Here is a 113,449-nt window from a genome sequence, read left to right as displayed (position 1 = left end):
GATCTGATCTGCCAACTGCTGTCCAACGAGCGCGATCCGCTCAAAGGCCGTCAGTTGCCGATCATGTATTCGGTCAAGGATTTCGGTTTCTTCACTATTTCCGGCAACCTCGCGACCCAATTCGTACAGGGCGTGGGTTGGGGCATGGCCTCGGCGATCAAGGGCGACACCAAAATCGCCTCGGCCTGGATCGGCGACGGCGCCACCGCTGAATCCGACTTCCACACCGCCCTCACCTTCGCCCACGTCTACCGCGCGCCGGTGATCCTCAACGTGGTCAACAACCAATGGGCGATCTCCACGTTCCAGGCGATTGCCGGCGGTGAAGCGACCACGTTCGCCGGTCGTGGCGTTGGTTGCGGCATTGCCTCCCTGCGGGTCGATGGCAACGATTTTGTCGCGGTCTACGCCGCCTCTGCCTGGGCCGCCGAACGCGCCCGCCGTAACCTCGGCCCGACCATGATCGAATGGGTCACCTACCGCGCCGGCCCGCACTCGACTTCCGATGATCCGTCCAAATACCGTCCTTCCGACGACTGGAGCTACTTCCCGTTGGGCGACCCGATTGCTCGCCTCAAGCAGCATCTGGTGAAAATCGGCCACTGGTCCGAAGAGGAACACGTCGCCGTCAGCGCCGAACTGGAAGCTGAAGTGATCGCCGCGCAGAAAGAAGCCGAGCAGTACGGCACCCTCGCCGGCGGACAGATTCCGAGCGCCGCGACCATGTTCGAAGACGTCTATAAAGAGATGCCGGAGCACTTGAAGCGCCAGCGTCAAGAGTTGGGGATCTGACATGAACGATCACAACAATAAAATCGAGTTGGAAACCGCCATGACCACGACCACCATGACCATGATCCAGGCCCTGCGCTCGGCCATGGATGTGATGCTTGAGCGTGACGACAACGTCGTGGTGTTCGGCCAGGACGTGGGTTATTTCGGCGGCGTGTTCCGCTGCACCGAAGGCCTGCAGAACAAGTACGGCACCTCCCGGGTGTTCGACGCACCGATCTCCGAAAGCGGCATCGTCGGTGTTGCCGTGGGCATGGGCGCCTACGGTCTGCGCCCGGTCGCCGAGATCCAGTTCGCCGATTACGTCTACCCGGCGTCGGACCAGATCATTTCCGAAGCCGCCCGCCTGCGTTATCGCTCGGCCGGCGAGTTCACCGCACCGATGACCCTGCGCATGCCTTGCGGCGGCGGCATCTACGGTGGCCAGACGCACAGCCAGAGCATCGAGGCGATGTTCACCCAGGTCTGCGGCTTGCGCACGGTCATGCCGTCCAACCCGTATGACGCCAAAGGTTTGCTGATCGCCTCCATCGAAAACGATGACCCGGTGATCTTCCTCGAGCCAAAACGCCTGTACAACGGCCCGTTCGACGGCCACCACGACCGTCCGGTAACTCCGTGGTCGAAGCACCCGTCCGCGCAAGTTCCGGACGGCTATTACACGGTGCCGCTGGACGTTGCGGCCATCGCGCGTCCCGGTAAGGACGTGACCATCCTGACCTACGGCACCACGGTGTACGTGTCGCAAGTCGCCGCTGAAGAAACCGGGATCGACGCTGAAGTCATCGACCTGCGCAGCCTGTGGCCGCTGGACCTGGAAACCATCGTCAAGTCGGTGAAGAAAACCGGCCGCTGCGTGATCGTTCACGAAGCGACCCGCACTTGCGGTTTCGGTGCCGAACTGGCGGCGTTGGTGCAAGAGCATTGCTTCCACTACCTGGAAGCGCCGATCGAACGCGTCACCGGTTGGGACACCCCCTACCCGCACGCGCAAGAGTGGGCGTATTTCCCTGGCCCGACCCGTGTGGGCGCGGCTTTGCATCGGGTTATGGAGGTCTGAATGGGCACGCACGTTATTAAAATGCCGGACATTGGTGAAGGCATTGCAGAAGTTGAACTGTCGGTGTGGCACGTCAAGGTTGGCGACATGGTCGTTGAAGATCAGGTGTTGGCCGATGTGATGACCGACAAGGCGATGGTCGACATCCCTTCGCCGGTGAACGGCAAGGTGATTGCGCTGGGCGGCGTGCCCGGCGAAGTCATGGCGGTGGGCAGTATCCTGATCAGCATCGAAGTCGAAGGCGCGGGCAACGTTAAAGAGTCGGCTCAGCCTGTGGTTGCTGCCGTGAAAGAAGCACTGGCGCCGAAAGTCGAAGCCGTTGCAGAAAGCAAACCAGCCCCTGCTGCAGCACCGCGAGCGGCCGTATGCCAAGGCCCGATGGTGGCTCGCGAGGCCGATGAACGCCCGCTGGCCTCCCCGGCCGTGCGTAAACATGCACTCGATCTCGGCATCCAGTTGCGCCTGGTGCGTGGTACCGGCCCTGCCGGTCGCGTGCTGCACGAAGACCTCGACGCCTATCTGGCGCAAGGTCAGTCGAATGCATCGACCACCACCGCCGCGTACGCACAGCGTAATGACGAAGAACAAATCCCGGTCATCGGCATGCGTCGCAAGATTGCCCAGCGTATGCAGGACGCCACTCAACGCGCTGCTCACTTCAGCTATGTCGAAGAAATCGACGTTACTGCCGTGGAAGAATTGCGCGCACACCTGAACGAAAAACACGGCGCGACCCGCGGCAAGCTGACACTGCTGCCGTTCCTCGTCCGCGCGCTGGTCGTCGCCCTGCGCGACTTCCCGCAGATCAACGCCCGTTACGACGACGAAGCCCAGGTCATCACCCGTCTTGGCGCGGTGCATGTCGGCATTGCCACCCAGGCCGACATCGGTTTGATGGTGCCGGTGGTGCGTCACGCTGAGGCTCGCAGTCTGTGGGACAACGCTCAGGAAATCTCCCGGCTGGCCACCGCCGCGCGCACTGGCAAGGCCGCCCGCGATGAACTGTCCGGCTCGAGCATCACCCTGACCAGCCTTGGTGCCCTGGGCGGTATCGTCAGTACGCCAGTGTTGAACCTGCCGGAAGTGGCCATCGTCGGCGTCAACAAAATCGTCGAACGCCCGATGGTGGTCAAAGGCCAGATCGTGATCCGCAAGATGATGAACCTCTCCAGCTCCTTCGATCACCGCGTGGTCGATGGCATGGACGCGGCGCAATTCATCCAGGCCGTTCGTGGCCTGCTCGAACAACCCGCCACCCTGTTTGTGGAGTAAGGCATGCAATCTTTAAACACCACACTGCTGATCATCGGCGGCGGCCCTGGCGGTTATGTGACGGCGATTCGTGCTGGCCAACTGGGCATTTCGACCATTCTGGTGGAAGGCGAATCCCTGGGCGGTACGTGCCTGAACATCGGCTGCATTCCGTCGAAGGCGTTGATCCACGTTGCCGAGCAGTTCCATCAGACTCAGCAACACAGCAAACACTCGGCATTGGGCATCAGCGTTTCCGCACCGACCCTCGACATCAGCAAAAGCGTCGAATGGAAGGACGGCATCGTTGATCGCCTGACCACGGGCGTTTCGGCGCTGATGAAGAAACACAAGATTCAGGTAATCAAAGGCTGGGCCAAGGTCATCGACGGCAAGACCGTTGAAGTCGGCGATACGCGGATTCAGTGCGAACACTTGGTGCTCGCCACCGGATCGAAAAGCGTCAACCTGCCGATGCTGCCGATTGGCGGACCGATCATCTCCTCAACCGAAGCCCTGGCGCCGACGTCGGTGCCGAAACGGCTGGTCGTGGTCGGTGGCGGTTACATCGGCCTGGAACTGGGGATTGCCTATCGCAAACTGGGTGCCGACGTCAGCGTGGTCGAGGCGCAGGATCGTATCCTGCCAGCCTACGACGCCGAACTGACCCAGCCTGTTCATGATGAACTGAAGAAACTCGGCATGAAGCTTTACTTGAAACACAGCGTTCAAGGCTTTGATTCTTCTAGTAATACACTGCAAGTTCTGGAACCGGGTGGCGATACCCTGAATCTGGAAACGGATCAGGTGCTGGTGGCCGTCGGTCGCAAACCGAACACCCAGGGCTGGAACCTCGAAGCGCTGAATCTGGACATGAACGGCCCGGCGATCAAGATCGACAACCGTTGCCAGACCAGTATGCGTAACGTCTACGCCATCGGCGACCTGAGCGGCGAACCGATGCTTGCGCACAGGGCCATGGCTCAGGGCGAGATGGTCGCCGAGTTGATCAGCGGCAAGACCCGCGAATTCAACCCGACCGCTATCGCCGCCGTGTGTTTCACCGACCCGGAACTGGTGGTGGCCGGCAAGACCCCGGACGACGTCAAGGCGGCGGGTCTGGACTGCATCGTCTCGAGCTTTCCGTTCGCGGCCAATGGCCGGGCGATGACGCTGGAGTCGAAAAGCGGCTTCGTGCGGGTCGTCGCTCGTCGGGACAATCATGTGATTGTTGGCTGGCAGGCTGTTGGCGTGGGTGTTTCGGAGTTGTCGACCGCGTTTGGCCAGAGCCTGGAAATGGGCGCCCGGCTGGAAGACATCGCCGGCACGATTCACGCGCATCCGACCTTGGGTGAAGCGGTGCAGGAAGCGGCGTTGCGTGCTTTGGGGCATGCACTGCATATGTGATTCCGGGAGATTGATCGCGATAGTGACGGCCCCTTCGCGAGCAAGCCCGCTCCCACACTGGATCTGCGGTGTTTGCAGGCTCCAGGGCAAACAGAGATCAATGTGGGAGCGGGCTTGCTCGCGAATTCTCAAGGGCGACAGCATTTATATGCCAATCACCCGATAGTCCGGGCTGCGAAATGGGTCCGGAATGAAGTATTGTTGTCCCCATCCAAAAAACGTCAGAAGCCTTGAACCGTTTCGGCGGTTGTTCAGTGATAGAGGGTGTCATGGGTAACGAAAGCATCAATTGGGACAAGCTGGGTTTTGACTACATCAAGACAGACAAGCGCTATCTGTCGCACTGGCGTAATGGCGAGTGGGACAAAGGCACCCTGACCGAAGACAACGTGCTGCACATCAGCGAAGGCTCCACTGCCCTTCACTATGGCCAGCAGTGCTTCGAAGGCCTGAAGGCCTACCGTTGCAAGGACGGCTCGATCAACCTGTTCCGCCCGGACCAGAACGCCGCACGCATGCAACGCAGCTGCGCGCGCCTGCTGATGCCGCTGGTGTCCACCGAGCAGTTCATCGAAGCGTGCAAGGAAGTGGTTCGTGCCAACGAGCGTTTCATCCCGCCTTACGGCACCGGCGGCGCGCTGTACCTGCGTCCGTTCGTGATCGGCGTGGGTGACAACATCGGCGTGCGTACCGCACCCGAGTTCATCTTCTCGATCTTCTGCATCCCGGTCGGCGCTTACTTCAAGGGTGGCCTGACCCCGCACAACTTCCTGATCTCCAGCTACGACCGTGCCGCGCCACAAGGCACCGGCGCAGCCAAGGTCGGTGGCAACTACGCCGCCAGCCTGATGCCAGGTTCCCAGGCCAAGAAAGCGCATTTCGCCGACTGCATTTACCTGGACCCGATGACCCACACCAAGATCGAAGAAGTCGGTTCGGCCAACTTCTTCGGGATCACCCACGACAACAAGTTCGTGACCCCGAACTCGCCGTCGGTGCTGCCGGGCATCACCCGCCTGTCGTTGATCGAACTGGCCAAGACACGTCTGGGCCTGGAAGTGGTTGAAGGTGATGTGTTCATCGACAAGCTGTCCGACTTCAAAGAAGCCGGCGCTTGCGGCACTGCAGCCGTGATCACCCCGATCGGCGGCATCAGCTACAACGATCACCTGCATGTGTTCCACAGCGAAACCGAAGTCGGCCCGGTCACCCAGAAGCTCTACAAAGAGCTGACGGGCGTACAGACTGGCGAGATCGAAGCGCCAGCAGGCTGGATCGTCAAGGTTTGATCTGACATCCGCGGCATCGAAGCCCTCCATTGCCTTGGCGATGGGGGGCTTTTTTATGAGCCTTGCTTGCGCTCGGCATCTGCCAGAACGATGCGCTTGCCCTCCCTGCCCCTGATCCCGCTGGCCTGTCCATCCTGTTGCTTGCCGGTCCGGGCCTGAGTGATCAACCCCGGAATCAGCGCACCTTCAGGCAGGTTCTTCCAGAATCGCGCCGGTAAATGCCCCTGCATGACTTTCGGGTTCAGCCGTGCCGGATTGAAGATATGGCTGTAGTAGGTCAACCACATATCGCCATGGGGATCATCGATGTTCTGCGCCAGTTGCTGCCATTCAACCGGGCACTGGCGATGGTGAATCAACTGCTCGCCATCGTAGTAAACCCCGTCCCGGGGTGTAGCGATCAACCAGCGATGGCGGCCCATTCGGCCGATGAAGTGTTCGCTGGCGCTGTGCAGGATGTCGTGGGCCGGCTCGTACCAGGCAGCGAAGTGCGGCCCCTCGCTTTCCGGCAGCGCGACAAACCGCACGAATGCATGTAAATGATGAGATTCACGCTGTATCTGTTTGATTCTTCTCTGTAATTCACTGCCAAGCTGATCGCCCGCCATCATCGCGGTGCGATCTCCATGGCTGACACGCCACAACACCTCGTACAACAAACTCCAGCGCTGATCGCCGCGATAACGGGCCGCGCGCTCAAGGGTGTCGAGCAACGTCCGCGGGATTCGCGCCTGAAATGGCCCCTGTGTTTCAGGCAGCGATTCGTCGCTGGCAAACAGATCGGCCACGCCTTCACTGGCCCAACTTACCCGACTGGGATCAACCTCGTGACTCAGCAGCCAGCGTGCCTGCTGGCGCCAGATGTCGAACAGGTCGTCGCAATCCAGATTGATCATCCCCACAACCCCATTTGCTGCGGTTGCGGCCGGTCACGCAATTGCTGGTACAGCAGATGACTGGTGACCTCGGCCTGCTGCGGGTGGTAGTCACTGGTGATGAAAAACGGTTTGGCCTTGGCCAGTACGCAGCGCATTCGGGCCAGGTCCTCATAGCGAATACGTCGTTGTTGACGCAGTTCCACCAAGCGCTCGGTGGTGCGCAGGCCGATACCGGGAATACGGGCGATCAACGACGCCTCGGCGCGATTGAGGTCCAGCGGGAAAACGTCTCGATTTTCCAACGCCCACGCCAGTTTCGGGTCGATGTCCAACGCCAGGTGCCCCGGGCCTTTGAACAATTCGCCAGCGGTGAAACCGTAACTGCGTAACAGGAAATCCGCCTGATACAAGCGATGCTCACGCATCAACGGCGGCGCTGCCAGGGGCACACTCTTGGGGCTGTTCGGGATCGGGCTGAACGCCGAGTAATAGACCCGGCGCAATCGGTAGTTGCCGTAAAGCGTCTGCGCACTGTGGAGAATGGTGCTGTCGTCGGTGTCATCGGCGCCAACGATCATCTGTGTGCTCTGCCCGGCCGGGGCGAATTTCGGCGCACGCGGCTCATTGAGGACGGTTTGCTCGCCGGTGTAGATGGTCTGCATGGCTTGCTTGATCGAGCCGAGCTGTTTCTCCGGGGCGAGGGTTTGCAGGCTGGCATCGGTGGGCAATTCGATGTTGACGCTCAGGCGATCGGCATAGCGCCCCGCTTCCTCGATCAGCGCCGGATCGGCTTCGGGAATGGTCTTGAGGTGAATATATCCTCTGAATTCATGGACTTCGCGCAACAACTTCGCAACACGGATTAACTGCTCCATGGTGTAGTCCGCCGAGCGAATGATCCCGGAACTGAGAAACAGCCCGCTGACGCAATTACGCCGGTAGAAATCCAGGGTCAGCGTCACCACTTCTTCCGGGGTGAAGCGTGCGCGAGGCACGTCGCTGGAGCGGCGATTGACGCAGTACTGGCAGTCATAGAGACAGAAATTGGTCAACAGCACCTTCAGCAACGACACACAGCGCCCGTCCGGCGTGTAGCTGTGGCAGATGCCCATGCCATCGGTCGAGCCCAACCCGCTCTTGCCTTCAGAGCTGCGCTTCGGCGCACCGCTGCTGGCACAGGATGCGTCGTACTTGGCGGCATCGGCGAGAATGCCGAGCTTGTCGATGAGTTCCATGGGCGGGGCCTTATACTGTTCGGATATACAGTATAGGGTCGACCCCGTGCGCACAAGTCATCAAACGACCCTTGATCGGGTCAGATCAATTCATGAGTCGGCAAAGGCTCGCGTTGTTCACGGCGTTGCTGAACGTCTGGCGTCGGCAACTTCAAGTCGAACCGGGCGCCGATTTCCCTGCGCCCCAACGCCGTCACCGCCAGCGCCCGACTGTCCAGGTCCTGCGTCACCCACTTGCGCTTGATCGCCGTTTGCAGCAACGCCGCCCCCAGCGAACCGCCCAAGTGCGGCCGGCGCATGCTCCAATCCAGGCAGGGACAGGCGAACCGCCGCCGCAAGGTGTTCAGGTCGTTGATCTCAATGCCCAGTCCTGCAAACAACGCTTCGCCACTGTCGCTCAGCCGATAAGCCTGCTCATCGGACTCCAGCAACCAGCCTTTTTCCAGCATTCGGTCATGCAGCAATACAGCCAGTGTGCCGGCCATATGGTCGTAGCACGTACGGGCAAATTGCAGGCGGTCTGGCGTGCGCGGGTTGAAGGTCGGCGCGGGGTTCTGGCCGATCACCATCAACGCTTCCAGCGCCTGGGCCACGCGCTTGTCCGCCAGGCTGTAATAGCGATGGCGCCCCTGAACGTGCAGGCGCACCAGCGCTAGTTCCTTGAGTTTGGCCAGGTGCGCGCTGGCAGTGGAAGCACTGACCTCGGCAATCGCCGCCAGCTCGGTGCTGGTGCGGGCGTGGCCGTCCATCAATGAGCAGAGGATTCTGGTGCGGGCCGGTTCCGCAATCGCGGCGGCCACTTGAGAAACGCCGACGTCGTGCTGTTCTACGTTCATATTTCGTTCCCGGACGAATCAAGGGCCTTTCGGACTGAAGATAGTAGCAACACTTTTTCAACCACGAACAAGGCTGCGACCCATGGACCCGATCATCGCTGCGACTCATGCCGATCCTTATCCTTATTACGCGCAGTTGCGTGCGCAGGGTGGGCTGGTTTTTCACGAAGGACTGCAACTGTGGGTCGCCAGCAGCGCCAAGGCTGTCGCTGCGGTGCTGGCGCATGCGGAGTGTCACGTGCGGCCGACTCATGAGCCCGTACCCAAGGCGATTGCCAGCGGCATGGCCGGCAAGGTCTTCCGGCAATTGATGCGAATGAATGAAGGCGAACGCCAGCGCTGCCCGAGGTCCGCCATTCAACCAGGGCTGACGATGATTGATGAAGATGAGATCACTGCGCTGGTCGGCGCGCGATGGGTCAGCCCGGACGCCGATGGGCTGTACAAGGCGATGTTCCGTGGCCCGGTTTGCGTGGTGGCGGCACTGCTGGGGTTCACGCCGGCGCAGGGTCGGGCCGTCAGTGAACTGACCGCAGATTTCGTCGCATGCCTGTCGCCCCTCAGCGATCAGGCGCAACTGGATGCGGCCCATGCGGCGGCGGAACAGTTGAGCGGCTATTTCATTGAGTTGCTGGATGACCCGGACAATCAAAGCGCCCTGCTCGCCGGTATCCGCCAGCGGTTTGCCGCGACCTCCTCCGACAGCGATGCAATGATCGCCAATCTCATCGGCCTGCTCTCCCAGACCTATGAGGCCACCGCCGGAATGATCGGCAACGCGTTGCTGGCGTTGATTCAAAACCCGCGGTGGCTGAACGATTCGATCAACATCGACGATCTGGTGGCTGAAACCCAGCGCTTCGATCCATCGGTGCAGAACACCCGCCGGTTCGTAGCCGCCCCCTGTGAAATCGAGGGTGTGAGCCTGCAGCCCGGCGATGTGATTCTTGTGCTGCTGGCCTCGGCCAATCGTGACCCGCAGCTCAATGACCAGCCTGACACTTTCATGCTCGAACGTGCGCAGCGTCAAAGTTTCACTTTCGGTGCAGGCCGTCATCAATGTCCGGGCCAGAGGCTGGCCCTGAACATCGCCAGCGCCACGTTGACGCGGATTCTGGCGTTGAAACCCGCACTGGACCGATTGACCTGGCACTACCGCCCTTCCCTCAACGGCCGGATTCCGTTGTTCTCGCAGGACACCCTATTAGTTACATCAGGTTAAAGGTGAAATGACTGGCGATGCGTTTATCACGGAGGACTTTCTCCCTAGAGTCAGTTGGATAACAGTCAGCGAGGCGCCATCGATGCAAACCCAACTGGACAAATCCCTGAGTGCTTTTGCGCGAGCAGACCTCCTGCAAGGCCCGACGCCCATTCAGCGCGCCGAACGTCTCGAACAGCTACTGGGCCTGGTGCCCCGCGGAATCCGCCTGTTTCTCAAGCGCGACGATCATATGTTGCTGGGCGGTGGCGGCAACAAACTGCGCAAACTCGAATTCCACATCGGCGCCGCGCAGCAGGCCGGCGTCGATACGGTCATCACCGTGGGCGGCGTCCAGTCCAACCATGCGCGGCTGACCGCAGCGGTCTGTGCACGCCTGAGCATCGACTGTGAATTGATCCTCACCCGCTCGGTGCCCAAGTCCGAGGTGGATTACGAACTCAACGGCAACGTGCTGCTCGATCAACTGTTTGGTGCCGATCTGCAGGTGTTTGCCGCAGGCACCGATTCGCTCGCGAGGGCCGAGGCCCGGGCCGCACAATTGCGGGACGCAGGGCGCAAGGTGCTGGTGATTTCCATGGGCGGGTCAACACCGCTGGGCAGCCTCGGCTATGCGCGCTGCGCGGCGGAAATCGCACAGCAGGAAGCCGAACTTGGGCTCTCATTCCATCAGGTTGTCGTGCCCAACGGCAGCGCCGGGACCCATGCCGGACTTGCCGCCGGGTTCCAGTTGCTGGGCCGAGGCGCATCGATCGTCAAATCCTGGTCGGTGCTATCGGATCGGGACTCATCAGCGACGAGAACGCTGAAATTGACGCAGGACATCGTGACGTTACTGGGCAGCAACGCCCTCGTAAGGTCCGAGGACATCGTGATCGACGGCAGTCAGTTGGGCGAGGGATACGGCCTGCCGACTCCCGCCATGCGAGACGCCGTACGCCTGATGGCTCGCGCGGAAGGTCTGTTGATCGACCCGGTGTACTCCGGCAAAGCGTTTGCCGGCCTGGTGGCCGATCTGCAGCAAGGTCGTTTCCGCGACGGCGACAACGTGCTGTTCGTGATGACCGGCGGGACGCCAGGGTTGTATGCCTACCGCGAAACGTTTCAGGATTAAAAACCGATTCTCAAACAATACGGAAAGTCTTAATGACTGCAAAAGCAGTCAATAAGACTCTTCGTTGATCTAGTCAAAACAACAACACCCATCGTGTACCCCACAGCCAGCAAGGCTTTTGCCATTGGCCCGTTTTTTGAAGTCGTTCTCGCGCGCTCGATCGGCCTGCGAACGCACCAACCAGAAAACAGGCTGCCCATGAGTAAAAGGATTGCTGCATGCACAATGAATTTCAGAATCGCCTGGCGGTGGTCACCGGCGCGAGCTCCGGCATTGGCCTGGCCGTCACCGAACGCCTGCTGGATCAGGGCGCTCGCGTATTGGCAATGTCACGCCAGCTCGGTGAACTGGCTGGATTGGCGGAACGCTTCAACGACCAGTTGGCCTGGGTCGATGGCGATGTGACCCGCCCGGAGGATCTCGCCCGGTTAGCCGATCGCGCCGAAGCCTTGGGGCCGGTGGATTTCGTGGTCCCCAATGCTGGCATCGCGCAACTGGCCGGAGGCCTTGATGTTTCGGCCTTCGACCGACAATGGGCAGTGAACGGTGCGGGGGCGCTGAATACCTTGGCGTGCCTGCGCAGCCATCTTGCAGAGTCCGCTTCAGTGGTGTTCATCGGTACGTTCCTGGCCGGAGTCACCTTTCCTGGGCTGGCCGCTTACATCGCCTCCAAGGCAGCCCTGATCGCCCATGCAAGAACCCTGGCGGTTGAGCTGGCGCCTCACGGAATCCGCATCAACACCGTCTCGCCCGGTCCAACGGCCACGCCGATCTGGTCGACCCTGGGACTCAAGACCGAAGAACTGGGCGAGGTCGCCACCGCGGTCAACCTGAGGCTGCTCGACGGGAAATTCCTGGAAGCCGGCGCGGTAGCGGACGTGATCCTGTTCCAGCTGAGTCGCGGCGCCCGCAACGTGTACGGGCAGGACTGGGTCGTCGACAGTGGCTACACGCTGGGATAAGGCGTTTCAGCTGATGCGGTGATCAATCATCCCGCGTCAGCACTTCCAGCAATTCAATCTCGAAAATCAGGTTCGAATTCGGCGTGATCTTGCCCATGGTGCGCTCGCCATAGGCCAGGTGCGCCGGCACCAGCAACTTGCGCTTGCCGCCGACCTGCATGCCCATGATGCCCTGATCCCAGCCCTTGATGACCCGCCCCGTGCCAATCACACACTGGAAAGGCATGCCTCGGCTGTAGGAAGAATCGAATTCGGTGCCGTCTTCCAGCCAGCCGCGATACTGGGTGGTGATCAGGGCGCCTTTGACGGCAGCTTTGCCGTCGCCCGGTTCGATGTCGATTATTTGCAGTTCGTCGTTCATGCTTCTACTCGTTTACGGTCGCCCGGTCCGGGGCGCGGACGGAGGTTTTCGCAGAATTCGGCGCCGAAGGCAATCCATGGAACCGAAGCCCTTGGTCCCCGTTCACATGAGTATCGACCTCGTGCTCAGTAAAGGATGCTCTGATGACCGATCAACGATCACTGCGCAGTTTCATTCCGCCCTACATTCTCAATCGAATCATCGCCCACGGCTCCGAGCGTCAGCGCTCCAGCGCGATGGTCACGTTGACCCACGTGCGCACACTTCGGCACACGCCGGGTATGCCGCTGCCTTCTGCTGCGGCGACGATCCTGCCCGCCCCGGCTCAACCCGGCCAGGTCCAGCGCAGCATTCATGATGCCCAAGGAAAAATGCTGCTGCCAGGCATGCCCGCGCGTCTTGAAGGTCAGCCGGCGACTGGCGATCCTGCGGTTGACGAGGCTTACGATGCAATGGGCGCCAGTCATGATTTTTTCTGGAAGGTGCTGGGCCGCGACTCCATCGACAATCAGGGTTTTGCGCTGATCGGCAGCGTGCATTACGGCGTGGCATACGAAAATGCATTCTGGAACGGCGCGCAGATGGTCTTCGGGGATGGCGACGGCGAGATCTTCGAGCGTTTCACTCGCTCGCTGGATGTGATCGGGCACGAACTGACCCACGGCGTGATCGAAAGCGAAGCCGGTCTGGTCTACGCCAACCAGTCCGGGGCATTGAACGAGTCGATATCGGATGTCTTCGGCGTGTTGATCAAGCAACGTGTGCTGGGTCAGACGGCTGCGGAGGCGGACTGGCTGATCGGCGCTGACTTGCTGACGCCGCGCATCCAGGGCGTCGGTCTGCGCTCGATGGCTCATCCAGGCACTGCTTACGACGACCCGCTGCTCGGCAAGGACCCCCAACCGGACCATATGCGCAAGTTCGTCATCACCCAGGAAGACAATGGCGGCGTGCACATCAATTCCGGCATTCCCAACCGGGCGTTTTATCTGGTGGCGCAAGCCCTGGGCGGCTTTGCCTGGGATAAGGCCGGGCGCATCTGGTACGACACGCTGTGCGATAAACGTTTGGGCAGTGACGCGTCATTCGAGCAGTTCGCGCAACTGACCGTTGCCCACGCTCGCCACCGTTTCGGCATCGACGAAGCCCGTGCGGTAACGCAAGGATGGGTCGAGGTGGGTGTCAAACCGAGTCAGGAGGGTTCATGAAAACGCTGCCAGTATTGGGCGATGAAGCCGTCGTTCGTCTTTCCCGCCAGGGCGGTTTCGCGATGCTCCACGCGTTGACCCGCCCTCGTGAAATCGAGTTCGCGCAGTGCAATCTCGATCAGCGCACGCGTATTTGCACGTTGCTGGAGGGTTGCCTGCCACTGACCCGCGAGTCTTCCGGTCAGGGCGATCAGCGCTTCTATCAAATCGAAGTGCGCTACCGCCTCAATGAGCAGGACGACCGGCTGGTGCTGAAAGTGCCCGAGGATCAGGCGCCGGGGGAACTGGTGCACTTGTGGGACAAAGGAGAAGTTCTTTAGGGCTGCAAGTGCCATAGCGCAGGCGTGTGAACTACCATAAGCACACTTTCCGTGATGATGGCTCGCCATGATGGCAACCCCTGAATGAACTTCGTCTGGACCCACGCAGCCCTAGGCACGATGGTGATTGCCCTGATCATCGTGCTGATTTGCCGCGAGCGCTTGCTGCGCAAGCAGCTGGCCGAACATCGGGCGCTGATTGCCAGCCTGTCCGAACGGCAGACTATCTACCAGGACAGCGACGCCGAACGCTTCAAGCGCAGCCAGTATTTCGCCCGTATCGGCACCTGGGACTGGGACGTCGACACTGACCGGCTCTACTGGTCTGACGCGATCTACGGCATGTTCGGCTTCAAGATCGGCGAAGTAACGCCCTCCTACGCCCTGTTCTGCACCTGCGTGCACCCGGACGACCGGGTCAAGGTGCGGGCTGGCGAGCTGCGCTGCCTGGAAACCGGCGAGAATCATGACGAGGAATACCGGGTTATCTGGCCCGACGGCACCATTCGCTGGCTGCGCGAAACCGGCAACGTGGTGAAGAACGATCACGATGAAACGATCAAGATGATGGGTGTGGTCCGCGACATCACCGAAGAAAAAGCCTCCGCCAGCTATTTGCAGCACCTGGCTCATTTCGACCCGTTGACCGGCCTGCCCAACCGGCTGGTGCTCGAGGAGCGTCTGTCCGAGGCGCTGGAACAGGCCCGAATCACCGCCACCCGAGTGGCGCTGGTGTTCGTCGACCTCAACGGTTTCAAGGCCATCAACGACCGTTACGGCCATGCCGCCGGTGACCGCGTCCTCGTCACCACCGCCACACGCCTGAAGAAAATCCTGCGCTCAACCGACACCGTCGCCCGCATCGGCGGCGACGAGTTCGTGGTCATCCTCCAGGGCCTGCCCCAAGGGAGCAGTCTGCAAGACGAAGCCCGCAGCATCTGCCAGAAGATCTTCGTCGAACTGTCACCGCCGGTGGCGATTGGCAATGACCAACGCCACATCGGCACCAGCCTGGGCGTCGCGGTGTTCCCGGACCATGCGCCGAGCATGGATCGGTTGATTCACATTGCCGATCTGGCGATGTATGAGGCCAAGCGCAGCGGGAATAATCAGTATCGGTTGGGTGAGCAGACGTTGAGCCATAGTCGGGTGGAGTGAAGGGTAAAAAACATTCCTCCAGGTTGAGAGTGGAATACGCAACCACGCGCCATTCATACAATCATCGCCAATCGGGCTGACGCCCGCCGTCGCAGCCTTTATCCTTGTGCCCCCCGCCGTACCGAGTTCTGGAGTTTCCCCATGCCCCATGAAGGCAACCTGTTGCAAGCCGCTGTCGTGTTTCTGCTCGCGGCGGTGCTTACCGTTCCTTTGGCCAAGCGCCTGCAATTGGGGGCGGTGCTGGGCTATCTGTTTGCCGGCGTGATTATCGGTCCGTCGGTGCTGGGCCTGATCGGCAACCCACAAAGCGTCAGTCATATTTCCGAACTCGGCGTGGTGTTGCTGCTGTTCATCATTGGTCTTGAGTTGTCGCCACGGCGCTTGTGGGTGATGCGCAAGTCGGTGTTTGGCGTCGGTCTGGCGCAGGTATTGCTGACCGGGTCGGTGATTGGCGTGTTGGCGTTGTTCGTGTTTGGCCAGCCGTTGAACAGCGCGATTGTGCTCGGCCTGGGCCTGGCCTTGTCGTCCACGGCGTTTGGCTTGCAAAGCCTGGCTGAGCGCAAGGAACTGACCAGCCCCCATGGGCGACTGGCGTTTGCGATTCTGTTGTTCCAGGACATCGCGGCGATCCCGCTGATTGCCATGGTGCCGCTGTTGGCGGGCGGCGATCACACCAGCACTGGTGCCGCGGACTTGAACCACGGTTTGCGGGTATTGGGTAGCATCGCCGTGGTGGTGATCGGCGGACGTTATCTGCTGCGGCCGGTGTTCCGTGTGGTGGCCCGCACCGGTTTGCCGGAGGTTTCCACCGCCACCGCGTTGCTGGTGGTGATTGGCACGGCGTGGCTGATGGACCTGGTCGGCGTGTCCATGGCATTGGGCGCGTTCCTCGCCGGTTTGCTGCTGGCAGACTCTGAGTATCGTCACGAACTGGAAGCGCAGATCGAACCTTTCAAGGGTCTGCTGCTGGGGCTGTTTTTCATCAGCGTCGGCATGGGTGCGAACCTGAGTTTGCTGCTCAGCGCGCCGATCACGGTGCTGGGGCTGACGCTGCTGCTGATCGCCATCAAGCTGCCGCTGCTGTTTGTGGTGGGTCGACTGGCCGGTGGTTTGGGCAAGGTCAGTGCGATTCGCCTCGGCATCGTGCTCGCCGCCGGCGGTGAGTTCGCGTTCGTGGTGTTCAAGATCGGCCGGGATCAGGGCTTGTTCGAGCCGCACCTCTACGACCTGCTGGTGCTGACGATCACGCTGTCGATGGCCGTGACGCCGATATTGCTGCTGATGTGCGCTCGACTGGTCAGCCCGAAAGTGCAGCCGGTGGTGGTGCCGGAGAAATTCCGCGAGATCGACACCGATAAACCCCGCGTGGTGATCGCCGGCATGGGCCGGATGGGGCAGATCGTCGCCCGTATCCTGCGTGCGCAGAACATCAAGTTCGTGGCCCTCGACACCTCGGTGGAAACCATCGAGCTGTCGCGCAGTTTCGGCGGCGTGCCGGTGTTCTATGGCGACCCGATGCGCCCGGAAATCCTCAGCGCGGCCAAGGTCGAGCAGGCAGAGTATTTCATCATCGCCACCGATGACCCGGACACCAACATCAAGACCGCCGAGGTAGTGCACCGGCTGTATCCACACATCAAGATCATCGCCCGCGCCCGTAACCGTCAGCACGTGCATCGGTTGGTGGACCTGGGGGCCGAGGCGATTCGGGAAACCTATTATTCGAGCCTGGAAATGAGCCGGCGCACGTTGGTAGGACTGGGGCTGACCCAGGCTCAGGCCGACGCGCGGATCAAGCGCTTCAAGCATCACGATGAACAGGTGCTGGAAGCGCAGCATGCGGTGTATGACGATGCGGCGAAGGTGTTGCAGACCGCGCAGGAAGCACGTGCGGAACTGGCGAAGCTGTTTGAGTCGGATCAGCTGGAAGAAGAATCCAGTAAGAATTGAGGTGAATGGGAGGACCCCTTCGCGGGCAAGCCTCGCTCCCACAGGGTTCCCGGGTGTACGCAAAATCGGAGACATCCCGAATCATTGTGGGAGCGGGCTTGCCCGCGATGAACGATAACGCGGTGCGTCTGGATAAATACTAATTTCAAAGGATCCCACAATGGCTGCCGATCAACCCGCCCCCGCCCTCAAGGAAATCTTCAACGCCGAGCGCCTCAAGCACATCGCCACGGAGATGACCGCGGTCTACCCCGAGTTCAACGCCAGGGCCTTCCTGAAAATGGCCAACGAGGGGCTCGCCGAGTTGTCGATCATGCAGCGCATGGCCCGGGTCAGCGAGTGCCTGCACGCGGTTCTGCCGTTGAGTTATGAAGCCTCGCTCGAGGTGCTGCGCGCCCTCGCCCCGCGCCTGAACAGCGGCTTCGTCAGCATTTCGCTGCCGCATTACGTCGCGACCTACGGCGGCCACGCGTTCGAACACTCCATGGACGCGCTCAAATACTTCACCACCTTCGGTTCCGCTGAATTCGCGATCCGCTATTTCCTGCGCAGTGACTTCGAGCGCTGTTTGGCGGTGATGCACGAGTGGTCGCTGGATGACAACGAACACGTACGGCGTCTGGCCAGCGAAGGCTGCCGTCCGCGCCTGCCCTGGTCATTTCGACTGGAAAAGATCCAGGCCGACCCGACCCTCGCCGCCGCCATCCTCGACAACCTCAAGGCCGACGACAGCCTCTATGTGCGCAAGTCGGTGGCCAACCACCTCAACGACATCACCAAGGACCATCCCGAATGGGTGCTTGACCTGATCGAAGGCTGGTCGCTGGAAAACAGGCACACCGCGTGGATCGCCAGGCACGCCCTGCGCAGCCTGATCAAACAGGGCAACCAGCGGGCATTGGCGATCATGGGTGCGGGCGGCAAGCCTGAAGTCGAGATCATTGATGTGAAAGTCGAACCGGCGGTGATTGCATTGGGGGAGAAAATCGCCTTGTCCTTTACCGTCAAATCCACGGTCGAGAACAGCCAGCGACTGGTGATCGACTACGCCATCGACTACGTAAAAGCCAATGGCAGCACCTCGGCGAAGGTCTTCAAGCTCAAGGCGCTGACGTTGCCCGGCCACGCCACCGCCCTGCTCAGCCGTGGTCAGCACATCAAGGAACTCACCACCCGCAAACATTACGCCGGCAAACATGCAGTGCACGTGATGATCAACGGCGAACGGCTGGCCAGCACCGAGTTCGAAATCCTTCCTTGAAACACGGTCCGCTGTAGGAGCGAAGCTTGCTCGCGAAGAACGATAACGCGGTGTGCCTGGCCTGACGCCTTCGCGAGCAAGCTCTGCTCCTACAGGGGATCCGGGCCTAGCAGTAGATGTTGCTCGCGTTCACACAACTCCACCACGTAATCCCACAACACCCGTAGCCGCACGGATTTGTGCAGCTCGCGGCGGGTGCTGATCCAGTAGCTGCGCTGGATGCTTTCATCCGGCAACAACGGCACCAGTTCTGGATCGGCACTGGCCATGTAGCACGGCAACACCGCGATCCCCAGGCCCGAGCGCGCCGCCTGTTGCTGGGCGATGACGCTGGTGCTGTGGAAGACCACCTGCGGGTTGCGGCAGAAACTGTTAAGGAACATCAGTTCCTGGCTGAAGAGCAAATCGTCGACATAACCGATCCACGCATGACGACCGAGGTCTTCGCGGCTGCGCAGCGGTGGTGCGCTGTCGAGATAGGCCTGGCTGGCATACAGCGCCAGGCGATAGTCGGTGAGTTTACGCGTGACCAGCATGTCGGCGGACGGGCGCTCCAGATGGATGCTGATCTCGGCTTCGCGGTTGAGAATGCTGACAAACCGTGGCACCGCCACCAGTTCAACTTCGAGCCCCGGATAGCGTTCGAACAGCCCGTTCATGCGACTGGCGAGGAACATGATGCCCAGCCCTTCCGTCACGCCGACGCGAATCTTGCCCAGCGGCGCCGTCGATTGGGTGATCTCTTCCTGAGCCAGCAGCGCAACGTTTTCCATCGCCTCGGCGTGTTTGAGCAACGCTTCGCCGGCCGGGGTCATCTCGTAGCCCTGGGCGTGCTGGACGAACAGCGCCGTGCCGAGGCTCTTTTCGATGGCCTCGATATGCCGGGCCACCGTGGCGTGGGTGGTGTTCAAACGGCGGGCGGCCGTGAGCAAACGCCCGCTGCGTTGCAATTCGAGAAAAAACCGCAGGTCATTCCAGTCGAACATGAACCGTCCTTAGGGCTACGCTGTTTGAAAACGCACAGCGGCTGCGCAAAAACTAACATTCTTTTAACGAAAGCTAACAACTAGGATGACCGACAACAAGAACAACAATACGAGGTCAGGGATGCAGACTTCCCTTGATGAATTCGACTACATCGTGGTCGGGGCCGGGCCGGCCGGTTGTTTGCTGGCCAATCGGTTGTCGGCCAATCCGCAACACCGTGTGCTGCTGCTGGAAGCCGGCGGCCGCGATAACTACCCGTGGATTCACATTCCCGTGGGTTACCTGTTCTGCATCGGCAACCCGCGCACCGACTGGTGCTTCAAGACCGAAGCGCAACCCGGTCTGCAAGGTCGCGCCCTGAGTTACCCGCGCGGCAAGGTGCTCGGCGGCTGTTCTTCGATCAACGGCATGATCTACATGCGTGGCCAGGCTGGCGACTATGACGGCTGGGCCGCCGACGGCAATCCCGGCTGGAGCTGGAACGACGTCCTGCCGCTGTTCAAGAAAAGCGAAAACCACTTTGCCGGCGACTCTGAATTCCACGGTGCCGCCGGGGAATGGCGGATCGAGCGCCAGCGACTGTCATGGCCGATTCTCGATGCGTTTCGCAGCGCAGCCGAACAAAGCGGCATCGCCAGCATCGACGACTTCAACCAGGGCGACAACGAAGGCTGCGGCTACTTCCAGGTCAATCAGAAGGCCGGCATTCGCTGGAACGCGGCCAAGGCGTTTCTCAAACCGGTCCGTCACCGTCCCAACCTCACCGTGCTGACCGACGTCGAAGTCGACCGGGTGCTGATGGAAAACGGCCGCGCCTCGGCGGTCAGCACACGCTGGCAAGGCCAGGTGAAAACGTTCAAGGCACGCAAGGAAATCATCCTTTGCGCCGGCGCTGTCGGTTCACCGGGCATCCTGCAACGCTCCGGCATCGGCCCTCGCCCGCTCCTGGAAAAACTGGGGATCGGCGTGGCCCATGAACTGCCCGGCGTGGGCGGCAATCTGCAGGATCATCTGCAACTGCGGCTGATCTATAAACTGGAAAATGCCCGGACCCTGAACCAGATCGCCGGCAGCGTCTGGGGCAAGATGGGCATGGGTTTGCGTTACCTGTATGACCGCAGCGGACCACTGTCCATGGCGCCGAGTCAGCTCGGAGCGTTTGCCCGGTCAGGGCCGGAACAGACCTCGGCCAATCTTGAATACCACGTGCAGCCACTGTCGCTGGAGCGCTTTGGCGAACCGCTGCACGCCTTCCCCGCCTTCACCGCGTCGGTCTGTGATTTGCGTCCGCAAAGCCGTGGCCGCATAGACATTCGTTCGGCTGATCCGCAGGAAGCACCGCTGATTCAACCCAATTACCTGAGCCATCCGGAGGACTTGCGCGTTGCGGCCGATGCCATCCGCCTGACCCGGCGCATCGTTTCCGCGCCAGCGCTGCAAGCCTTCAAACCGGTGGAATACCTGCCCGGTGACAGCCTGCAGAGCGAAGCAGAACTTCACGAAGCCGCCGCCCGCATCGGCACGACGATTTTCCATCCGGTCGGCACCTGCCGCATGGGCAACGACGTCGACGCGGTGGTCGATGCGCAACTCAAGGTCCATGGCATCCCGGGTCTGCGCATCGCCGATGCGTCGATCATGCCGCGCATCACCTCGGGCAACACCTGTTCGCCTACGCTGATGATTGCCGAAAAAGCCGCGCAACTCATTCTGGAAACACCCGCAAGGAGTTTTGCACCTGACGAAAACGCACTGACCGCAGTCTCTTGACCAAAGGAATAGCGGCACCCGCCCACAAGGCAGGCGCCGACAGTGGAACAACAAAAACAATCACTGTGAGGGATACCGATATGTCAGAACATGTACAGCCTCTGGAAATCACACGCAGCGTCGGCACGAGCCGCGAAACCCGCAAAGTCATTTTCGCGTCGTCACTCGGGACGGTGTTCGAGTGGTACGACTTCTTCCTCTACGGCGCCCTCGCGGCGGTGATCAGCAAACAGTTTTTCGCCGGGGTCAACGACACCACGGCGTTCATCTTTGCGCTGATGGCGTTCGCCGCCGGTTTCATCGTGCGGCCCTTCGGCGCGCTGGTGTTCGGTCGGTTGGGGGACATGATCGGGCGTAAATACACCTTCCTCGCCACCATCATCCTTATGGGTGTGGCGACATTCTGCGTCGGGCTGCTGCCGACCTACGCCAGCATCGGTATCGCCGCGCCGATCATTCTGGTGGTGCTGCGCATGCTTCAGGGCCTGGCCCTGGGCGGCGAATACGGCGGGGCTGCGACCTATGTCGCGGAACACGCGCCCATCGGCAAACGCGGTTTCCACACCAGCTGGATTCAATCCACTGCAACCCTCGGCTTGCTGCTGTCGTTGCTCGTGGTGCTCGGCTGCCGTTATTTCACCGGCGACCAGTTCGAAGTCTGGGGCTGGCGGATTCCGTTTCTGTTTTCGATCGTGCTGCTGGGCATCTCGACCTGGATTCGCCTGAGCCTGCATGAATCTCCTGCGTTCGTGAAAATGAAAGAGGAAGGCAAACTCTGCAAGTCGCCGCTGCGTGATTCCTTCGGCAAATGGGAGAACCTCAAGGTCGTGCTGATCGCGCTGTTCAGCATCAACGCCGGGCAAGCGGTGACGTTTTATGCGGCGCAGTTTTACGTGCTGTTCTTCCTCACCCAGTTCCTGAAAATGGACCCGGCACTGGCCAACAGTCTGTTGATCGTCAGTGTGATCATCGGTGCGCCGTTCTTCATTTTCTTTGGCTGGCTGTCGGACAAGGTCGGGCGCAAACCGGTATTGATGATCGGCCTTTTGCTGGCTACCGCGCTGTACTTCCCGATCTTCAAGTCCATCGCCCACTACGCCAACCCGGCCATCGACCAGGCCAGCCGCCAGGCGCCGATCACCGTACTGGCCGACCCGGCCACCTGCACGTTCCAGTTCGATCCGGTGGGCAAGGCGAAATTTGACAGCCCTTGCGACAAGGTCAAAACCTTCCTGGTGAAACAGGGCCTGCCCTACATCAGCCAGGCGGCCCCTGCCGGCAGTGGTGTGCAGGTCAGCGTTGGTGAGGTGAAAATCGATGGTTACGATGAAGCGGCCCTGCGCGGCGCAGTGACATTGGCGGGGTATCCGTCACAGGCCGATACGCAACAGGTCAACAAGCCGATGATCGTGGCGCTGATGGTGGTGCTGATCATCATCTCCGCCATGTGCTACGGCCCGCTGGCGGCGCTGATGGTCGAACTGTTCCCGACGCGCATTCGCTATACCTCGATGTCACTGCCTTATCACATCGGTAACGGCTGGTTCGGCGGGTTCCTGCCGACGGTGTCGTTTGCGTTGGTGGTGTATACCGGTGACATTTTCTACGGGCTCTGGTATCCGGTGGTGATTACGGCGGTGAGCCTGGTGGTGGGGATGATTTGTTTGCGTGAGACCAAGAATGTGGATCTGGATACCAACTGACATCTGAGTTGATGACTTGATGACTTGATGACTTGATGACTTGATGAGTTGATGAGTTGATGAGTTGATGAGTTGATGAGTTGATGAGTTGATTGTGGGCATGCGATTGGGGGCACATCCGTTTTTTGGGTGATGGCTGATATTGGTTCCGCCCTTACGGCGGGTCACTTGGAGAAGCGCCAAGTAACCAAGCGCTTTTGCCCCTTTCGTTCGGTGGCTCGCTTAGGCTCGCCATGCCCTCCTTCCGGTCCTGCTCCGTGGGCCCGCCGCCATCGGCCATCCATGGCCGGGGGCGGCTAACCCGGCATCCATGCCGGGTTGCCCACTGCGCAGAACCTCCACTCGGCCTCACGAGGGGGCGACCACCGCCACAGCACCGCGAGGCGGCCTTCGGGCCGACCTGGGCGTCAAGCGGGCGCGCTTCGCTGACTTGATCGTTCCCCCCTCTTGAGCAACCCCCGATTAAATGTGAGAGCGGGCTTGCTCGCGAATGAGGCCGTGTCAGTCGACATCAATGCTGAATGCCAATCCGCATTCGCGAGCAAGCCCGCTCCCACAGGGGATTTTTGGTGGGCATGAGATTGGTGTTCGCCGCCGATGACTTTGACGGAAAACAGGCCGGCTCTCAGGCCGCCTCGCTTTGTTTTTGATCTTGATCTGCCCCGTCGGAAGGCCGAGCGCAGGTTCTGCGCAGTGGGCAACCCGGCATGGATGCCGGGTTAGCCGCCCCCGGCCATGGATGGCCGATGGCGGCGGGCCCACGGAGCAGGACCGGAGCGAGGGCATGGCGAGCCTTAGCGAGCCACCGTACGTCAGGGGCGCTGGGCGCTTGGTTACTTGGCGCTTTTCCAAGTAACTCGCCGTAAGGGCGAAACCCTAAGTCGCCATTATCGCAGCAACGGATATGTACACCATCAAAACCTATGTCGCCTGAAAAACCGCCATCGCTGGCAAGCCAGCTCCCACAGGGTTCCGCGAACATCCGCGAGATCAAACCGGTATCCATTCCCTCAACTAAACAGAATTACCGCAAACGCGAGCCGTTTTCGCTACTCTGACCCGATGCACCCATCGCCCCGCCACTCACCCGACCGAGGCCCCATGATCATTTCATCCGCATCCGACTATCGCGAGGCCGCCCGCCGCAAACTCCCCCGATTCCTGTTCGACTACATCGATGGGGGCGCTTATGCCGAGCACACACTCAGGGCCAACAGCGCCGACCTGACAGGCATCAGCCTGCGCCAGCGCATTCTGAAAAACGTCGAAACCCTGAGCCTTGAAACCACCCTCTTCGACCAACCCCTGGCAATGCCGATCATCCTCGCACCGGTCGGCCTGACAGGCATGTTCGCCCGTCGTGGTGAAGTGCAAGCGGTCAAGGCCGCACAAAACAAAGGCATCCCCCTGTGCCTGTCTACAGTCTCGGTGTGCTCGATCGAAGAAGTGGCAACCCAAAGCCGACAATCCATCTGGTTTCAGCTGTATGTGCTGAAAGACAGAGGCTTCATGAAAAATGCCCTGGAGCGGGCCAAGGCCGCCGGGGTGAAAAACCTGGTGTTCACCGTCGATATGCCCACGCCCGGCGCGCGCTACCGGGACGCACACTCGGGCATGTCCGGGCCCTTTGCGTCTTCGCGAAGAATCCTGCAAGCCATGACCAAACCCGACTGGGCCTTCAACGTCGGCCTGATGGGTCGTCCGCATGACCTGGGCAACATCTCGAAGTACCTCGGCAAAGCCGTCACCCTGGAAGACTACATGGGCTGGCTGGCTAACAACTTCGACCCGTCGATCAGCTGGAGCGATCTGGAATGGATACGGGATTTCTGGCAAGGCCCGATGATCATCAAAGGCATCCTCGACCCTCAGGATGCCCGGGACGCAGTCAGCTTTGGCGCGGACGGCATTGTGGTGTCGAACCACGGCGGGCGGCAGCTGGACGGCGTGCTCTCCACCACCAAGGCATTACCGCCGATCATGCAAGCGGTGGGCAATGACCTGACGGTGCTGGTCGACTCGGGTATTCGCTCGGGGCTGGATGTCGTGCGCATGCTGGCGCTGGGCGCGAAAGGCGTGTTGCTGGGGCGTTCCATGGCGTACGCGCTGGCCGCCGACGGTCAACGCGGGGTGGAAAACATGCTGGACATTTTCGCCAAAGAGATGCGCGTGGCGATGACGTTGACCGGGGTCACTTCGATTGGTCAGATTGATGAATCGACGCTGGTGCAGGCGGTTCGGTGAGCTGATCGCAATCATTAAAAAGCCGCGCAATGGCGCGGCTTTTCCAGGGAGGCGAGCGTCAGAAACTCGCTTTGACCGACACCATGAAGTTGCGTGGGTCGCCGTAATAGTTGCCGAAGCTCTCGGTACCGATGGTGGTGTAATAACGCTTGTCGAACAGGTTGTTGCCGTTCAACGCCACCGACCAGGTGTCGTCGATGCGGTAGCCGATCCGACCGTTCCAGATCGCATAACCTGACTGAGTGATCTTGTCGCCAGTGGCCGGAGAGACGCGGAAATTATCGCTTTGCGCGTTGACGCCGGCCCCCAGGGTGAACCGCTCGAGAGCACCGCCCAGCGCGTAATCACCCCACATGCGCAACACGTGTCTCGGCACATAACTGTTGAACGCGGCGCCGTTCAGGCTGGTGTCGATGTCGTCGAGGGTCTTGGTCTGGGTGTAGGTGTAACCCGCGAGCAATTGCAATCGTTCGATCACTTCACCGCTGATCTCGGCCTCGAAACCCTGGGCGCGCACTTTTCCCGCGTTGACATAGCAGTAGCCATCCGATGACGGGCAAGAGGAATTGAAGTCCGTCTGCGCCTGGTCCTTCTGGATGGTGCGGAAAAGGTTGAACGAGCTGTTCAGGCGACCATCGAACCAGGCGCCCTTGATCCCCAATTCATAACTCTGCCCCACCAGCGGTTTGAGGGCCGAACCGTCTTCCGAACGAAAGTTGCCTTGAGGGGTAAAGATATCCGAGTAGCTGGCGTAAGCCGTCAGGTGCTCGTTCAGGTCCAGCAGCACGCCGGCAAATGGCGTGACCTGGCCTGTCTCCGTGGTGCTGGCGTGTTCCGAGGTGCCTGTATTGATGAAGTCGTAGTCGGTTTCCGAGTTGTACCAGCTCACACGACCGCCGACGACGAGGGTCAACGGATCTGCCAGTTTCAGGCGCAACGTCGAGTAAACGCCTTTCTGTTTAGTCACGGAATTGACCGGCCCGCCGCGAGACGAGTTGTCGATGAAGTAGCTGTCGTCCGGTTCAGGAACATGCTTGTCGGGGTTGAACACATTCTGCCGCTGCGGCAGAAACGCCACTGAGTAGAAGTCGTCTTTTTTCGCACGGCTGGCGTTGAAACCTGCCACCAATTCGTGTTGTTGGCCGAACGCGTCGAACTTGCCGTCCACGTAGGCATCCAGGCCGTAATCGACCTGGTCGTAGTCATACATACTGCCGAGCATACCCGTGGTGTTGGTGCCGGGAGTCACCGCGCCTGAGGCAAACGCGTATTTGATGTCCTGGGTGTTTTTGGTGTAAACGCTTGCGACCTTCAAGGACCAGTCTTCGTTGATTTGATGTTTCAGATCGCTGAAGACGGTGGTGCGCTGGCTGCGCCAGGTGTTCCAGAAAGGGTCGAGGCAGCTGGAGCGGCTGAGTTTCAGGTCACTGCGATCCCGGTAACGCGGCAGACCGCCCCAGCAGGGATTGGCGTCGACGTCTTCATAGGCAACGCCCAGCCCGAGTGTCGTGTCGGGGCTCACATCAAAATCGAGGGCACCGTAATAAACCTGATCCTTGCGACTGGCGTCGTCCACAAAGTAATGCCGGCTCTGCTCGGCGACTACCGCCCGGCCGCGCACCGTGCCGGAGTCGTTCAGCGGTCCGCCGGTGTCGACCTGTCCGCGATAATTGTCCCAACTGCCACCGGACAGCGTGATGTCCGTATGCGGCGCGGTCTGGCCGCGCTTGCGCACGAAATTCACCCCACCGGCCGTACCACCCGAACCCTTCATCATGCCCGCGGCACCACGAAGGATTTCGACCCGGTCGTAATACGCCATGTCACCACTGAAACTGTCGGCCTGAACATAAAGGTTGCCCATATCCAGCGGCACGCCGTCGTACTGGTACTGGCCCGACATACGGAAGCCGCGCGAATAGAAATATTTGCCGCCCATGGTCGAGTCGTAGACAGTAATGCCCGGCGTCTTTTCCATGACCTGTTCGATGGTGTTGAGGTTCTGGTCGTCAAGCATCTTGCGGGTCATCACCGTGACCGATTGCGGCGTTTCCTTGAGCGAGTGCTCGCCCTTGCCGATGGTCACCGCGCCCGTGGTGTACGAGCCGCTGTACTCGGTGGTCGCGCCCAGCATCTGCCCGTTGATGTTGGTCGCCCCCAGTTCCAGTGCCGAGCCGGTGGCCGGTACTGGCCGCAGCACGTAAGTGCCGTTGGCCTGGGGTTCGGCTTGCAGACCGCTGCCGCCCAGAATTCGCGCGAATCCTTCACTGACACCGAACGCACCTTTGAGTCCGGGGGACTTCAACCCTTCGGTTTGTCGCGCATCAAAGGAAATGGCGGCGCCCGCCGCACTGGCGAAATGACTGAGGACTTCGGTCAGACTGCCGCCAGCAATGTCGAAGGATTGAACCGAAGTTTGCTGTTGCGCCGCCATCGCCGCGACCGGCCATACGCACATCGACGTTGCCGCGATCAATCCGACGTTCACTGCAATCGCCAGACGACCTGACGTGTAGACCCGAGACATGCTTACCCTCCCCCAAAGATCATCAATAAAACTCACTGAGGGATGAGCCGAACGATGTGAATGAAAAGTGCAAAAGACTGAAATTATTTTTTGTCGCCTCAGCCGGAAACATTGACCCAATAGCGACTGAATCGGCTGATACGCAGGGAAAAACCACTTTCCAGCGCAGCCAGCGCCAGGTCCGTGTTATCGATGGGGAACGCGCCGGACACCTTCAGATGGGCAATGCGCGGATCACAGCGCAGCACGCCAGTGCGATAGCGCGACAGGTCGGCCAGCAACTCGGCCAACGGACGATTGATGGCGATGATGCTGCCCTGCTGCCAGGCGCCCGTCGAAGCATCATTGCGCCGTACCGTCCCGAGTGAAGCAGGATTGAAACTCAGGGACTGGCCAGCCTCGAGGCGCACCTTCGGGCCAACGCCAGATGAAGTCACTTCCACCGCCTTCTCAAGCACGGCCACCTCGCCGCCCTGATGCCCGGACCGGACGATAAACCGTGTCCCCAGCGCCAGCACCTCGCCATGGCGAGTGACCACCTTGAACGGTCGCTGCGAAGGATCGACAGCGGTCGTAACAAGCATCTCGCCCCACAACAGTTCCAGCACCCGTTGGTGCCCATCGAAACGCTGGTTGACCGACGTGTCGGTATTCAGCAGCAATGAGCTGCCATCCGCCAGACGGAATTCCCGGCGCTCACCCACGGCAGTGCGGAAATCGGCGAACAGGTTCTGGCTTGTTTCACTGCGCCATCCCAACCAACCCAGCGAACCGGCCGAGGCCAGTACCACGACACTACGCAACACCTGCCGACGCGAGCTGTCAGCGCCGCGCAAGGCCGGTGAGGCCAAGGCGCCAGGCACGCGACTCATTTGCTCGCCGACGGCGGCCATGCGCTGCCAGGCTTGAGTGTGCACAGGGTCGGCGAGCAGCCATTCGTTCCATGCCGCGCGATCGGTGTCGGTCGCGACACCTGACTGTAGGCGTGCATACCACTGAGCCGCGACACTGATCGCCTTCAATTCGGCGGGTGAAAGGCTCATGCCAGCTGCAACTGGATTTGCATCAGACAGCAATGCTCCATGGCCTTGGCCATGTGATTGTTGATGGTGCGCACGCTGACGCCCAGGCGCTGGGCAATCTGCGGGTAGGTCAGGCCTTCGAACTGAGACAGAATGAACGCCTGTTTGACCTTCGGCCCCAACCCTTGCAGCAAACGATCGATTTCCATCAGGGCTTGCAGCAGGATCGCCTGCTCTTCCAGCGAAGGTTGTTGCCCTTCGGGCATGGCCGCCAAGGCTTCCAGATACGACTGTTCCAGCGAACGCCGGCGGAACAGGTCAATCAACAAGCCCTTGGCGATCATCGACAGGTACGGCCGCGGCTCGCGTATCTCCAGCGCGTTGCGCGCCTTGATCACCCGGACGAAGGTGTCCTGCGCCAGATCCGCCGCATCGAAGGCGTTACCCAAGCGCTTGCGCAGCCAGCCATTAAGCCAACTGTGGTGGTCGCAATACAGATCATTGACGGCGCTGCGCAGGGACAAATCGTTGGCGGACATGACAATGGAATAATTCGCGACTGATAATTAATCGCATTGTCATCGGTACAGGAGGTGATTGGCAATAGCTGTATTGGCCAAACCCCGCCTCACCCGTAGGTGTGACGGGGTTGTCAGCCTTAGAAGCTCTATCTTCGCTGAAGCGCCCCTCATTCAATGTTTTCGAGAATCTCGAACTTCACTTGATCGGGATAGAAGGCCACATGATTCTTGATCTGTTCTACCGACACTTTGGGGTTTTCATAACTCCATGCCGCATTGGCCCCCTCATGCCCCGTAATCTGCAGGCTAAAATAGCTCGCGTCGCCCTTGTAAGGGCAATAGCTGGTGTGATCGGTGCGGGCAAAATATTGCTCGTCGATGTCCTCCCGCGGGACGTAATACACCGGAGGGTAATTGGCCTCCAGCAGCACCAGCGCGCGGGTGGACGCGGCCACCTGAATATCGTGAAACTTCACCAGCAGGCAGCCCGGCTGCTCGGCAATGGTGATGACAGGACTGGGACCGGAGCTTTTCATGAATTGCGTTCCTCGGGATGATGATAAACCTGTGGGAGCGTGCGAGCGGCGGTCCGACTTGCCCGCGATGGACCGCGCAGCGGCCCCAAAACGTGAGAACACAACGTCAGGTATAACCCAGATTTTGCCATCACGACGGCTTCGCAGCCGAACGGGATCAAGCGCTTTATCCGTCCGTGGACCGGCTCACCGCCTCCCACGCCTCGATATCGCGCGTCATCGCCTCCAGCCGCTCGCGTACCAGCTGCAACGCGTCGCTCCCGAGCAACAGGTGCGCGGGTGGCGCCTCACTGTCAATCAACGTCAGCATGGCTCGCGCGGCTTTCACCGGATCGCCCAACTGTTTGCCGCTCTTGTTCTGCCGCGCGCTACGGATCGGATCGAAGGAGGCATCGTATTCGGCAATGCTGCGTTCGGATCGACGCATTGAACGCCCGGCCCAATCGGTGCGAAACGAACCCGGCGCAACGGCCGTGACCGCGATGCCGAATGGCTTGAGTTCCTTGCTCAAGGTGTCGGAAATCCCCTCCAGTGCAAACTTGCTCCCGCAGTAATAGGCAATGCCAGGCATCGTGATGAAACCGCCCATCGACGTGATGTTGATGATGTGCCCTGCCCGGCGCTGGCGAAAAAAGGGCACGAACGCCTTGGTCACCGCCACCGCGCCGAACACATTCACCTCGAACTGCTGGCGCATTTCTTCAAGGGCCGACTCCTCGAAAATACCTTCGTGGCCATACCCGGCGTTATTGACCAAGACATGCACCGGGCCGAGGCTGGCTTCGACCTCAGCCACCACCGCGTCGATGCGCGCGAAGTCAGTGACATCCAGGCATCGACCGAACGCCTGTTTCGAGGCATGCGCCTCGAATTCAACCCGCGCCGATTCGCCGCGCACGGTGCCGATCACCCGATGCCCCGCCGCGAGTGCCTCGTTGGCCAACGCCTTGCCGAAACCGCTGCTGACGCCAGTGATGAAGAGGGTCTTTTTCGTACTCATGGTCACATTCCACCTCGGTATTGCTGCCACACAGCGCGGCAGTCAGGCTCGACACCATGGTAGAAGCGCGGACGCGCTGACTGAACGCCCATTGCTACAAGTTATTTGCCTAATCCTATGGATTGATTGCTTTGTGCGGACGGCGGGTTCACATTCATCCCCAATGAACACGCAGCAGGACCGAAACGTGAGCCTACCAGCCGTAGACCAAAACGATTGCCAGCAACGGATGATCGCCCTGCTCGGCCGGCTCGCCCCGGACGAAGGCTACAACCTCACCGCGCTGGCGGATGTGCGTTTGCTGCGCTCGAACCGTCCGCTGCATCGCACCCCGGTGCTTTACGATCCGGGCATCGTCATTGTCTGCCAGGGGCGCAAACGAGGTTACTGGGGGGAAACGACCTACCTCTACGATGCCCGGCATTATCTGGCGGTGACTGTCCCGGTGCCCTTCACCATGGAAACCGACGCCAGTGAGGACGAACCGCTGTTGGCGATCTATCTGCACCTGGACTTCAACCTCGTCGCCGAGCTGATATTGCAACTCGACGACCAACCTTTCGCGGCGCCCCAAGGCATGTTCGCCTCGCCCATGGAGCCGCGTCTGAGCCAATCGGTCCTGAGGCTGCTGGAGGCGCTCGACTCGCCGCTGGACAGTCGCCTGCTCGGGCCGGCCCTGGTGCGGGAGATTTATTACCGGATTCTTACCGGCGCCCAGGGCGGATCGATGCGCGCCGCCCTCACCGCCAAAGGCCGTTTTGGCCGAATATCCCTGGCCCTGCGAAAAATCCACGCCAGCCTCGGCGAACGGCTGGAGGTGGAAGTTCTGGCCAGGGAGGCCAACATGAGCGTGCCGACCTTCCACGCTCATTTCAAAGCGATCACCCATACCTCGCCGATGCAGTACCTGAAGACCACGCGCCTGCATCAGGCCCGGCTGCTGATGGCGCGCAACGGTTGCAGCGTCGCGTCGGCCGCTTCGCAAGTCGGCTATGAAAGCGGTTCGCAGTTCAGTCGCGAATTCAAAAGGCTGTTTGGTCGTACACCCACCGATGAGGTGACGCGAATGAAAGGCTCGTTCGCCCTGCCGCCCCTGGAGAACGCGCAGTTCGTGTCCTCTCATTGAACACCACGATCTGCAGATCGTTGCAATGTCTGGACATGTACGAGCTGTACATCCATACAGATAAAGATTGCTCCATCGCTCATCAGCCGCCATTCTGTGCACCTCCCGGCAGCTGATGAACGATGGTGGTTATGCGGTTGTACCTCTGTGAAAAACCTTCCCAGGCCAAAGACATTGCGGCCGTGCTCGGCGCCCGGCGTCGCGGCGACGGCTGCTGGCTGGGAACGGACGTCACGGTGACCTGGTGCATCGGCCATCTGCTGGAAACCGCGCCGCCGGATGCCTATGACGCGCGCTACAAACGCTGGGTGCTGGCGGATCTGCCGATCATTCCGGACAAATGGAAAATGACCGTCAAGCCGCGCACCGCCAGTCAATACAAGGCCGTCAAACGCTTGCTCGGCGAGGCCGATGAGCTGGTGATCGCCACCGATGCCGACCGTGAGGGCGAGATGATCGCCCGGGAACTGGTGGAGCATTGTCGATATCGCGGGCCGATCCAGCGGTTGTGGCTCTCGGCGCTGGACGATGCGTCAATCCGCAAGGCGTTGGCTGCACTGAAACCGGGAGCGGAAACGTTCAGCCTCTATCATTCGGCATTGGGACGTTCACGGGCCGACTGGCTGATCGGGATGAACATGAGCCGGTTGTTCACGTTGCTGGGGCGTCAGTCCGGTTATCAGGGCGTGTTGCCGGTCGGCCGGGTGCAAACGCCGACCCTGCGGCTGGTGGTGGATCGCGACCGCAGCATTGCCGATTTCGTCCCGGTGGCTTACTGGGCCATCGACGTGCAACTGCTGCACGATGGCACTGCGTTCACCGCGCAGTGGCGCGCGGCCTCCGACGCTTGCGACGATCAGGATCGCTGCCTCAACCAGACACTGGCGCAACAAGCGGCGGCAGCGATTGGCAGTGCGGCGAGTGCGCGGGTGATCAAGCTGCGCACCGAGCGGATGCGTGAAGTGGCACCGCTGCCGTTCGACCTGGGCACCCTGCAGGAAATCTGTTCGAAGAAGCTTGGCCTCGGCGCTCAGGAAACCCTCGACATCGCTCAGGCGCTTTACGAAACCCACAAGGTCATTACCTATCCGCGCAGTGATTGTGGCTACCTGCCGCTCAGTCAACACAGCGAAGCGCCAGGTATTCTGGCGGCGTTGAGGCAGGCTGATCCCGCCCTCAACGCCTTGCAGGATTACCTGGAACCACAGCGGCGCTCACGGGCATGGAACGACGCGAAAGTCAGCGCTCACCACGGCATCATCCCGACTGCCGCGGCAAAAAACCTTGATCGGCTGGCGGGCAAGCAGCGTGCGGTCTACACCTTGATCCGGGCGCGTTATCTGGCGCAGTTTCTGCCCAATCATGAATACGACCGGACCCAGGCTGACTTCGACTGTGCCGGTGAAGACTTGCGCGCCGTCGGCAAGCAGATCATCGAGCCTGGCTGGAAACGCGCCTTGCCCGAGGCCCTCGCCCCGGCCAAGGGCCGTGAAGCACCGGCACCGCAAACACTGCCGACATTGGCCGAAGGGCGTGAATGCGCAGTGGCCGATGTGAAACTCAAGGACCTCTGGACCCAACCGCCCAAGCCATTCACCGAAGGTGACCTGATCAAGGCGATGAAGAACGTCGCCAAACTGGTGGAAGACCCGCTGCTCAAGCAGAAACTCAAGGACACCACCGGCATCGGCACCGAAGCCACCCGCGCCTCGATCATCCAGGGCTTGCTCGATCGTGGTTACCTGATCAAGAACGGCAAGGCCCTGGCCGCGACGCCGGCCGCGTTCAGCCTGATCGATGCGGTGCCGCGCGCGATTGCCGACCCGGGCACCACGGCAATCTGGGAACAGGCGCTGGACATGGTGCAAAGCGGCGAAATGAGCCTGGAAGAGTTCGTCACCAAACAAGCCGCGTGGATGAGCAAGCAGGTGGCCCGCTGTGCCGGCCTCAGCCTGACCATCAGCGGCCCGGCAAGCCCTGCCGGACGCGGCGCCGCACCGTGGAAAAACAAACGCAAACCGACCAAGCGCAAACCCGCTACCGCCAGCAAACGCACGGCGAAACCGGCGAGCAAGGCTTGATCGAGCGATGGTCTACTGTTCATCAAATCCGCTGACATCAGGAGCGAGCCCGCATGCCTTCGATTGAACTGCACGCCGCACAGCGCGATGAACTGGAAACCATTGAAAACCTGATGCAGTTCTACCTGCACGACTTCAGTGAATGGCTGCCGCTGAAATTTGGTGCGAATGGTTTCTTCAACATCCAGGACCAACAGGATTACTGGCGCAACCCCGCCACCCGCCCGTATCTGATCAAGGTCGACGGGGAACTGGCCGGTTTCGTGACCGTGGATAACCACACCCATCTTCCCGGTGCCGAACACAACATCGGCTACCTGTTCGTCAGCCGCCGCTTTCGTGGCCAGGGTGTCGCGACGTTTGTCGTTTCCACCCTCTTGAGCCAGCTCCCCGGTCAATGGCAGATTTTCCACATCGACGCCAATCAGCCCGCGCGGTTGTTCTGGGCTCGGGTGATGACTGATCTTACCGGTGGCATTTTCGCCCTGCATCAGCAGCCGGTGGACGGATATCCCTGCACCTTCTACCGCTTCCAAAGCGCGTAACCATCGTCCTGAATGGCGTCTTCCTGCCTCACCTTTTCATTCCAAACAGCTTTGTCCGACAATATGTAGTGCTTGAAAATAATCACTACAAAACCGTTGACGCCTCCGATTTGCCCTTGCATGATGCAGACATCTCCCCGATCGGGAGTACGGCAACATGTTTGAGCAAGCTCGTCTGACCGCCGAGCTGTTTTTCCCGGATACACGCTGCCCACAAGGCAGATTGAAGAAGCTGACCTGGCCCGAACGTCCAGTACAAGGACGAGAAGCGCTGGCGATCAATCCTCATGAAGCTTGTGGCCGACCCTGAAAACGTCGGTAGTGGCCCGAAGGTTATCGCTGCTTCTCTTCGTTGTGACGCTATTGCGTAGCAGTTATTCAACACGACTACATGCAACAGACGCGGGACCCCGTCATTTTGGCGGCAGACCGCTGACGTCCTGGTTTCGGTGCCAGGGATCAACTAACCGATGGGCTACCTGTATTAGCGAATCAACTTTGAAAGATCACCAAATGGTCAAGGGGCTTTATTATGAATCTGAACAATCAACCCACCATCGATGAACTGGCTCGTATGTTTGCTGCACAAAAAGACAGCCACGACAGCCATATCCTGTGGATCAGCAAGTCGGGCCAGGTGCATATCGACTGCCTGTCGCCGCATGCCCATGAAGCCGAATTCGACCAGAACAACCAGAACCTGCTGGCCCGACTGAAGATGTACCGTCGCGGCCAGGGCTATGTCGGCAAGAAAGCCGCCGCCGACAAGGACTTCATCGGTAATGTTCTGCAAACGCTGAAACAGGCCTGGGCCTCGATGCAGAACCAGAATGAAGTTCGGGTGATTGACCGGTTCTACTGATAATCCAGCACCATGAAAAAGGCCCCGCTCGAATGATCGAGCGGGGCCTTTTTGTTTGTCTCCACTGCGCCAAACAAAGCTATCGTTAAGCGTATCCGCGGTGGGTCCCTGGAGACTTGCGATGAAACCAAAGCTGAAATTACTGCTGTTGTTGCTGATGACGAGTGCTGCGCAGGCAAACAGCGTCGACGGTGTCCCGTCGTTCGCAGTGGAGTGCCCCGGCAAGATCCTTGTCCAGGCAGATCAGGACGGGCCGGTGATGATCAACAGCAAGGAAGCCGAAACCAAAGCCATCAACGAGCGCCGCTTCGAAGCCAAGGGCTCCGGCATCACGCTGTCCATCGTCCTGGCCGATGACGACTCGGTGGCCGTGACCTCCACCGGCAAGGCCCCCAATGGTGTGTGCCAGTCAGTGGATGACTGAACTCGACGACTCGGCCGTCCCCAGCACCAGCGCCATAAAGGCCTCCGACGCGGCACTGTGATAATTGTTTTTGCGTCGCAGCAGCGCAGCCCCCCGTTTGGGCGCCTCACCCTGCAAAGGAATCCTGTGCAACGCGCGCTCCTGAGTAGCGATGGCTTCCGGAAGGACGGTGGCGATTGCCGTGTGCCGGATGACTTCCAGCAACGTGCTCACCGAGTTCACCTCGATCGCCACTTTCGGGGTGATTTGTTCTTGGGCGAAATACTCATCGATACGGGTGCGGGTGACGAAATCCGGCGCCAGTAATGCAAATTCCAGGTGCGCCACGGCTTCCGCGGATAACGCGACACGGCTTTCGTACAACGGATGATTGCGCCCCACCATCACCCCCAGCGTCTCGGTAAAGGCCGGGATCGACTCGATGTCGGCGTTCCGGACCTCATCAAACGCAATGGCGATGTCCAGCGAGTCATCCAGCAGCCCTGCCTCGATGTCGTCCATCGACAGCTCGAAAATCTGCAGGTGGATGTTCGGATACCGCGCCACGTAGTCGCGCACCAACGGCCCGACCAGATACGCCATGAAGGTCGGCGTCATCGCCAGCCGCAGCGTCCCCCGGGACAGATCCTTCACGTCATGCAGGGCTCGTTTGCCCGCCTCCAGTTCTACCAACACCCGCCGGGCGCACTCGATATAGGCCTCGCCTGCGTCAGTCGGTTTGACCGTGCGCGAGGTGCGGTCAAAGAGGCTCACGCCCAGGGTTTCTTCGAGTTGGCGGATCTGTTGCGACAAGGTTGGTTGTGACACGTGCAGCGCCTCGGCTGCACGGGTGAAACCGCCGTGGTCGGCGACCGCCAGCAAATAACGCAAATGTCGGAGCAACATCAGGATTCAACCTATAGGCAGGACTTATGCGAAGCATTGTATATCGGTCTTGGACGCTATGGGTCAATCGGCAGAAGATGGCTTCACACCCAAGCAACACCACGCCGACAGGAGAAACCCCATGCAACAGTCCCACGCTTACAACGACCCGAGTCTGGCCCTGACCACGTCGATCCTCGACGCCAAGGCGCGCAAAAATCTGTCCTGGCAGGACCTGGCCGACGGCACCGGCCTTGGCCTGGCCTACGTCACCGCCGCCCTTCTCGGTCAGCATCCACTGCCGGAAGCCGCCGCCAAAGTGATCGGTGAAAAACTCGACCTGGACGCCGACACCGTGGCCCGCCTGCAGATCATCCCGCTGCGCGGCAGCCTCTCTGGTGTCCCGACCGACCCGACCATCTACCGCTTCTACGAGATGATCCAGATTTACGGCACCACCCTGAAAGCCCTGGTTCATGAACAATTCGGCGACGGCATCATCAGCGCGATCAACTTCAAGCTCGACATGAAGAAAGTCGAAGACCCGGAAGGCGGCTCCCGCGCCGTGATCACCCTCGACGGCAAGTTCCTGCCACTGCGTCCCTTCTAAATGTACCGGCCCGCACTCACGTGCGGGCCAGCCTGAACACCCACCACTTTTGTTTGGCCACCACATTCGTCTGGAGGATGCCCCATGAAAAAAATTCTATTGGTCCTGTCGCTGATTGCGGGCGTATCTGCCCAGGTTCAAGCCGAGGATGAAGTGGTTGCGTATCGATACGGTATGGACCTGGACATCGCTCAGGTCTTGGCCATCACTCCGGTCGCCGATGTCTGCGGTGCGGCACCGGTGGAGATGACATACCTGGATTCGAAAGGCGCAAAACACGTCCTGCAATACAGCGAATTCGGCACCGGTTGTTCGAACTGAGCATTGCCTACCACACCCGAGGAAGTCCCCCATGAAAACGCTCATCGACGGTTTTTTGAAGTTCCAGAAGGAAGCCTTTCCGCAACGCACCGACTTGTTCAAACACCTGGCCACCACGCAACACCCCGGCACACTGTTCATCACCTGTTCCGACAGTCGTGTCGTGCCGGAACTGCTGACCCAGCAAGAGCCCGGCGAACTGTTCGTGATCCGCAACGCCGGCAACATCGTGCCCTCCTATAGCCCGCATCCGGGCGGGGTATCGGCCACGGTCGAATACGCGGTGGCCGTGCTCGGCGTCACCGACATCGTGATCTGCGGCCACTCGGACTGCGGCGCCATGACTGCCGTCGCCTCGTGCAAATGCATGGATCACCTGCCCGCCGTCAGCGGCTGGTTGCAACACGCCGAGTCGGCGAAAGTGATCAACGAATCGCGCCCTCACGCCAGTGACGCGGCGAAGGTGAGTGCGATGGTGCGGGAAAACGTGATCGCCCAGCTGGCCAACATCCAGACTCACCCAAGCGTGCGCCTGGCACAGGAAAAAGGTCAGTTGAACCTGCACGGCTGGGTTTACGACATCGAGACAGGATCCATCGATGCGCTGGAAGGCAATAGCCGAACGTTCGTGTCGCTGGTCGAGCATCCGACCACCTGCGCCGTTTACGGCAAAGCGGTCGAAGCCGCTTGAGTCAGGTCAGCCGGTGATCGATGCAGTGCCCCATCCACGGGGGCGCTGCATCGACTCATCGTGCGGGCATCATTTGTCGTCCGGTTTGGTTGACGATGATGACCGGATCTCCGGGCTTTCCTCGGCGTTCGGCGGTGTTGGAACGCTTCCCGGGGTGAACACGTGCGTCAGCAATTCCCTGGCATCGATTTCATTGACACCCTGAACCGTGCGAGCCAGCGCAACGGCCTGCTCACACTGTTTATGGGTGTTGACGCGACCGCTCAACACCACAGTGCCCGCCAGGGTTTTGACATGGACTTGCAGACTAAGGGCCGGATCGGCCATCGCCAGGGCCGACTTCACCCGAGCGGTCAGCCACGCATCGTGCGCGATCATTTCCAGCTGATGGGAGTAATGCTCCAAGGAATGAAGTTTCATGGCAGACCTCTCTCGCATGACACAGACGCGGACACCCTTAATTATAGTGCGGTCCGCGATTGTGCTCGGAGTGGTCAGCGTTTGACCGAAAGATCCGTCTGCGTCATGCGGCTGCGAATCGTGAACACGCCATCACCCGAAAGAATCGCGCTGCGGGCAAACAGGCGGCCGCTTTCCCAGTTCGAAAGCCCCAGTTCCGGCTTGTTCAGCGCGTATTGTCCGTCGACCCAACGGGTGATGCCGTTGCCGACAAAAGGCGCGTTGACCGCGTTGTAGAAACGCTCATGGGCCTCGGCCTCTTCACTGATCAACGACACGGTGAATTGCGGGCTGTAGCGGTTGAACAAGGCGATAGCGCTGTCCAGGTCATCGACGATTTTCAGGCTGACTTCCGGGGTTTCTTCCCATTCCCACTCCCGGCCCAGTTGATCTTCGGGCAGCGGTTCGGCCAAGGCTTCGGTTTGATAACCTTCGGCGCGGCAGACGTCGACCTTCGCGGTTCTCCAATCGTAAGGCAGGTACGTCTCGCTGCCCTCGACGATGTGCAACTTGCAGCCCTCGTCCCGGGCGGCGCCAGCCCGTTTCAAGGCCTGCAGAAACAGCGGCACCAGTTCGGCGGCGCGGTCGCGGTGAATCAGGCAGACGTTCAGGGTGTTGCAGACTTTGCGGTCCAGGGAATTGCGCACGACGGCGGCAAAACGCTGGGCGTCGGCGTCCTTGTCGGCGATCAGCCAGGCGCCACCGGTGCCATGCAGGCTGACGGCGGTGCCGGCCTGTTGCGCGATGCTGCCCAACTGGCTGACGGCACGTCCCGAACCTCGGGCCACCGCCAGCGACAGGCGCCGGTCGGCGAACATCGCCCAACCGGCGGCGTGATTGACGCTTTCCACCAGCGACACCGCGCCCACCGGCAATCCGGCGTCGCTCAGTGCCGGGTTCAACGCGTGGGTGACGATGGCTTGCGCCGTGCCCAAGGCATCGCTGCCAATGCGCAGCACGGCGGTGTTGCCGGTACGCAGCACACCGGCGGCATCGGCGAAGACATTCGGCCGGCCTTCGAAGACGAAGGCGACGATGCCCAGGGGCGAAACCACCTGCTCGACTTTCCAGCCGTCATGTTCGACGCAACTGATCACTTTTCCGCGGGTGGCGGACGCATCGCGCCAGGCCCTGAGGCCGGCGATCATGTCGCGACGCATGCGTTCATCGGCGAGTAACCGCGTGGTCGAGCGGCCACGGGACCTGGCCCATTCGATGTCGGCCAGGTTGGCCGCCTCGATCAAGTTCCAGCAGTCCTGATCTTCAAGGCGCTGGGCAAAGCAGTCGAAAAACTCACTGATTGCCTGATCCGAAACGGCGGCCATCGCCGTAAACGCCGCTTCGGCCCGCTCGATCGCGACCGCCGCCGCTTTCTGGTCCGCGACGGGAATCAGCAACAGCTCACCGCTGACCTGCTCCACCAGCAGGTGGTCCCCGGGCTGAAACCGCAAGGCCAGTTCGGGGCTGACCACGGTGACGCGGTTACCAGCGAAAGGAATTTGCGTGCCAGCGACTAGACGTTCGAGCGCAAGAGACATGAAGCGGTTTCACCATGCAAGGGGCGGTCAGAAAATGTATAGGAAAATCCCCGGAGCGTCATTAACCCCGCCCGCTCGAATTGCTCAAAACACTGACCAGCCAATCCGCTGGCTCAGCAATTCCAACGCCGCCATACCCGCGAGCGAGTTGCCGGCCGTATTCAGTTCCGGCGACCAGACGCACACCGTGAACTGCCCCGGCACCACGGCGACGATCCCGCCGCCCACGCCGCTCTTGCCGGGCAGACCGACGCGATAAGCGAAGTTGCCCGCCTCGTCATAAAGGCCGCTGGTGGCCATGATCGAGTTGACTTGCTGGGTCTGGCGGGCGCTGAGGATCTGTTCACCGCTGTGCTTGCAGAAACCATCGTTGGCCAGGAAGCAGAACGCCCGGGCCAGGTCCACGCAACTCATGCGCAAGGCGCAATGGCTGAAATAACTGCGCAGCACCGCTTCGACATCGTTGTGAAAGTTGCCAAAGGATTGCATCAGGTACGCCATGGCGGCGTTGCGTGCACGGTGCTGGTACTCGGACTCGGCGACCTTGCCGTCCACCATCACCTGCGGGTTGCCCGACAGGCGCCGGACAAAGTCGCGCATCGACAACGCCGGTGCGGCAAAACGCGATTGGTTGATGTCGCAGATCACCAGCGCGCCAGCGTTGATGAACGGATTGCGCGGGCGTCCGCGCTCGAACTCCAGTTGCACCAGCGAGTTGAACGGCTGACCGGAAGGCTCGTGGCCCAGGCGCTGCCAGATGGCTTCGCCGGAATGGTCGATGGCCTGCACCAGGCTGAAGACCTTGGAAATACTTTGCACCGAGAACGGCGTGTGGGCATCGCCGGCGCAAAACAGTTCGCCGTCGTTGCCATACACGGCAATGCCCAACTGGTTGGCCGGCACCGTGCCGAGGGCAGGAATGTAATCAGCCACCTTGCCCTGACCGATCAGGGGACGAACTGCTTCAAGGATCTCGTTCAACAGCGCTTGCATGCCGGCTTCCGAAGTCTCGCCCCATGGGATTGCGGGGACACTGACGCTAGACGCTGGCGGTCAGCAGCAGATCACAGATGCCTGAGCACAATCTCATAAACACCACTGTCCCCTGTGGGAGCGGGCTTGCTCGCGAATGCGGTGTATCCGTCACCATTGATGTGTCTGACACACCGCATTCGCGAGCAAGCCCGCTCCCACAGGGGATTTGCATTGTCTGTGTATCAGTGTGTATACAGCCCCGTTTTTGACACACCCCGCCCATAAAACCCCGCACCCGCGACACATCGCAGATACACCCGATTGATGAAATGTGCCTGTCGATTGGCCCAGCCGATCAAAGCGCTCAACTCACTCATGCTACGGAGTATCACCATGTTCAAGCTCTCGACTTCTTCCCTGACCCTCGGCCTGATCATCGCAGGCGGCCTGGCCCTGTCCAACGTCGCGTCGGCTTCCGAATCCGAAGCGTTCAGCATGAAACAGCTGGCCCACGGCTACAGCCAGGCCCAGGCCGACACCGCTGAAAAACCGGCTGAAGGCAAATGCGGCGAAGGCAAGTGCGGCGCCAGCGAGTAACCCTGCGCGGGGCCGTCTGGCCGCGCATCCTTGACTGAACGGAGACCAAGTCCATGAATGCTGCAATCTCATCGGCCGTGAAAGGCCTGCACCTGAATATTGATCGTGCCGGTAGCTGGCTCGCCCCCCTGACGTTAAGGGTGTTCATCGCCTGGGAATTCTTCGAGTCGGGCCTGGAAAAGTGGAATGGCGAAAACTGGTTCGCCGACATCCAGGACCGCTTCCCGTTTCCCTTCAACCACGTGCCGGCCACACTGAACTGGGAACTGTCGATGTGGGCCGAACTGGTTTTCGCCCTCGCCATCCTCGTCGGGCTGGGCACGCGGATTTCCGCCATCGCGTTGATCGTGGTGACTGTCGTTGCGACCGCTGCCGTTCACTGGCCGGCGGATTGGTCTACATTGAGTGAGCTTGCCCAGGGTTACTCCATCACCAACAAGGGGTACGGTAACTTCAAACTGCCGCTGATCTACCTCGCCGCCCTGATGCCACTGTTGCTCTCGGGTGCCGGCAAGCTCAGCCTCGATGCATTGCTGGCCCGATTCTTCTGGCGTCGCAACAATCGCTGAAATGTTAATGTGGCAAGCTGTACCTCCCACCTCACTTGCGTAGACAGGAGCCACCATGAGCGTGACCACCCAATGGATCGAGATCGACAGCGCCGAAGGTAAATTCGGCGCCTACCTGGCCATTCCGCATACCCAGAAAGGCCCGGGGATCGTGCTGATCCAGGAGATCTTCGGCGTCAACGAACACATTCGCTCCGTCGCCGAACAGTACGCCGCCGACGGCTACCTGGTGATCGCGCCGGACCTGTTCTGGCGCAGCGGCCACCGTATCGAACTGACCTACGACGAAGCCGGCTGGAAACGCGCGGTCGAGTTGATGAACGCCACCGACGTCGGCAAGGCGCAGAAAGACATCGAACTGGCCATCGACGCCCTGAAAGCCCAACCGGGCCTGGACGGCGGAATCGCGTCCATCGGCTACTGCTTTGGCGGCCTGCTCTCGTACCACACTGCCGCCAACGGGCTGGTGGACGTGGCCATCGCCTATTACGGCGGCGGCATCCAGAACCAACTGGACCGTGCCGATGAAATCGAAGTGCCGCTGTTGATGCATTTCGGTGAACAGGACAGCCACATTCCGCTGGAAGCCGTCGAGAAAATCGCCGAGCGCTTCGACAACAACGACAACGTTGAAATCGTCGTGTATCCGGAAGCCGAACATGGCTTCAACTGCTCGCACCGCGACAGCTACAACCAGCGCGCCGCCGCAGAAGCCCATGGCAATACATTGATCTTTTTGGGTATGGAGCTGTAAGGACGATACCCACGAAAAAGGCACCTTCATCCAACGATGAAGGTGCCTTTTTTTGTGGCGATGATTACTGGGTCACTTCTTCCGTTTGGGCGGCGACAACCGGCTTCGGCTGCGAGTTACGTTCATGCACATGGCGATGGGGCGTGCGGTCGATGTTGAGGCTGAGGATTTCCGGACGGCTGTAGTGTCCGCGGCCATCCATCTGGCGCTTGCGGATTTCGATCTGGAACAGGTCGATATCCGCGATCACCTCGCCCTCACCTTCGGTCAATGCACCGACAACCTCACCTTGCGGATCGATGATCGCGGTGTAACAGCCGCCGGAGATCGGGCCGATCTCGCAGCCGGTGTCGGCCATGATCTGCGCCTGCTGTTCCGGGTACAACCAGGCCGTCGAGTTCACCACGAAGCACGCCGATTCCAGCGCGTGCATGCGGATGCTGACTTCCATCTGGCGGGTGAACAACGGGCCGGCAAATGAGCCGGGGTACATCGAGGCGTGAATCTGTTCACCGTCTTCGATCAAGGCATAACGCGCCAGCGGGTTGTAATGTTCCCAGCAAGCCAGTTGGCCGATGCGGCCGACGGCGCTGTCGGTAGCGCGCAGGCCGGAACCGTCCCCCATGCCCCAGATCATACGTTCGTGATAGGTCGGCGAAATCTTGCGTCGTGCCTGAATCAGGGTGCCGTCCGCATCGAACAGCAGCTGAGTGTTGTAGAGGGTGCTGCCATCACGTTCATTGACGCCGATGGACACCACCATGTTGGCATCCTTCGCGGCTTTGCCGATGGCATCGGTGGTCGCGGAAGGCACGACGACGGCCTGGTCCAGCAGTTTGTAGTGCTCGGCGCCCATTTTGAACGGAGCCTGCACGAAGGAAAAATACGGGTAGTACGGCACGATGGTTTCAGGGAAAACGGCGAACTGCACACCCTTTTCGCCGAGTTCACGGATCTTGTTGACGACCTTTTCTACAGTGCCTTCACGGCTGTAGAGCACAGGCGCGATCTGGACGGCGGCGGCTTTGACGATGGTCATGGCGGTGATCTCGTTGGAGGAATGGTTTCAACGAGATCCAGATTACGCCAATAATATTTTGGCTCAAATGTCGAATACACCACCTTTCAGGACAAACCGTACCCGTTGGATTTTGCGACTGCTGCGCAGTCGAACGGGACGGTGCGGCGTTCCGACGAGCTCCCTCGCCACAGTAAAGCGCTCGACCATAATTTTCCGGGATCAGCCGCGATTGGCGCGCTGGATGACTTGCGGCGGCTGGCCAAAGGCGCGAATAAAGGCCGGGCGCATACGCTCGCGATCACCAAAACCGGTCTCTGTCGCCACCACATCGATGGCGTGCCGGCCGGTTTCCATCATCAGACGCGCCGCCTCCACCCGCAGGTTCTCGATGGCCTTGGCCGGCGATTGACCCGTTTCGGCATGGAAGACACGACTGAACTGTCGCGGGCTGAGGTTGGCCGCGCTGGCCAGCGCCTCGACCGACAGCTCGGACTTCAGGTTCTGCTTGGCGTAGATCAGCGCGGACTGGATGCGGTCAGTCTTGGGTTCGAGTTCGAGCATCACCGAAAACTGCGACTGTCCGCCCGCGCGCCGGTGATACACCACCAATTGCCGGGCTACGCGCCGCGCCACTTCGGCGCCCAGATCCTTTTCAACCAGCGCCAAGGCCAGGTCGACGCACGCGCTCATGCCCGCCGCAGTCCAGACGTTACCGTCGTTGATGAAGATCCGGTCCTCTTCCACCTTCACTTTCGGGTACGCCCGCTGCAATGCCGGCGCATGACACCAGTGCGTGGTCGCCCGCCGGCCATCCAGCAAACCCGCTTCGGCCAAGGCGATGGCGCCGGTGCAAATGGAACCCAGGCGTCGAGTGGCCTGACTGGCGCTGCGCAAAAATGCGACCATGCCGGGAGAGACGGGGCGGACCAGGTTGTCGCCCATCACCAGCAGCGTGTCGAAGGGGCGATGGTCGAACGCCGTGGTCTCCACGCCGAAACCCGCAGAGGTCTGCACGGTGCCGCCGTGCTCGGACAGCAAGGTGATGTCGTACATCGGAGTGTCGGCGGCACCGTTGGCCATTTCGAAGGCCGCGCACATGGCCAGGCCCAATACCTGGAAGCCGGGGTAAACGATGAGGCCGATGTTGTGCACTGTGGCAGACTCCCTTGACCTTAAAGGTGGCATGACGGGTTTTAAGTCAGCCAAGTCTGCACTGTACTCCTCATTCAGTCGCTAGTGCCGGGTCATCAACCCATGCAGCACACCGAACCGCAAGCCGGGTTCGGACGGTGTCATGTGCGAGACGCCAAAGACTTTGAACGCCGCCAGCATCAGCACCAGCCCGCCCGGCAGGATGCTCAGGCGATGGCTTTGCAGACCGGCCAGCCTGAGCTGTTTGACGTGCCCCACTTCCAGCAGGCGCAACGACAGGCGCAGCAGGCCGCTGTAGGTGATTCCGCTGTGGCCATCGTCGTTCAAGCCGTTAGCCTTGAGGACTTTGGCCAGCATCCGTGCGGTGCCTGAAGAACCGATGACCTGCTGCCAGCCCAGCGTGCGATAACGGCGCGCCACCCGTTCGAACTGCAGTGTGGCGACGCGCTCGGCCTCCAGCAGCGCCGGGGCCGTGATGCGGCCGCCTTGAAAGTAACGCGCGCCAAAGGTGCCGCTGCCGATGGCGATGCTCTCGGTCAACAGCGGTTGAGCGCCCTGCCCCAAAATCAATTCCGTGGAGCCGCCACCGATGTCGATCACCAGTCGCTTGCGCTCGGTGCCGGGCACCGTGTGGGCCACGCCGGCGTACACCAGCCGGGCTTCTTCATGCCCGGAAATCACGTCAATCCGGAACCCCAGATGCCGTTCCGCACTGGCCAGAAACAGCTGGGCATTGTCCGCCTCGCGCACCGCACTGGTGGCCACCGCCCGCACCCGACCGGGTTCGAAGCCACGCAATTTTTTGCCAAATCGCGCGAGTGCCTGCCATCCACGATCCAGCGCCATCTCGTCCAGCGCGCCGCCCTGAAATCCTTCCGCCAACCGAACAGGCTCACGCAGGGTTTTCACTTCCTGGATCACCAGCTGCTGGTTCCGTTTGACCGACTGGCCGATCATCATGCGAAACGCATTGGAGCCCAGGTCGATGGCCGCAAACAGCGAGGCGTCTCCTTTCATTGGGGTATTCCTTGCAAATTCATCTGTCAGCCGACGCAGGTCCGCTGAACGCTCAAGACGGTTTGCAAGAATTTTTACATGGGCTTGATGACACCCGGATGACACCCTCTACCGAGCATCCCCACCCTTGGGCTTATAAAAGAGAAACATATTGGTCTGGGTGGTCTTGATGTATTTGCGCGCCCAATCGGGTTTCACCGTGCGGTCGTGAAAATACATCGCGCCGTTGGTTCGATCGTTGAGCTGCTTGTTGAGTGCCTTGCGCGCGATTTCCTTGGCGACCGCGTATTCGGTTTCTTCCTGGACCTTGTCCGGACGGCCGTCACACCACCAGGAAAACTGGCAGTTCTTCGCTTCGGAACCCTGTTTGACCACCGCGCACACCGTGTCCGGAAAGCCCTCATGACCCAGGCGATTCATGACCACGCTGGCGACGGCTTCCATGTCGGCGGACGATTTACCTTTGGCTTCCCAGTAGATCGAGCGCGCCAGGCAGGTAATGGCATCGTCCAGCGGTGACACACCCACCGGATCGACCGCCTGTACTTCGGAAGTGGTGATGGCTTCGGACTTGGGCACCGGCAGATCGACGCCCTTCTCCGCCGCTTTCTGTTCCAGCACTTCGGCCTTGTTTTCGGCCACTTCCTTTTGTTGTTCCTGTTCAGTCGCCAATGCCTGGCCGCCGAGTAGCGTGATTGCACAGCAGATTGCTATCCAAATTGATCGCATGATCGACCCTTCTGAGTGGACTGGATTCAAGCAACACAATGTCGACGTACAGCACGTCATTCGGGCGACATGGCTTGATTGTAGTTGTCAAATTGCATTCCGACAGACGGCCAAAACCCTGTATTTCGGCGCGAAAAGGCATTGCGCTCACGGGGGTGTCATCGCGCATCATGGGCGCAGTCAGATCAAGGGAGATTTCCATGCGTGTCCTGCCATCCGTTTTGCGTCTTGCCACGTTGTCACTGGGGCTGTTGTTCGCCGCGAAGGCGCTGGCGGTCGACGAGAAACAACTGATCGATTCGATCAACGACTATCGCAGTCAGGTGCAACGTTGCGCGGGTGAGGTATCGGCGGAGCTGCCGCCGCTGGCAGGTGACCCACGGCTGGCGTTGTCCGCCACCAGCGTCGTCAACCTGCAACAGGCCATGGTCGCCGCGAATTATCCGATGAAGAATGTGCAGGCGATCAGCCTGTCCGGGCCGCGTGATGCGGCATCGGCGATGAAAGCGATCCAGGAAAGCTTTTGCCAGATCGTGCTGGACCCGCAATTCGTCGACATCGGTGTCAGCCGCCAGGACCGTGAATGGCGCATTGTGCTGGCCCGTCCCCTGTTGAGCGCACGGCTGGGCGACTGGCAGGCCGAAGGCCAGAAATTGCTGGCCGAACTCAATGTCGCACGCGGCCGGCCGCGCCAGTGCGGCACGCAATCCTTCGCCGCCGCCACGCCGCTGACCTGGAACGCTATCCTGGCGACGGCGGCCGAAACCCATTCGCGGTCGATGGCCAACAACAATTATTTCGATCACAAGGACCGCGACGGTCGCACGCCGGGTGATCGGGCAGAACTGGCGGGATACAGCGGCCAGCAGATCGGCGAGAACATCGCGGCCGGGCAAGACACCGTGCGCAAGGTGGTCGATGGCTGGGTCGCCAGCCCCGGTCACTGCGCCAACCTGATGAACCCGCAATACCAGGAGCTGGGCGCGGCGTATGCAACGGACCCGAAGAGTGATTCGGGGATTTATTGGACGGCGATGTTTGGTACACCGTAAAACGCCCGCAACCAAAAGCAAAAACCCGGATCGCCATGACGGCGGTCCGGGTTGTTTTTTTCCAGGTCAGTGCGAGCTCATTCCCGCGGCATGCATCAGCAATCGCAACGTCCCCGCGACGACACCCAACGCCAAGACACTGCCCAGCCAGATCAGCACCAGCCACCCCAGGCGCCGGGACCAGCTCACGAAACGCGGTTTAATGGTAGCCATCGCCGATCCTCACTTTGCCGCGGAACACGTAGTAACTCCAGACCGTGTACATCAGGATGATCGGCAGAATGAACAAGGCCCCGATCAGGATGAACAACTGGCTGGTGGGTGGTGATGCGGCAGCCCACAGGCTGATGGAGGGCGGCACGATGTTCGGCCAGATGCTGAACGCCAGGCCGATGTACCCCAGGAACACCAGCGCCAGGGTAAAAACGAAGGGCCAGTGGGTGTGGCGCTGACGCAAGGTGCTGAGCAAGCCGAAGAGCGCGAGCGCGGCCAATAGCGCCAGGACACCGAACACCACCAGGTGAGCATGGGCAAACCAGCGCGTCGCGATATCCGGGTGCAGGATCGGTGTCCAGACACAGATCACGCCGATCACCGCCAACAGCAACCAGGCCAACGGACGCGTGAACAGGCGCATCCGCGATTCGAGCATGCCTTCGGTCTTGACCAGCAGCCAGGTGCTGCCCAACAGCGCATAAGCGACGATCAACCCCACGCCGCAGAACAACGGGAACGGTGCCAGCCAGTCCAGCGTGCCGCCGGCGAACTGGCGGTCAACCACCGGGATGCCGGCAATGTAAGCACCGATCACCACGCCTTGGGCGAACGTCGCCAACAGCGAGCCACCGATAAACGCCAGGTCCCAGATGTGCCGCTTTTCCGGGCTGGCCTTGAAGCGGAACTCAAACGCGACACCGCGAAAAATCAGCCCGCACAGCATCAATATCAGCGGCAGGTACAGCGCTTCCAGAATCACCGAATACGCCAACGGAAACGCGCCATACAGTGCCGCGCCACCCAGCACCAGCCAGGTCTCGTTGCCGTCCCAGACCGGTGCCACGGTGTTCATCATCACATCGCGTTCCCGTGCATCCGGGATCAACGGGAACAGGATGCCCAGCCCCAGATCGAAACCGTCCATGATCACGTACATCATCACGCCGAAGGCGATGATCACGCCCCAGATCAGCGAGAGATCGATACCTTGAATACCCATGATTCAACTCCCCTTCTTCAATTGACGCGGGCGTCGGTGTCGGCGGACAGCGGCCGACGTGGCGTTATCACCTGACCGGACGAGGCGGCGACAGCGTGCTCGTGATGCGGCTGCGGGCCTTTGCGCACCAGTTTCATCATGTAGCCGATGCCCACCGTGAACACCGAAAAGTAGATGACCACGAACAGCGCCAACGAGACGCTCAGCTGCGCCACCGAATGGTGAGAAGCGGCATCGGCCGTGCGCAACAATCCGTACACCACCCAGGGCTGACGGCCCACTTCGGTGGTGATCCAGCCGGCGAGCATCGCGATCAGGCCACTCGGTCCCATCCACATCACAAAGCGCAGGAAGCCGCGATGCCGATAGAGGCCACCGCTGCGGCGTAATGCGAGGCCGAGCAGACCGGCCAGAATCATCAACATGCCAAGGCCTGCCATCACGCGAAAACTCCAGAAGATAATCGTCGCGTTGGGTCGGTCTTCCTTCGGAAAGCTTTTGAGCGCCGGAATCTGTTTGTCCAGGCTGTGGGTCAGGATCAGGCTGCCCAGGTAAGGGATTTCCAGGGCGTAGCGGGTTTTTTCGGCCTGCATGTCCGGGATGCCGAACAGCACCAGCGGCGTTGGGCCGTTGTCGGCGTTCTCCCAGTGCCCTTCAATCGCGGCGATTTTCGCCGGTTGATGTTCCAGCGTGCTCAAGCCGTGAGCATCACCCACCACTGCCTGAATCGGCGCCACGATCAACGCCATCCACAGCGCCATCGAGAGCATTTTGCGCACCTGCCGGGTGTCATTGCCGCGCAGCAAATGCCACGCCGCCGACGAACCGACAAAAAACGCCGTGGCAACGAACGCGGCAATCGCCATGTGCGCCAGGCGAAACGGGAACGACGGATTGAACACAATGGCCAGCCAGTCCAGCGGCATCACCCGACCGTCGACAATCTCGAAGCCCTGCGGCGTTTGCATCCAGCTATTGGACGCGAGAATCCAGAAGGTCGAAATCAACGTGCCGATCGCCACCATCACCGTGGCAAAAAAGTGCAGCCCGCGCCCTACCCGGTTCCAGCCGAACAGCATGACCCCGAGGAAACCCGCCTCAAGGAAGAATGCCGTGAGCACCTCATAGGTCAGCAACGGGCCGGTGATGCTGCCGGCGAAGTCGGAAAAGCGACTCCAGTTGGTGCCGAACTCATACGCCATGACCAGGCCGGACACCACGCCCATGCCGAAGTTGACGGCAAAGATCTTCGACCAGAAATGGTAGAGGTCGCGGTAGGTGTCGTTGCGGGTCTTGAGCCAAAGCCCTTCGAGCACGGCCAGAAAACTGGCGAGGCCAATGGTGATGGCGGGAAAGATGATGTGGAACGAAACCGTGAACGCGAATTGAATTCGCGCCAGGTCCAGAGCCTCCAGGTTAAACATGATGAACATCCTCATCGAGGCTGGGTTAAAAACGGCACACAGCCGGGCCACCGTCGGGCCTTGAGGCCCGCAGCCAACTGCAATCGAAAGGGTGAAACAGGAGCGGCGTGGAGGGCCGCCCCGGTTTGAACTACGCGACCGAAGACATGATCACGTTGCTGGCGCCCGCCTGTTCGAGCCGGATGGCAACGAACTTGGAGGTCGGGGTGAACGTGCGGTCACCGTAGCTTTCCAGCGGCACCAGTGGATTGGTTTCCGGGTAGTAAGCCGCGGCTTGCCCTGGCGGAATGTCGTAGGCGATCAGGGTAAAGCCGCTGACCCGACGTTCACGGTCGTCGTCCCAGAGCGCCACCAGATCGACTTTCTGCCCTGGCTCGAAACCGAGTTTGCGAATGTCCTGCTCGTTCACAAACACCACATCGCGCATGCCGTAGACCCCGCGATAGCGATCATCCAGACCGTACAGCGTGGTGTTGTACTGGTCGTGGGAGCGCATGGTTTGCAGGATCAGATCCGGTTTCTCCGCCAGGTTGCGCACGCCTTCGCTGATCAGGTGTTCCGGCAACACGCTGGGGGTGAACTGCGCCTTGCCGGTCGCGGTTTTCCAGACACGATTCGACGCGTTGTTCGGCATGTGGAAACCGCCCGGGTGCAGCAACCGTTGGTTGAAATCTTCGAAGCCCGGAATGGTGTCGGCAATCATGTTGCGGATGCGGCCGTAGTCACCGATGGCCCAGTTCCAGTCGATCGGATGCTTGCCCAGTGTGGCGGCGGCGATCCCGGCAATGATCGCCGGCTCCGAACGCAGGTGCACCGACTTGGGTTTCAACTGGCCATGGGAGATGTGGATCATGCTGAAGGTGTCTTCCACGGTGACGCCTTGCGGGCCCTCGGCCTGGATGTCGATGTCGGTGCGACCCAGGCACGGCAGAATCAGCGCTTCCCGCCCGGTCACCAGGTGGCTGCGGTTCAGTTTGGTGGCGATGTGCACGGTGAGGTCGCACTTGCGCAGCGCGTCATGGGTGCGCGGGGTGTCCGGCGTGGCTTGAGCGAAGTTGCCGCCCAGGGCGATAAACACTTTCGAACGGCCCTGCTCCATCGCCGAAATCGCCATCACGGTGTTGTGCCCGTGCTCACGAGGTGGGCTGAACGAAAAGCGTTTTTCCAGCGCATCCAGCAGTTCGACCGGCGCCAGTTCGTTGATGCCCATGGTCCGGTCGCCTTGCACATTACTGTGACCGCGCACCGGCGACAGGCCGGCACCGGGACGACCGACGTTGCCGCGCAGCAGCATCAGGTTGATGATTTCCTGCAGCATCGGCACCGAGTGCGTGTGCTGGGTGAGGCCCATCGCCCAGCACATGATCACGGCTTTGGCCTTGGCGTACATGCGCGCGGCGAGCTCGATATCCGTCAGGTTCATGCCGGACTGTTCTTCGATGTGTTCCCACGTGGTGGCATCGACTTCGGCCAGGTAGGCATCCAGCCCCGAGGTATGTTCAGCGATGAAGGCGTGGTCAAACACCGGTTCGCCACCGCTGGCCTGCGCTTCGCGCTCCCACTTCAAGAGAAATTTGACCATGCCGCGCATGACCGCCATGTCGCCGCCGAGTGCCGGGCGGAAGTAAGCGGTATTGGTCGGTTCGGAGCCGTTCAGCAACATCTCGATCGGGTGCTGCGGATGCTGGAAACGCTCCAGGCCGCGCTCTTTGAGCGGGTTGATGCAAATCACTTGCGCGCCGCGCTTGACCGCTTCGCGCAACGGTTCAAGCATCCGTGGATGGTTGGTGCCGGGGTTCTGGCCAATGACGAAGATCGCATCGGCATGCTCCAGGTCATCGAACACCACGGTGCCTTTGCCCACGCCCAGGCTTTCGATCATGCTGACCGCGCTGGCTTCGTGGCACATGTTGGAGCAGTCCGGGAAGTTGTTGGTGCCGTAGGCCCGCACGAACAACTGGTACAGAAAAGCCGCCTCGTTACTGGCGCGACCCGAGGTGTAGAACTCGGCCTGATCCGGCGACTCCAGCGCGTTGAGGTGCCGGGCAATCAGGGCGAATGCGTCGTCCCAGGTGGTTTCCACATAACGGTCCGACGTCGCGTCGTAGCGCATCGGATGGGTGAGCCGGCCTTGATATTCCAGCCAGTAATCGCTTTGCCCGGACAGCGCCGACACCGTGTATTTGTTGAAGAACGCCGGGTTCACCAGGCGACCGGTCGCTTCCCAGTTAACCGCCTTGGCGCCGTTTTCGCAGAACTTGACCATGCCGCTTTCCGGCGACTCGCCCCAGGCGCAACCCGGGCAGTCAAAGCCACCGTTCTGGTTGGTCTTGAGCATGGCGCGGATGTTTTTCAGGGCGTTCTCACTGCTGAGCCAGTTTTTGGTGACGGCGATCAGCGCCCCCCAACCGGCAGCGGCACCCTTGTAAGGTTTGTAACGGTCGACTTGAGACATGATGCTTCTCCGTGACAATGCACACAGGCTTTTCAAAGTACGGAGCAAGCATATGAACGGGGATAAATTATTGTCTAATCGCTATTAATGACTGCATTATCGAAACGATCTATCACGGTATTTACTCCTTATATTTCAATAGCTTGAATTATTAGAAACGCACTTTCCAGCTTTAAATATATTCATCATAGAGCCCATCGATCACCCGGTCATAAATAGTGATTGGACGCCTTATCAAGTTGCTCTTAGCCTGCGCTTCACACCTCCGTTAATGACGGAATATCCATTGGAAGTGCGACCCGAATCGCCAAGCGAGGCTGTCATGTCAGAGCGAGTCTTGATCGATGGGTTCTCCCGGCGTGTGGACTATCTGCGGATGTCTGTCACCGATCGTTGTGATTTCCGTTGCGTGTACTGCATGGCTGAAGACATGCAGTTTCTGCCACGCCAACGGATCCTGACCCTGGAAGAAATCTACGAAGTCGCCGAAAGCTTCGTGGCGCTGGGAACGCGCAAAATTCGCCTGACCGGTGGCGAACCGCTGATTCGTCCGGGCGTGGTGCAGCTCTGCCAACGGATCGCCGCCCTGCCCGGCCTGCGCGAATTGTGCATGACCACCAACGGTTCGCAGTTGAGCAAACTGGCACAGCCGTTGTTCGACGCCGGGGTCAAACGCCTCAATATCAGCCTCGACTGCCTGGACCCGCAGCGCTTTCGCGAGCTGACGCGTACTGGCGACCTGGCGCAGGTCATCAAAGGCATCGACGCCGCCAACGCAGCCGGGTTTCGCAACACCAAGCTCAACTGTGTGGTCATGAAGGGTCGCAACGATCACGAGATCAACGACCTGGTGAGCTTCGCCATCGACCGCCAGCTCGACATTTCATTCATCGAAGAAATGCCCTTGGGCACCATCCATGAGCACAGCCGCGCGGAATCGTTTTATTCCAGCGCCCAGGTCCGTGAACGGATTGCCGAGCGCTACACGTTGATTGACTCCGCCGAGTCGACCCAAGGCCCGTCACGCTACTGGCGCCTGGCCGAGGCGCCGCAGATTCGCCTGGGGTTCATTTCCCCCCACAGTCACAACTTCTGCGGCACCTGCAATCGGGTGCGCCTGACGGTGGAAGGTCGCCTGCTGCTGTGCCTGGGCAACGAGCATTCCGTCGACCTCAAGGCGGTATTGCGCAGCCATCCCGGCCAGCCCGAGCGCCTGGAGAACGCTATTATCGAAGCGATGAAGCTCAAGCCTTATCGGCACAACTTCGAAGTGAACGATGATGTCCAGGTGGTTCGCTTCATGAACATGACGGGCGGCTGAAACCCATGATCGTTAGACCCAAACCCAATCTGATCGGTGTCCTGACTTCACTCAAGGGTTCGATCGCCAAACGCATTGCCTGGCGCAGTCTGATGGTGACCGTGCTCGCCTCGGCCATCGTGCTGATCGAAACCCTGCACCCCAGTTATTTCTCCAAGGTCAGCGCAACACCGTTCACCTTGCTGGGCCTGTCGTTGTCGATCTTCATGAGCTTTCGTAACAACGCCTGCTATGACCGCTGGTATGAAGCGCGCAAGGCGTGGGGCGATGTGATTGTGGAAATCCGTTCGATGATTCGCGAAACCCAGGTCATCAAGGACTCCAGTGAACGACACAGAATCCTCAGCAACCTGTGCGGCTTCGCCCATGCGCTCAACGCGAAACTGCGTTTGGAGAACGAACTGGCCGCCAGTGGCGACTGGCTCGACCCGCTGCCCGGGGATAATGGTGCCGACCTGTGCGGGCAAATTTTGCTGCAGGCCGGTCAACAGTGTTCGGCGCTCAGCGAATCGAGCGCGATCAGTGAATGGCGCTACACGATCATGGCCAACCATTTGACGCGGCTGACCCAGGCCCAGGCAATTTGCGAACGGATCAAACAGACGCCACTGCCGTTTCCCTACACCCTGTTGCTGCACCGGACCATTTACCTCTTCTGCATCTTGCTGCCCTTTGCCATGGCCGAACCGTTGGGCTGGCTGACACCGATTTTCACGGCCATTGTCAGCTACACGTTTTTCGGTCTGGATGCGATTGGCGATGAGCTGGAAGACCCGTTCGGTCGCGACGAAAATGACCTGCCCATCGATGCCTTGGTGCGCGTCATCGAACGTGAAGTGCTGTCGGCACTGGGGGCGACGCAGCTGCCTCCGGCACTGGAACCGGTGGACTACGTGTTGGGTTAATCAACCCGGTAACAGCGGGCAAAGCCTGCTGCTACACCCTGCGAGATGACTAGAACAATTCGCTGAAGGGAATGAACCGCACCGGCTCGCCGGCCTTCAGCGTGCAACCCTCGGGAATCTCGGCCAGGCCATCCGCCCAGGACGCGCCCAGCAACACGCCTGAACTCTGGTTCGGATAAAGCACCGCCCGCCCCGCTTGCAGTTTGACGCGCAGGTATTCCCGGCGGCTTCCGGCCTTGGGCCAATCGAATCCGGCGTTCACCGGAAAGCTCAATGGCGTGACGTCTTCGACACTCTGAATCCGCAGCAGATAGGCCCGGGCCAACAGCCCGAACGTCACCAGCGCCGACGTCGGGTTGCCTGGCAGACCGATCACCGGCACTGCACCAAAATGGCCGACGGTCAGCGGCTTGCCCGGCTTGATCGACAGCTTCCAGAGCAACGGCCGGCCGCACTCACGCAGGACTTGTCCGAGGCAGTCGGCATCCCCTGCGGACACGCCGCCGGTGGTCAGGATCAAATCGGCAGCGTGTTGCAGCTGTTCGAGTTTCAGCCGTGTCTGCCGGGGCTGGTCTGGGAGAATTCCGGCTTCGATGACCTCGCAACCCAATGCACTCAACCAATGGCTCAACAAGGTGCGGTTGCTGTTGTAAATGCCGCCGGGATTCAGCGGCATGCCCGGCTCCACCAGTTCATCGCCAGTGGAAAGCAGCGCGACCCGTGGCCGGCGCACGACATCGATGTGCGTCAACCCTTGAGCCGCGGCCACCGCCAGTTCGAATGGTCCCAACCGTGTACCCGCCAGCATTAAAACCTGCCCCGCGCGGTTCTCCTGGCCTTGCGGGCGGATATTCTGACCCGCCGTCAACGGCTGCTTGAAGCGTATCTGCCCGTTCGCCAGAACCTCGACGTTCTCTTGCATCTCAACGCAACTGGCGCCCTCCGGCACCGGCGCACCGGTGAAGATTCGAGCGCAGGTTCCCGGCAGCAAAGCGTCGGGGGCGCGTCCGGCAAAAATCTGTTGCGACACGGTTAACGGTTGCCCGTCCCAGTCGTGGACATTCAACGCATAACCATCCATGGCGCTATTGGGCCACGGTGGCAGGTCAAGGGTCGCGATCAGGTCATTGGCCAGCACCCGTTGACGAGCCGCATTCAACAGGACCGGCTCGCTGTCATGCAGCCGGTGCTCCTCGGCCATCGCCAGCAGTTTGGTGAGGGCTTCTTCCACGGGCATCAGCGCTGACGAACTCATCCTCGCGGCTCGCACGCCTGTACCGGTTTGAGATGCGGCACGAAATTGCACGGTCGGTGACGTGCATCCAGTTGCTCGGCAAGAATGCCCTCCCAAGCGGTTCGACAGGCACCGGTCGACCCCGGGAGGCAGCACACCAGCGTACCGTTGGCCAGCCCGGCCAATGCGCGGCTTTGTACCGTGGACGTGCCGATGTCTAGGATGGAGATCGCCCGGAACAGCTCACCAAAACCGTCAATCTGTTTGTCCAGCAAACACGCCACGGCCTCGGGTGTGCTGTCGCGTCCGGTGAAACCGGTGCCGCCAGTAATCAGCACCACTTGAATGCCTTCATCGGCGATCCAGGTCGCCACCTGCGCGCGGATTTTGTACAGGTCGTCCTTCAACAGATTGCGCTCACTGAGGGTATGGCCCGCTTCCAGCAACCGACTGACGAGCAATTGCCCGGATGTGTCGTTGGCATATTCACGGGTATCGCTAACGGTCAGTACGGCAATGTTCAACGGTACAAATAACGCATCCGATTTCACGCTCATGTGCTTCTCCGACAGTATTAATTAAATAACTGTCAGAGACTAAAGCGCTTTAATAAACACTGTCTAATCACTCTAACCAACCATGTTATCGAGCGCCTCTATCATCAACTAACTTGTATGGTGATAGAGCCCACCAATCACCCCTTAAATATTACTGATTGGACTGAAAACCAGGACAGTGAGATCGTCTGCTCATAACGTTTAATGCCAAGCCTGTGCCCTTCGCACCTACGCTAATACTTACACCCCATTCCTCTCGGCAGGTGCCATCATGGACATCAAACAACTCAAGTTTCTGATTGCACTGGAGCAGACCCGTCACTTCGGGCAAGCCGCCGCGCGTTGCCACATCACCCAGCCGACCCTGTCCATGCGCCTGCGCAATCTGGAGGATGAACTGGATCTGGTGCTGGTCACCCGTGGCCAGCGTTTTGAGGGCTTTACCGAGGCAGGCGAGCGTGTGTTGGCATGGGCCAGAACATTGCTGGCGGCCCATGACGGACTGTTCGCCGAAGCGGCCGCCTGCCGTGGCCAACTGGTCGGCAACCTGCGAATGGGCCTGGTACCACTCAGCAGTTTCAATCCGGTCAGCTACATCAAGGGCCTTTCCCACAGCTTCCCCGAGCTCAAGTTCAGCCTGTCCTCGATGAGCTCGGACCAGATCATCGAAGGCCTGGGCAACAACCAACTGGACCTGGGCGTCTGCTACCTGGATCACGTCAACCCGAATTATTTCGAGTTCTTCGAGATCGGCGAGACCCGCGTCGGCCTGCTCTACGACACGCGTCACTTCCATTTCGAAGGCACCGAAATGAGTTGGGAAGACGCCGCCGAACTGCCGCTGGGCATGATCAGCAACGGCATGCACTACCGCAAATCCATCGACCTGAGTTTCCGCAGTCGCGGGCTCAACCCGCAGCCGATCCTGGAAAGCGACTCGACGTACCAGTTGCTCCAGGCGATTCACGAAGGCTTCTGCTGCTCGATCATGCCGCTGGACAGTGGGCTGGAGGAGCCGATCGAACACCTTGCGTTCATCAATCTGCCGGATGCCAGCGTTCTGGCGCCGCTGGGCTTGGTCATGCGCAAAACCGAACCGCGCTCGGCCATCGCCGAGAAGTGTTTTGCCGAAGCCCGGTTGTTGTTCAACGTCACAAATTGATGTTCATGGACTAGCCGTTAATTCAACTTACGGACGGGATGATCGACGCCACCAATCACTGAATCAGAACAAGCGATTGGACGCACTAATTGAATATCCGTAGTCTGAACTTAAACCAGTGCTGCGGGTTTTATTCATGTTGTACAAAGTTGAACAACCCTGTGAACTAACGGACTTAACCACACCGCCGCCGCAACCGCATTTCGATCAGGCGAGCCTCTCATGACAGAACTTTTAAACACCCCACCCGACCGATTGACACATCTCGACAGCCAAGGTCGCGCACATATGGTCGACGTCAGCGACAAGTCGCTGACCCAACGCGAAGCCAAGGCCCAAGCGTGGGTGCGCATGCGCCCGGAGACCTTGAAGTTGATTCAGACAGATGGGCACCCCAAGGGCGATGTGTTCGCCGTCGCCCGGATCGCCGGCATCATGGCGGCGAAGAAAACCCATGAACTGATTCCGCTCTGCCATGCCTTGATGCTCAGTTCGATTCAAATCGAGCTCAAGGTCTGCGAGCCCGACAGCGTGAAAATCGTCAGCACCTGTCGCCTCGAAGGCCAGACCGGCGTCGAGCTTGAAGCACTGACCGCTGCCAGCGTCGCCGCGCTGACCATCTACGACATGTGCAAAGCCGTAGACCGCGGCATGGTCATTGGCGACATCCGTTTGCTCAGTAAACAGGGTGGCCGGTCAGGGCAATTCAATCTGGAGGACGCGCAATGATTCTCGTCAGTTACTTCGCACGCTATCGCGAGCAGCTGAACCTTGGCGGTGAAAAACTGCCGCTGGATGCCTCGCTCAACACAGTCGATGACATCCGCCAACGGCTGATCGCGCGCGGCGGTGTCTGGGCGGACATTTTCAGTGAGAGCAACCTGATGTGTGCGGTGAACCAGGATTTGTGCCGACTGGATCAGGCCGTCGAAGACTTTGACGAGATCGCGTTTTTTCCGCCAGTCACTGGCGGCTGAGTGGCGTCGTTTTCAGTCCTGCGCCTGAATCACTTCGATGCCCAGTTTTCGATAATCACCGACATCGCCCGACGCCACATGACGCTCGGTGATCAGCGTATGAATGCGACTGCAGGGCGCGACCACGAACGGTTCCACCGCGCCCAGCTTGTCCGCCGTGGTGACGGCGATCACTTGCGAAGCACTGTCAATCAGCGCCTGTTTCACCGGCACCTCGTCGAAATGCAATGAGCTGATGCCGACTTCCGGATGGATCGCACAGACCCCGGTGAACAGCACGTCGGCCTTGATGCCCTGCAGCAAGCGCACTGCCTCGTGACCGCTGACCGACATCGTCGCCAGGTTGAGTTGCCCACCCGCCAGAATCACTTTGATGCCTGGGTATTCGGCAAGGGTAATCGCGGTCATCGGCGAGGTCGTGATCGCCGTGATGGAAATATCCGCCGGCAACGAACGCGCGATCTGCAGCGTGGTGGTGCCGGAATCGAACATCACGATCTGGCCATTTTCCACCCGGTTTGCGGCGAGCTGTGCCAGGCGGATTTTCACCTCGTCGGTTTCGCTGACGCGGGTGAAGTAATCCTTGCCCGTGTCCTTGGGACGAGGCAGCGCCCCGCCATGCACGCGCTGCACCAGGCCGGCCGTGGCCAATTCCGACAGGTCGCGGCGGATGGTGTCTTCGGAGACTGCGAAATGCTGGCTCAACTCGGAGGCCATGACCTTGCCGTCACGCTCGAGGATCAGGAGGATTTTTTGCCGGCGCAATTGAGGAAGCTCGGCCGTCGAATGATCGTGCATGTTTGCGCCTGAATTTGCGGGTTTGTGCGAGATTAGCCAAACCCAGGGTCAAACACAATCGGCGCGGCGGTGAGCAACTGTCAGTTGCTCGCGACTTGAGCCACAGAGCCCGACGTTACCAGTGCCTTCAGCGAGGCATCGAACTGCTTCAGGGCATTCACTTGCAGCTCGGTCTGCTGGTCGATTTGCGCAGCGATTTCCGGCGCTGCCTTGCCATGCACCCACACCGACGGCATTTGTTGCGCACGTGAACCTTCGGCCTTGCCGATGTATTGCAGGTTCGCGTCGTAGAATTTCGCCATGAACCGCGCTTCAACCTGGTTGTTGCGCTTCGATACCAGCCGGCTGTAGGTGTCCAGCATCACCACCACGTCCGGGTGCGCCTGCACCAGTGCATCGAGGTTGTCGTAGACGGTCACCGAGGCAAATTGTTTGTGCAACGAATCCATCAGCCAGTTGATTGCCAGTTTCGGGTCGGAGCTTTTCACGAAGGCGTTGCTGATGCGTGAATCCAGCCCCGGGTTCTTCGCGCCGTTCAGTGCCACCGAGTGGTATTGCTCAAGGTATTCGAGGGTGCTGATGGTGTTTTCGCTGTAGAGCACGCCTACCGATTGGGCAGGCTTCAGGGCGGCGGCGCTGTCGGCGACCGGCAGGAAGTGGCAGGTTTGTTCAGCGGCGTAGGCGGATGCGGTGGCGGCAGCGCTGCCGGTCAATACGGCGACAAGGGCCAGCAAGGTAGATATTCTCATCGCGCGGGTTCCTTCGGAGGCGAGTTCGGTATGTGGGTATCCTCCTCCGATGGTGGGAAAACAGAACTTGCGTTTATTGATGGTGGTTATTGATTAAACGAATGGTTGCGCATGCCCCTCATGATGCGTCCCGACGCAAAAGTCGAAAAAATCTGGCTCTGGCCCAAGCCCTTCGTAAAAACCGATGCGAGCCCCGAGACCACTGCTCACTCAAATCCCGGATTTACTTGCCCAAACAGAGGCTGGGTGCTTAAGTTGATGTAATGACGATTCTGCCGGAGGCTGACTCCCTGCTCCCTCGTCTCAAACGATTCATTTGTTCTATGAATTCAAGGACAGAAAGACATGAGGAAAAGAGCCTATTTCCTAAATACAACTGTTCTTCTCGCTGTTTCTCTTTTTCTTGTACCGAAAATTATTTTGATAGATTTTTTTTCCAATAGATGGATTGATACTGGGGCGTCCAGTATTTTTTTGTTCTTACTACAAGACCTGATCCTTTCAGCGATTTTATACCTGACAATAACTACCGTATTAAGCAAGAATAAATACTATTTTTACTTGCTGAGTGTTTCCTCGGGGGTTATTTTGCTATGCCTTTTATTAGACATGAGGGTTAGAGAACTATGGCTCAAACCTTTGGATTTTTCATTAATAAGTTACAGCCTGCAAAATGCAAGAAACTTAGCCTCTGGGATAGAAATATTTTTCAACCAGATCTCTGGATTTGGATTAACTTTTCGATTCATTGCATTTGTCCTCTTCCTTGCATACTTCATGACTTGGCTGCTCGTTGGATTTGCCACCTATAAAACACACATACGCCAAAGAACAAACAAGGAAGAAAAAAGCAAACACAGGACAGCATTTACATTACTTATTTCAATTATGTTTTTATGGTCAATTTATACGAAAGACGCTCGCTATGACTTGAATGCAAATATTTTTACAAACCCTTTGATTGCTACTTTTAAAAGCATCATCTCTTTAAACTCCACTCAAGCCAAGACCTTACCGGAATTCGAACAGCCCGCTTACCCTTTATCAACAATCAACGACATTCCAAAGCTTGACTCCCAGCCCACTCCAGACTTCAAGAACCTGGTAGTTATTGTTCTGGAATCGGTTCGATGGAACAGTGTTTTTGGTGCCGGTGTAAACACCGGTGAAAAATACCCAGTATTTGCAAAACTTTCTCAGGAAGGCATGCTTTCTAAATCGTACGTGTCAATTCCTCATTCATCCAAAGGCTATTATTCAATACTTACCGGATTGCATGCATACCCGGATATCGAAATAAAAGAGGCGATGCTCTTATATCAACCCAGCATAATTCATGAATTAATAAAGAAAAGAAATATGGAAGCAGTTGCATTCAGTTCATTATTTTTACAATTTGAAAACATGGATGGTTTCTTAAAATCTGTAGGCGTACCGAACGCGTATGCAGTTTCTGATATCAGCCCAGTTAAAAATCACCACCAAAGCAGCTTCGGAGAAAGTGATGAACATCTATTCTCGTCAAGTGTTTCGCACCTGAAAGATATCACCAACAAGGGCAAAGGGTTCATTGCGCTGTACTTTCCATTCGCAGCACATTACCCATACAACTGCAATCCCCATTCAACCTCACAAACAACGATAGCAAAATACGAAGAATGCATTATGAAAACAGACACCCTGATAGGTGAAATGCTGGATAAATTCGGCAAGTCAGGCATCTTGGACTCAACGTTATTTGTGTTTGTTGGAGACCATGGAGAATCTTTTGGGGAGCACGGGCTGTTTATTCACAATTCTTCCATGCACGAAGAGGAAGTTACTGTGCCTTTGATATTCTGGGCGAATGGCAAGGTATTACCCCGGAACACATCAACAACAAGTCACCAGACTGACGTCACACCTACAATTGCTGATTTTTTTGGAATAACTGATTCTTCTCTCAATATACAAGGCGTTAGTTTATTGAGAAAGCAAGATAAACGAGTGTTTTTTATGTCTACCTTTTTTGACGAATTGTCATCAGCACTCGTTGAACACCCCCACAAATACATCTATGAATACAGTGCAGACACCATTGCAAAATACAACATCGAAGACGACCCACAAGAAAGAACACCTCAAACTGTTCTTGGCAATGAGTTCAACACCATTAAAAACCGATTACTTTCTTATAACTTGTACCAAAAAGCCCTTTTCTCGAAGAAATCTGAACAACCTGAATGATTTTAATCATCGTTGCTTTGCAAATTAACCGGCACCTGAATCCATGGAATATCGGGCTCCAGGCGCTTTAGCCGGAGCCCCTCTCATCCCAATCCTGATTCAGGCCACCCGCTCGACCGTATCCGCACTGGTTTTCTTCTTCCCCCTGTTCCAGCGCATCAAGACAACCCGAACCACCTTGTTCCAGACATAGGCAACCCCGACGCCACCGACAAGGGCGATGACGACCGACAACGCCGGCAGATCAACAATATGACGGGCCAGGGACTGAAACTGAAAATGAGTCAAATAGATATACAGCGTTGACGAGGCAATTAACGCAAGCCCTCGCGCAATGAGGCCTGGCACCGGAATGGATTTGACCCAGATGACCACGAGAACCGCAGGCAAGGCGATATCGACATAGCCGCGTATGTCCAGCTGGTGCGGTCCATAGATGACCAGAAGATCCTGACCGCCCAGCACAATGACGGTCACTGCACTGACGACCCATTTCTGGACACTTGAGTTGGCATAATGAATGGCCATCCCGAGCACCATGATCGCCAGATAGTGTTGCGGCACTCGGTCATAGAGTGCCGTAGCATCAAACAGATAGGCATTAATCAGGATATCCGCCACGGCCAGTACGCAGGTTGCAATAACCAGATTTCGAAACGGATTTGACATGACCGTTTTTCTGACGCGCTCGAACGACAACGCGAACCCAATGATCAGGATCATTTGCAGAAGAACTTCGATGTACCAATAGGTAAAGGTGCCTACGACACTTTCTGGAAACCAGTTCGAAACAAGCAACACCGTTTGCCAGTGAACCCTGTCGAAGACGATTTGAACCAATATGACGTACAGAATTGTGGGTGCGGCGATACTGACAATCGACTTCACAAGCGTACGTGCGTTACCACGCTCATTGATTGCTTGCAGTTGAAACCTTGCCAGGCTGATCCCGGACACGATAAACAACACCTTCGTTTCGCCTGCAATCAGCCATTTGGAAAAGAGATCCATATGCCCGATCACAATCAGCAAAATGGACATGACGCGCAGAAGAACAGGAACTTCCATTGCCCGAAGTGAAAACCGGGAAGGCCGGATTTTATGGCTCAGCTCACACAATTGGCGTACCGGTATCATTTCCCACTGATCCGGGAGATGGCCAATCAGCGATTCAAGTGCCATGGATGCTTGTACAAACGAGAGTGAATCCCCTCCCAACTCGACGAACGACAAATTTGCATCAATACGCGGGATTTCGAGTATTTCCGACCATGCGGCCACCAGCAGGAGCGCCAGCGGTGACAAGTCCTGGCTCGAACTCATCGGCGCCTCCTTATCAATCGAGGGCAGCGCGCGCCGGTCAATCTTTCCGTTCGGCGTGAGTGGAATGGCATCCAGGAAGACAAACAACGCCGGGACCATATAGTCGGGGAGTTCCTTGCCGACATGGTCACGCAATTCACTCGATGAAACCGGCGTTGTCACGACGCAGTAGGCAACCAGCCTGGCGAGCGACGTGGCATGGTTGGCGAGCACAACGCACTGCTTGATTCGGGGATGCCGTGACAGTGCGCCTTCGACTTCAGTCAGTTCGATTCGATGGCCACGAATCTTGACCTGACTATCACCCCGCCCCAAAAAGCTGACGCTGCCATCGACAAGATAAGTGCCAAGGTCACCGGTTCTATAACAAATATCGTGCTCGGCATTCGTAAACGGGTTCACCACAAACTTTTCTCTGGTTTGCAATGTGTCATTCCAGTAACCCAACGACAAATAAGGGCTGCGTATCAGTATTTCTCCGGCCTCCCCTTCACTGACCAGCTGGTTTGACTTATTCACGACCAGCAGTTGTGCGCCTTCAATCCCCTTGCCCAACGGGATTTTTGCATTATCGGCTTCAGGATCGAGAGGATGGTACGCCATGGCCTGTGGCGTTTCCGTCGTGCCGTAGAAGTTCACGCTCACGGCATTTGGCGCAACGACGCGTATTTGTTTGTACAGCGTATTACTCAATGCTTCTCCGCCCCAGAACAGATATCGCAGGGCGCCTAATTCAAGTTGGCGAGGTTTGGCTCCTGTTTCAATGAGTTTCCCCAGCGGAGGTGTCAGATGAATAATGGATATTGCGTTCTCTTGTATCCACGCAGCCAGAGCAAAGGGGTCTATGACGATTGACTGGGCCGGAATAACAACTTTCGCGCCAATGGAGAGCGGCGTAAATACATCACGGTATACCGGGTCGTGCCCCAGACCGGACAGCAAGGAAAAGCGATCGTCTTGCGATAACGAATGGCACTGTGTATGCCATTCAATGAAGTGAACCAGAGGCGCGTGATGGGTCACAATCCCTTTCGGCTCACCCGTACTGCCGGAGGTAAAGGTGACGTAGGCCGGATTGGCCGGGTCGACTTCAGGCAAGCTCGTTTGATCACAGGCGAACGCCTGCAGTGCATCGGCGGGACGTTCCGGTATTTGAACGACCCGCGGATTTGACGCAAGGCGTTCAATCTCGAGTTCGACAGGCGCCTCGCCGCACACCAGTACAAAGGAAGGCTCAAGCGTCCGAATGATTTGCCCTATACGCGCTGGCGGGTAGGCGACGTCAGCCACCGTGAACATCAACCCGGCACGCGATGCTCCGAGCATTGCATAGACCAATCCCGCACAACGACTCGAAACAATAACAACCCGGTCGGATTGTTTAGCACCCTCTCTGATCAGGGAAGACGCAATGCGCCGGCTTATCGCTTCAAGTTGTCGATAGTTGCACGTCGCGTCTTGAGCGATGACGGCGATGGCATCAGGCGAACGCTTCGCCTGATGCAGGAAGTCCAGGAATATCGGGCGTTCGGCAGAGTACTTCAGACTGAGCGTTGGGTCTGGGCGAAGATCGTGCATTTATCCGTATGCTCCGCTTCATCTATACGAGGTGACTTCGTGCCCCGAAAATCCTGTAACAGATAGCGCGGAATATCGGTGGCCGAGCAAAAACATGCAGCGTAGTTCCAGTTCGCGACGACTGCATGAACGTTAGTGCAGAGTGGCCGATGGTGCCGATAATTTTGAAGTGGAGCGATGTCTGGCGGACACAATAACCTGCACTGGCGCCCCCTTCAACGAGTCCGACATGCCTTCATGAATCGCGTGGCAAACCGTCTTTCACAACGAGCTTCCTTAACCCTGTCTGTCGTTGACCGGCGCATGGAGCGCCATCACCTCGACGACCCAATCGATGAACACGCGCAGCTTGAGGCTGATATGCCGGTTCGGCGGAAAGGCCACGTAAAGCGGCATCGTATCGAGCTGCCAGTCTTCGAACAGCGGGACTAACTCGCCACTCGCCTCAAAGGTCTTGGACATGTACTTCGGCAACCAGAGTACACCCAGCCCGGCCAGCCCGGCCGCGAGGTAGGCGTTGCCATCGTCGACAGCCAAAATGTAGCGACCTTTGATCTGCAAGCGCTCACTGTGGTTGTGCATCGCATAGGGCAACGGTTTGCCGGTGCGCGCCCACAGGAAACCGACGATTCGATGATCCGACTCTTCCAGCTCTCGCGGATGCGAGGGCGTGCCGACCCGGGCCAGGTAGCTCGGCGCTGCAAAAACCCCGAGCGGCAGATCAGCGACGCGCCGGGCCATCAGCGACTGATCCGTGAGTTCACCACCGCGCACCACGCAATCGACGTTCTCGTCGATTATGTCGACGATGCGATCGCTGACGCCCATGTCGATCTGGATATCCGGGTATCGCGCGTAAAATCCGGGCAAGGCCGGCATCAGAATCATGCTCGCCAACGGGCTCGGCACATCGACGCGCAACCGGCCCCGGGGCAATGCCGAAGCGCTGGACAGACTGGTTTCAGCGTCGTCGATGTCGGCCAGCAGTTTGATCACCCGCTCGTAATACACGGCCCCATCGGCAGTGACGTTGACTTTGCGCGTCGTGCGGTTGAGCAACTTGACGCGCAGCCGCGCCTCCAGTTGCTGCACCAGTTGGGTCACGGTGGTCTTGCTCATGTGCAGCGTGTCGGCTGCCTTGGTGAAGCTGCCCGCCTCCACCACGCGCGCGAACGCTTGCATCGCATCAAAACGGTCCATCGTCGCCCCCTTCATCGATCAGATTGTTTGGATTTCCCAAACAGTGATCACCAAGGTTGCTCGTTTATCGCCCGTGCGCAAGCCCTTACAGTCCCATCAACGTTAGTTTCGGGTCAGCTTCGGCCCCTTGATGGAGGTATTTATGACAACCCGCGATGTGGTTTTTCCGAGCGGACGCCAAGCCCTTTATGAGCGCAATCGCTACTCGCCGGCGATTCGCTCCAATGGTTTTCTGTTTGTGTCCGGGCAAGTGGGCAGCAAGGAAGATGGATCGCCCGAGCCCGACCTGGAGAATCAGGTCCGGCTCGCCTTCAACAACCTGAACGCGATCCTGGACGCGGCCGGTTGCACCTTTGACGACGTGATCGATGTCACCGTCTTCATTGTCGATCCCGAATCGACGTTCGAAACGATCTGGAAGATCGTGCCGGAGTTCTGGGGCAACGCGCCGCACCCGACGCTGACCGGGATCGGCGTCACGTGGCTGTATGGTTTCCAGTTCGAGATCAAGGTGATCGCCCGGCTTCCAGAAACCGCCCAGGGATGAACGAACGTTGTTCAGGGTGAGTGGCCTGCTTCTAACGAGCTTCCTCGAAGAGGCCTACCAACTCATTGAACGCAAACGTGTCCAGCGGCCGGCTCAGGAAATAGCCTTGGCCTTCATCGCACGACACCGATTTCAGCAACTTCAGGTGATCGGCCGTTTCAATGCCCTCAGCCGTGACGGTCAGCGATAACGCTCGCCCCAGGCCGACGATAGCCCGGATGATCGCCTTGTCATCCTCGCTATCGGCCAGCCTGTTCAAGAAGCTGCGGTCAATCTTCAGGCCGTCGAACGGGAATGCGCGCAGGTAGCTCAACGAGGAATATCCCGTTCCAAAGTCGTCCATTGATATGCGCACACCGAGACGTTTGAGCGTGCGCATTATTTCAAGCGCCCCGGCGGCGTCTTCGAGCATGACGCTTTCGGTAATTTCCAGCTCTACCCGGCCAGGGTCGATTCCAGAGCTGGCGAGTGTTTTCTGAACGCGCTCGACCAGATTGCCTTGTTTGAACTCGCTCGGTGAAAGGTTGACGGATACGAACAAGCGTTCCGGCCACCGCGCAGCGTAGCTGCAGGCGGTATCAAGCACCCAGTTGCTGAGGGAAAGAATCAGCCCGGATTCCTCGGCGATCGGAATGAACGTGTCGGGGGGGATCAGGCCGCGCTCGGGATGTTGCCATCGGACCAGCGCTTCGGCACCCACCATTTGACCGTCAGCGATACGATAGCGTGGCTGGAAATGCAGCCGCAGTTCTCCATGCTTGATCGCGAAGCGCAGGTCGCTTTCCAGACGACGGCGCTCGATGATTTTGGCGTTCATGTCGCCGGCATAAAAGCGCCAGGTATTACGACCGGCGGCCTTGGCCTCGTACAGGGCAATATCGGCATAGCGCAGCAGTTCGGTCGCCTCGCAGGCGTCATGGGGCGCCATCGCAATGCCAAGACTGGCGCTGACGAACACTTCCTGCTCATCGATCGCTATCGGCTGCTCGATGGACTCGATCAAACGGCGACAGAGCGTCTCGACTTCTTCCTGGGAACTGACGTCGGTCAGGATCAATACAAACTCGTCCCCGCCGACCCGGGCAACAAGGTCGCCGTGGCGCACGCAGTCAGCCAGGCGATTCGACACTTCATTAAGGACCCGATCACCGGCGGCATGCCCGAGCAAGTCATTCACCGGTTTGAAACGATCCAGGTCCAGACTGAGCATCACCAGCGGCTGGTCCAACGTCGGCACGGCCTTGAGTTTACCGTCGAGAAACTCCTGAAGACGGGTTCTGTTCGGTAGCCCGGTCAGGGCGTCATGCTGCGAGAGGAATTCGATACGCCGACGGGCTTCGACTTCCTCTGTCACATCCGTCGCCGTCCCCCGAAACCCTCCACCCTCCATTTTTCGCGCCGACAGACGAGTGATTCGTTCCTGCCCCTCGGTATCGATGTATCGACACTGAATGCTGATATCCGGACGACGGCTCGGGATACTGAGCCACTGAGACAGCGTGCCCAGTTCGGTGCTCAGCAGATCATTTATCACCGCACCAATCCAGACGTCCCTGGAGAGCCCCGTCACGTGTTCGAAACGCTCTGACAAATAGGTGAAATGCCACTCGGCATCGATTTCCCATACCCAGTCCGAACTGGCTTCAACGACGTCGCGAAAGCGTGCTTCGCTGGTGGCAAGGGCATCCTGGCTGCTTTGCAGTGACGCGAAGCTAGCGTCCAGAGCCCGCGCACCCACCGTCGTGCGACGCAAAATGACCCACGTCATCAGGCACACCAACAACGCGGCAACGCCGATCAATGGCAACCCGATCCCCAATAACCGAAGGCCCGGCCTTTGCGGACTCCACCGCAGGTTGCCGGCCGCACCGTCATCGCCCAGTGGAAAGAGCGATGCAGTGCCCGCTTCGTCGGGCGTGGCGAGGTGCAGACGATCGATCCCGAAATCGTCGCCGATCCGCAGCAGCTTGGCGCTGTTCAACACATCGACAAAAATCAGCACCGACGGCGGCCTGTCATCAGGCACCACTGTCGGATCAGTGCCCGGCGTAATGGCTGCTGCCGCGACGAGGGCCGGCACTCCCCCGACATTGATGAAGGCTGTCGTCGGCGTTTCGGTTTCCGCGCCTGCACGCGCCTTGTCAAGAATCCCGGCAATGGGCTGCTTGAGCCATTCGGTGACTTCCACGGATTTCAGCTCACCCTTGACCACAGAGTAAACGGTGCGATCGACGTCGTTGACGACAAACAGCCCCTGGAAACCGAAATCCGTGTACAGCGTTGGTCCGATGTTCTGTCGTACGAAGGCCCAGTCAGTGTCCACTTCGGTATGCAGGTGCTTGTAGGCGTCGCCCCAGAAGGCGTAATCCTTGACGGTTGAGCGCAGCGACTTCTCCAGCGACTGGAGGGCCTTCTTCGTATAAAACGCGCTTTCCGCCTCCTCCGCCCGGTCCAAATCCTGTGCAAGGTAAACGAGTGAATAGCTGGCAAGTAAAAACACGGCGGCCAATAGACCCACAAACTTGAACAGCGAGGCGCGAGCCAGTACCACGCTCGAGGGACGGGAGGAAGAAGAGTGACTGGAGGCAAAACTGTTCGGCATAGATTCCCGCTGGTCGATGACGTAAGTCCGTTGCATACCCTGCTATCGGCTGCGTTGGCAGAACGATGAGCAGCGGCATCCATGAAGGGCCGTTTACTATTAAAGCCTATGGTTCCGCGCCCGGCACGATCCAACTATGAACAGATGTCACCGGGGCATGATCCGGGGCCCGCGCCGCACAGCATTTGCAGCACCCACCGTTACTGGTTCAGCGTTAATATCTGCCCGGTCCGGTTCACATTCTTGAGGATGATCCAGCTATGTCCACGCTCGACATTTCCCTGCAAGACACCGCCGCGCCCGACGGCGTTTGTTACGGCTGCGGCGGCAGCAATCCGCACGGTCTGCACATCAAGAGCTTCTGGCATGAGGACGGCGAGCATGTCATCGCCGAGCACCTGCCGGAAGCCAGGTATTGTGGTTGGCCGGATCTGGTTTACGGTGGCTTGATCGCAATGCTGGTCGACTGCCATTCCAACTGGACGGCGATGGCCTATCACTACCGGATGGAAAACCGCGAAGTCGCCAGCCTCCCGCGCATCAACTGCGTCACCGGCAACCTGGGCATCAAGTTCATCAAGCCGACGCCGATGGGCGTGCCGCTGACCCTGCGGGCAAAAGTGGAAGGTGAAGTCGGACGCAAAACCCGCGTCATCTGCGAGGTCTACGCGGGGGACGTGCTCACGGCGGTTGGGGATTCCGTTTTCGTGCGCGTCGATACCGGGCAACTGGCGGCGGTTGCTCATGGTCGGTAGGTTGCCACCCGCGTCATACACCTGAGCGATTCAAATTGGGCTGATACGCAAAATGGCAAGGCCCGATAAAATCGGGCCTTGCCATTCAACCTCGTCGAGCCGGCCGTTTACAGGTCGGTAATTTCCTTATGGCGTGGAACCAGCAGTTTCATCACGCTCCAGGCCACCAGATAAGCCACCGCACAGATGCCGAACATGATCATGTAGCCGGTGTGAATGTCGTTGATCGATTTGTAGTAGTCGAACACCCAACCACCAACCTTGGTCATTGCTACGCCGCCCAAACCGCCGGCCAAGCCGCCAATGCCGACCACCGATGCGATGGATTTTTGCGGGAACATATCGGACACGGTGGTGAAGATGTTGCACGACCACGCCTGATGCGCCGATGCGCCGACGCCGATCAACAGCACCGGTACCCAGAAACTGATGTAACCGAAGGGTTGCGCCAGCAGTACCAGCAGCGGGAAGAAAGCGATCACCAGCATGGCTTTCATACGACCGTCATACGGCGCGTCGCCGCGCGACATGAAGTAGCTGGGGAACCAGCCGCCGCCGATGCTGCCCACCATGGTCATGCTGTACAACACCGCCAGCGGCCACACGATGGCCTGGCCTTTCATGCCGTACTGCGCCGACAAGTAAGTCGGAAGCCAGAACAGGAAGAACCACCACACGCCGTCGGTCATGAACTTGCCGAAGGCAAACGCCCAGGTCTGGCGGTAGGTCAGCAACTTGAACCAGGATACTTTTTTCTCGGCGACGCCCGGCGCCGGGGCAGCGATCACCTGCGCATCACTTTGGATGTAGGCCAGTTCCTGCGCCGAGAGACGTTTTTGCTGCTCGGGTTTCTCGTAGAGCGCAATCCACACGGTCACCCAGACGAAGCCCAGCATGCCGATGACGATGAACGCCGCTTCCCAACCCCACAGGCCAGCAATCAGCGGTACGCAGATCGGTGCCAGAATCGCGCCCACGTTGGCGCCGGAGTTGAAGATACCGGTGGCGAAGGAGCGTTCCTTCTTCGGGAAGTATTCGGCAGTGGCCTTGATCGCAATCGGGAAGTTACCCGCCTCGCCGATCGCCAGCACGGCGCGCGACAGCATGAAGCCTGCGATCGACACCGGAATGACGGCCAGTCCGAACGCGCCGCACACGGCCGCGATGCCCTCGCCCATTGGCACTGAGAAGGCATGCATCATGGCGCCGGTCGACCAGATACTGATCGCGATGATGTAGGCCTTCTTGGTGCCGATCTTGTCGACGAACCGGCCCGCGAACAGCATGGAAATCGCGTACACGAACTGGAACACGGAGGCGATGTTGGCGTAGTCGCTGTTGCTCCAGCCAAATTGCGTCGACAGATCCGGCGCCAACAGGCTCAGTACCTGGCGGTCGAGGTAGTTGACGGTGGTTGCAAAAAACAACAGCGCGCAGATCGTCCAGCGGTATTTACCGACGGCCTGGCCGATTCGTTGCGGATTGATGGGCTCGTTCAGATTCATGGCATCACTTTATTATTGGATTATGGTGATGATCTCTCGGTTTCAAGCGAGATCACTTCTTACGCGCAGCACACTGCTCTGCGGCTCGCGTCAGACGAGTTGCACGTGTAATCGGGGGTTGGCGGAGCTGGCACAAACAACAGGCATGACTGTGCGGACGGGCACGCAGACAAGGCCGGACCATAAGAAGCGGCATGCGGGGGAAGTGCGTAAACGGATTGAGTTCATGAGGGGTGCCGGTTTTTATTTTTAGGATTGAGCCGTTGTAACATCGTATGTCGTCGTACAACTGTGCCTTTTATAGCGAGTCCCCTACCCGGCTGTCAATCTGCAAAATTGCCGTTCGTCTCGAACGCTCAGCACCTCTGAACGCCTCATACTGGTTAGCGGATAGGGAATACGGCACCCGGAAGCCCTTCTGCTTCCGGGTGGTAATGGCGATTGAAGATCAGAGAAATAGTCGTACGACAACGCACGTCAGTGCGTTTGAGAGATGGCCGGCACTGAAGGCCTCAAGCAAGTTCTATTTGACCAGCCGCGTTTCCTTGGACGGCCTGTACCCGAAATACGAGCTATAGCACTTGCTGAAATGACTCGGCGACACAAAACCACACGCCACCAGCACATCGACCTGGGACAGCTCCGTGTGCTGCAGCAGTCGACGCGCCTCGGTAATCCGCAACTCCATGTAATAGCGCTGCGGCGTAGTGCCGAGTTGCTCCTTGAACAAACGCTCGAGCTGTCGACGGGAACGACCTGCGTAGACCGCCAGTTGCTCCAGCTCCAGCGGCTCTTCGAGGTTGGCGTCCATCAGCTTCACCACCTCGCGCAACGGAGCGCTCACGCAGACGTTTTCCGTCGGTTTGATGCGCCGGTAGCGGGACTCTTCGAACGCGAGAATGTCTTCAATGCCCTCGACGAGCGCCTTGTCATGCAAGCCCTTGATCCAGTCCAGCGCCATGTGGAAGGCACCTGACGGACTGGAGGCCGTGAGCCGGTCACGGTCGATGACAAAAGGCTCGCTGGTGACGTGCGTGGCCTTGGCAATTTCTGCGAGCGCGGGGCGATGTTCGGGGTGAATCGCGCAACGGTAACCATCGAGCAAACCGGCGGTCCCGAGGAACCATGCACCGTTCCACAATCCGGCCAGGCTGACACCCTGGTCGGCGGCCGCTCTCAACAGACTGATCAACTCGTCAGTCGCCTTCAGCTCGGTCCGGTAGCCACCGCAAATTACCAGCAGATCGAGGTCGTGAACCACCGCGCAATCGATGCGCGCATCCGGCCGAATGACCAGCCCCAGATCGCTGACGACTTCCCCATCGTTCAGGCCGAAGGTGCGGGAGGAAAACAATTTGGGTCGCAGCAGATTCGCGGTGACGATCGTATCCAGCGCCTGGGTAAAAGCAGGCAGCGAGAAATGTTCGAGCAGCAAAAAGCCTGTTCGCGTCATTTGAACAGGCTCGTTGGGGTTGTCGTTCAGATAGCGAAGATTTTTCCCCTTCATGCCTCCGCTAAATTGGCGTCGTTCGATCAATGTTTTTGGCACTCGGTTGCGTTAACGGACAGGGCGTCTGTTACATCAGGATATCGCAAAACGGTCTACGCTCGTCCCATCGGTTCTTCTGGAGACAGCGCCATGATTCGCACCCTGCTGACGGCTTCCCTGCTCCTCACTCTCAGCCTGCCGTCCCATGCCAGTGTGCCCACCTTCCCTTCCTCCTTCCGCACTCAGGACATCCCGGTAGAAGGCGCGAAAATCCACGTACGCGTCGGCGGCAAGGGCCCCGCCGTGGTGCTGTTGCATGGCTTCGGCGACACCGGCGACATGTGGGCGCCACTCGCGGCCGACCTGGCCAGGGATCACACGGTCGTGGTGCCGGACCTGCGTGGCATGGGTTTGTCGTCGATCCCGGAAAGTGGCTACGACAAGAAGACGCAAGCGGGTGACGTGCGCGCGGTGCTGGCTTCGCTGGGGATCGAGCACTCGGTGGTCATCGGCCACGACATCGGCACCATGGTCGCCTTCGCGTATGCCTCGCGTTATCCGCAGCAAACCGATCGCCTGGTGGTGATGGATGCGCCGGTGCCGGGCATTCCACCGTGGAACGACATCGTGCGCTCACCGCTGCTGTGGCACTTCGACTTCGGTGGCCCGGATGCGGAGCGCCTGGTGGCCGGGCGTGAGCGCATCTACCTGGACCGCTTCTGGAACGAGTTTGCCGGCGACCCCACCAAGGTGGACGAGGCAACCCGTCAGCATTACGCCAAACTCTACGCCCGCCCCGGCGCGATGCATGCGGCGTTCGCGCAGTTCCGCAGCATTCGTCAGGACGCGCTGGACAATGAAGCCTCCATGAAGAAACGCCTGACCATGCCGGTGCTGGCCGTCGGCGGGGAAAAATCCTTTGGCAACAATGAAGCCATCGTTATGCGCAACGCTGCGGATAACGTCACGGAAGTGGTGATTCCAGGGGCGGGACATTGGCTGATGGAAGAAGCGCCCACGCAGACCATTCGCGCGATTCGCGACTTTCTGCAGTGACTGCCTTTCGCCGATCAAAAACGAATGGAACCTGGCGCGTCATCGTGTTTTCGAAGCTTTATCGGCGCTGAACCCTGGTCGGGCAAGGCGCCATTGGAGAGGAAATCCCGATGAACAGTAGAGTTCTGCTTCTGATCGCCAGCCTCAGCCCGGCCCTGGCTTTCGCTGAAGGCTGCGACGTACTGACCCGCTCCCAAAGCCCTTCCGTGCCCGCGGTCGAAACCCATAGTTGCTATGAGTACGAAGGCATGCCGGTCAATTCCATCGATTGGTCATGCAGTAATGAAAGCAAGGAAATGATGACCAGCACCAAGAAAAAGGTCGAACAGTGCGACGATCATTACCAGGCCACTTGCATCGCGACCTTGACTCAGGAGTCGCTGGCCAACCCTCATTCCACCAGTAAGGACAAGAACGCCAAGTCGCTCAACATTCCCGACAATGCCCAGGTCACGACGTATTACTACGATGCCGAGCACTTGAGCCAGGTGAAGATTGATTGTGAGTCGGGTGGTGGGCACTGGAAAGCGAAGTAACGATTTAGCCATCTGTTGCGTCGACCAGTTGAATCCACGGCCAATAGCGAACGCTGGCTGCCATTCCCCATCCAGTGCTTCCAGACATGAACCTGACCCAGTCATGTCAACGGGTCATACCCGATCAACGTCTTCGGCTCCAGATACGCGCTCATCCCCCACCTGCCCATTTCGCGCCCAAGGCCTGAATGCTTGAATCCACCGAAGGGGGCACGCGGTTCGTGGGCCAGGGTGTTGATGAGCACGCGTCCCGAATCGATCTGCCGGGCGACGTTCATACAACGTTCGGAGCTTTTTCCCAGCACCAGGGCGCTCAGTCCATAGTCCGTATCGTTGGCAATGCTGATTGCATCAGCATCATCTTCGTAGGGGATGATCGTCAGCACGGGGCCGAAGATTTCCTCACGCGCGATGCGCATACGGTTGTTGGCATCAGTGAAGATCGTGGGCTTCACGAACCATCCGGCGTGCAAGCCTTCCGGGCGACCTTCGCCACCCGCCAGCAACCTCGCGCCTTCTTCCTGGCCGATACGGATGTAGCGCTGCACCCGTTCCCACTGTTTCTGGCTCACCATTGGGCCGATCTCGGTGTCGGCGTTGCGTGGATCGCCCGATTGAATTTGTGAGACACCCTCCTTCGCAATGCGCTCGAACTCTGCCAGCCGGCTGCACGGAACGAGGATGCGAGTGCCCGCGATGCAAGCCTGGCCGCTGTTGAGAAATCCGGCTTGCAGCACCAGCGGCATGACTGCCTGGAAATCCGCATCGTCAAGCACCACGGTGGGCGACTTGCCGCCGAGTTCAAGCGTCACGCGCTTCATGGTGTCAGCACCGGTTTTTACCAGATGCTGACCGACAGCGGACGAGCCCGTGAACGAGATTTTGGCAACGTCGGGATGACGGGCGATTTCCTCACCTACTACATCGCCTCGTCCGTTGACGACATTGAATACACCCGGTGGCAGACCGGCCTCGTGCAACGCTCTGACCACGACCTGCGTCTGTAACGCGCTCATCTCGCTTGGCTTGATGACGGCAGTGCAGCCTGCTGCCAGCGCGGTGGCCAGCTTGTTGCAAATGAAGCCCGCATTGCTGTTCCAGGGTGTGATCAGACCGGTCACGCCCACGGGCGTCAGAATGACCCTGGCCATGCCGACCTGCTCCTCGAAATCGAACGCCTCCAGTGCATCGATTGCTTGCGCGATCACATCAGCCGGATAAGTCGCCATCCAACGCCCGCGAACCGCAGGTGCGCCGTATTCCACGAGGATGGCTTCCAGCAGTTCTTCCTCCTTTGTTGCCATGGCCCGGTGCATGCGTTGCAGTGCCGCAATGCGCTCCTCCCGGCTGGTACGAGCCCACGCCGGGAACGCAACCTTGGCGGCTGCGATCGCACGCTGTGCGTCCAGTGCATCGCCCAGCCGAACCTGACCGATGACTTCCTCGGTGCTCGGGTTATGAAGGTCGAACCATTCCTGACCGTGTGGAATGACGAACTCGCCGTTGATGTAGATATGTTCAATGCGTTGCATGGCGACTCCTCGCTCAAAATGACTCGCCTGAATCGAGCCTCTGTGATGAAGTCTAAGAAGGGTTCATTATTCCGATAAGCCATCCTTTGCCTTATGAAGCATCCTTATATTCAGGACAATCCATGCACAGAACAGGAATGACCGAGCTGGAAGTGGTTCTGGCCGTTGCGCGCCGCAACAGTTTTCGCGGCGCAGCACAGGAGTTGGGAATGTCCACTACCGCCGTGAGCAGCGCGGTGGCCGGCCTGGAAGCACGCCTGAAAGTTCGCCTGTTCAATCGCTCCACGCGCAGCGTTGCCCTCACCGACATCGGGCAACGCTATGTGGCACGCATCGCACCTGCGTTGGCCCAGATCAAAAGTGCCGACGAAGAAGCCAGCGTCGGCCCCGATGAACCCAGCGGCACATTGCGCATCAATGCACCGCATGGGGCGGCCTATCTGCTGCTGGAGCCGCTATTGAAGCAGTACGCTGAGCGCTATCCCGAAGTGCGCATCGACATCGTCAGCGAATCAAGCATGGTCGACATCGTCGCTGGGGGCTTCGACGCCGGGATTCGCCTGGCAGAGTCTGTGCCGCAAGACATGATTGCTGTGGCACTGTCAGGTGACATCCGGATGCTCGTGGTCGCAACGCCCGAGTACCTCGAACGCCACGGCGTGCCCGAGCATCCGCGAGATCTACTCACCCACCGGAGCGTCGGCATGCGCATGGCCCATGGTGGCCTCTACCAGTGGGAATTGGAGCGCGATGGCCAAAAGCTGCAGATGGATCTGCCGGTGCGCTTCGCCTCCAACGAGTTGCTGGCCATCAAACAGGCCGTGTTGTCGGGCCTTGGCATCGGTTTCATTTCCGAGTGGTTCATCCTGGAAGAACTGGCAAGCGGCGCCCTGGTGCCGGTGTTGATGCCATGGTGCCCGTCGTTTGGCGGGTTGAGGCTCTACTACTCGGGCCATCGTTTCGTACCGGCGCGATTGCGCGCGCTGATTGAACTGGCGCAGGAGTTGCGGCCCACTGTGGTTTGATCATGTTTCGCCGGTCTGCAAACCAGTGCAAGCTGCTCCTTCAATATGGTAGACCCTCGGTTCTTCCGAAAAATATTCCTCCAGCCCCTGCATGAACAGCCGATGGTCTTCACTCGCTTCGAAGCCCGGCGTGTGATCCTCAAGTGAAGCCCAGCGCACGATCAGGTTGAACATCTCCGGGGTTTCAACCCCTTGCGCGAGCAAGTGGCCGCCGTAACCCTTTGCGCGGGTGAGCAAAGGAGCGACCTCGGCAAATGCACGTCGGAACTTTTCAATCCGTTCCTTGTGAACGGGGAGCAGAGCGATTTCATAAATCATGGTGTACCTCTAAATTGATTTGAACGATTAAAAGTACGTATTTACGAGATGAGCGATGGCTCGACGGCGATCACGATTTTTCCTTGAATGCCGTTGTTGGTACTCTCGAGCCGGGCATGGGCGAGCGCCAGGTCGGCAAGCGAATAGACAGCGCCAACGTGTGGGCGCAGCTGACCGTGCTCTACCAGTGTGCTCAGTTCATCGAGCTTGCCGCGGTTCTGTCGGGTGAAAACGAAGTGATAACTCGCGTTCTTGCCCCAGGCCTGAACGAGGTTTTGCGGCTGGGCAATGTCCACAATCGAGACCACGCGGCCAAGTTGAGCGAGCACGTCGGGGCTGCGCGACAGTGTGTTGCCGCCGATGGTGTCGAACACCACATCCACGCCGTGGCCACCGGTTTCCCGCAGGATGGCGTCGACGTAATCTTCCTTTTCGTAGTCGATGAGCACATCGGCCCCCATGCGGCGTGCGAACTCGAAGTTGGCTTCGCGCACGGTCGTGAAAACTCGCGCTCCAATGGCTTTTGCCACTTGGATCGCTACATGACCTACGCCTCCCGCGCCGCCGTGGATCAGAATGCTCTCCCCCACTCTGAGCGCTGCACGCACGGTCAGCGCTTCCCACACCGTCCCGCCCACCAGGGTCAGACTTGCCGCCTCAAGATGACTCAGTGATGGCGGCTTCTTCCCGATAATGCTTTCGGCCGCCACGTGGTACTCGGCATAACTGCCGGGCCCGTCAAATATTTGCGGGGTGTACCAGACTTCGTCTCCCGGAGCGAAGGCCGTCACACCCGGCCCAACTGCTTCGACAACGCCCGATACGTCGTGTCCGGTGATGGCCGGCAGCGGCACCAGGTCGGCGTAATCGCCACGTCGAACCTGATAATCCAAGGGGTTGATGGAGGTTGCGTGCACCCGCACCAGGACTTGTCCCGCACCCGGCACTGGTTTGGGCACGTCGCAGAGTTCAAACGATTCTGGGCCGCCAAATGATTTAAGCATCATCGCTTTCATTGAAAAATCCTCGTATCGACAAAAAGGGATATCGAGATATCTCGATATATTGGTGTAAAAAATTTTACAGATCTTTCCCTACGATCTCGGCAAGCGCACTGATGGTTGCTTCATTGCGCTTGTAGTAGGTCCACTGACCGATGCGCCTGACTTCGACCAGGCCCACTCGCTGCAATGTGGCCAGATAACCGGACACCGTTGACTGCGACAGCCCGATACCTTCTTGAATACTGCTGACGCAGACGCCCACCGTGTGAACGTCACCTTCATCCTGCGGAGGGAAGTTCTTTACGGGGTCCTTCAAGCCTTTCAGGATTTCAAGGCGTGTAGGGTTTGAGAGGGCTTTGAATATTTCGAGTAATTCCATGAGCGCAGGATATCGAGATTTATCGATATGTCAATGCGAGAGCCGACGAAGGGCGAAATACGCAGGTTAGTGATTTCGCAATTCGATCCCGAGCAATCTTGTCATTTGCCAAGGCTTAGGGCAGGGTCGATACCACTGAGATCTCTGCCAAAGGAGTCACCCTATGTCAAAGCTATATCCCAGTATCGATCCCGAGGGGCTGGTCGAGTACTCAGTGGTCTACACCGACCGCTCGCTCAACCACATGTCGCAGTCATTTCAAGGCGTGATGAAGAACATTTCCACGACCCTGAAACAGGTCTACAACGCCCAGGCTGTTGCGGTGGTCCCGGGCAGCGGCACATTCGGCATGGAAGCGGTGGCGCGACAGTTTGCCACCGACCAGCAATGCCTGGTGATACGCAACGGCTGGTTCAGTTATCGCTGGAGCCAGATCCTTGAGATGGGCAACATCCCGGCGGCCACCACGGTGCTGAAAGCCCGACCGGTCGACACGGGTCGCCAGGCTGCCTACGCCCCTCCCCCTCTGGACGAAGTGCTGGCAGCCATCGCGGCTTCGAGGCCGCAGATTGTCTTCGCCCCCCACGTTGAAACCTCATCAGGGATTATCCTGCCCAACGAGTACCTGCGGGCCGTCGGCGACGCCGTGCATGCGGTGGGTGGCCTGTTCGTGCTGGACTGCATCGCCTCGGGTACGCTTTGGGTCGATATGCAGAAATGCGCAGTCGACCTGCTGATCAGCGCTCCGCAGAAAGGCTGGAGCGCCTCCCCTTGCTGCGCCCTGGTGATGCTCAGTTCCCTGGCCCTCGAGCGCATCGAACAGACGCAGAGCAGCAGCTTCGCCTGCGACCTGAAAAAGTGGCTGCAGATCATGCAGGCCTACGAACAGGGCGGACACGCCTACCATGCGACCATGCCCAGCGATTCCCTCGCGCGATTTAATGAAGTGATGAAAGAGACGCAAGCCTACGGTTTCGACAAGGTCCGCGGCGAACAACAGGCGCTGGGCGATCGGGTGCGCGCAATGTTGACCGGCAAAGGTTTCAAAAGCGTCGCCGCAGCCGGCTTTCAGGCCCCTGGCGTCGTGGTGAGCTACACCGATGATGCCGACATCAAGAGCGGCAAAAAATTTGCCAACCATGGCCTGCAGATCGCCGCAGGAGTGCCGTTGCAATGCGACGAGCCGGCCGACTTCCAGACCTTCCGCATCGGTCTGTTCGGACTCGAAAAGCTGCACAATATCGAGCGCACGGTCAGCACCCTCGAGCAGGCACTGGACGAGGTGATGGTTAACTAGGCCCTCATCTTGCCCTGGGCACTGACGGCCCAGGGCGCTCATCTTCGACGAATATGACCGTCGACCTCGCTTCAATCAGACTGGGGCTGCCCTTTGTCCACGAGGCCGGATCGCATCAACATTTGCGATCATGATTCATCAGTCGAACCTGACCAGGTCCTTGAAGATCAGTTGCCCCCAGCTATTTCCGCGCGCCTGCACCAGCAGTCCACCTTCCGAAAGCCCGCCAAGTTTGATCGGCGAGAAACCGAGATTTTCCGCAAGCGTACCGACTTCCGCTACGGCGTCGTCATCGTCGCTCGCCAGGAACACGACTCTCCTGCCACCCTGTATGGCCGGATCCTGCTCAAGGACACCTGCGACCAAATGGTTGAAGCCCTTGACCAGTCTTGCATCCGTGAAGGCCTGCGCGATGACTTTGGAAGAAGGCTGCCCTCCCAGGTCCTCAGGAGGCACGCCGTAGGCATTGGTCACATCGATGATGGTCTTGCCCTTCCAGGTCGGCAGCGCCTTCGCGACATCCCGGTGAGATTCAAAACGGACAGCCAAAAAGACGATGTCTGCCCTGAGGGCTTGCGCCAGCGTTTCAGGAATGATCCCGGGTCCGATCGCGGCCGCATCGGCTGCAAAACTTTCCGGATCGCGCGTGGTTGCAACGGATACTTCGATGCCTTTGCGGGCAAACGCCTTGGCAAGCGCCTGGCCGAGTTTGCCGAAGCCGATAATTGCGTAGCTCATAAAAATCTCCTTTGGTTTGCCACGCCCTGCGGGCTCCGAAGATGGAATGGAGTGACCGGTCGGGCGTAGCGAGTCAGATTTGCGCCAGACCGCCGTCGACGGCGACCTCACTGGCGGTCATGAAGCTGCTGTCCTGCGACGCGAGAAACGCGGCCGCCGCTCCGATTTCCGCCGGATCGGCCATGCGCTGGAGCGGATTCATCGAAGCGAAGACCTTCATGCCTTCTTCGCCTAGCGCTTCCTTTGCCAGTTCGGTCGCCGTCGGTCCGGGCGACAGCACATTTACCCGGATGCCGGTGCCCTTCAGGTCCTCCGCCCAGGTCCGCGCGAGGTTGCGCACTGCCGCCTTGCTCGCGCTGTAGACGCTGAATGCTGGGGCGCCTGTGGTGCCGGCGCTCGATCCGGTCAGGATGATCGAACCACCATGGACCATCAGCGGTAGCGCCTTCTGGACCGTGAAGATCAAGCCCTTCACGTTGGTGTCGAAGATTTCGTCAATGTGCTCGGGGGTGATCTTGCCGAGCGGAAGCTGGCTTCCCGCCCCGGCATTGGCGAAGACGATGTCGAGGGTTCCGCGCTCAGCCTTCACCGCCGCGTAGAGTCGATCAAGGTCGGCCAGTTCGGAAACCGAGCCCTTCACCGCGCGGGCATTGGGTCCGAGGTCAGCCACAGCGGCGTCGAGTGCTTCCTGCCGGCGGCCGAAGATGAAGACAAAGGCACCCTCCTCGATGAAGCGCTTTGCCGCGGCGAGGCCGATGCCGGTAGCGCCGCCGGTGATCACGGCGGTCTTTCCATTCAGTCTGGTCATGTCGTGCATCCTTCGTTGAAGTTGTACCCAAGCAGGGAACTGCTTGCTTGAGGCCAAGGATGCGACCCTGATAACCTAAGGACAAGTATGCACCTTTTGGTAAGTATCAAAAAATGACGACGACTTCTGAAGTTTGTGGCACCGGTTGCGGGCTCAACGCCACGCTGCGCATCATCTCGGGCAAGTGGAAACCGCTGGTCTTGTTTTTCCTGCGCGACGGCCCGAAGCGTTACGGCGAGCTGAAGCGTTTGATCCCCGGCGTCAGCGACAAAGTGCTGATCCAGTCATTGAAGGACCTGGAAGCCGACCACGTGCTGGCGCGGACCGACTACAAGGAGGTGCCGCCGCGCGTGGACTACGCGCTGACCCCACTCGGTCGCAGCCTGGCTGACGCGATCGTGCCGCTGTGCACCTGGGGAACCGAGAACGCGGCGGAAATGGCGAGCATCTTCGCCAAGCGCGACGCTTCGGCCTAGCAGGATGCTGAAGGACCGCTGAGTCGAAGGTCCGCATCTGGCCGATTGCTGCCTTTCGCATACGGCTGTAGAGGCTTAACCACCATCTTTCTTGTATTGTTGTACTTCAATCCAGTCATGCTTGCATGACATACAGCGGTAAGTTGAACGATTTTCCATGTCGCTGACAGTTACCCGAGCCCATTCGGCCTGACGAGTATTCAAGTTGGTCACGCTGCGTTGCTCACTGCGTACGGCTATGAGCGTATCGATGGAGCTCATACAGCGCACGGTGTGCTTGCCACAGCTCACGCATTGTTTCGGTACGAACATGCCCCATACGTACCAAGCAGCAAGCCCGCATGCGCCGAGTCCCAATGGCCAGAGTGCCGCGAAGCTATCCGGGCGAAAGTAAATCGAAGCAGCGCCGGTGGCAACGCCCACCAGCGACAGCCAGAAAAGGTGTGTGCGACTGCTTTTTTGTCGCAGGATGTTCGATTCACGCAATGAGAGCGCTTGGGCCTTCCCCTCCTTGACTACGTCCGCCGAAGGCGCTGTAACGGAGCTGGAAAGATCTGCGGCTTCCTCATTTACCATCACTTCAAAATTAGCATCGAGAGAGCCCTTGAGTTTCCGAATTAAGCTTTTTCCCTCGCCCCAGTCATAAGCCTGGCCGCAAATAGTGCTGATGGTTAACGTAGCCCCTGGGCTGCCCGTAACTATTGTCAGATTAATTTGTTGACCAAAGCTCTTCATGCTCCACTTTGAATTACAACTGATAACCCCACCTGCACGGTCCGTGAATTTCAGTTTCATACCCTGGTCGGCTACCGCTTTCAGCGCGGCCGAATACAGTGAGCCACGATCCTTGTCGAGGTAATGAAATGATTCCTTTGCCATGGTTCTACTTCCTAACGACTACTAGAGTGAAGGGTGGCGGCATTATGCCATCCCTTTCGGGAGATCGACATTGGGCATCACAATTCCTCCATGAAAAGCCAAGCGTAGGAGCCTGCAAACCTCATACAGCAAGCGGGATTTGATAGAGACCGGTGTCGACGCACTAGGACCTTTTGACAGTATCGACAGTGCTCAGATTGGAGCGAAAAATGGATGCTTAAAATTGGCTACAGAAGGGTGCGAGTGAAGGGAGACTGAATGGCAGTTGCATAATGGTTGGTACGAAGTTGGTACGTGGTTTTCGTGTGGCCCTTATTGGCCTTTATTTATTAGGGTGTGGTGGATAGTTGGTCCAATCCATCATCGGCATGAATTCGCGGGTTAAAGCTTCCGGTTTGGGCCGATTACTTCCTTTCTAGATGGGCAGCTATCGACCCATAGCGGTCGTTCGGCGAGCTTGGTTTCAGGATGATGGTGTAACGGCTACAGCGAAGTCGCCCGGTCACTCTCGGAAACCTCTGCGCCAAAATGATCGATGAATATGGCTCGCTGTCAGCTAAAAAACACATTGGATCGCTGGATGCAGCGTCGCTGTATCCAGCGCACACCCCAGACCTGTCAGAGACAAGTTACCGCGCAAGTTCATCTGCTCGATGCTTGCGCCAAATTGGAGCTGCATCGAATTACTGGGCGGTCATGCGTCTATCTTCCAATGAGGATCGTTTGCCATCAGCGCTGCTGCCCAGTCTGCAAAGACCCTCACCCTGGCTGATAAATGCCGCGAGTAGGGATAGACGAGACTGATGGGCATGCCGCCTAAGATCCAGTCAGGTAGAACCGGTATCAACTGTCCCGACTGAAGGTGCGGGTTTGCTTGTGCCAGAGGCACGGAAATAAATCCAAGTCCTGACAACCCGGCCGTCATATAAGCGTCCCCATGGTTAAAACGCATTGCCGGAAGTTGATCAATCGCGAACGTTCTATCCCCGTTCCGCAGCACTGGGGTCAGCTGTTTGCCCGAACCTGGAAATGTGAAACCAAGGTACCGGTGATGCATTAAATCCTCAGGCCTCAATATTGGGGGAGTATTCCTGAGGTACGTGGATGATGCACACAAGCAGAAGCGCATCTGCCCCACCGGCCGGCACACCAGTCCGTCATCCGTGATCGGCCCGCCTCGAAATGCACAATCAATGCCCTCCTGCACGAGATCGACCACGCGTTCACTACAACCGATGTCCAGTTGAATATTCGGATGCAACTTCGAAAAGTCAGGCAGGGATGGAATGATGAGGCATGTCCCGACTGGAGAAGGCATCTCCACTCGCACCCTCCCGCGCGCCTCAGTTCGACTCTGCGAAATGGACACTTCCAGTTCGTCGATATCATCGAGCACGGCGCGGGCACGCTGATAGTAAGCGGCACCATCTGTGGTGGGAGTTACCCTTCGAGTGGTCCTGTGCAACAGCTTTACCGACAACAGCGACTCAAGGCCCTGTATCTGGCCGGATATAGTCGTTTTCGCCACGTTCAACGCGTGCGCCGCGCGCGTAAAACTTCCAGTTTCGACGATTCGGCAAAACGCACGCATCGCCTCCAATCGATCAAAAGCCATGATTATCCGAGTTCTCGCACAACGAAGTCGATTTCCCCCAGTTTATCTCGTTAGTTTCAGCCAATACAGTTGCTTCAGGGCCGAAACCTTCGGTTGACTGGAGATAAAGAAATGACTTCAAAACGCCTTAACTATTACGCAGTTGCTCCTCAGGCGATGAAGGCCATGATGGGGCTGGAAAAAGCCATTTCGGAATCGGTGCTTCCACTCGCTTTGCGGGAGTTGGTACGGATCCGGGCATCCCAAATCAACGGCTGCGCCTACTGCGTTGATATGCATACCACCGATGCCGCTAACCAAGGTGAAACATTACGTCGCCTGGCAGCTTTGGGTACCTGGAAGGAAACACCTTTTTTCAATCAGCAGGAACGCGCCGCCCTGTTATGGACCGAGACGCTGACGCTGGTCGCAACGACCCATGCACCAGATGACATCTACGAAGAAGTCGCCGCCGCCTTCAACGCCCAGGAGCTGGCGGAATTGACCTTTGTGATTGCCACGATCAACGCCTGGAATCGCTTTGGCGTTGGCTTCGCAATGCAGCCGGAATAAACATCATGAACTTGCTAGTAAAGCTAATCGATGCAGTGTTGATAGGCATGCTCAGTACAGTTGCCCTGGCTCATGGCGGTGGCGCCGGAGATGAAATCGTTACTCCGATCGCTCAAGCTGCGTTGCCTCCACAGGCTTTTGCGAAGGCCACTGCCGTTCGTGTCGATTTCGCGCCCGGTGCTACTTCCACTCCCCATCGACATCCAGGGCATGTGTTTGTCGTTGTGCTGAGCGGTGAAATTGAGTCGGCGCTCGACGGCCAGCCGCCGCAGCTCTACAAAGCGGGACAAGCATGGTATGAGGAGCCAGGTCAGTTGCATCGGGTAACGCGCAATCCAAGCACATCCCAGCCCGCCTCCCTTGTCGCCTGGTTGCTCTCCAATGATAAGGAAACACTGGTGCAACCCACCGAATCAAAGCCATAAACCTTGACGCCATTGGCGGTGATTACGTCCCACACCCTCGACGTAAATCCGCTTGTGGCGCTTGCGCGACGGAGAAACGGACTAGAATTTTTATCGGGCTGGTACCAACGAAATGCCCAGCTACGGCAGGATGGAAGGCAGGTAGGCAGGCAAACGTGGTGAATTGGAAATGCGAAATCTGGACTTGAATTTGCTACGGGTGTTCGACGCAATCATTCGGGAAAAAAATGTCCTGCGGGCGAGTGAAGTCGTCAGTCTCAGCCCGTCTGCGGTCAGTCATGCACTCTCTCGACTACGGGCGTTGCTCAACGATGAGTTGTTCGTGCGCACGACGAACGGGATGGAGCCAACCGTTCGGGCACTCGAAATGGCACCGCTGGTGCGAGATGCCCTGGTAGCGATCGAACGTGCGGTCGGTCCCAGAGAGTTTGATGCACGTCATACCGATCGCCAGTTCTGTATCGCCGCGACCGACCATATGACCGCGGTGATACTGCCGACCTTTTTGCGGACGATTTCAACTATCGCGCCTTACGCGAGTTTCACCGTATTGCCCGCCAGCAGGATCGATTTGACTGCGCAGATCGATGTCGGCCGCGTGGACATTGCGTTGGGTTCTTTCTCCAGCATTCCCCATCGGTTACGCGAACAAGTGCTGTTCGAAGAACGGGACATGATGGTGGTCGATATCAATCATCCGCTCGCCGGCAGCGAGATCGGGTTGGATGATCTATCGAATCTACCGCTGCTGGTTGTTTCTACGAGCGGTTCGGAAGATGGTCTGCTCTCGGAGCGCGGGCTGACGCGGCGCACTGAAATGTTCGACCGTAAGGCGTTGACGGCTGCCTTCAACTCGATCGGCAAACACCCGGAACTCAAGATCGTGCAACCTCATTTTCTGGCAGTGCCGAGCCTGCTAGCTGGCTCTGAAATCGCGGCGATCGTGCCAGCCACCCTGGCAAAGTTATTCCACCAATCCGGATCAGCCTACCTTTCGGAATTGCCCTGGAACTCTCCCCCGCGGGCTGTGCAGATGGTGTGGCATGAACGCCATACGCATGATCCCGGGCACAAATGGCTGCGCATCATGCTTAAAAACGCGGCACAGCTTGTCGGTGATCTGGATTCGTAATTCATCACCGAAATGCAATGTTCGCTCCCGTGCACCGCATGCATTTTCATCTTATGAAAATTGCACTTCATTAACCGTAAATCAGCGGCGTAGGGTACCCGAATACACCCGCTGATTGGACGGTGACCATGCCTAGTACCCAAGCTAAATCGACACAAGCATTTACTGACGTCGAGCGCATCATGATGAGTCGATTTGCCAATCGGTTCTATCTTAATCGCGCTGTCGATCTTGAAGCCATCACAGGTATTCTGCATGCCGCGCGCCATGCGGGCACCGGAGCGAACGTGCAACCCTGGCGCGTCTACGTGACGGTGGGGGCAGCCAAAACGGCGCTGACAGACGCCATCACTGCCGCACACAAAACAGCGCCTGGTCTGCACTCATCCGAATACAGCTACCTTCCTGATCCGTTGCCCGAGCCATTCGCTTCACGCCGGCGCGAGTTCGGATCGGTCTTCTATGGCTCTCTGGGTATCGCACACGAGGACCTGCCCGCTCGAGCGGAACAGACCGAGCGAAATTGCCGTTTCTTCGACGCGCCAATCGGCCTGGTTTTTACCATCGACCGGCGCCTTGAGAAAGGTAGCTGGCTGGATCTGGGCATGTTTATCCAGAACGTCATGCTCGCAGCAAAAGCGCGTGGGCTCGACACTTGCACTCAAGAATTCCTCTCCCGCTACCACACCGTTTTTCGTGCGCATCTGCCACTCGCTTCTGAAGAGTTAGTGGTGTGCAGCATGGCCATGGGGTTCGGTGATCCGGACTGGGCCAAACGGCGTCCGCACATGCCGAAAGCGTCCATTGACGAATTCGCCTCGCTTCACGGTTTCTGAACTTTGGCTTACTGGAGAGATAAAGAACCATGGCACCCAACGATACTTTCGACGTAAAAATCCCTGACAGTTCATTAGCACGCGAGGTGACGCAACTGATCCGCGACACTGAGAGTGAATTGCTGTTTTCCCACTCCACACGCGTTTACTTTTGGGGCGCGCTGATCGGTAATCGTAAAGGCCTGATATTTGACCCTGAACTGCTCTACGCCGCATCGATGTTTCACGATATCGGGCTGACGTCGATATACCAAAACAGTCAACTTCGCTTTGAGGTGGACGGCGCAAATGCCGCGCGCGATTTCCTGTGCAGCCATGGCATTGGCGGGGCCGATATAGAAAAGGTCTGGAACGCGATCGCACTGCATACAACGCCGGGCATTCCAGAGCATATGCATTCAGAAATTGCCCTGCTGCAGGCCGGCGCGGGAATGGACGTGGCGGGACGTGGCTTTGAACAGTTCACCGACGAACAACGTAGCGCGGTGATCGCCGCCTATCCCCGCGAATCCGGTTTTGCTCACAAGATGATCGACGAGTTTTATCACGGCATGAAACATCGGCCTGACAGCACATTCGGCACCTTCAACGATGACTTCCTTGCCTTCAAGGATCCAGGTTTCAAGCGAACAAATCTGTGCAGCATCATTTTGTGCTCGCATTGGGAGCTTTGTTAACGCGGTAAACCACTGCACGTCCACTCAGTAAAAGAGCAAGCAAAATGAACCCCGTTAAAAAACGCAGACACTTGAGCAAGCGTGCCGCGACGCTTTCTGCTGACTTTATTCTCACAGCGACAATAGCCACAGCCTCACTGTTTGGCGCTGACATGACTTTCGCAGCAGGCGACAAACCCGTTCAAAATGACTATTTCCACACCGGTGCCGGAAATCATTATTTGCACCGTGCCGACAACGACATCATCACGCACTCGCTTCGAGACAACATCAGTGTTCTTGAAGGTTCCGGTGCCAATATCGTGGTGTTGTCCGGTAAGGAGGGTACGTTTCTGGTCGATGCGGGAATCAGTAAATCCCGGGAAAAAGTCAAAGCGGCGCTGTTGGCAATCAGCCCGGCGCCGGTGAAATATGTGGTCAACACCCACTGGCACTGGGACCACACTGACGGCAATGCCTGGATGCACGCGGCAGGCGCGACCATTGTGGCGCAAGCCAATACACTGAAACATCTGTCCCACACCACGCACGTCGATGATTGGAACTGGACATTCCAGCCTGTCCCCGCAGGGGCACGACCGACCGTTCTAGTGAAAAATGAAAAGACCTTTACCTTCGAGGGAAGCAAAATCATAGTCGAGCACTTTGGTCCCGGGCACACTGACGGTGACCTGATGATCTACTTTGAAAAAGCCGACGTACTGGCGATGGGTGATACGTTCTGGAATGCAGGCTATCCGTTTATCGACAACCAGGACGGCGGCAGTGTCGATGCTGCAATCAAATGGGCCAACAAAGCCATTGAACGCAGCACTGATCACACGATCGTGATTCCCGGTCATGGTCCGTTGGGAACACGGACTCAAATCATAGAGTTTCGCGATATGTTGGTGGCAGTGCGCGATAACGTCAGGCGGTTAAAACTACAAGGTAAATCGCTGGACGAGGTTATCGCTGCGAAACCTTCTGCTGCCTTTGACGCAAAATGGGGCAACTTCGTGATCAAGCCGGATCACTTTGTCCAACTGGTGTATGCCGGCCTGTAGAGGCAGAAAAATCTCGCCTTGGTATGCGAACGCAAAGAGCATCTTTGAAGCGATCAAAAAAAGCGAGACCCGAAATATTGGCAACAGGGTCTCGCCAAACTACCTCACGGGAGCGAACGGTAGCGGTTGGTTACTTGCGTGAGGCAAGTAGAAAATCTAAACACTGCTCAGTCAAAAGCGATCATGCAAGTTGGGCATGTCGACCTCTCGCTCGATGACGCTTCCCGCGACCAATAGGCGTTGTTCTCGATAGCTGTCAGCGACCAACTGAACCCCGGTCGGGAGACCGTCGACCACGCCTGTTGGAACATTCAGACCGGGCAAACAAAGTGCCGCCACAGTAATAAGCGGGCTCTGGTCCACTAACACTCGCTTCATATCCTCTGTCGAGCCTAGATCTTCACCCCACTTCATGGGCAAGCGACAAGAGGTGGGCATGAGAATAAGTGGATAGCGGATCATGAATTCGTTCCACTGGCGACGTAGTTGATCACGACGGGCGATGGCGAGTGCATAGCCCTCAAGATCAACGGGTGGGGCGCCCGCCAGCATGTTTTCAACTGAGCGCAGGATGACGTCATCACCTATCGCTTTCACACCGGCAAACATCCCCATACGCGCTTCAGTCATGACAATCGATTGCCAGATCTCAACGCCTTCGGTCAATCCTGGGGGCATGGCTCGTTCAACCACATATCCCGCTGCTTCCAGGATTTGGCCCGCCTTGTTTAAAGCCGTTTTAATCGCGGGCGCTATCGTGCTGCCTGGAAGTTCATCGACCAAGGCAACACGTACTGCCGTCCAATCATCTGGGTAATCCATGTGCGCTGGCACCCACATCGGATCGCGACGATCAGCACGGGCCATGGCGACCAACCCCAGGCGCACATCCCGCATACGCCGTGCAAGCGGACCTTGAGCTGACATAGTTTGCAATCCAAGGTAGCGCAGGCCGGTCGTGGGATGAAATGCCGGAATCCGCCCTGGGGTGGCGCGCAAACCTGCCAGGCCATTGACATAGGCCGGGTAGCGAATGGAACCGGCAATATCAGTACCATGCGCCAACGGACACATGCCTGCTGCTACCGAGACCCCTGCCCCGCCACTCGATCCCCCAGAGGTCACGGTCTCATCCCAAGGGTTGAGCGTGCGCCCATGCAAAGGGTTTTCAGTAAACCAGCGAAAAGAAAACGGTGGCGTGTTGGTGCGCCCCACGCAAATCGCGCCGGCTTTTCGCAAATTGCTGACAACGGTACTGTCACCGGTCGCGATTCGTCCTGCGAAGGCAGGTACGCCATTGGTTGTGGCCTCGCCTTCGACATCGACATTCAACTTGATGGTGACCGGTACACCGTGTAACGGTCCCAGGTTTTCGTGATTGCGGACTTGCCTGTCAGCCAAATCGGCGTCCCGCAAAGCCCGCTGTCGATCGGCAAAGACGATGGCATTCAGATGAGGATTAATGGTGTCGATACGCGCATAGCAACTTTTAACAGCGTCGCGACTGGAGATTGTACCTAGACGGATGTGTGCAGCCATGTCCGCTGCGTCCCAGCGCCAGATTTGATCCGGAAGCTCTGCTGCGCCGATTACATCCTCATCGTTCATCGGGGTTGTCATCAACTGGCACTCCATTCTGATTGAAGTTTGAATAAGTGATCCGGCCACCCATCGGCAACACTTCTCCCGACATTGCACAAGCGTCAGTAAATGGAGTTGGGATGTCACCGGTTACAGCAATGTTATTAATGTGCAGCGCTTAATTGGATTCAAACCGGTTGAGTCGAACCTTGCGCTTTGAGTTTGACTTTCCGGTGACGCACGAAACACATAGCTAACGCGGCCACGCAGCCCGGTATGGCGAATACGATGAAGTTTAAGTGGAGGGGCAACTGGATACTAACCAGCACGCCACCGAGAATCGGACCACTGATGGCTCCGCTGCGCCCGATTCCGGAAATCCAACCCAATCCTGTGGTGCGAATGCCCATCGGAAAAAATTCCGCGACGCAGGAGTAAGCCAGGATTTGAGTGCCAATAGTGGTGGCACCCGCAACAAAAATCAGCGCATACAAAATCGCAGTCGGGCTGTTAAAGCCCAGCAGGCTGATTGATGCAGCGGCCAGTAGAAAAAATACGATCAGAACCCTGCGCAGGCCTAGGCGATCGCCAATCCACCCGCCACCGACAGCACCAAAAATAGCTCCGACGTTCATTAGCAACAAAAAGCTGAGACTCGATCCGAGGCCATAACCGGCGGTGATCATCAGTTTTGGCAACCACGAGTTAAGTGCATAAATCATTAGCAGGCAGCAGAAGAACACCAGGCACAACATCAACGTGCCAATGGCCCGACCCTCTCGGAACAACTGAACAACCGGAGCGCCTGGTGCCTTCAGAACAGGCACTATAAATTCATCACCCGGCAAAGATACGAATGAGGGTTCGACCCGATGCAAGACCTCTTTGGCTTTCGCTTCGTGGCCTTGCCGAATCATGAAACCAACCGACTCCGGCAGATAGCGCATAATCAGCGGTAACAGGATCAAAGGGATAACCGCCACGTAAAACACTGACTGCCAGCCAAAATTCGGTAACAACACCATGCCTAATCCGGAGGAAAGCATCCCGCCCACGGAATACCCGCTGAACATGATTGCAACCAGCGTGCCGCGAATTTTCTTCGGTGCGTATTCACTCATCAACGCGACAACATTGGGCATCACGCCACCGATTCCAAGCCCCGCCAGAAAACGACATAGACCAAACTCAGTGGTATCCCGTGCAAGACCATTAAGCAGCGTGAACCCGCTGAACAAAATCACGCAGATGGCAATGATCCATTTGCGTCCGAAACGATCGGAAAGCGAGCCAAAAATGATGGCCCCCAACATAGCTCCGAACAACGCATAGCTGCCCAGCGCGCCGGCTTGCAGCGGCGTCAGTCCCCAGTCTTTCATTATCGCCGGGAGTACAACGCCGTAGATCACAAGATCGTAGCCGTCGAAGATGATGATCAACGCACACCAGAACAGTACCCGCCAATGAAAGGCGTTGAAGCACGCTTGGTCGATGACCTCATTGATGTCGATTTTTCGCATGGCGATCAACTCTTTTTGTTGTTGTAAGGGATCTGACAGTCACCCTGTTTTTTTCAGGCAACACAATCCTAGGGCTGGGCGTTTTCAGCCTATATCCGCTGATCGCAGTCCTTTATCCGCTTTTTACAGATGGGCAATTTGAGATGAAGAACATGTGCAGCAAGCGCCGGCGGTATCAGGGGCGCCAGCCGGGCCTGCTTACTGGCGACGCTTGAGGGTGTCAGTCGGTAACTCGCCAAACTGTTTGCGGTAAATCTCGGAAAACCGGCCCAAGTGAAGGAAACCGAAATCCATGGCGAGTTCTGTGACGTTGCGATACCCACAAGTCGCATCGCTGAGACAGGCATGTACTCGCTCCAGCTTCTTCTGCCGAATATAGCGATTGGGGGTAAGCCCCACAGTGCGCTCAAAAAGACCGTACAGCGATCGAGGACTCATGTGTGCCTGACGTGCCAGTTCGTCACTGTCTATGTCTTCCTTGAGGTTTTGCTTGATGTAGTCGGCTATCTGTTCGAACGTGGCGATGGATGAGTTCAACTCCGGGCGCGTCAAATTCGTGCGCATCAGCATTAACAGTTTGGTCGCAACAATCTGCATGTAGTTTTCCTGAATCCGAGGCATTTGCTCAGCGGACTCCGCCTCAGCGCACACCATGCGCAAGAGATCGAAAAAACCCTCGAGCTCGCTCATCCGATAGCGTGGTTCGACAAACCGCAAACCTTGACTGGGCGTCAGCCAGCGCTGGTCGCGACAAATCGCTTCCATCACCGCAGAAGGGATCTTCAGGATGAATTTTTCGCAGTCGGCCGAACTCGTCAGATCGACGCGATCATCAGGATTGATAATCAGCATTTCCCCGGCGCTCAAGTAGTGCTCCTGCTTGTAGTTGCGCCACAGACAATGACCGCGTAACAGGACCTGCAAGTGATAAAACGATTCCAAAGCGGGCGATGTAACCCGCACATCGGAGCCATAACTGATACGACATAAATCAAAGTCGGCGAACTTGCGGTGCAGGAGGCTTGATACAAACGCCTGCGATCGGGAGAGATGAATACTGTGGGTGCCCAGGTGTACGTTGACATAACCTGAAACCGCATAAGGGTCAGCCAGGCTGAACACTGCGCTTTGTTGATTTGAAAGTAGCTGTTCCATCACTCAGTACTCTGTTCGTCGGTCTGGTGCACCGATGATGCCGTTACACGGCATTACCCAAGACACCGTATTCATGAAATTCCACCTCCTGCGCAAGGGCGTCAAGCATCATTGCACTACAAGATGGCACAAACCGCCCAACGGCTGCGTCCCTTCTCCCGGCCTTCACGGGGGCGGAATGCCTTATACACCCATCTCCGCTGGCCCCGGTCTAACGCTTCGCAAATACGGAGAAAAAGGATAACGATCTGCAAAAACTGGATACTGCCCCCTCGGCACCAGGCTTAATTTCAGTTCCACGAACAAATATAAGAACCGGAGATGCCGCACACGCCACCTGTCCAATCATTTTAATTTGATCAAATGCCAAATTTAATTTGTTGCACTCGGCATTAGCAAACGCAGCTTCACGCGAACCCGATCAAACAACATTTTTATTTATAGTTTTCCATACAAGTGTTTCAACACACCCTTCTGACTACATCAGATCAGTAGGTAGTGCTTTGCCGGTTGTTTACCCGTACGTCCCAATAAAAATAAAGATATGGCGGAAAGAACATGAAAACAAAACACGCGCACTCCGGCATCGGTTCGGAGCAATGGTACCCGTTGAGTTTAATGGGTCTTCTAACATTTTCTTGTGGACTTTCCTTCACCGCGTCAGCTGCCGGCTTTGTTGAGGACTCCAAAGCGACGCTTGAGTTGCGTAACTATTACTTCAACCAGGATTATCGCAGCGGTGCGGCGACTCCTTCAAAACAGGAAGAATGGGGCCCGGGTTTTATCCTTAATTATACTTCCGGCTTCAGTCAGGGGCCGGTAGGTTTTGGTCTTGATGCATTGGGAATGCTCGGTATCCGCCTGGACTCCGGCAAAGGTACGCACTATAACCCCAATAGTACCAATCAGGCCGGCTTTGTCTTCCCTACCGACAATGATGGTCGCGCAGTGAATGACTTCAGCAGCCTCGGCCTGACCGCCAAAGTGCGCGTGGCCAAGACGGAAGCCAAACTCGGTACGCTTCGGCCAAAAATGCCAATCCTGATCATCAACGATGGTCGTTTATTGCCAGAAACCTTTGAAGGGCTGCAAATCACATCGCAGGATTTTGAAAACATTACCCTCACCGGCGGCAAAGTCGAAAAGGTGAAAAGCCGCACCTCATCCAACAACGAGAACCTGGCAATTTCAGGTGCGGGCGGTGCATCAGGCAAACGCAGCAACAAATTCTACTTCGCGGGTATCGACTATAAATTCAGCCCAAACCTACTGCTCCAGTACTACTACGGCGGCCTGGAAGATTTTTACCAACAACATTTCCTGGGAATGGTCCATAACCTCGCTTTGCCAGTCGGGGATTTGAAGAGCGACCTTCGTTTCTTCGACAGCAGCCCGGATGGCCGCAATGGCAGCCTGGCCGGACGGCAAGAGGGATACCGCAGTACCGGTTATCACAATAACGGCGAAGTCGATAATCGAGCGCTGGCCGGGATGTTCACCTACACGGTGGGACCTCACTCTGTCGGACTTGGTTATCAAACGCTCAGCGGCTCCAGTGACTTTCCTTTCGTCAATCAAGGTGACGGATCAGCTACCTACCTGATCACAGACAGACAAACCGGTGCCCGCTTCCAGCGTGCGGGCGAAGATACTTGGGTAGCACAATACGGCTTCAACTTCGCGAGTGTCGGAATCCCCGGGCTCACCACCCTGATGACCTATCAACGAGGGGACAACGTTAAAACCGATGTGGGTAATCAACATGAATGGGAACGAGATATTCACTTCAACTACGCGTTCCAGGCTCCTGTGCTTAAAGGTTTAAGTGTGTCCCTGCGTAATGCGACGCTACGCAGTACTGTTCCCAATCAGCGAGATATTGACGAGAACCGGGTGTATATCACTTACACTCGTGACTTGTTCTAGAGGCACTATTTTCGTTTTCCTCTCATTCAATGAGTGGGCGCCGATCCGTTGTCGGCTCTTAGCTCTGATTATTGCCAATTGTGAGAATTCAACGATGTTCACTGAAGATCAAGGGCGCTGTATTTCCCGCGTCAACTACAGAACCATTTATATATTGGTAGCGTTATGCATTGGTCTGGCCTTTGTATTAACGTACCTGAGCAGGTCGACCAATCAATCGCTGCTTTCCCTCTTAGTGTTCGCAGCACAAACGCTGGCTGGCATTCTGCTTCTGCAAAAATCGCCAACTCGGAAATCCTTTTCATCCTTGCCGACGCCTCCTGCGCAAGATGTGCAATTGCTACCTTTAACAGACAGCAATGCCCCCGGAAATGATCTCGCAATCGATATGCTTGACGATGCACTCACCCAACATGAGCAACTCAACAACAAGCTAAAGGTGTTGCTGGAAAATGCACTGCACAGCGAACAGGAAATGCATGAGGCAACACTCCTCGCGCGCCAGTCTGGAGAAAACGTAACGGCGAGTGCAGACAGCATTCGTTCCTCTCAAGACTCCATCAGTGAGCTCGCTCGGTATATGGAATGTATCGGTGAAGTGTTTACCGATCTGGGTGACCAATCAATTCGCATCAGTGCAATTGTCAGCAGTATTCAAGACATTGCGAAACAGACCAATCTACTCGCACTCAATGCTGCAATAGAGGCCGCTCGCGCGGGTGAACAAGGACGCGGGTTTGCCGTGGTAGCCGATGAGGTGCGCCATCTCGCCTCCCGCGCTAATGAGTCCAGCGAACAGATTCGCCAGATCGCAAGTGGACTGCAAAAGTCGGCTAAAGACGCCCGGGTCGGAGTCGAACATATCGGTCAATCGACTCAGGCAAGTCTTCTATCATCGGCAGCCGCACTGACGGCGATGACCGACATCCAGGCGGGGGCCGTCGATCGCATGGAAATCGTACAGCGCATCACTCAACGCCTGGCTTGGCAACGGGGGCTAGTAGAAGAAGTCTGTGTGGACATGAACACCACGACTCAATTGGGACTTGCAGCCCGTAACAGCCTGTAACACGTGACTGATCGATCAAGCTGCCAGGTTATGAATGCATAACCTGCATTTCGCATTCAGCCTGGACGCCATAGGAAATTCGTCCGGCAGGCAGGAAAAAAAAGGCAATCAATGCGCCGTTTTTAACCTCAGGATAATGATGGCTTCCGGGGGCCGGGGCAGTCCATCCGGCACCCTGCCAGCCTCGTGGCCCCGCCAGTACCGCGCACTCTTCAAGTGGGATAACCATGTTCAATTCCCCGTACGGGTGGCAATGATAGTCACCACGGAATGTACGCTGCGCGTTATCCAGCTCGTGTCCTTTGCTGTCCATATAGACGGCGGTGATGCTGAAGAAGAATGTTTCAGCGGTCGGTTCACACAGACGGCTGCGGCGATAGTGTGGACCACTGATTTCGGTGCTAGCTGCCCATCCATGCGCAACACCTTCAATTACTAGGTTGGCGATTCTTTGGTACATCTCACTTTCCGGTCCGTAATTATCGTTCAACCATTGTTCTATGCAGGGTCCCGCGGTCTTATCTTTGATTAGGGAAAGGAACTCGATACACACTTCAATTAGCTCTTCACGCTTTTCCATTTAAAGAAACTCACTGGTTTAACGTTTCCCGCACATTCCCATGCCTGAACCGTTAAAAAAAGAGAACTTTTCACAATGTCTAAATGCATAGCGTGCATCTGAGTGCCCACCGGGTGTATCCCCTGAGTATCGTAGACACAAGCTCTACGGCTGATTTTGGTGTGAGCGGGCGAATTCGAACGTCCGCTTTTGGCCGATTGCTGTCTGTCAGGATGAACTCATTCCGGCGTCATCAGCACCGCTACGTCACATTGATGAATTCTTAGTTCTTGCTGATTGTAGCCAGCGCATTTCGCACACTGTCTCCAGCCTCACCGGAACCTGCATTGTGGAATAATTTTGTACATTCATAGGATAAGCTGATCAATCTGTCTGATCCCGAGTGCGCACCATGGCCATAAACTTCGACCTCAACGACCTGCAAGCTTTTCGCGCTGTGGTCGAGCAGGGCAGTTTTCGCAAAGCCGCCGACACCGTGCGTATATCTCAGCCTGCGCTGAGTCGGCGCATCGAAAAACTTGAAGACGCCCTCGGCGTACGATTGTTCGAACGCACTACACGTAAGGTCAGCTTGACTCAGGCCGGGCGTGGTTTCATGCCCAGCGTCGAGCGCTTGCTGGACGATCTGGACATAGCGCTGCTGGGCATCAGCGAAGTCGCCTCGACCCGGCTCGGCCATGTCACGGTGGCCTGCGTGCCCTCGGCAGCGTATTACTTCATGCCGCGCGTGATCGCCCATTACCACCGGCAGTTCCCGAGGATCAAAGTAAAAGTGCTCGACTCTAGCGCCCACGAGGTACTCAGCGCCGTCGTCAATGGCGAAGCAGATTTCGGTCTGAGCTTCATGGGTACGCTGGAGACTGGAGTCGAGTTCGAGCCATTGGTGCAGGAAGGTTATGTAGTGGCCTGTCGACGCGATCATCCGTTGGCGGGTCGAACCAGCGTGACCTGGGATGAGTTCTATCAGCAGGATTACATCTCGCTGGACAAGACCTCGGGCAATCGCTTTTTGCTGGATCAGGCGCTGACCGGAATCGTGCCGCAACGGCAGAGCATCTGTGAAACCCGGCATGTGACGACGATGATCGGTCTGGTGGAAGCGGGGTTGGGGGTAGCGGCGGTGCCGCTGATGGCGATGCCGGCAGCTGACCACCCGATTCTGACGCGGGTGCCGCTGACCGACCCGCAGGTGATGCGCAGTGTCGGCCTGATCAAGCGCCGGGGTCGCACATTGACCCCGGCTGCGTTGGAACTGGAACGGCTGGTGGTGGAAATGAAAGTTCAGGTCAGCGACTGACCGAATCCAGCCCGGTGGCCTTTACATCCGGTTGAGCGGTCGAGGAAGCCAGGTACTCCAACAACGCCTTGGCTTCAGCCGGGTGTTGCGCGCCCACGGGAATGCCGGCAGCGAAACGCGTTACCGATTGCACCGACTCTGGAATCTTTGCCACAAAACTTACCCCCGGCACGGGCAGCAATTCGCTGACTTGCTGGAAGCCCAGTTGATAGTCGCCGGTGGCAACCACCGAACCTACGGGGATTTTCGGGATCATCTTCGATTTGGGTTTGAGTTGGTCTTCAATGCCCAGGCGCTTGAACAACTGATCCTCGATGTACACGCCGCTGGCGCTATCGGAATAGGCGATGGACTTCGCGTCGAGCAAGGTCTTCTTCAATCCTTCAACGGAGCTGATGTCCGGCTTCGTCGCGCCCTCACGCACTACGAGCCCGATTCGGGAATCGGCCAGTTCAACCCGTGAAGCGGGATCAACCTTGCCTTGTTTGATCAGGTCATCGAGGGCATAACCGACCATGATCACTACGTCAGCTTTTTCTCCGCGAGAAAGACGGTTGGGAATAGCTTCCGGCGCTTTGCCCATCGACGGGCCAAGGGCGGTGTCGAGCGTGTTGCCGGTGGACGCGGCAAATTTAGGACCGAGGATTTTGTAGGCCGCGGTGAAACCACCGGAAGTCATCACACGGATCTCTTCCGCTTGGGCGACGGTGCTCAGGCCGAGGCTGGCCAGCAGGCCGAGGGCGGCGAAATTAAATAGCTTGTTCATGGTCGTGTTCTCACAAAGGGCAGGTTCAAGACATCGCCGGTTGCAGGCGGCCGGTGGAGCGGCGGTAGAGATACAGCGTCGCGCACAAGGCACAGAGCGCGGCGAAACTCATCCAATAGCCTGGCGCAGCTTTGTCGCCGGTGTACTGAATCAGAAAAGTCGACATTGCCGGGGTGAAGCCGCCAAACACCGCCGTAGCCAGGCTGTAAGCCAGGGAGAAACCGGCGACCCGGACTTCGACCGGCATGATTTCCGTGAGCGCCGCAATCATCGCGCCGCTGTACAAACCGTAAATGAACGACAACCACAGTAAGACCAACAGCATGTTGACGAAGCTTGGCGCGTTGACCAGATAAGTCAGCGCTGGATACGCAGTAGCGAGGGTTAACAGCGCCATGGCGATTAGCACTGGACGCCGACCGATGCGGTCAGACAACGCGCCGCCAATGGGTAACCAGAAGAAGTTCGAAACACCAACCAGCAACGTCACCAGCAACGCATCGGACGTGCTCAGGTGCAGCACGGTTTTACCGAAGGTCGGCGCGTAAACGGTGATGAGGTAGAACGCGGTAGTGGTCAGTGCGACCATCATCATCCCGGCGAACACGATCACCCAGTTTTGCGCGAGCGTGCGGAATACATCACCCATGCTGGGACGGTGTTTGCGCGCCGCGAACTCTTCGGTTTCTTCGAGGTTTCGGCGCAGGAAGAAAATGAACGGAACGATCATGCAACCGACGAAGAACGGAATCCGCCAGCCCCAATCGGCAATCATTGCGGGCGCCATCCACTGATTCAACCCGTAGCCCAAAGCCGCCGCAACGATAATTGCCACTTGCTGGCTGGCCGACTGCCAACTGGTGAAGAAGCCTTTGTTGCCCGGAGTGGCGATCTCCGAGAGGTACACCGAGACGCCCCCCATTTCCGCACCGGCCGAGAAACCTTGCAGCAAGCGACCGATCAGCACGATGGCCGGGGCAAACAGTCCGATGGTTTCGTAACCGGGCACCAACACAATGAGAATCGTGCCGCTGGCCATAATCGACAGCGTCACGATCAACCCTTTGCGCCGACCCACATCGTCGATGTAAGCACCGAGCACCACCGCACCCAACGGACGCATCAGGAAACCCGCGCCAAACACCGCGAAGGTCATCATCAGGGAAGCAAACTCACTACTGGCCGGGAAGAACACAGCCGCAATCTGCGTAGCGTAAAAGCCGAAAAGGAAGAAATCGAACTGTTCGAGGAAGTTGCCCGAGGTAACTCGAAAAATCGCACTGGCGCGTGAACGCCCGGAAGGGTTTGATGTTGTCATTGACCTGTACTCCACCGCTTTTATGACGTGCGCTGCCTGGACGCGGCGCACGGTTCTTATTAGGGCGAATGGTGGATTAGGATGATCGATATGATAAGTGCATTGTTGGCATGCATTAATGCATGGGACAAATCAATGGAAACGAAGGCATCTGAACAAGCTCAATGCACAGATCAACGAGAACCAAGACAAGACCAAGGCACTATTTGGCGGGTAAAAACAGTTGTTTAATCTAATCGTCAATTCCGCACCTGACAGCAATTTCAAACTTCGCCTCTAGTTAAGCCCCGAAGTTAAAAGCTATAGAGATTCGCGGTCGCGTCCCTTCAAAACGTCGCACTGAATGCATTAGCCACGACGGAAACATGATGAATGTTCCACTTCTGGCAGCACAAGTACAACTAAAGCCGGCAGTCAGGCAATCTTCGACTCTCATTCGCAGAGCAGGATTGTAGGTCGATGCAACCATACCACGCGGGTCTACAAACTCTAGATCACCTCCAACGGCTGGATCGTCCTCTCGGCCGCCGGCATCAACCCAGTAAACCCCTGACCAAAATGCACCAGGGTGCCCATGAAGTGAATTGCTGTGGCCTGCCTCATTAACATTTGCCCACGCGTTGAGTTTCCATTCGAAACTGGGCTCGGTTAAGCCGTATTGCTCGCTATGAACCGCAGTAAGCTGAATGGCGAACTCTGTGGCAAATCTCACCAATGCATCGCAGGCCTCCCCTCCCCATGTTGGGAAATCGTTCGCGGACTGCCAGCCGCCGTTATTGCTGCGCTGTGCGCCGCTGCGATCTTCCGCCATACGACGTGTGATTATAGCTTTCAGCTCAGCATTGAGTTTTTCTGCGTCGGGGTACTGGATACTGGCAAGGGGGGTCGCGAACAGCCGTTGAATCTTTATCAGTTCAGGAACTACCAGGTTGTTGCTCGACTGCATTGCGTTTTTCCAAGTTGCGCTAGTTGGAAAAACTATACAGTTTGAAATAAATAGGAGATGTAAACCTTTGTTAAAGTCTTTGTCCTTAGTCACTCCAATCTATCACCGTAAAGCCGAGCTGTTTTCGCCGCAAAGTGATAATCATCGAAGGCGATCTGGCCTGGCAGTCCTGTTGTGCCTGGATCGCCCAGGCTACTCAATCCACAACAAACAACCTGGCACCCGTCGTGCTGAACGATCGATGCCCCTCAGCATTGTTGCCCACCTGATAGCTCATCCCGGCGGTGAGCGTGAACTGGCGACCATCCTCCAGTTCCGTGTGCAACTCGCCTTCCAGGCACAACAGGATATGACCTCTCCAGCACCAGTGATCGGCCAGGTATCCGGGACTGTATTCAACCATCCGCACGCGCGTTGAACCAAACTGGCAAGTTCGCCAAGAGGCGGTACCGGTTTGTCCAGCATGCTGGACCGGTTCGACCGTCGACCAATCAGTCGTACCAAAGGGAACAGCCGTGAGATCCATGGTTGCCTCATCTATCAAGAATGTCGGTGGACCGTAGCCATTCTGCGAGGCTTTCGATAGACACAGATGCCTCGCATTTATGAGATACAGCCATTCACTCAAGCATGAAGGTCAGGAGCAATCACGCTCGCATACACCGCCCGGTCAACATTTCCGCCAGACAGAATCACCCCAACCCTTTTGCCTTCCATAGTTTCACGCTCCTGCATAAGCGCAGCCAGCGCCGCCGCGCCTGCCCCTTCCGCGAGGTTGTGGGTATCGGTGTAATACACGCGCATGGCTTCGGCAATCTGACCCTCGCTGACGGATACGATTCGCGCCGCCGCTGCCCCGTAGATGGCGAAGGCCTCGGGAACCGGTTTGCGCACGGCGAGTCCGTCGGCAAAGGTATTGGCCGAGGCGGTTTCGCAGATTGTTCCCGCTTCAAACGATAACTTTGCGCCTGCCGCCTCCGTGGAAACCACCCCCACCACTTGCGTCTTCAAGCCCAGCGCGTCGCGGGCGGCGATCACTCCACAAATCCCCGAGCCACAGCCAATCGGCACGTAGACGGTGTCCAGGTCCGGCGCAGCCTTGAACAGCTCCAACGCATAGGTGGCCACGCCTTTGACCAACTCGGTGTGGAATGGCGGCACGAGGTACAGGTCATGCACTTTTGCCAGGCGTGCAGCCTCTTCACGGGCCTCATCGAAGTCGCGGCCATACTCAACCACTTCACCGCCGAAGCCGCGCATGGCATTGTTCTTTTCCAGCGAGTTACCTTCCGGCACTACGATCAGCGCCCGCAAACCCAGCGCGCTTGCGGCCAGCGCCAGGCTCTGGCCATGATTGCCGCGGGTCGCGGAAACAATACCCTTCACGCCTGGGTGCTCGCGTTTGAGCCAGTGCATGAAGGTAATGCCGCCGCGCACTTTGAATGCCCCCGTAGGGGTGTGGTTTTCATGCTTGACCCACACCGTGCAACCCAACCGCTCCGCCAGCAATGGCCAAGGGTACTGCGCGGTGGCGGGCATGACCTGGTACACGTGGCGGGCGGCCTGTTCGATATCGTCGCGAGTCAGTCTGTTCATGAAGCAGCTTCCCTGAGGTTTTGCCCAGCTTAGACAGGGGTGCAGTGCGCTGGCTTTCAAAAAACCGACCTGACTTTTATGTGCCCTCTTCACTACTATGGTGTTCATGAGCCTTCGAACCCGTCTGCAGCCATCGCTTGTTACCGAACCGATCCGCCGTGTCGAGGCAGGGCCGTGGGTGATCGAATTGTTGCCCGCCTGCGCCTACGCGGCCCGATATGTAGCGACCCACGCGGCGATTGGTTTTGCCTTCGACAGCCAGCGAGGCCTGCACGCGATCGGCAGCGACCGGGTGCAACCCTTCGTTGCCACGCCCAATGGCCTGGCGTTCGTCCCGGCCGGTTGCGACGTGTTGTCCGAGTCATCCCAAGGCGGTGAGTACCTGCGGGTCATTCACACCGAGGGTATGGAATGGATGGGGGATCGTGCCTTCAACAATTGTATTGATCCGCAAGCCATTACCCTCGCGCGCAGAATGCGCAGCGCGCTGTTGAATCCCTCGGTGGGAGATGACTGGGAAGCCTGGGCACTCGCCCTCGGTGAACGGGCGAAGGGGCACGACGCGTTGTCGGCACCGATCCGGGGCTCTATCACCCACAGCCGGATGCGCCTGCTCGATGAGTTTATTGACGCAGGCCTCGAGGGCCCGCTCAGTGTGCAGGCGATGGCAGGATTGCTTGAACTGTCCGAAGGCTATTTCATGCGGGCATTCAAGAACGCGACGGGCAAAAGCCCTCACAGTTACCTGATCGACCGACGCCTCGCCAAGGCCCGTGCCCGGCTGCGCGATTCGACAGCCAGTCTGTCGGAGATCGCCCTCACCTGCGGTTTCAACTCCCAGGCGCACATGGCGACCGCTTTCAAACAACGCCTTGGCGTGAGTCCGGCGCAATTGCGCAGAGGTTAACGTCCGCTCAGGGCGAGGTTATCGGATAGCAGGCATTTGTAATGCACGGCATTGCTCGGCAGAATCGCGTCCCGATCCGGCCAAAGCGCCGGGCGTTTGTGTTGAAAAGGGGCGGCAGTTGAACGAACAGACATTGTCCATGCGCCTGGAGCGCGTGGCGGCGCATGTGCCAGCCGGTGCGCGCCTGGCCGACATCGGCTCGGATCACGGCTACCTGCCGGTGGCGTTGATGCGCCGTGGCGCGATCACGGCAGCGGTGGCCGGCGAGGTGGCAATGACGCCCTTCCGCTCGGCCGAACGCACCGTGCGCGAAAACGGCCTGACCCCACAGATCACCGTGCGCCTGGCCGATGGCCTGGCGGCGATCGAGCCGGAAGACGGGATCACGGCGATCAGTATCTGTGGCATGGGCGGCGAGACGATCCGCGATATCCTCGACAGTGGCAAGGCGCGTCTGAACGGCCAGGAGCGCCTGATCCTGCAGCCCAACGGCGGCGAGCAGCCTTTGCGCCAATGGCTGATGGAAAATGGCTACCGCATCCACTACGAGGAATTGCTGCGGGAAAACCGCTTCGACTACGAAATCATCATCGCCGAGCGTGACGGGCCGGTGACATACACCGCCGAAGAGCTGTACTTCGGCCCGCTGCAGATGCAGGCACGCAGCCCGGCGTTTCTGTTCAAATGGCAGCGCCTGCTGCGCCAGAAGCAGAAGAACCTGACCCTCCTGGCCCGGGCGCAACAGGCCGTGCCTGAGGAGAAGGCGCAAGACATCGCCCGACAGGCCCGGTGGATCACCGAACTGCTGGCTTGAGTCCGATCAGGGTTTGTCCTCTTCACGCCCCTTCAGTGAATCCCCTTCCCGCACCCACCGCCGGACCTCAGCCTGTATGGCATACGCCGGCGCCTCCACCGCATTGAAATCTTGTGTATATCGCTGGGCAAATCCTTCCACCCCCCACTCCTGATACTGCTGCAAATGCTTGAGTTCGTGGGCCCAGAGCGCGACGTTCTGTTCTGCGGTTTGAGCGTCCCGGAAGAGGATGATGTCGATCAGCGTCACGGCCCCCACATCGGGGTTTTGCAGCATGGCCGTGGCGGCGTTGAATTGGCCGTTGTCGCTGATTTTGTAGCGCGCGGTATCGAGGACACCGGGTTCGTACCAGCGCAGCAGTTGCTCCCGGATCTGCGGTGGGATGGGTTGGACACCGGCGTTGGCGGCTTCGGCACGAGCCTGGGTCAGCCACAACGCCAGGGCGGGTGCCGCGATCTGGTAGATGTCATCAGGCATGGGGCCGAGCAGCGGTCGCAGGTCCGGCAGGCAGACGCAGCCGTCCAGGCACACTTGTTTCTCGCCAGTGGGACAGGCGTCAGTCTGCGCTCGCACTTCCAGCGTCAGGCAAAGCACAAACAGCGCCACCAGGCGCAGGGTGATGGGCGGCATTGGGCGCTCCAAAGGAAGGACGCAGCGCGTGATCAACGATCCGCATGGCGTTAGCGTAGTCGCGAACCAAGCGCCCGTTCTCAACCTCAGCCAACCGTCTAAACTGGTGAGTACACGACTGCAGACGCTGCAAGTCGTCTCCTGCAGGAAAACGCCATGACCGGAAAAACTGCACGTCAATGCTCGTCATGGGTCCTGCACTACCTGCTTGCCATCAACCTGGCGATGATGGCGGGATGTTCGGGAAAAAACTCCACGGCTCGGTATTCCGCTTCGATGGGCTCAAGCTGTTATGCCAAAGCGCTGCCCACTTCCGGCGAAGGCGGCCTCGCTTGGGGGGACACCTTGAAAATGGCGCGCCAGAAATCCATGAACAACTGCATTCGCTACGCCGGCCGCTCCGGTGGCACGCCGGATACCTGTCAGGTGGTGTTGGCCGAGTGCAGAAACTAGGCACGTAGGTAGCAAGAGCATCCTGCCCTCCCCGTCTATTCGTTAAAAAACAAAATTGCCATGTGTTTCCTTCGTTCTTGCCTACGTCGCAGTTCTTCACTGCCCGTTCCTGTCCGTCTGGAGTTTCTCAATGCCCTCGCCCAAATCCTTGCCCACCGTGCTGTTGGGCCTGGCCCTTGTTTGTCCGGCCATTGCCGACGCCCAGGGTCTGGAACTTGGACAAGTGCTGATCGGGGCTGAGGATCGCAGTGGCGAAGACGCGTCAGTCGAGGACGCCAAGGCCCGGCTTGCCGAAGTGCCCGGTGGCACCAATGTCGTCGACCTGCGCCGCCCCCTGCAGGGCCGCGTGGCCAGCAACCAGGATGTGTTGGCGTATCAGCCGGGGGTGTATGCCCAGTCGGCGGGCAACGAAGGGGTAAAAATCTCGATCCGCGGATCGGGGATCAACCGTGCACCGGGCGCCCATGCTTCGGGGCTGTACAGCATGTTCGACGGTCTGCCGCTGACCGGCCCGGGCGGCACGCCCTATGAATTGCTGGAGCCACTGTGGCTCGACCACGTGGAAGTGCTGCGCGGCGCCAACGGTTTCGACCGGGGCGCGCTGGCCTTGGGCGGGGCGATCGATTACATCAGCCACACCGGCTACAACGCACCGCTGTTGCAGGTGCGCTATGCGATGGGCAGCCACGGCTATCAGCAGCGCCAAGTCAGTTCCGGACAGGTGCTGGGTGACTTCGACTACTACGTGGCCACGACCGATGCGCGTTCCGACGGCTACCAGGACCATACGAACAGCGAGAGCCAGGGCGTCATCGCCAACTTCGGCTATCGCTTCAACCCGAAACTGGAAACGCGTTTCTACCTGCGCTATCGCCAGACCGACAACGAGCTCGCCGGGCGGGTGACCAAGCACTCCATCGAGCACGACCCACGGGCGGCCAACCCCGCTTACGTGGCTCGGGACGATAGCCGAGAGCAGCCGGGCAGTACCTTCATCGGCAACAAAACCACTTACTACATCGATGACGACTCGAGCGTTCAGACCGGCCTTGTCTACCACGACTATCCGATGGACTTGCGTGAAGGCCCCAACCGCCTGAAGGTCGCGTACACGGATGTCAGCGGCACGTTCGACTACAAGCGTCGCGACACACTCTGGGGCCTGGAAAGCCATAGCACCCTGGGTTTGCGCGTGACCAAGCATCTGCCGAATGCCGGTGCCAGCGAGTTGGTACGCATCCCCACCGGCAACACCGCTCGCTACGCGCCGGGCACGCACATTCGCAACTTCACCTACCAGGGCTCGGACACCGTCCTGCATATGGGCAACGACCTGGAGATTGCGAACGACCTGTGGCTGACGACCGGCCTCGCCGCGATCTACACCCGCCGCGAAAGCGCCGTGACCTACCCGGAAGGCGGTGGCAAGACCAGCCTCAACGACTGGGACTACGCCCCACGTCTAGGCCTGCGTTACCAACTGACACCTGACCTGCAACTGTTCGGCAATCTCAGTCGCTCGGTCGAGGCGCCACATCCCTGGTCGCTGATTTACAGCTCCAACATTCGATTCCCGGCTGGCAGCGGCGTCGCCACAGGCGCCCAGCGCGACCCGATCAAACTGCAAAACCAGACCGCGACCACCCTGGAAATCGGCGGCCGCGGCGACAGCGCGATGGGGCAATGGAGCCTGGCCTGGTACTTCGCCCAAGTGCGACACGAATTGCTCTCGGTGTTGCCGGATGCCAACGCCACCACGCCCTACGAGCTCAATGCCAGCCCCACCGTGCACCAAGGCGTGGAAGCCAGCCTGCAAAGCAACCTGTGGTCGCGAGACGATGGCGGCCAACTGAGCCTGCGCCAGAGCTATACCTTCAGTGACTTCCACTATCGCGATGACGACCGCTTCGGCAACAACCGCCTGCCGGGCCTGCCAATGCACTACTACCAGGGCGAGCTGCGCTACGACTGGCCGCAAGGTTTTTTCGCTGCGCTCAACACGCAGTGGGTGTCCAGGGTTGCGGTGGACTACGCCAACAGCTATTACGCCGATCCCTACGCCCTGTTCGGTGCGACGCTCGGATACAACACACCCAAGGGCGACTGGCAAACCTGGCTGGACGTGCGCAACCTGACTGACAAGCACTACGCCGCCACTGTCACTCCGGGCTATGACGACAAAGGGCTGGACGCAGCACGATCCACGCCGGGTGAAGGTTTGGGGGTGTATGTCGGGGTGTCGTGGAGTCTGCTCTGAATGGGTTGAGACAAACGAGTTTGACCATCGCATATGGATAACCGTATATTCGATTATCCATATGCAATTGCTCGTTTGAAGAGGAGTTCCCATGCGCGTTCTGTTCATGTGCACCGCCAATAGTTGCCGCAGCATTCTGTCCGAAGCAATGTTCAATCATCTTGCGCCAGAAGGTTTCCAGGCCATCAGCGCCGGCAGCTTCCCCAAGGGGCAGGTACTGCCGCGCAGTCTTGCGACGTTGCAGGAGGCCGGCATCGCAATTGACGGTTTGAGCAGCAAAGGCAACGACGCCTTCGAAGCCAATCCACCGGACGTCGTCATCACCGTCTGCGACAAGGCTGCCGGCGAGGCTTGCCCGGTGTATTTCGGGCCGGCCCTGAAAGCGCATTGGGGACTGGAAGATCCCTCCGAGGTGAAGGGCGACGAAGCCGTCGTCACCGCAGCCTTCCACTCGACTCTGGCGCACATCGAAACACGCTGCCGGGCTTTCCTCGCCCTGCCCTTCGCCGAACTTGATCGCGATGCCTTGAAGCGCGAACTCGATCGCATCAGCACCCTCTGACCGGAGCCCTCATGTCCCACGAACTGCCACACCTCGACGCCTCCCTGTTTGAGTCGATGACCCGTGATGACACCCGGCACAAGCCGCGAATCCTGCTGTTGTATGGATCGACCCGACCGCGTTCATTCAGTCGTCTGCTGGTCGAAGAAGCCGCTCGACTGCTCGAACATTTCGGTGCAGAAACACGGATCTTCAATCCATCGGGATTGCCGCTACCGGATGACGCTCCAAACGATCACCCGAAAGTTCAGGAATTGCTCGAGCTGATGCAATGGTCTGAGGGCCAGGTCTGGTGTTCACCCGAGCGCCACGGTTCGATGTCTGCCGTGTTCAAGGCGCAAATCGACTGGGTGCCCCTCGCAATAGGCGCGATTCGTCCGACCCAAGGTAAAACGCTCGCAGTCATGCAAGTCAGCGGCGGCTCCCAGTCTTTTAACGTGGTGAATCAACTGCGCGTGCTTGGCCGCTGGATGCGGATGTTCACGATCCCCAACCAGTCTTCCGTGCCGAAAGCCTATCTGGAATTCGACGAAGGCAATCGCATGAAACCATCCTCACTCTATGATCGGGTGGTGGACGTCATGGAGGAACTGGTGAAGTTCACCCTGTTGCTACGCGATCGCCCGGACCTGGTCGACCGTTATTCGGAACGCAAGGAGTCGGCAGAAGAACTGACCCGGCGTGTCAATCAACGGTCGATTTGAAGTTCAGGCACCTGTCTTTGAAATACAAAAACGCCCGATGTGTTACATCGGGCGTTGGGGTGAAACAGGTGTAATGGTCGGCAGCACCAACTATCAGTTCTGCGCTTTGCTCATCTTGGTGAACAGCTCGGTCGGCACTTTCTTGCCGTTGGAGGTGAACTGGTTGGTGCGGAACTTGTAGACCTCGCCTTCAGAGAGGAAACCGTCGTTGTTGGTGTCCATCGCCTTGAACTCTTCAGTGCCCTGCGGGGCCACGGCCAGCAACTCTTTCAGGGAAACGCGGCCGTCGTGGTCAGTGTCGGTACGGGCAAAGGAAGCGTCGCCGCATTTGCCTTCACCGCACTTGCCTTCACCAGCCTTGGTGACCTTGGCGCCGGTTTCGCTGGCGCCGCACTTGCCTTCGCCACATTTGCCTTCACTGGTCTTTTCAGCGGCGGCGAGTTGGTAGCCTTGAGGCAGCGCGTCAGCGGCGAAGGCGGACGACGCGAGGTTCATGCAGCCAACCAGTGAAACAGCGATCAGGCCAATACGGGATTTGTTCGAAAGACGGGACATGGTTATTTCTCCGGATACTGTGTGCGGGCAGACCGCTTAGGGTCATGCCACAAGGGCTATAAGCCGTGGTGCGAGGTGCGTTTGCTTTCTCGCTAAGGCCAGGCTATTTGACTGCAACCGTGTATCCCGGATGTATCCGGATCGAGGGGCATTTGTACGCCAGCATCTGTACAGCAGGTCCAGATACACAGCGATACACATGCCCGCTCTTTTATCCTGGCGGCCTGGAAGCCCCTGAATAAAATGAGCATCAATCATATCCCTGTGAAGCCGTCCGGTACTGCTGTACGAACTTTTCTGCAGGCAAAACAAAACCCCAACTGCTTTCGCAATTGGGGTTTCGGAATTTAATCTTGACGATGACCTACTCTCACATGGGGAAACCCCACACTACCATCGGCGATGCATCGTTTCACTGCTGAGTTCGGGATGGGATCAGGTGGTTCCAACGCTCTATGGTCGTCAAGAAATTCGGTAGCCGGCTCGTTTTCTCTTGCGAGATCACGTTCCAGCGAATGGGTATGCGATAGTTTGTGTGTTTGTATCCGAACTTTCGGTTCGTTTCGTCTTCACACACCGCAATCTGGCCTCTCTCGAGTTCACAAATTGCTTGGGTGTTATATGGTCAAGCCTCACGGGCAATTAGTATTGGTTAGCTCAACGCCTCACAGCGCTTACACACCCAACCTATCAACGTCGTAGTCTTCGACGGCCCTTCAGGGGACTCAAGGTCCCAGTGAGATCTCATCTTGAGGCTAGTTTCCCGCTTAGATGCTTTCAGCGGTTATCTATTCCGAACATAGCTACCCGGCAATGCCACTGGCGTGACAACCGGAACACCAGAGGTTCGTCCACTCCGGTCCTCTCGTACTAGGAGCAGCCCCTCTCAAATCTCAAACGTCCACGGCAGATAGGGACCGAACTGTCTCACGACGTTCTAAACCCAGCTCGCGTACCACTTTAAATGGCGAACAGCCATACCCTTGGGACCGGCTTCAGCCCCAGGATGTGATGAGCCGACATCGAGGTGCCAAACACCGCCGTCGATATGAACTCTTGGGCGGTATCAGCCTGTTATCCCCGGAGTACCTTTTATCCGTTGAGCGATGGCCCTTCCATACAGAACCACCGGATCACTAAGACCTACTTTCGTACCTGCTCGACGTGTCTGTCTCGCAGTCAAGCGCGCTTTTGCCTTTATACTCTACGACCGATTTCCGACCGGTCTGAGCGCACCTTCGTACTCCTCCGTTACTCTTTAGGAGGAGACCGCCCCAGTCAAACTACCCACCATACACTGTCCTCGATCCGGATAACGGACCTGAGTTAGAACCTCAAAGTTGCCAGGGTGGTATTTCAAGGTTGGCTCCACGCGAACTGGCGTCCACGCTTCAAAGCCTCCCACCTATCCTACACAAGCAAATTCAAAGTCCAGTGCAAAGCTATAGTAAAGGTTCACGGGGTCTTTCCGTCTAGCCGCGGATACACTGCATCTTCACAGCGATTTCAATTTCACTGAGTCTCGGGTGGAGACAGCGCCGCCATCGTTACGCCATTCGTGCAGGTCGGAACTTACCCGACAAGGAATTTCGCTACCTTAGGACCGTTATAGTTACGGCCGCCGTTTACCGGGGCTTCGATCAAGAGCTTCGCGTTAGCTAACCCCATCAATTAACCTTCCGGCACCGGGCAGGCGTCACACCCTATACGTCCACTTTCGTGTTTGCAGAGTGCTGTGTTTTTAATAAACAGTCGCAGCGGCCTGGTATCTTCGACCGGCATGGGCTTACGGAGCAAGTCCTTCACCCTCACCGGCGCACCTTCTCCCGAAGTTACGGTGCCATTTTGCCTAGTTCCTTCACCCGAGTTCTCTCAAGCGCCTTGGTATTCTCTACCCAACCACCTGTGTCGGTTTGGGGTACGGTTCCTGGTTACCTGAAGCTTAGAAGCTTTTCTTGGAAGCATGGCATCAACCACTTCGTCATCTAAAAGATAACTCGTCATCAGCTCTCGGCCTTAGAATCCCGGATTTACCTAAGATTCCAGCCTACCACCTTAAACTTGGACAACCAACGCCAAGCTGGCCTAGCCTTCTCCGTCCCTCCATCGCAATAACCAGAAGTACAGGAATATTAACCTGTTTTCCATCGACTACGCTTTTCAGCCTCGCCTTAGGGACCGACTAACCCTGCGTCGATTAACGTTGCGCAGGAAACCTTGGTCTTTCGGCGTGGGTGTTTTTCACACCCATTGTCGTTACTCATGTCAGCATTCGCACTTCTGATACCTCCAGCAAGCTTCTCAACTCACCTTCACAGGCTTACAGAACGCTCCTCTACCGCATCACCTAAGTGATACCCGTAGCTTCGGTGTATGGTTTGAGCCCCGTTACATCTTCCGCGCAGGCCGACTCGACTAGTGAGCTATTACGCTTTCTTTAAAGGGTGGCTGCTTCTAA

General features: G+C 58.3%; 107 protein-coding genes and 2 rRNA genes (2 of these 109 only partly in view). 57 read left to right on the top strand and 52 right to left on the bottom strand.

Features of this window, described 5'->3' with window-relative positions:
- The 5 genes from J2Y86_RS01530 to J2Y86_RS01510 all read left to right on the top strand — a co-directional run.
- On the top strand, positions 1-792 hold the 3' portion of the coding sequence (locus tag J2Y86_RS01530; protein WP_253427586.1) for a 3-methyl-2-oxobutanoate dehydrogenase (2-methylpropanoyl-transferring) subunit alpha. 444 nt of this gene lie to the left of the window's left edge; 792 of the gene's 1,236 nt are visible here — the last part of the coding sequence; its start codon lies off the left edge, out of view; it ends in the stop codon at positions 790-792.
- A 1-nt stretch (position 793) separates the two neighbouring features.
- Complete coding sequence (locus J2Y86_RS01525) at positions 794-1,852, top strand: alpha-ketoacid dehydrogenase subunit beta (protein ID WP_253427585.1); 1,059 nt, start codon at positions 794-796, stop codon at positions 1,850-1,852.
- Entirely contained in the window at positions 1,853-3,124 is a 1,272-nt protein-coding gene (locus tag J2Y86_RS01520) for a dihydrolipoamide acetyltransferase family protein (protein WP_253427583.1), read from the top strand.
- A 3-nt stretch (positions 3,125-3,127) separates the two neighbouring features.
- Positions 3,128-4,510: a dihydrolipoyl dehydrogenase gene (gene lpdA, locus J2Y86_RS01515; protein WP_253427581.1), complete on the top strand. Its 1,383-nt coding sequence runs from the start codon at positions 3,128-3,130 to the stop codon at positions 4,508-4,510.
- 269 nt (positions 4,511-4,779) lie between these two features.
- Positions 4,780-5,799, top strand: a complete 1,020-nt coding sequence (locus tag J2Y86_RS01510) for a branched-chain amino acid aminotransferase (protein ID WP_253427580.1) — start codon at positions 4,780-4,782, stop codon at positions 5,797-5,799.
- A gap of 53 nt (positions 5,800-5,852) precedes the next feature.
- On the opposite strand, the gene J2Y86_RS01505 is transcribed toward J2Y86_RS01510, so the two are convergent.
- The 3 genes from J2Y86_RS01505 to J2Y86_RS01495 all read right to left on the bottom strand — a co-directional run bounded on the left by J2Y86_RS01505 (position 5,853) and on the right by J2Y86_RS01495 (position 8,748).
- Entirely contained in the window at positions 5,853-6,695 is an 843-nt protein-coding gene (locus tag J2Y86_RS01505) for a TIGR03915 family putative DNA repair protein (RefSeq protein ID WP_253427579.1), read from the bottom strand.
- Complete coding sequence (locus J2Y86_RS01500; protein ID WP_253427578.1) at positions 6,692-7,912, bottom strand: putative DNA modification/repair radical SAM protein; 1,221 nt, start codon at positions 7,910-7,912, stop codon at positions 6,692-6,694. Before J2Y86_RS01500 ends, J2Y86_RS01505 begins: the two co-directional genes overlap by 4 nt.
- An 80-nt stretch (positions 7,913-7,992) precedes the next feature.
- Positions 7,993-8,748 (bottom strand): ArsR/SmtB family transcription factor, encoded by a 756-nt coding sequence (locus J2Y86_RS01495; protein ID WP_253427577.1) that lies wholly within the window; start codon positions 8,746-8,748, stop codon positions 7,993-7,995.
- Between the two features lie 82 nt (positions 8,749-8,830).
- On the opposite strand from J2Y86_RS01495, the gene J2Y86_RS01490 reads away from it, so the two are divergent.
- The 3 genes from J2Y86_RS01490 (at position 8,831) to J2Y86_RS01480 (ending at position 12,046) form a co-directional block, all read left to right on the top strand.
- On the top strand, positions 8,831-9,970 hold the full coding sequence (locus J2Y86_RS01490) for a cytochrome P450 (protein WP_253427576.1): 1,140 nt from the start codon (positions 8,831-8,833) through the stop codon (positions 9,968-9,970).
- Positions 9,971-10,052: 82 nt separating this feature from the next.
- Positions 10,053-11,084 (top strand): D-cysteine desulfhydrase family protein, encoded by a 1,032-nt coding sequence (locus tag J2Y86_RS01485; protein ID WP_253427575.1) that lies wholly within the window; start codon positions 10,053-10,055, stop codon positions 11,082-11,084.
- Positions 11,085-11,302: 218 nt separating this feature from the next.
- Positions 11,303-12,046 (top strand): SDR family NAD(P)-dependent oxidoreductase, encoded by a 744-nt coding sequence (locus J2Y86_RS01480; RefSeq protein WP_253427573.1) that lies wholly within the window; start codon positions 11,303-11,305, stop codon positions 12,044-12,046.
- Between the two features lie 22 nt (positions 12,047-12,068).
- On the opposite strand, the gene J2Y86_RS01475 is transcribed toward J2Y86_RS01480, so the two are convergent.
- The gene (locus tag J2Y86_RS01475) at positions 12,069-12,407 is read right to left on the bottom strand and encodes an FKBP-type peptidyl-prolyl cis-trans isomerase (RefSeq protein WP_253427571.1); all 339 of its coding nucleotides are present in this window, start codon (positions 12,405-12,407) and stop codon (positions 12,069-12,071) included.
- A gap of 143 nt (positions 12,408-12,550) precedes the next feature.
- On the opposite strand from J2Y86_RS01475, the gene J2Y86_RS01470 reads away from it, so the two are divergent.
- The 5 genes from J2Y86_RS01470 to J2Y86_RS01450 all read left to right on the top strand — a co-directional run bounded on the left by J2Y86_RS01470 (position 12,551) and on the right by J2Y86_RS01450 (position 18,304).
- On the top strand, positions 12,551-13,615 hold the full coding sequence (locus tag J2Y86_RS01470; RefSeq protein ID WP_253427569.1) for a M4 family metallopeptidase: 1,065 nt from the start codon (positions 12,551-12,553) through the stop codon (positions 13,613-13,615).
- On the top strand, positions 13,612-13,935 hold the full coding sequence (locus J2Y86_RS01465) for a protealysin inhibitor emfourin (protein ID WP_253427567.1): 324 nt from the start codon (positions 13,612-13,614) through the stop codon (positions 13,933-13,935). The genes J2Y86_RS01470 and J2Y86_RS01465 overlap by 4 nt, the downstream gene beginning before the upstream one ends.
- Before the next feature lie 84 nt (positions 13,936-14,019).
- Complete coding sequence (locus J2Y86_RS01460; RefSeq protein ID WP_253427565.1) at positions 14,020-15,093, top strand: sensor domain-containing diguanylate cyclase; 1,074 nt, start codon at positions 14,020-14,022, stop codon at positions 15,091-15,093.
- Between the two features lie 141 nt (positions 15,094-15,234).
- The gene (locus tag J2Y86_RS01455) at positions 15,235-17,043 is read left to right on the top strand and encodes a monovalent cation:proton antiporter-2 (CPA2) family protein (protein ID WP_253427563.1); all 1,809 of its coding nucleotides are present in this window, start codon (positions 15,235-15,237) and stop codon (positions 17,041-17,043) included.
- 160 nt (positions 17,044-17,203) lie between these two features.
- Complete coding sequence (locus J2Y86_RS01450) at positions 17,204-18,304, top strand: DNA alkylation repair protein (RefSeq protein ID WP_253427561.1); 1,101 nt, start codon at positions 17,204-17,206, stop codon at positions 18,302-18,304.
- 89 nt (positions 18,305-18,393) lie between these two features.
- On the opposite strand, the gene J2Y86_RS01445 is transcribed toward J2Y86_RS01450, so the two are convergent.
- Positions 18,394-19,290 carry a LysR family transcriptional regulator gene (locus J2Y86_RS01445; protein ID WP_253427559.1) on the bottom strand — a complete coding sequence of 299 codons (897 nt, stop codon included), beginning with the start codon at positions 19,288-19,290 and terminating at the stop codon, positions 18,394-18,396.
- Positions 19,291-19,411: 121 nt separating this feature from the next.
- On the opposite strand from J2Y86_RS01445, the gene J2Y86_RS01440 reads away from it, so the two are divergent.
- The 3 genes from J2Y86_RS01440 (at position 19,412) to lldD (ending at position 25,008) form a co-directional block, all read left to right on the top strand.
- Positions 19,412-21,061: a GMC family oxidoreductase gene (locus J2Y86_RS01440; RefSeq protein WP_253427557.1), complete on the top strand. Its 1,650-nt coding sequence runs from the start codon at positions 19,412-19,414 to the stop codon at positions 21,059-21,061.
- Between the two features lie 80 nt (positions 21,062-21,141).
- Entirely contained in the window at positions 21,142-22,764 is a 1,623-nt protein-coding gene (locus J2Y86_RS01435) for an MFS transporter (RefSeq protein ID WP_253427555.1), read from the top strand.
- Positions 22,765-23,865: 1,101 nt separating this feature from the next.
- Complete coding sequence (lldD, locus tag J2Y86_RS01430) at positions 23,866-25,008, top strand: FMN-dependent L-lactate dehydrogenase LldD (RefSeq protein ID WP_253427553.1); 1,143 nt, start codon at positions 23,866-23,868, stop codon at positions 25,006-25,008.
- A 58-nt stretch (positions 25,009-25,066) separates the two neighbouring features.
- On the opposite strand, the gene J2Y86_RS01425 is transcribed toward lldD, so the two are convergent.
- The 5 genes from J2Y86_RS01425 to J2Y86_RS01405 all read right to left on the bottom strand — a co-directional run bounded on the left by J2Y86_RS01425 (position 25,067) and on the right by J2Y86_RS01405 (position 30,614).
- A complete protein-coding gene (locus J2Y86_RS01425; RefSeq protein ID WP_253427551.1) occupies positions 25,067-27,535 on the bottom strand; it encodes a TonB-dependent siderophore receptor in 2,469 nt (822 codons plus the stop codon).
- Positions 27,536-27,633: 98 nt separating this feature from the next.
- A complete protein-coding gene (locus J2Y86_RS01420) occupies positions 27,634-28,578 on the bottom strand; it encodes a FecR domain-containing protein (RefSeq protein WP_253427549.1) in 945 nt (314 codons plus the stop codon).
- Positions 28,575-29,096 (bottom strand): sigma-70 family RNA polymerase sigma factor, encoded by a 522-nt coding sequence (locus J2Y86_RS01415; RefSeq protein WP_017339497.1) that lies wholly within the window; start codon positions 29,094-29,096, stop codon positions 28,575-28,577. The genes J2Y86_RS01420 and J2Y86_RS01415 overlap by 4 nt, the downstream gene beginning before the upstream one ends.
- 149 nt (positions 29,097-29,245) lie before the next feature.
- Positions 29,246-29,614: a DUF427 domain-containing protein gene (locus J2Y86_RS01410; protein ID WP_253427548.1), complete on the bottom strand. Its 369-nt coding sequence runs from the start codon at positions 29,612-29,614 to the stop codon at positions 29,246-29,248.
- A gap of 166 nt (positions 29,615-29,780) precedes the next feature.
- Positions 29,781-30,614: an oxidoreductase gene (locus J2Y86_RS01405; protein ID WP_253427547.1), complete on the bottom strand. Its 834-nt coding sequence runs from the start codon at positions 30,612-30,614 to the stop codon at positions 29,781-29,783.
- A gap of 229 nt (positions 30,615-30,843) precedes the next feature.
- On the opposite strand from J2Y86_RS01405, the gene J2Y86_RS01400 reads away from it, so the two are divergent.
- The 6 genes from J2Y86_RS01400 to J2Y86_RS01375 all read left to right on the top strand — a co-directional run bounded on the left by J2Y86_RS01400 (position 30,844) and on the right by J2Y86_RS01375 (position 35,652).
- Positions 30,844-31,740, top strand: coding sequence for an AraC family transcriptional regulator (locus tag J2Y86_RS01400; protein ID WP_253440065.1), 897 nt, complete (start codon positions 30,844-30,846; stop codon positions 31,738-31,740).
- A gap of 131 nt (positions 31,741-31,871) precedes the next feature.
- A complete protein-coding gene (locus J2Y86_RS01395) occupies positions 31,872-33,821 on the top strand; it encodes a DNA topoisomerase III (RefSeq protein ID WP_253427546.1) in 1,950 nt (649 codons plus the stop codon).
- Positions 33,822-33,874: 53 nt separating this feature from the next.
- Complete coding sequence (locus tag J2Y86_RS01390) at positions 33,875-34,366, top strand: GNAT family N-acetyltransferase (RefSeq protein WP_253427545.1); 492 nt, start codon at positions 33,875-33,877, stop codon at positions 34,364-34,366.
- 157 nt (positions 34,367-34,523) lie between these two features.
- Complete coding sequence (locus tag J2Y86_RS01385; RefSeq protein ID WP_007946257.1) at positions 34,524-34,676, top strand: hypothetical protein; 153 nt, start codon at positions 34,524-34,526, stop codon at positions 34,674-34,676.
- Positions 34,677-34,898: 222 nt separating this feature from the next.
- Positions 34,899-35,228: a hypothetical protein gene (locus J2Y86_RS01380; RefSeq protein ID WP_031319009.1), complete on the top strand. Its 330-nt coding sequence runs from the start codon at positions 34,899-34,901 to the stop codon at positions 35,226-35,228.
- A gap of 121 nt (positions 35,229-35,349) precedes the next feature.
- Positions 35,350-35,652: a hypothetical protein gene (locus tag J2Y86_RS01375; RefSeq protein WP_253427544.1), complete on the top strand. Its 303-nt coding sequence runs from the start codon at positions 35,350-35,352 to the stop codon at positions 35,650-35,652.
- Here the strand turns inward: J2Y86_RS01375 and cynR are convergent.
- Positions 35,638-36,537: a transcriptional regulator CynR gene (gene cynR, locus J2Y86_RS01370; RefSeq protein WP_253427543.1), complete on the bottom strand. Its 900-nt coding sequence runs from the start codon at positions 36,535-36,537 to the stop codon at positions 35,638-35,640. The two genes, J2Y86_RS01375 and cynR, sit on opposite strands and share 15 nt — an antisense overlap.
- A 121-nt stretch (positions 36,538-36,658) precedes the next feature.
- Between cynR and cynS the strand changes: the two genes are divergently transcribed.
- The 3 genes from cynS (at position 36,659) to J2Y86_RS01355 (ending at position 38,138) form a co-directional block, all read left to right on the top strand.
- On the top strand, positions 36,659-37,126 hold the full coding sequence (gene cynS / locus J2Y86_RS01365; protein ID WP_253427541.1) for a cyanase: 468 nt from the start codon (positions 36,659-36,661) through the stop codon (positions 37,124-37,126).
- Positions 37,127-37,210: 84 nt separating this feature from the next.
- Positions 37,211-37,447: a DUF2790 domain-containing protein gene (locus J2Y86_RS01360; protein ID WP_253427539.1), complete on the top strand. Its 237-nt coding sequence runs from the start codon at positions 37,211-37,213 to the stop codon at positions 37,445-37,447.
- A gap of 31 nt (positions 37,448-37,478) precedes the next feature.
- A complete protein-coding gene (locus tag J2Y86_RS01355) occupies positions 37,479-38,138 on the top strand; it encodes a carbonic anhydrase (protein ID WP_253427537.1) in 660 nt (219 codons plus the stop codon).
- A 69-nt stretch (positions 38,139-38,207) separates the two neighbouring features.
- On the opposite strand, the gene J2Y86_RS01350 is transcribed toward J2Y86_RS01355, so the two are convergent.
- From J2Y86_RS01350 to glsB, 3 genes are all read right to left on the bottom strand, one after another.
- Positions 38,208-38,558, bottom strand: a complete 351-nt coding sequence (locus J2Y86_RS01350) for a BON domain-containing protein (RefSeq protein ID WP_253427535.1) — start codon at positions 38,556-38,558, stop codon at positions 38,208-38,210.
- A gap of 74 nt (positions 38,559-38,632) precedes the next feature.
- The gene (locus J2Y86_RS01345) at positions 38,633-40,135 is read right to left on the bottom strand and encodes an aldehyde dehydrogenase family protein (protein WP_253427533.1); all 1,503 of its coding nucleotides are present in this window, start codon (positions 40,133-40,135) and stop codon (positions 38,633-38,635) included.
- 84 nt (positions 40,136-40,219) lie between these two features.
- Complete coding sequence (gene glsB / locus J2Y86_RS01340; RefSeq protein WP_253427531.1) at positions 40,220-41,128, bottom strand: glutaminase B; 909 nt, start codon at positions 41,126-41,128, stop codon at positions 40,220-40,222.
- Between the two features lie 375 nt (positions 41,129-41,503).
- Between glsB and J2Y86_RS01335 the strand changes: the two genes are divergently transcribed.
- Genes J2Y86_RS01335 through J2Y86_RS01325 form a run of 3 tightly spaced genes read left to right on the top strand, consistent with a single transcriptional unit; the run spans position 41,504 to position 43,030 of the window.
- Entirely contained in the window at positions 41,504-41,707 is a 204-nt protein-coding gene (locus J2Y86_RS01335; protein WP_214384004.1) for an HvfA family oxazolone/thioamide-modified RiPP metallophore, read from the top strand.
- Positions 41,708-41,760: 53 nt separating this feature from the next.
- The gene (locus tag J2Y86_RS01330; protein WP_253427530.1) at positions 41,761-42,276 is read left to right on the top strand and encodes an HvfX family Cu-binding RiPP maturation protein; all 516 of its coding nucleotides are present in this window, start codon (positions 41,761-41,763) and stop codon (positions 42,274-42,276) included.
- A gap of 55 nt (positions 42,277-42,331) precedes the next feature.
- A complete protein-coding gene (locus J2Y86_RS01325) occupies positions 42,332-43,030 on the top strand; it encodes a dienelactone hydrolase family protein (protein ID WP_214384008.1) in 699 nt (232 codons plus the stop codon).
- Positions 43,031-43,094: 64 nt separating this feature from the next.
- Here J2Y86_RS01325 and J2Y86_RS01320 read toward each other — a convergent pair whose 3' ends face one another.
- From J2Y86_RS01320 to J2Y86_RS01305, 4 genes are all read right to left on the bottom strand, one after another.
- On the bottom strand, positions 43,095-44,069 hold the full coding sequence (locus tag J2Y86_RS01320; RefSeq protein ID WP_253427529.1) for a nitrilase-related carbon-nitrogen hydrolase: 975 nt from the start codon (positions 44,067-44,069) through the stop codon (positions 43,095-43,097).
- 201 nt (positions 44,070-44,270) lie between these two features.
- A complete protein-coding gene (locus tag J2Y86_RS01315) occupies positions 44,271-45,203 on the bottom strand; it encodes a GlxA family transcriptional regulator (protein WP_253427528.1) in 933 nt (310 codons plus the stop codon).
- A gap of 81 nt (positions 45,204-45,284) precedes the next feature.
- The gene (locus J2Y86_RS01310; protein ID WP_253427527.1) at positions 45,285-46,220 is read right to left on the bottom strand and encodes a Ppx/GppA phosphatase family protein; all 936 of its coding nucleotides are present in this window, start codon (positions 46,218-46,220) and stop codon (positions 45,285-45,287) included.
- 108 nt (positions 46,221-46,328) lie between these two features.
- Positions 46,329-46,949, bottom strand: a complete 621-nt coding sequence (locus J2Y86_RS01305; RefSeq protein WP_253427526.1) for a cell wall hydrolase — start codon at positions 46,947-46,949, stop codon at positions 46,329-46,331.
- Positions 46,950-47,149: 200 nt separating this feature from the next.
- Between J2Y86_RS01305 and J2Y86_RS01300 the strand changes: the two genes are divergently transcribed.
- Positions 47,150-48,001 carry a CAP domain-containing protein gene (locus tag J2Y86_RS01300; protein ID WP_253427524.1) on the top strand — a complete coding sequence of 284 codons (852 nt, stop codon included), beginning with the start codon at positions 47,150-47,152 and terminating at the stop codon, positions 47,999-48,001.
- A 66-nt stretch (positions 48,002-48,067) separates the two neighbouring features.
- Here the strand turns inward: J2Y86_RS01300 and J2Y86_RS01295 are convergent, their stop codons facing one another.
- The 4 genes from J2Y86_RS01295 to J2Y86_RS01280 form a co-directional block, all read right to left on the bottom strand.
- On the bottom strand, positions 48,068-48,214 hold the full coding sequence (locus J2Y86_RS01295; protein WP_253427522.1) for a DUF2474 domain-containing protein: 147 nt from the start codon (positions 48,212-48,214) through the stop codon (positions 48,068-48,070).
- Entirely contained in the window at positions 48,201-49,217 is a 1,017-nt protein-coding gene (cydB, locus tag J2Y86_RS01290) for a cytochrome d ubiquinol oxidase subunit II (RefSeq protein WP_253427520.1), read from the bottom strand. Before cydB ends, J2Y86_RS01295 begins: the two co-directional genes overlap by 14 nt.
- Before the next feature lie 17 nt (positions 49,218-49,234).
- The gene (locus J2Y86_RS01285) at positions 49,235-50,641 is read right to left on the bottom strand and encodes a cytochrome ubiquinol oxidase subunit I (RefSeq protein ID WP_253427518.1); all 1,407 of its coding nucleotides are present in this window, start codon (positions 50,639-50,641) and stop codon (positions 49,235-49,237) included.
- Between the two features lie 130 nt (positions 50,642-50,771).
- On the bottom strand, positions 50,772-53,096 hold the full coding sequence (locus J2Y86_RS01280; protein WP_253427516.1) for an FdhF/YdeP family oxidoreductase: 2,325 nt from the start codon (positions 53,094-53,096) through the stop codon (positions 50,772-50,774).
- A gap of 322 nt (positions 53,097-53,418) precedes the next feature.
- Between J2Y86_RS01280 and moaA the strand changes: the two genes are divergently transcribed.
- Together moaA and J2Y86_RS01270 are read left to right on the top strand one after the other, a co-directional pair.
- Entirely contained in the window at positions 53,419-54,417 is a 999-nt protein-coding gene (gene moaA / locus J2Y86_RS01275) for a GTP 3',8-cyclase MoaA (protein WP_253427514.1), read from the top strand.
- Between the two features lie 5 nt (positions 54,418-54,422).
- Positions 54,423-55,322: a bestrophin family protein gene (locus tag J2Y86_RS01270; RefSeq protein ID WP_253427512.1), complete on the top strand. Its 900-nt coding sequence runs from the start codon at positions 54,423-54,425 to the stop codon at positions 55,320-55,322.
- A gap of 49 nt (positions 55,323-55,371) precedes the next feature.
- Here the strand turns inward: J2Y86_RS01270 and J2Y86_RS01265 are convergent, their stop codons facing one another.
- Both J2Y86_RS01265 and moaB read right to left on the bottom strand, forming a co-directional pair.
- Positions 55,372-56,577 carry a molybdopterin molybdotransferase MoeA gene (locus J2Y86_RS01265; RefSeq protein ID WP_253427510.1) on the bottom strand — a complete coding sequence of 402 codons (1,206 nt, stop codon included), beginning with the start codon at positions 56,575-56,577 and terminating at the stop codon, positions 55,372-55,374.
- The gene (gene moaB, locus J2Y86_RS01260) at positions 56,574-57,113 is read right to left on the bottom strand and encodes a molybdenum cofactor biosynthesis protein B (RefSeq protein ID WP_253427508.1); all 540 of its coding nucleotides are present in this window, start codon (positions 57,111-57,113) and stop codon (positions 56,574-56,576) included. The genes J2Y86_RS01265 and moaB overlap by 4 nt, the downstream gene beginning before the upstream one ends.
- Positions 57,114-57,384: 271 nt before the next feature.
- Here moaB and J2Y86_RS01255 point away from each other — a divergent pair, with 271 nt between their 5' ends.
- From J2Y86_RS01255 to moaD, 3 genes are all read left to right on the top strand, one after another.
- Positions 57,385-58,275 (top strand): LysR family transcriptional regulator, encoded by an 891-nt coding sequence (locus J2Y86_RS01255; RefSeq protein WP_253427506.1) that lies wholly within the window; start codon positions 57,385-57,387, stop codon positions 58,273-58,275.
- Between the two features lie 222 nt (positions 58,276-58,497).
- Positions 58,498-59,004, top strand: coding sequence for a cyclic pyranopterin monophosphate synthase MoaC (moaC, locus tag J2Y86_RS01250; protein WP_253427504.1), 507 nt, complete (start codon positions 58,498-58,500; stop codon positions 59,002-59,004).
- The gene (gene moaD, locus J2Y86_RS01245; RefSeq protein ID WP_253427502.1) at positions 59,001-59,252 is read left to right on the top strand and encodes a molybdopterin converting factor subunit 1; all 252 of its coding nucleotides are present in this window, start codon (positions 59,001-59,003) and stop codon (positions 59,250-59,252) included. The genes moaC and moaD overlap by 4 nt, the downstream gene beginning before the upstream one ends.
- A 12-nt stretch (positions 59,253-59,264) precedes the next feature.
- Here the strand turns inward: moaD and J2Y86_RS01240 are convergent, their stop codons facing one another.
- Together J2Y86_RS01240 and J2Y86_RS01235 are read right to left on the bottom strand one after the other, a co-directional pair.
- The gene (locus J2Y86_RS01240) at positions 59,265-60,050 is read right to left on the bottom strand and encodes a DeoR/GlpR family DNA-binding transcription regulator (RefSeq protein ID WP_253427500.1); all 786 of its coding nucleotides are present in this window, start codon (positions 60,048-60,050) and stop codon (positions 59,265-59,267) included.
- An 80-nt stretch (positions 60,051-60,130) separates the two neighbouring features.
- Positions 60,131-60,799 (bottom strand): ATPase, encoded by a 669-nt coding sequence (locus J2Y86_RS01235; protein ID WP_253427498.1) that lies wholly within the window; start codon positions 60,797-60,799, stop codon positions 60,131-60,133.
- 345 nt (positions 60,800-61,144) lie between these two features.
- On the opposite strand from J2Y86_RS01235, the gene J2Y86_RS01230 reads away from it, so the two are divergent.
- Complete coding sequence (locus J2Y86_RS01230; RefSeq protein ID WP_253427496.1) at positions 61,145-63,025, top strand: LTA synthase family protein; 1,881 nt, start codon at positions 61,145-61,147, stop codon at positions 63,023-63,025.
- A 99-nt stretch (positions 63,026-63,124) separates the two neighbouring features.
- Here the strand turns inward: J2Y86_RS01230 and J2Y86_RS01225 are convergent, their stop codons facing one another.
- Together J2Y86_RS01225 and J2Y86_RS01220 are read right to left on the bottom strand one after the other, a co-directional pair.
- Entirely contained in the window at positions 63,125-65,926 is a 2,802-nt protein-coding gene (locus J2Y86_RS01225) for an amino acid adenylation domain-containing protein (RefSeq protein WP_253427494.1), read from the bottom strand.
- A 276-nt stretch (positions 65,927-66,202) separates the two neighbouring features.
- Entirely contained in the window at positions 66,203-67,126 is a 924-nt protein-coding gene (locus J2Y86_RS01220) for a LysR family transcriptional regulator (protein WP_253427492.1), read from the bottom strand.
- Positions 67,127-67,268: 142 nt separating this feature from the next.
- On the opposite strand from J2Y86_RS01220, the gene J2Y86_RS01215 reads away from it, so the two are divergent.
- Entirely contained in the window at positions 67,269-67,673 is a 405-nt protein-coding gene (locus J2Y86_RS01215; RefSeq protein ID WP_253427490.1) for a RidA family protein, read from the top strand.
- 31 nt (positions 67,674-67,704) lie between these two features.
- On the opposite strand, the gene J2Y86_RS01210 is transcribed toward J2Y86_RS01215, so the two are convergent.
- Positions 67,705-70,275, bottom strand: coding sequence for a bifunctional diguanylate cyclase/phosphodiesterase (locus tag J2Y86_RS01210; RefSeq protein WP_253440062.1), 2,571 nt, complete (start codon positions 70,273-70,275; stop codon positions 67,705-67,707).
- A 260-nt stretch (positions 70,276-70,535) separates the two neighbouring features.
- On the opposite strand from J2Y86_RS01210, the gene J2Y86_RS01205 reads away from it, so the two are divergent.
- Positions 70,536-71,030 carry a PaaI family thioesterase gene (locus J2Y86_RS01205; protein WP_253427488.1) on the top strand — a complete coding sequence of 165 codons (495 nt, stop codon included), beginning with the start codon at positions 70,536-70,538 and terminating at the stop codon, positions 71,028-71,030.
- A gap of 107 nt (positions 71,031-71,137) precedes the next feature.
- Here the strand turns inward: J2Y86_RS01205 and J2Y86_RS01200 are convergent, their stop codons facing one another.
- Both J2Y86_RS01200 and J2Y86_RS01195 read right to left on the bottom strand, forming a co-directional pair.
- Positions 71,138-72,535: an MFS transporter gene (locus J2Y86_RS01200; RefSeq protein ID WP_253427486.1), complete on the bottom strand. Its 1,398-nt coding sequence runs from the start codon at positions 72,533-72,535 to the stop codon at positions 71,138-71,140.
- A gap of 523 nt (positions 72,536-73,058) precedes the next feature.
- Positions 73,059-74,072 (bottom strand): GlxA family transcriptional regulator, encoded by a 1,014-nt coding sequence (locus J2Y86_RS01195; protein WP_253427484.1) that lies wholly within the window; start codon positions 74,070-74,072, stop codon positions 73,059-73,061.
- A 102-nt stretch (positions 74,073-74,174) separates the two neighbouring features.
- Between J2Y86_RS01195 and J2Y86_RS01190 the strand changes: the two genes are divergently transcribed.
- Both J2Y86_RS01190 and J2Y86_RS01185 read left to right on the top strand, forming a co-directional pair.
- Entirely contained in the window at positions 74,175-75,080 is a 906-nt protein-coding gene (locus tag J2Y86_RS01190; protein ID WP_253427482.1) for an alpha/beta fold hydrolase, read from the top strand.
- Positions 75,081-75,190: 110 nt separating this feature from the next.
- Positions 75,191-75,616: a hypothetical protein gene (locus J2Y86_RS01185; protein ID WP_253427480.1), complete on the top strand. Its 426-nt coding sequence runs from the start codon at positions 75,191-75,193 to the stop codon at positions 75,614-75,616.
- A 101-nt stretch (positions 75,617-75,717) separates the two neighbouring features.
- Here J2Y86_RS01185 and J2Y86_RS01180 read toward each other — a convergent pair whose 3' ends face one another.
- Positions 75,718-77,148, bottom strand: a complete 1,431-nt coding sequence (locus J2Y86_RS01180) for an aldehyde dehydrogenase family protein (protein WP_253427478.1) — start codon at positions 77,146-77,148, stop codon at positions 75,718-75,720.
- A 122-nt stretch (positions 77,149-77,270) separates the two neighbouring features.
- Here J2Y86_RS01180 and J2Y86_RS01175 point away from each other — a divergent pair, with 122 nt between their 5' ends.
- Positions 77,271-78,173, top strand: coding sequence for a LysR family transcriptional regulator (locus tag J2Y86_RS01175; RefSeq protein WP_253427476.1), 903 nt, complete (start codon positions 77,271-77,273; stop codon positions 78,171-78,173).
- Here J2Y86_RS01175 and J2Y86_RS01170 read toward each other — a convergent pair whose 3' ends face one another.
- The 3 genes from J2Y86_RS01170 to J2Y86_RS01160 all read right to left on the bottom strand — a co-directional run bounded on the left by J2Y86_RS01170 (position 78,174) and on the right by J2Y86_RS01160 (position 79,874).
- Entirely contained in the window at positions 78,174-78,491 is a 318-nt protein-coding gene (locus J2Y86_RS01170) for an antibiotic biosynthesis monooxygenase family protein (protein ID WP_253427474.1), read from the bottom strand.
- Between the two features lie 41 nt (positions 78,492-78,532).
- Positions 78,533-79,507, bottom strand: coding sequence for a zinc-dependent alcohol dehydrogenase family protein (locus J2Y86_RS01165; protein WP_253427472.1), 975 nt, complete (start codon positions 79,505-79,507; stop codon positions 78,533-78,535).
- Positions 79,508-79,571: 64 nt separating this feature from the next.
- Positions 79,572-79,874 (bottom strand): ArsR/SmtB family transcription factor, encoded by a 303-nt coding sequence (locus J2Y86_RS01160; protein ID WP_253427470.1) that lies wholly within the window; start codon positions 79,872-79,874, stop codon positions 79,572-79,574.
- Between the two features lie 163 nt (positions 79,875-80,037).
- Between J2Y86_RS01160 and J2Y86_RS01155 the strand changes: the two genes are divergently transcribed.
- Positions 80,038-81,171 (top strand): aminotransferase class V-fold PLP-dependent enzyme, encoded by a 1,134-nt coding sequence (locus J2Y86_RS01155; RefSeq protein ID WP_253427469.1) that lies wholly within the window; start codon positions 80,038-80,040, stop codon positions 81,169-81,171.
- Positions 81,172-81,309: 138 nt separating this feature from the next.
- Here J2Y86_RS01155 and J2Y86_RS01150 read toward each other — a convergent pair whose 3' ends face one another.
- Both J2Y86_RS01150 and J2Y86_RS01145 read right to left on the bottom strand, forming a co-directional pair.
- Positions 81,310-81,909 carry an NADPH-dependent F420 reductase gene (locus tag J2Y86_RS01150; RefSeq protein ID WP_253427468.1) on the bottom strand — a complete coding sequence of 200 codons (600 nt, stop codon included), beginning with the start codon at positions 81,907-81,909 and terminating at the stop codon, positions 81,310-81,312.
- 73 nt (positions 81,910-81,982) lie between these two features.
- A complete protein-coding gene (locus tag J2Y86_RS01145; protein ID WP_253427467.1) occupies positions 81,983-82,717 on the bottom strand; it encodes an SDR family NAD(P)-dependent oxidoreductase in 735 nt (244 codons plus the stop codon).
- A gap of 113 nt (positions 82,718-82,830) precedes the next feature.
- Here J2Y86_RS01145 and J2Y86_RS01140 point away from each other — a divergent pair, with 113 nt between their 5' ends.
- Entirely contained in the window at positions 82,831-83,193 is a 363-nt protein-coding gene (locus J2Y86_RS01140; protein ID WP_253427466.1) for a winged helix-turn-helix transcriptional regulator, read from the top strand.
- A 75-nt stretch (positions 83,194-83,268) separates the two neighbouring features.
- Here the strand turns inward: J2Y86_RS01140 and J2Y86_RS01135 are convergent, their stop codons facing one another.
- Complete coding sequence (locus J2Y86_RS01135; protein WP_253427465.1) at positions 83,269-84,072, bottom strand: hypothetical protein; 804 nt, start codon at positions 84,070-84,072, stop codon at positions 83,269-83,271.
- A 694-nt stretch (positions 84,073-84,766) separates the two neighbouring features.
- Positions 84,767-85,687, bottom strand: a complete 921-nt coding sequence (locus J2Y86_RS01130) for a LysR family transcriptional regulator (RefSeq protein ID WP_253427464.1) — start codon at positions 85,685-85,687, stop codon at positions 84,767-84,769.
- A 111-nt stretch (positions 85,688-85,798) separates the two neighbouring features.
- Here J2Y86_RS01130 and J2Y86_RS01125 point away from each other — a divergent pair, with 111 nt between their 5' ends.
- The 6 genes from J2Y86_RS01125 to J2Y86_RS01100 all read left to right on the top strand — a co-directional run bounded on the left by J2Y86_RS01125 (position 85,799) and on the right by J2Y86_RS01100 (position 90,355).
- Entirely contained in the window at positions 85,799-86,239 is a 441-nt protein-coding gene (locus tag J2Y86_RS01125) for a carboxymuconolactone decarboxylase family protein (protein ID WP_253427462.1), read from the top strand.
- A 5-nt stretch (positions 86,240-86,244) separates the two neighbouring features.
- Positions 86,245-86,664, top strand: coding sequence for a cupin domain-containing protein (locus J2Y86_RS01120; protein ID WP_253427460.1), 420 nt, complete (start codon positions 86,245-86,247; stop codon positions 86,662-86,664).
- 169 nt (positions 86,665-86,833) lie between these two features.
- On the top strand, positions 86,834-87,796 hold the full coding sequence (locus J2Y86_RS01115) for a LysR family transcriptional regulator (RefSeq protein ID WP_253427458.1): 963 nt from the start codon (positions 86,834-86,836) through the stop codon (positions 87,794-87,796).
- A 128-nt stretch (positions 87,797-87,924) separates the two neighbouring features.
- A complete protein-coding gene (locus J2Y86_RS01110) occupies positions 87,925-88,632 on the top strand; it encodes a nitroreductase (RefSeq protein ID WP_253427457.1) in 708 nt (235 codons plus the stop codon).
- Positions 88,633-88,661: 29 nt separating this feature from the next.
- Entirely contained in the window at positions 88,662-89,309 is a 648-nt protein-coding gene (locus J2Y86_RS01105) for an HD domain-containing protein (protein WP_253427455.1), read from the top strand.
- 44 nt (positions 89,310-89,353) lie between these two features.
- On the top strand, positions 89,354-90,355 hold the full coding sequence (locus tag J2Y86_RS01100) for an MBL fold metallo-hydrolase (RefSeq protein ID WP_253427454.1): 1,002 nt from the start codon (positions 89,354-89,356) through the stop codon (positions 90,353-90,355).
- Positions 90,356-90,526: 171 nt separating this feature from the next.
- On the opposite strand, the gene J2Y86_RS01095 is transcribed toward J2Y86_RS01100, so the two are convergent.
- From J2Y86_RS01095 to J2Y86_RS01085, 3 genes are all read right to left on the bottom strand, one after another.
- The gene (locus J2Y86_RS01095; protein ID WP_253427453.1) at positions 90,527-91,975 is read right to left on the bottom strand and encodes an amidase; all 1,449 of its coding nucleotides are present in this window, start codon (positions 91,973-91,975) and stop codon (positions 90,527-90,529) included.
- Between the two features lie 149 nt (positions 91,976-92,124).
- Complete coding sequence (locus J2Y86_RS01090) at positions 92,125-93,456, bottom strand: MFS transporter (protein WP_253427452.1); 1,332 nt, start codon at positions 93,454-93,456, stop codon at positions 92,125-92,127.
- Positions 93,457-93,654: 198 nt separating this feature from the next.
- Complete coding sequence (locus J2Y86_RS01085) at positions 93,655-94,614, bottom strand: AraC family transcriptional regulator (RefSeq protein ID WP_367399706.1); 960 nt, start codon at positions 94,612-94,614, stop codon at positions 93,655-93,657.
- 555 nt (positions 94,615-95,169) lie between these two features.
- Here J2Y86_RS01085 and J2Y86_RS01080 point away from each other — a divergent pair.
- Both J2Y86_RS01080 and J2Y86_RS30145 read left to right on the top strand, forming a co-directional pair.
- Positions 95,170-96,537, top strand: a complete 1,368-nt coding sequence (locus J2Y86_RS01080) for an OprD family porin (RefSeq protein WP_437180650.1) — start codon at positions 95,170-95,172, stop codon at positions 96,535-96,537.
- A complete protein-coding gene (locus J2Y86_RS30145) occupies positions 96,452-97,606 on the top strand; it encodes a methyl-accepting chemotaxis protein (RefSeq protein ID WP_437180649.1) in 1,155 nt (384 codons plus the stop codon). Before J2Y86_RS01080 ends, J2Y86_RS30145 begins: the two co-directional genes overlap by 86 nt.
- A gap of 28 nt (positions 97,607-97,634) precedes the next feature.
- Here J2Y86_RS30145 and J2Y86_RS01070 read toward each other — a convergent pair whose 3' ends face one another.
- Positions 97,635-98,186, bottom strand: coding sequence for a 4-hydroxylaminobenzoate lyase (locus tag J2Y86_RS01070; protein WP_253427450.1), 552 nt, complete (start codon positions 98,184-98,186; stop codon positions 97,635-97,637).
- A gap of 391 nt (positions 98,187-98,577) precedes the next feature.
- Here J2Y86_RS01070 and J2Y86_RS01065 point away from each other — a divergent pair, with 391 nt between their 5' ends.
- Positions 98,578-99,483: a LysR family transcriptional regulator gene (locus J2Y86_RS01065; RefSeq protein ID WP_253427449.1), complete on the top strand. Its 906-nt coding sequence runs from the start codon at positions 98,578-98,580 to the stop codon at positions 99,481-99,483.
- Here J2Y86_RS01065 and J2Y86_RS01060 read toward each other — a convergent pair.
- The 5 genes from J2Y86_RS01060 to J2Y86_RS01040 form a co-directional block, all read right to left on the bottom strand.
- Positions 99,473-100,249, bottom strand: coding sequence for a substrate-binding domain-containing protein (locus J2Y86_RS01060; RefSeq protein WP_253427448.1), 777 nt, complete (start codon positions 100,247-100,249; stop codon positions 99,473-99,475). The two genes, J2Y86_RS01065 and J2Y86_RS01060, sit on opposite strands and share 11 nt — an antisense overlap.
- 25 nt (positions 100,250-100,274) lie before the next feature.
- A complete protein-coding gene (locus J2Y86_RS01055) occupies positions 100,275-101,567 on the bottom strand; it encodes an MFS transporter (protein WP_253427446.1) in 1,293 nt (430 codons plus the stop codon).
- 280 nt (positions 101,568-101,847) lie between these two features.
- Positions 101,848-102,513: a TIGR02466 family protein gene (locus J2Y86_RS01050; RefSeq protein ID WP_253427444.1), complete on the bottom strand. Its 666-nt coding sequence runs from the start codon at positions 102,511-102,513 to the stop codon at positions 101,848-101,850.
- A gap of 196 nt (positions 102,514-102,709) precedes the next feature.
- Positions 102,710-103,039: a DHCW motif cupin fold protein gene (locus J2Y86_RS01045; protein ID WP_253427442.1), complete on the bottom strand. Its 330-nt coding sequence runs from the start codon at positions 103,037-103,039 to the stop codon at positions 102,710-102,712.
- Positions 103,040-103,137: 98 nt separating this feature from the next.
- Positions 103,138-104,109 (bottom strand): threonine dehydratase, encoded by a 972-nt coding sequence (locus J2Y86_RS01040; protein ID WP_253427440.1) that lies wholly within the window; start codon positions 104,107-104,109, stop codon positions 103,138-103,140.
- A gap of 97 nt (positions 104,110-104,206) precedes the next feature.
- On the opposite strand from J2Y86_RS01040, the gene J2Y86_RS01035 reads away from it, so the two are divergent.
- Positions 104,207-105,016 (top strand): helix-turn-helix transcriptional regulator, encoded by an 810-nt coding sequence (locus J2Y86_RS01035; protein WP_437180648.1) that lies wholly within the window; start codon positions 104,207-104,209, stop codon positions 105,014-105,016.
- Between the two features lie 118 nt (positions 105,017-105,134).
- A complete protein-coding gene (locus J2Y86_RS01030; protein ID WP_301308631.1) occupies positions 105,135-105,830 on the top strand; it encodes a tRNA (adenine(22)-N(1))-methyltransferase in 696 nt (231 codons plus the stop codon).
- A gap of 6 nt (positions 105,831-105,836) precedes the next feature.
- On the opposite strand, the gene J2Y86_RS01025 is transcribed toward J2Y86_RS01030, so the two are convergent.
- Complete coding sequence (locus J2Y86_RS01025) at positions 105,837-106,460, bottom strand: eCIS core domain-containing protein (RefSeq protein WP_253427437.1); 624 nt, start codon at positions 106,458-106,460, stop codon at positions 105,837-105,839.
- A 156-nt stretch (positions 106,461-106,616) separates the two neighbouring features.
- Here J2Y86_RS01025 and J2Y86_RS01020 point away from each other — a divergent pair, with 156 nt between their 5' ends.
- From J2Y86_RS01020 to arsH, 4 genes are all read left to right on the top strand, one after another.
- Positions 106,617-106,913 carry a DUF4189 domain-containing protein gene (locus J2Y86_RS01020; protein WP_253427435.1) on the top strand — a complete coding sequence of 99 codons (297 nt, stop codon included), beginning with the start codon at positions 106,617-106,619 and terminating at the stop codon, positions 106,911-106,913.
- A 130-nt stretch (positions 106,914-107,043) separates the two neighbouring features.
- A complete protein-coding gene (locus J2Y86_RS01015) occupies positions 107,044-109,170 on the top strand; it encodes a TonB-dependent receptor family protein (RefSeq protein WP_253427432.1) in 2,127 nt (708 codons plus the stop codon).
- Positions 109,171-109,261: 91 nt separating this feature from the next.
- Entirely contained in the window at positions 109,262-109,732 is a 471-nt protein-coding gene (locus J2Y86_RS01010; protein ID WP_253427430.1) for an arsenate reductase ArsC, read from the top strand.
- Positions 109,733-109,743: 11 nt separating this feature from the next.
- Positions 109,744-110,436 carry an arsenical resistance protein ArsH gene (arsH, locus tag J2Y86_RS01005; RefSeq protein ID WP_253427428.1) on the top strand — a complete coding sequence of 231 codons (693 nt, stop codon included), beginning with the start codon at positions 109,744-109,746 and terminating at the stop codon, positions 110,434-110,436.
- Positions 110,437-110,529: 93 nt separating this feature from the next.
- Here arsH and J2Y86_RS01000 read toward each other — a convergent pair whose 3' ends face one another.
- The 3 genes from J2Y86_RS01000 to J2Y86_RS00990 all read right to left on the bottom strand — a co-directional run.
- Positions 110,530-110,991, bottom strand: coding sequence for an HvfA family oxazolone/thioamide-modified RiPP metallophore (locus J2Y86_RS01000; protein WP_253427426.1), 462 nt, complete (start codon positions 110,989-110,991; stop codon positions 110,530-110,532).
- A 351-nt stretch (positions 110,992-111,342) separates the two neighbouring features.
- Positions 111,343-111,458 (bottom strand): 5S ribosomal RNA (gene rrf / locus J2Y86_RS00995).
- A 154-nt stretch (positions 111,459-111,612) separates the two neighbouring features.
- Positions 111,613-113,449: ribosomal RNA gene (locus J2Y86_RS00990) — 23S ribosomal RNA — on the bottom strand (it continues 1,055 nt past the right edge of the window).

The organism is Pseudomonas migulae, assembly GCF_024169315.1.
Lineage (GTDB): Bacteria > Pseudomonadota > Gammaproteobacteria > Pseudomonadales > Pseudomonadaceae > Aquipseudomonas > Aquipseudomonas migulae_B.
This window is presented reverse-complemented; position numbering and strand designations above follow the sequence as displayed.

Bases quoted from the DNA above. Each gene is read 5' to 3' on its own strand.
- J2Y86_RS01055 (WP_253427446.1), bottom strand. From the start codon at position 101,567: ATGACAACATCAAACCCTTCCGGGCGTTCACGCGCCAGTGCGATTTTT.
- J2Y86_RS01200 (WP_253427486.1), bottom strand. From the start codon at position 72,535: ATGAATCTGAACGAGCCCATCAATCCGCAACGAATCGGCCAGGCCGTC.
- J2Y86_RS01345 (WP_253427533.1), bottom strand. From the start codon at position 40,135: ATGTCTCTTGCGCTCGAACGTCTAGTCGCTGGCACGCAAATTCCTTTC.
- J2Y86_RS01150 (WP_253427468.1), bottom strand. From the start codon at position 81,909: ATGAGCTACGCAATTATCGGCTTCGGCAAACTCGGCCAGGCGCTTGCC.
- J2Y86_RS01480 (WP_253427573.1), top strand. From the start codon at position 11,303: ATGCACAATGAATTTCAGAATCGCCTGGCGGTGGTCACCGGCGCGAGC.
- J2Y86_RS01495 (WP_253427577.1), bottom strand. From the start codon at position 8,748: ATGAACGTAGAACAGCACGACGTCGGCGTTTCTCAAGTGGCCGCCGCG.
- J2Y86_RS01135 (WP_253427465.1), bottom strand. From the start codon at position 84,072: ATGGCAAAGGAATCATTTCATTACCTCGACAAGGATCGTGGCTCACTG.
- J2Y86_RS01140 (WP_253427466.1), top strand. From the start codon at position 82,831: ATGACGACGACTTCTGAAGTTTGTGGCACCGGTTGCGGGCTCAACGCC.
- J2Y86_RS01350 (WP_253427535.1), bottom strand. From the start codon at position 38,558: ATGAAACTTCATTCCTTGGAGCATTACTCCCATCAGCTGGAAATGATC.
- glsB (WP_253427531.1), bottom strand. From the start codon at position 41,128: ATGCAAGCGCTGTTGAACGAGATCCTTGAAGCAGTTCGTCCCCTGATC.
- J2Y86_RS01305 (WP_253427526.1), bottom strand. From the start codon at position 46,949: ATGCGATCAATTTGGATAGCAATCTGCTGTGCAATCACGCTACTCGGC.
- J2Y86_RS01100 (WP_253427454.1), top strand. From the start codon at position 89,354: ATGAACCCCGTTAAAAAACGCAGACACTTGAGCAAGCGTGCCGCGACG.
- J2Y86_RS01165 (WP_253427472.1), bottom strand. From the start codon at position 79,507: ATGAAAGCGATGATGCTTAAATCATTTGGCGGCCCAGAATCGTTTGAA.
- J2Y86_RS01090 (WP_253427452.1), bottom strand. From the start codon at position 93,456: ATGCGAAAAATCGACATCAATGAGGTCATCGACCAAGCGTGCTTCAAC.
- J2Y86_RS01050 (WP_253427444.1), bottom strand. From the start codon at position 102,513: ATGCAGTCGAGCAACAACCTGGTAGTTCCTGAACTGATAAAGATTCAA.
- J2Y86_RS01425 (WP_253427551.1), bottom strand. From the start codon at position 27,535: ATGTCTCGGGTCTACACGTCAGGTCGTCTGGCGATTGCAGTGAACGTC.
- J2Y86_RS01475 (WP_253427571.1), bottom strand. From the start codon at position 12,407: ATGAACGACGAACTGCAAATAATCGACATCGAACCGGGCGACGGCAAA.
- J2Y86_RS01300 (WP_253427524.1), top strand. From the start codon at position 47,150: ATGCGTGTCCTGCCATCCGTTTTGCGTCTTGCCACGTTGTCACTGGGG.
- J2Y86_RS01490 (WP_253427576.1), top strand. From the start codon at position 8,831: ATGGACCCGATCATCGCTGCGACTCATGCCGATCCTTATCCTTATTAC.
- J2Y86_RS01380 (WP_031319009.1), top strand. From the start codon at position 34,899: ATGAATCTGAACAATCAACCCACCATCGATGAACTGGCTCGTATGTTT.
- J2Y86_RS01280 (WP_253427516.1), bottom strand. From the start codon at position 53,096: ATGTCTCAAGTCGACCGTTACAAACCTTACAAGGGTGCCGCTGCCGGT.
- J2Y86_RS01445 (WP_253427559.1), bottom strand. From the start codon at position 19,290: ATGTTCGACTGGAATGACCTGCGGTTTTTTCTCGAATTGCAACGCAGC.
- J2Y86_RS01040 (WP_253427440.1), bottom strand. From the start codon at position 104,109: ATGAACAGACTGACTCGCGACGATATCGAACAGGCCGCCCGCCACGTG.
- J2Y86_RS01015 (WP_253427432.1), top strand. From the start codon at position 107,044: ATGCCCTCGCCCAAATCCTTGCCCACCGTGCTGTTGGGCCTGGCCCTT.
- J2Y86_RS01320 (WP_253427529.1), bottom strand. From the start codon at position 44,069: ATGACCATCGTCAAAGCCGCCGCCGTCCAGATCGCGCCTGTGCTCTAC.
- J2Y86_RS01130 (WP_253427464.1), bottom strand. From the start codon at position 85,687: ATGGCTTTTGATCGATTGGAGGCGATGCGTGCGTTTTGCCGAATCGTC.
- J2Y86_RS01295 (WP_253427522.1), bottom strand. From the start codon at position 48,214: ATGGCTACCATTAAACCGCGTTTCGTGAGCTGGTCCCGGCGCCTGGGG.
- J2Y86_RS01470 (WP_253427569.1), top strand. From the start codon at position 12,551: ATGACCGATCAACGATCACTGCGCAGTTTCATTCCGCCCTACATTCTC.
- J2Y86_RS01405 (WP_253427547.1), bottom strand. From the start codon at position 30,614: ATGAGTACGAAAAAGACCCTCTTCATCACTGGCGTCAGCAGCGGTTTC.
- J2Y86_RS01025 (WP_253427437.1), bottom strand. From the start codon at position 106,460: ATGCCGCCCATCACCCTGCGCCTGGTGGCGCTGTTTGTGCTTTGCCTG.
- J2Y86_RS01465 (WP_253427567.1), top strand. From the start codon at position 13,612: ATGAAAACGCTGCCAGTATTGGGCGATGAAGCCGTCGTTCGTCTTTCC.
- J2Y86_RS01125 (WP_253427462.1), top strand. From the start codon at position 85,799: ATGACTTCAAAACGCCTTAACTATTACGCAGTTGCTCCTCAGGCGATG.
- J2Y86_RS01115 (WP_253427458.1), top strand. From the start codon at position 86,834: ATGCGAAATCTGGACTTGAATTTGCTACGGGTGTTCGACGCAATCATT.
- J2Y86_RS01505 (WP_253427579.1), bottom strand. From the start codon at position 6,695: ATGATCAATCTGGATTGCGACGACCTGTTCGACATCTGGCGCCAGCAG.
- J2Y86_RS01500 (WP_253427578.1), bottom strand. From the start codon at position 7,912: ATGGAACTCATCGACAAGCTCGGCATTCTCGCCGATGCCGCCAAGTAC.
- lldD (WP_253427553.1), top strand. From the start codon at position 23,866: ATGATCATTTCATCCGCATCCGACTATCGCGAGGCCGCCCGCCGCAAA.
- J2Y86_RS01080 (WP_437180650.1), top strand. From the start codon at position 95,170: ATGAAAACAAAACACGCGCACTCCGGCATCGGTTCGGAGCAATGGTAC.
- J2Y86_RS01020 (WP_253427435.1), top strand. From the start codon at position 106,617: ATGACCGGAAAAACTGCACGTCAATGCTCGTCATGGGTCCTGCACTAC.
- lpdA (WP_253427581.1), top strand. From the start codon at position 3,128: ATGCAATCTTTAAACACCACACTGCTGATCATCGGCGGCGGCCCTGGC.
- J2Y86_RS01070 (WP_253427450.1), bottom strand. From the start codon at position 98,186: ATGGAAAAGCGTGAAGAGCTAATTGAAGTGTGTATCGAGTTCCTTTCC.
- J2Y86_RS01270 (WP_253427512.1), top strand. From the start codon at position 54,423: ATGATCGTTAGACCCAAACCCAATCTGATCGGTGTCCTGACTTCACTC.
- J2Y86_RS01440 (WP_253427557.1), top strand. From the start codon at position 19,412: ATGCAGACTTCCCTTGATGAATTCGACTACATCGTGGTCGGGGCCGGG.
- moaD (WP_253427502.1), top strand. From the start codon at position 59,001: ATGATTCTCGTCAGTTACTTCGCACGCTATCGCGAGCAGCTGAACCTT.
- J2Y86_RS01360 (WP_253427539.1), top strand. From the start codon at position 37,211: ATGAAAAAAATTCTATTGGTCCTGTCGCTGATTGCGGGCGTATCTGCC.
- J2Y86_RS01325 (WP_214384008.1), top strand. From the start codon at position 42,332: ATGAGCGTGACCACCCAATGGATCGAGATCGACAGCGCCGAAGGTAAA.
- J2Y86_RS01045 (WP_253427442.1), bottom strand. From the start codon at position 103,039: ATGGATCTCACGGCTGTTCCCTTTGGTACGACTGATTGGTCGACGGTC.
- J2Y86_RS01220 (WP_253427492.1), bottom strand. From the start codon at position 67,126: ATGGACCGTTTTGATGCGATGCAAGCGTTCGCGCGCGTGGTGGAGGCG.
- J2Y86_RS01285 (WP_253427518.1), bottom strand. From the start codon at position 50,641: ATGTTTAACCTGGAGGCTCTGGACCTGGCGCGAATTCAATTCGCGTTC.
- J2Y86_RS01265 (WP_253427510.1), bottom strand. From the start codon at position 56,577: ATGAGTTCGTCAGCGCTGATGCCCGTGGAAGAAGCCCTCACCAAACTG.
- J2Y86_RS01450 (WP_253427561.1), top strand. From the start codon at position 17,204: ATGGCTGCCGATCAACCCGCCCCCGCCCTCAAGGAAATCTTCAACGCC.
- J2Y86_RS01010 (WP_253427430.1), top strand. From the start codon at position 109,262: ATGCGCGTTCTGTTCATGTGCACCGCCAATAGTTGCCGCAGCATTCTG.
- J2Y86_RS01255 (WP_253427506.1), top strand. From the start codon at position 57,385: ATGGACATCAAACAACTCAAGTTTCTGATTGCACTGGAGCAGACCCGT.
- J2Y86_RS01520 (WP_253427583.1), top strand. From the start codon at position 1,853: ATGGGCACGCACGTTATTAAAATGCCGGACATTGGTGAAGGCATTGCA.
- J2Y86_RS01435 (WP_253427555.1), top strand. From the start codon at position 21,142: ATGTCAGAACATGTACAGCCTCTGGAAATCACACGCAGCGTCGGCACG.
- J2Y86_RS01335 (WP_214384004.1), top strand. From the start codon at position 41,504: ATGTTCAAGCTCTCGACTTCTTCCCTGACCCTCGGCCTGATCATCGCA.
- J2Y86_RS01525 (WP_253427585.1), top strand. From the start codon at position 794: ATGAACGATCACAACAATAAAATCGAGTTGGAAACCGCCATGACCACG.
- J2Y86_RS01225 (WP_253427494.1), bottom strand. From the start codon at position 65,926: ATGCACGATCTTCGCCCAGACCCAACGCTCAGTCTGAAGTACTCTGCC.
- cynR (WP_253427543.1), bottom strand. From the start codon at position 36,537: ATGTTGCTCCGACATTTGCGTTATTTGCTGGCGGTCGCCGACCACGGC.
- J2Y86_RS01160 (WP_253427470.1), bottom strand. From the start codon at position 79,874: ATGGAATTACTCGAAATATTCAAAGCCCTCTCAAACCCTACACGCCTT.
- J2Y86_RS01415 (WP_017339497.1), bottom strand. From the start codon at position 29,096: ATGTCCGCCAACGATTTGTCCCTGCGCAGCGCCGTCAATGATCTGTAT.
- J2Y86_RS01485 (WP_253427575.1), top strand. From the start codon at position 10,053: ATGCAAACCCAACTGGACAAATCCCTGAGTGCTTTTGCGCGAGCAGAC.
- J2Y86_RS01120 (WP_253427460.1), top strand. From the start codon at position 86,245: ATGAACTTGCTAGTAAAGCTAATCGATGCAGTGTTGATAGGCATGCTC.
- J2Y86_RS01035 (WP_437180648.1), top strand. From the start codon at position 104,207: ATGGTGTTCATGAGCCTTCGAACCCGTCTGCAGCCATCGCTTGTTACC.
- J2Y86_RS01330 (WP_253427530.1), top strand. From the start codon at position 41,761: ATGAATGCTGCAATCTCATCGGCCGTGAAAGGCCTGCACCTGAATATT.
- J2Y86_RS01185 (WP_253427480.1), top strand. From the start codon at position 75,191: ATGAACAGTAGAGTTCTGCTTCTGATCGCCAGCCTCAGCCCGGCCCTG.
- J2Y86_RS01065 (WP_253427449.1), top strand. From the start codon at position 98,578: ATGGCCATAAACTTCGACCTCAACGACCTGCAAGCTTTTCGCGCTGTG.
- J2Y86_RS01205 (WP_253427488.1), top strand. From the start codon at position 70,536: ATGTCCACGCTCGACATTTCCCTGCAAGACACCGCCGCGCCCGACGGC.
- J2Y86_RS01190 (WP_253427482.1), top strand. From the start codon at position 74,175: ATGATTCGCACCCTGCTGACGGCTTCCCTGCTCCTCACTCTCAGCCTG.
- J2Y86_RS01400 (WP_253440065.1), top strand. From the start codon at position 30,844: ATGATCGCCCTGCTCGGCCGGCTCGCCCCGGACGAAGGCTACAACCTC.
- J2Y86_RS01180 (WP_253427478.1), bottom strand. From the start codon at position 77,148: ATGCAACGCATTGAACATATCTACATCAACGGCGAGTTCGTCATTCCA.
- moaC (WP_253427504.1), top strand. From the start codon at position 58,498: ATGACAGAACTTTTAAACACCCCACCCGACCGATTGACACATCTCGAC.
- J2Y86_RS01235 (WP_253427498.1), bottom strand. From the start codon at position 60,799: ATGAGAATATCTACCTTGCTGGCCCTTGTCGCCGTATTGACCGGCAGC.
- J2Y86_RS01105 (WP_253427455.1), top strand. From the start codon at position 88,662: ATGGCACCCAACGATACTTTCGACGTAAAAATCCCTGACAGTTCATTA.
- J2Y86_RS01145 (WP_253427467.1), bottom strand. From the start codon at position 82,717: ATGACCAGACTGAATGGAAAGACCGCCGTGATCACCGGCGGCGCTACC.
- cynS (WP_253427541.1), top strand. From the start codon at position 36,659: ATGCAACAGTCCCACGCTTACAACGACCCGAGTCTGGCCCTGACCACG.
- moaA (WP_253427514.1), top strand. From the start codon at position 53,419: ATGTCAGAGCGAGTCTTGATCGATGGGTTCTCCCGGCGTGTGGACTAT.
- J2Y86_RS01210 (WP_253440062.1), bottom strand. From the start codon at position 70,275: ATGCCGAACAGTTTTGCCTCCAGTCACTCTTCTTCCTCCCGTCCCTCG.
- J2Y86_RS01175 (WP_253427476.1), top strand. From the start codon at position 77,271: ATGCACAGAACAGGAATGACCGAGCTGGAAGTGGTTCTGGCCGTTGCG.
- J2Y86_RS01375 (WP_253427544.1), top strand. From the start codon at position 35,350: ATGAAACCAAAGCTGAAATTACTGCTGTTGTTGCTGATGACGAGTGCT.
- J2Y86_RS01460 (WP_253427565.1), top strand. From the start codon at position 14,020: ATGAACTTCGTCTGGACCCACGCAGCCCTAGGCACGATGGTGATTGCC.
- J2Y86_RS01410 (WP_253427548.1), bottom strand. From the start codon at position 29,614: ATGAAAAGCTCCGGTCCCAGTCCTGTCATCACCATTGCCGAGCAGCCG.
- J2Y86_RS01420 (WP_253427549.1), bottom strand. From the start codon at position 28,578: ATGAGCCTTTCACCCGCCGAATTGAAGGCGATCAGTGTCGCGGCTCAG.
- J2Y86_RS01110 (WP_253427457.1), top strand. From the start codon at position 87,925: ATGCCTAGTACCCAAGCTAAATCGACACAAGCATTTACTGACGTCGAG.
- J2Y86_RS01310 (WP_253427527.1), bottom strand. From the start codon at position 46,220: ATGAAAGGAGACGCCTCGCTGTTTGCGGCCATCGACCTGGGCTCCAAT.
- J2Y86_RS01240 (WP_253427500.1), bottom strand. From the start codon at position 60,050: ATGCACGATCATTCGACGGCCGAGCTTCCTCAATTGCGCCGGCAAAAA.
- J2Y86_RS01385 (WP_007946257.1), top strand. From the start codon at position 34,524: ATGTTTGAGCAAGCTCGTCTGACCGCCGAGCTGTTTTTCCCGGATACA.
- J2Y86_RS01170 (WP_253427474.1), bottom strand. From the start codon at position 78,491: ATGATTTATGAAATCGCTCTGCTCCCCGTTCACAAGGAACGGATTGAA.
- J2Y86_RS01455 (WP_253427563.1), top strand. From the start codon at position 15,235: ATGCCCCATGAAGGCAACCTGTTGCAAGCCGCTGTCGTGTTTCTGCTC.
- J2Y86_RS30145 (WP_437180649.1), top strand. From the start codon at position 96,452: ATGCGACGCTACGCAGTACTGTTCCCAATCAGCGAGATATTGACGAGA.
- J2Y86_RS01395 (WP_253427546.1), top strand. From the start codon at position 31,872: ATGCGGTTGTACCTCTGTGAAAAACCTTCCCAGGCCAAAGACATTGCG.
- J2Y86_RS01215 (WP_253427490.1), top strand. From the start codon at position 67,269: ATGACAACCCGCGATGTGGTTTTTCCGAGCGGACGCCAAGCCCTTTAT.
- moaB (WP_253427508.1), bottom strand. From the start codon at position 57,113: ATGAGCGTGAAATCGGATGCGTTATTTGTACCGTTGAACATTGCCGTA.
- J2Y86_RS01355 (WP_253427537.1), top strand. From the start codon at position 37,479: ATGAAAACGCTCATCGACGGTTTTTTGAAGTTCCAGAAGGAAGCCTTT.
- arsH (WP_253427428.1), top strand. From the start codon at position 109,744: ATGTCCCACGAACTGCCACACCTCGACGCCTCCCTGTTTGAGTCGATG.
- cydB (WP_253427520.1), bottom strand. From the start codon at position 49,217: ATGGGTATTCAAGGTATCGATCTCTCGCTGATCTGGGGCGTGATCATC.
- J2Y86_RS01390 (WP_253427545.1), top strand. From the start codon at position 33,875: ATGCCTTCGATTGAACTGCACGCCGCACAGCGCGATGAACTGGAAACC.
- J2Y86_RS01155 (WP_253427469.1), top strand. From the start codon at position 80,038: ATGTCAAAGCTATATCCCAGTATCGATCCCGAGGGGCTGGTCGAGTAC.
- J2Y86_RS01000 (WP_253427426.1), bottom strand. From the start codon at position 110,991: ATGTCCCGTCTTTCGAACAAATCCCGTATTGGCCTGATCGCTGTTTCA.
- J2Y86_RS01060 (WP_253427448.1), bottom strand. From the start codon at position 100,249: ATGAACAAGCTATTTAATTTCGCCGCCCTCGGCCTGCTGGCCAGCCTC.
- J2Y86_RS01230 (WP_253427496.1), top strand. From the start codon at position 61,145: ATGAGGAAAAGAGCCTATTTCCTAAATACAACTGTTCTTCTCGCTGTT.
- J2Y86_RS01510 (WP_253427580.1), top strand. From the start codon at position 4,780: ATGGGTAACGAAAGCATCAATTGGGACAAGCTGGGTTTTGACTACATC.
- J2Y86_RS01095 (WP_253427453.1), bottom strand. From the start codon at position 91,975: ATGACAACCCCGATGAACGATGAGGATGTAATCGGCGCAGCAGAGCTT.